This window comes from Pedobacter frigiditerrae (assembly GCF_032678705.1).
Lineage (GTDB): Bacteria > Bacteroidota > Bacteroidia > Sphingobacteriales > Sphingobacteriaceae > Pedobacter > Pedobacter frigiditerrae_A.
This window is the reverse complement of the sequence record NZ_JAVTSS010000002.1, coordinates 1841925-1957267: the sequence shown is the minus strand read 5'-3', so window position 1 is coordinate 1957267 and position 115343 is coordinate 1841925. Positions and strand designations below refer to the sequence as shown.

General features: G+C 35.0%; 124 protein-coding genes (2 of these 124 cut by a window edge). 85 read left to right on the top strand and 39 right to left on the bottom strand.

Translation table 11 applies throughout. From position 1 onward, the window contains the following. The 4 genes in view from R2Q59_RS19330 to R2Q59_RS19315 are tightly spaced (at most 38 nt apart) and all read left to right on the top strand, a layout consistent with a single transcriptional unit that may run on beyond the window. On the top strand, positions 1-336 hold the 3' portion of the coding sequence (locus R2Q59_RS19330; protein WP_316771955.1) for a hypothetical protein. The gene continues 315 nt to the left of window position 1, outside the view; the window shows 336 of its 651 coding nt (coding positions 316-651); its start codon lies beyond the left edge, outside the window; it ends in the stop codon at positions 334-336. Continuing rightward, complete coding sequence (locus R2Q59_RS19325; RefSeq protein WP_316787029.1) at positions 290-1000, top strand: hypothetical protein; 711 nt, start codon at positions 290-292, stop codon at positions 998-1000. The genes R2Q59_RS19330 and R2Q59_RS19325 overlap by 47 nt, the downstream gene beginning before the upstream one ends. Before the next feature lie 38 nt (positions 1001-1038). Beyond that, positions 1039-1752: a sensor histidine kinase gene (locus R2Q59_RS19320; protein WP_316787027.1), complete on the top strand. Its 714-nt coding sequence runs from the start codon at positions 1039-1041 to the stop codon at positions 1750-1752. Between the two features lies 1 nt (position 1753). Continuing rightward, on the top strand, positions 1754-2395 hold the full coding sequence (locus R2Q59_RS19315) for a response regulator transcription factor (protein ID WP_316771946.1): 642 nt from the start codon (positions 1754-1756) through the stop codon (positions 2393-2395). A 41-nt stretch (positions 2396-2436) separates the two neighbouring features. On the opposite strand, the gene R2Q59_RS19310 is transcribed toward R2Q59_RS19315, so the two are convergent. After that, complete coding sequence (locus R2Q59_RS19310) at positions 2437-2853, bottom strand: hypothetical protein (RefSeq protein ID WP_316771943.1); 417 nt, start codon at positions 2851-2853, stop codon at positions 2437-2439. Between the two features lie 96 nt (positions 2854-2949). Here R2Q59_RS19310 and R2Q59_RS19305 point away from each other — a divergent pair, with 96 nt between their 5' ends. After that, on the top strand, positions 2950-3462 hold the full coding sequence (locus R2Q59_RS19305; protein WP_316787025.1) for a hypothetical protein: 513 nt from the start codon (positions 2950-2952) through the stop codon (positions 3460-3462). 208 nt (positions 3463-3670) lie between these two features. On the opposite strand, the gene R2Q59_RS19300 is transcribed toward R2Q59_RS19305, so the two are convergent. Further along, positions 3671-5890 carry an NADP-dependent isocitrate dehydrogenase gene (locus R2Q59_RS19300; RefSeq protein ID WP_316787023.1) on the bottom strand — a complete coding sequence of 740 codons (2220 nt, stop codon included), beginning with the start codon at positions 5888-5890 and terminating at the stop codon, positions 3671-3673. 423 nt (positions 5891-6313) lie between these two features. Between R2Q59_RS19300 and R2Q59_RS19295 the strand changes: the two genes are divergently transcribed. From R2Q59_RS19295 to R2Q59_RS19260, 8 genes are all read left to right on the top strand, one after another. After that, a complete protein-coding gene (locus R2Q59_RS19295) occupies positions 6314-7117 on the top strand; it encodes an ankyrin repeat domain-containing protein (protein ID WP_316787021.1) in 804 nt (267 codons plus the stop codon). Between the two features lie 2 nt (positions 7118-7119). After that, positions 7120-7521, top strand: a complete 402-nt coding sequence (locus tag R2Q59_RS19290; protein WP_316787019.1) for an ankyrin repeat domain-containing protein — start codon at positions 7120-7122, stop codon at positions 7519-7521. Positions 7522-7533: 12 nt separating this feature from the next. Next, complete coding sequence (locus R2Q59_RS19285) at positions 7534-8877, top strand: ankyrin repeat domain-containing protein (RefSeq protein ID WP_316787017.1); 1344 nt, start codon at positions 7534-7536, stop codon at positions 8875-8877. Positions 8878-8927: 50 nt separating this feature from the next. Further along, entirely contained in the window at positions 8928-9434 is a 507-nt protein-coding gene (locus R2Q59_RS19280; protein ID WP_316771931.1) for a GNAT family N-acetyltransferase, read from the top strand. A gap of 98 nt (positions 9435-9532) precedes the next feature. After that, positions 9533-9955, top strand: coding sequence for a YcxB family protein (locus R2Q59_RS19275; RefSeq protein ID WP_316787015.1), 423 nt, complete (start codon positions 9533-9535; stop codon positions 9953-9955). A 35-nt stretch (positions 9956-9990) separates the two neighbouring features. Beyond that, positions 9991-10536: a hypothetical protein gene (locus tag R2Q59_RS19270; protein ID WP_316787014.1), complete on the top strand. Its 546-nt coding sequence runs from the start codon at positions 9991-9993 to the stop codon at positions 10534-10536. 66 nt (positions 10537-10602) lie between these two features. Further along, the gene (locus R2Q59_RS19265; RefSeq protein ID WP_316787012.1) at positions 10603-11916 is read left to right on the top strand and encodes a sorbosone dehydrogenase family protein; all 1314 of its coding nucleotides are present in this window, start codon (positions 10603-10605) and stop codon (positions 11914-11916) included. Between the two features lie 124 nt (positions 11917-12040). Next, positions 12041-14086, top strand: coding sequence for a TonB-dependent receptor (locus tag R2Q59_RS19260; protein WP_316787011.1), 2046 nt, complete (start codon positions 12041-12043; stop codon positions 14084-14086). 876 nt (positions 14087-14962) lie between these two features. Here the strand turns inward: R2Q59_RS19260 and R2Q59_RS19255 are convergent. Beyond that, entirely contained in the window at positions 14963-15307 is a 345-nt protein-coding gene (locus R2Q59_RS19255; protein WP_316771917.1) for a single-stranded DNA-binding protein, read from the bottom strand. Between the two features lie 233 nt (positions 15308-15540). On the opposite strand from R2Q59_RS19255, the gene R2Q59_RS19250 reads away from it, so the two are divergent. The 14 genes from R2Q59_RS19250 to R2Q59_RS19185 all read left to right on the top strand — a co-directional run bounded on the left by R2Q59_RS19250 (position 15541) and on the right by R2Q59_RS19185 (position 26875). Then, entirely contained in the window at positions 15541-15894 is a 354-nt protein-coding gene (locus tag R2Q59_RS19250) for a hypothetical protein (protein WP_316787010.1), read from the top strand. Beyond that, complete coding sequence (gene xerA / locus R2Q59_RS19245; protein WP_316787008.1) at positions 15894-16952, top strand: site-specific tyrosine recombinase/integron integrase; 1059 nt, start codon at positions 15894-15896, stop codon at positions 16950-16952. Before R2Q59_RS19250 ends, xerA begins: the two co-directional genes overlap by 1 nt. Before the next feature lie 241 nt (positions 16953-17193). Beyond that, on the top strand, positions 17194-17949 hold the full coding sequence (locus tag R2Q59_RS19240; protein WP_316787006.1) for a hypothetical protein: 756 nt from the start codon (positions 17194-17196) through the stop codon (positions 17947-17949). A gap of 143 nt (positions 17950-18092) precedes the next feature. Further along, positions 18093-18584, top strand: a complete 492-nt coding sequence (locus tag R2Q59_RS19235) for a hypothetical protein (protein WP_316787004.1) — start codon at positions 18093-18095, stop codon at positions 18582-18584. A 396-nt stretch (positions 18585-18980) separates the two neighbouring features. Further along, positions 18981-19805, top strand: a complete 825-nt coding sequence (locus tag R2Q59_RS19230; RefSeq protein WP_316787003.1) for a hypothetical protein — start codon at positions 18981-18983, stop codon at positions 19803-19805. 230 nt (positions 19806-20035) lie between these two features. After that, the gene (gene sigZ, locus R2Q59_RS19225; protein WP_316787001.1) at positions 20036-20584 is read left to right on the top strand and encodes an RNA polymerase sigma factor SigZ; all 549 of its coding nucleotides are present in this window, start codon (positions 20036-20038) and stop codon (positions 20582-20584) included. A 75-nt stretch (positions 20585-20659) separates the two neighbouring features. After that, a complete protein-coding gene (locus R2Q59_RS19220; protein WP_316786999.1) occupies positions 20660-20833 on the top strand; it encodes a hypothetical protein in 174 nt (57 codons plus the stop codon). Between the two features lie 114 nt (positions 20834-20947). Further along, positions 20948-21880 (top strand): arsenite methyltransferase, encoded by a 933-nt coding sequence (arsM, locus tag R2Q59_RS19215; RefSeq protein WP_316786997.1) that lies wholly within the window; start codon positions 20948-20950, stop codon positions 21878-21880. 212 nt (positions 21881-22092) lie between these two features. Further along, positions 22093-22947 carry an AraC family transcriptional regulator gene (locus tag R2Q59_RS19210; RefSeq protein ID WP_316771892.1) on the top strand — a complete coding sequence of 285 codons (855 nt, stop codon included), beginning with the start codon at positions 22093-22095 and terminating at the stop codon, positions 22945-22947. Between the two features lie 86 nt (positions 22948-23033). Beyond that, positions 23034-23450, top strand: a complete 417-nt coding sequence (locus tag R2Q59_RS19205; protein ID WP_316771889.1) for an OsmC family peroxiredoxin — start codon at positions 23034-23036, stop codon at positions 23448-23450. 17 nt (positions 23451-23467) lie between these two features. Next, complete coding sequence (locus R2Q59_RS19200; protein WP_316786995.1) at positions 23468-23962, top strand: hypothetical protein; 495 nt, start codon at positions 23468-23470, stop codon at positions 23960-23962. Positions 23963-24126: 164 nt separating this feature from the next. Next, on the top strand, positions 24127-25392 hold the full coding sequence (locus R2Q59_RS19195) for a hypothetical protein (RefSeq protein ID WP_316786993.1): 1266 nt from the start codon (positions 24127-24129) through the stop codon (positions 25390-25392). A 23-nt stretch (positions 25393-25415) separates the two neighbouring features. Further along, on the top strand, positions 25416-26417 hold the full coding sequence (locus R2Q59_RS19190; RefSeq protein WP_316771880.1) for a metallophosphoesterase: 1002 nt from the start codon (positions 25416-25418) through the stop codon (positions 26415-26417). 50 nt (positions 26418-26467) lie between these two features. After that, positions 26468-26875, top strand: a complete 408-nt coding sequence (locus R2Q59_RS19185) for a GNAT family N-acetyltransferase (RefSeq protein WP_316786991.1) — start codon at positions 26468-26470, stop codon at positions 26873-26875. 41 nt (positions 26876-26916) lie between these two features. Here R2Q59_RS19185 and R2Q59_RS19180 read toward each other — a convergent pair whose 3' ends face one another. Further along, the gene (locus R2Q59_RS19180) at positions 26917-27897 is read right to left on the bottom strand and encodes a GlxA family transcriptional regulator (RefSeq protein ID WP_316786989.1); all 981 of its coding nucleotides are present in this window, start codon (positions 27895-27897) and stop codon (positions 26917-26919) included. A 118-nt stretch (positions 27898-28015) separates the two neighbouring features. On the opposite strand from R2Q59_RS19180, the gene R2Q59_RS19175 reads away from it, so the two are divergent. The 3 genes from R2Q59_RS19175 (at position 28016) to R2Q59_RS19165 (ending at position 29420) form a co-directional block, all read left to right on the top strand. After that, the gene (locus R2Q59_RS19175; RefSeq protein WP_316771871.1) at positions 28016-28495 is read left to right on the top strand and encodes a DinB family protein; all 480 of its coding nucleotides are present in this window, start codon (positions 28016-28018) and stop codon (positions 28493-28495) included. Between the two features lie 6 nt (positions 28496-28501). Continuing rightward, positions 28502-28945 carry an SRPBCC domain-containing protein gene (locus tag R2Q59_RS19170; protein ID WP_316786987.1) on the top strand — a complete coding sequence of 148 codons (444 nt, stop codon included), beginning with the start codon at positions 28502-28504 and terminating at the stop codon, positions 28943-28945. Positions 28946-29045: 100 nt separating this feature from the next. Next, a complete protein-coding gene (locus tag R2Q59_RS19165; protein WP_316786985.1) occupies positions 29046-29420 on the top strand; it encodes a hypothetical protein in 375 nt (124 codons plus the stop codon). On the opposite strand, the gene R2Q59_RS19160 is transcribed toward R2Q59_RS19165, so the two are convergent. Together R2Q59_RS19160 and R2Q59_RS19155 are read right to left on the bottom strand one after the other, a co-directional pair. Continuing rightward, positions 29413-29643 carry a hypothetical protein gene (locus R2Q59_RS19160; protein WP_316771860.1) on the bottom strand — a complete coding sequence of 77 codons (231 nt, stop codon included), beginning with the start codon at positions 29641-29643 and terminating at the stop codon, positions 29413-29415. The genes R2Q59_RS19165 and R2Q59_RS19160 overlap by 8 nt on opposite strands. Positions 29644-29653: 10 nt before the next feature. Beyond that, positions 29654-30115, bottom strand: coding sequence for a hypothetical protein (locus tag R2Q59_RS19155; protein ID WP_316786983.1), 462 nt, complete (start codon positions 30113-30115; stop codon positions 29654-29656). Positions 30116-30218: 103 nt separating this feature from the next. Here R2Q59_RS19155 and R2Q59_RS19150 point away from each other — a divergent pair, with 103 nt between their 5' ends. The 6 genes from R2Q59_RS19150 (at position 30219) to R2Q59_RS19125 (ending at position 33764) form a co-directional block, all read left to right on the top strand. Next, a complete protein-coding gene (locus R2Q59_RS19150) occupies positions 30219-30809 on the top strand; it encodes a class I SAM-dependent methyltransferase (protein WP_316786981.1) in 591 nt (196 codons plus the stop codon). 643 nt (positions 30810-31452) lie between these two features. After that, positions 31453-31779, top strand: coding sequence for an ArsR/SmtB family transcription factor (locus tag R2Q59_RS19145; RefSeq protein WP_316771854.1), 327 nt, complete (start codon positions 31453-31455; stop codon positions 31777-31779). Then, the gene (locus R2Q59_RS19140) at positions 31769-32272 is read left to right on the top strand and encodes an SRPBCC domain-containing protein (RefSeq protein ID WP_316771851.1); all 504 of its coding nucleotides are present in this window, start codon (positions 31769-31771) and stop codon (positions 32270-32272) included. Before R2Q59_RS19145 ends, R2Q59_RS19140 begins: the two co-directional genes overlap by 11 nt. Positions 32273-32314: 42 nt before the next feature. Further along, complete coding sequence (locus R2Q59_RS19135; RefSeq protein ID WP_316786979.1) at positions 32315-32734, top strand: VOC family protein; 420 nt, start codon at positions 32315-32317, stop codon at positions 32732-32734. Positions 32735-32764: 30 nt separating this feature from the next. Then, positions 32765-33265 carry an SRPBCC domain-containing protein gene (locus tag R2Q59_RS19130; protein ID WP_316786977.1) on the top strand — a complete coding sequence of 167 codons (501 nt, stop codon included), beginning with the start codon at positions 32765-32767 and terminating at the stop codon, positions 33263-33265. Between the two features lie 118 nt (positions 33266-33383). Continuing rightward, on the top strand, positions 33384-33764 hold the full coding sequence (locus R2Q59_RS19125; protein WP_316786975.1) for a DoxX family protein: 381 nt from the start codon (positions 33384-33386) through the stop codon (positions 33762-33764). A 95-nt stretch (positions 33765-33859) separates the two neighbouring features. Here R2Q59_RS19125 and R2Q59_RS19120 read toward each other — a convergent pair whose 3' ends face one another. Next, on the bottom strand, positions 33860-34363 hold the full coding sequence (locus tag R2Q59_RS19120) for a protease (protein WP_316786973.1): 504 nt from the start codon (positions 34361-34363) through the stop codon (positions 33860-33862). 147 nt (positions 34364-34510) lie between these two features. On the opposite strand from R2Q59_RS19120, the gene R2Q59_RS19115 reads away from it, so the two are divergent. From R2Q59_RS19115 to R2Q59_RS19035, 17 genes are all read left to right on the top strand, one after another. After that, complete coding sequence (locus tag R2Q59_RS19115) at positions 34511-35410, top strand: NAD(P)H-binding protein (protein WP_316786971.1); 900 nt, start codon at positions 34511-34513, stop codon at positions 35408-35410. Between the two features lie 12 nt (positions 35411-35422). Next, positions 35423-36340, top strand: a complete 918-nt coding sequence (locus R2Q59_RS19110; RefSeq protein ID WP_316786970.1) for a helix-turn-helix transcriptional regulator — start codon at positions 35423-35425, stop codon at positions 36338-36340. Positions 36341-36972: 632 nt separating this feature from the next. Then, positions 36973-37761 carry an SDR family oxidoreductase gene (locus tag R2Q59_RS19105; RefSeq protein ID WP_316786969.1) on the top strand — a complete coding sequence of 263 codons (789 nt, stop codon included), beginning with the start codon at positions 36973-36975 and terminating at the stop codon, positions 37759-37761. A gap of 17 nt (positions 37762-37778) precedes the next feature. Then, the gene (locus tag R2Q59_RS19100; RefSeq protein ID WP_316786968.1) at positions 37779-38696 is read left to right on the top strand and encodes a helix-turn-helix transcriptional regulator; all 918 of its coding nucleotides are present in this window, start codon (positions 37779-37781) and stop codon (positions 38694-38696) included. 259 nt (positions 38697-38955) lie between these two features. Continuing rightward, positions 38956-39135, top strand: coding sequence for a KOW motif-containing protein (locus tag R2Q59_RS19095; protein ID WP_316771834.1), 180 nt, complete (start codon positions 38956-38958; stop codon positions 39133-39135). 75 nt (positions 39136-39210) lie between these two features. Then, a complete protein-coding gene (locus tag R2Q59_RS19090; RefSeq protein WP_316786967.1) occupies positions 39211-39567 on the top strand; it encodes a VOC family protein in 357 nt (118 codons plus the stop codon). Between the two features lie 17 nt (positions 39568-39584). Further along, positions 39585-40097: a rhodanese-like domain-containing protein gene (locus R2Q59_RS19085; protein WP_316786965.1), complete on the top strand. Its 513-nt coding sequence runs from the start codon at positions 39585-39587 to the stop codon at positions 40095-40097. Between the two features lie 6 nt (positions 40098-40103). After that, a complete protein-coding gene (locus R2Q59_RS19080; protein ID WP_316786963.1) occupies positions 40104-40454 on the top strand; it encodes a hypothetical protein in 351 nt (116 codons plus the stop codon). A 25-nt stretch (positions 40455-40479) separates the two neighbouring features. Further along, complete coding sequence (locus R2Q59_RS19075; RefSeq protein WP_316786961.1) at positions 40480-41409, top strand: GNAT family N-acetyltransferase; 930 nt, start codon at positions 40480-40482, stop codon at positions 41407-41409. After that, positions 41410-42168 carry a HEAT repeat domain-containing protein gene (locus R2Q59_RS19070; protein WP_316786959.1) on the top strand — a complete coding sequence of 253 codons (759 nt, stop codon included), beginning with the start codon at positions 41410-41412 and terminating at the stop codon, positions 42166-42168. 2 nt (positions 42169-42170) lie between these two features. Beyond that, positions 42171-42893 carry an SDR family NAD(P)-dependent oxidoreductase gene (locus R2Q59_RS19065; protein ID WP_316786957.1) on the top strand — a complete coding sequence of 241 codons (723 nt, stop codon included), beginning with the start codon at positions 42171-42173 and terminating at the stop codon, positions 42891-42893. Between the two features lie 224 nt (positions 42894-43117). Further along, a complete protein-coding gene (locus R2Q59_RS19060; RefSeq protein ID WP_316786956.1) occupies positions 43118-43684 on the top strand; it encodes a DUF1572 domain-containing protein in 567 nt (188 codons plus the stop codon). Position 43685: 1 nt separating this feature from the next. After that, positions 43686-44414, top strand: coding sequence for a DNA alkylation repair protein (locus R2Q59_RS19055; RefSeq protein WP_316786955.1), 729 nt, complete (start codon positions 43686-43688; stop codon positions 44412-44414). 172 nt (positions 44415-44586) lie between these two features. Then, the gene (locus R2Q59_RS19050; RefSeq protein ID WP_316786953.1) at positions 44587-44892 is read left to right on the top strand and encodes a type II toxin-antitoxin system RelE/ParE family toxin; all 306 of its coding nucleotides are present in this window, start codon (positions 44587-44589) and stop codon (positions 44890-44892) included. A 48-nt stretch (positions 44893-44940) separates the two neighbouring features. Further along, the gene (locus tag R2Q59_RS19045) at positions 44941-45243 is read left to right on the top strand and encodes a HigA family addiction module antitoxin (protein WP_316786951.1); all 303 of its coding nucleotides are present in this window, start codon (positions 44941-44943) and stop codon (positions 45241-45243) included. Positions 45244-45283: 40 nt separating this feature from the next. Next, positions 45284-45727, top strand: coding sequence for a DinB family protein (locus R2Q59_RS19040; RefSeq protein WP_316786949.1), 444 nt, complete (start codon positions 45284-45286; stop codon positions 45725-45727). Positions 45728-45954: 227 nt separating this feature from the next. Next, a complete protein-coding gene (locus R2Q59_RS19035; RefSeq protein ID WP_316786947.1) occupies positions 45955-47406 on the top strand; it encodes a glycoside hydrolase family 30 protein in 1452 nt (483 codons plus the stop codon). Between the two features lie 51 nt (positions 47407-47457). Here the strand turns inward: R2Q59_RS19035 and R2Q59_RS19030 are convergent, their stop codons facing one another. Then, entirely contained in the window at positions 47458-48291 is an 834-nt protein-coding gene (locus tag R2Q59_RS19030) for a DUF3667 domain-containing protein (protein ID WP_316786946.1), read from the bottom strand. A 122-nt stretch (positions 48292-48413) separates the two neighbouring features. Here R2Q59_RS19030 and R2Q59_RS19025 point away from each other — a divergent pair, with 122 nt between their 5' ends. Further along, complete coding sequence (locus R2Q59_RS19025) at positions 48414-48881, top strand: hypothetical protein (protein ID WP_316786944.1); 468 nt, start codon at positions 48414-48416, stop codon at positions 48879-48881. 74 nt (positions 48882-48955) lie between these two features. Here the strand turns inward: R2Q59_RS19025 and R2Q59_RS19020 are convergent, their stop codons facing one another. Together R2Q59_RS19020 and panB are read right to left on the bottom strand one after the other, a co-directional pair. Then, positions 48956-49651 carry an RluA family pseudouridine synthase gene (locus R2Q59_RS19020; RefSeq protein ID WP_316786942.1) on the bottom strand — a complete coding sequence of 232 codons (696 nt, stop codon included), beginning with the start codon at positions 49649-49651 and terminating at the stop codon, positions 48956-48958. A 246-nt stretch (positions 49652-49897) separates the two neighbouring features. Next, positions 49898-50713, bottom strand: coding sequence for a 3-methyl-2-oxobutanoate hydroxymethyltransferase (gene panB, locus R2Q59_RS19015; RefSeq protein WP_316771787.1), 816 nt, complete (start codon positions 50711-50713; stop codon positions 49898-49900). Positions 50714-51029: 316 nt separating this feature from the next. Between panB and carA the strand changes: the two genes are divergently transcribed. The 9 genes from carA to R2Q59_RS18970 all read left to right on the top strand — a co-directional run bounded on the left by carA (position 51030) and on the right by R2Q59_RS18970 (position 58979). Continuing rightward, positions 51030-52142: a glutamine-hydrolyzing carbamoyl-phosphate synthase small subunit gene (gene carA / locus R2Q59_RS19010; RefSeq protein ID WP_316771784.1), complete on the top strand. Its 1113-nt coding sequence runs from the start codon at positions 51030-51032 to the stop codon at positions 52140-52142. Positions 52143-52500: 358 nt separating this feature from the next. Further along, positions 52501-53271, top strand: a complete 771-nt coding sequence (locus R2Q59_RS19005; protein WP_316771781.1) for an ABC transporter ATP-binding protein — start codon at positions 52501-52503, stop codon at positions 53269-53271. A gap of 44 nt (positions 53272-53315) precedes the next feature. Next, the gene (locus R2Q59_RS19000; RefSeq protein WP_316786940.1) at positions 53316-54407 is read left to right on the top strand and encodes an ABC transporter permease; all 1092 of its coding nucleotides are present in this window, start codon (positions 53316-53318) and stop codon (positions 54405-54407) included. A gap of 224 nt (positions 54408-54631) precedes the next feature. Further along, positions 54632-55192 (top strand): NADPH-dependent FMN reductase, encoded by a 561-nt coding sequence (locus tag R2Q59_RS18995; RefSeq protein ID WP_316771775.1) that lies wholly within the window; start codon positions 54632-54634, stop codon positions 55190-55192. 66 nt (positions 55193-55258) lie between these two features. Next, the gene (aqpZ, locus tag R2Q59_RS18990; protein WP_316786938.1) at positions 55259-55942 is read left to right on the top strand and encodes an aquaporin Z; all 684 of its coding nucleotides are present in this window, start codon (positions 55259-55261) and stop codon (positions 55940-55942) included. A 28-nt stretch (positions 55943-55970) separates the two neighbouring features. Beyond that, complete coding sequence (locus tag R2Q59_RS18985; protein ID WP_316771769.1) at positions 55971-56411, top strand: VOC family protein; 441 nt, start codon at positions 55971-55973, stop codon at positions 56409-56411. 209 nt (positions 56412-56620) lie between these two features. Further along, the gene (eno, locus tag R2Q59_RS18980; RefSeq protein WP_316786936.1) at positions 56621-57916 is read left to right on the top strand and encodes a phosphopyruvate hydratase; all 1296 of its coding nucleotides are present in this window, start codon (positions 56621-56623) and stop codon (positions 57914-57916) included. 168 nt (positions 57917-58084) lie between these two features. Further along, complete coding sequence (locus tag R2Q59_RS18975; protein WP_316771765.1) at positions 58085-58387, top strand: FtsB family cell division protein; 303 nt, start codon at positions 58085-58087, stop codon at positions 58385-58387. Between the two features lie 82 nt (positions 58388-58469). Then, a complete protein-coding gene (locus R2Q59_RS18970; RefSeq protein WP_316771762.1) occupies positions 58470-58979 on the top strand; it encodes a hypothetical protein in 510 nt (169 codons plus the stop codon). Between the two features lie 81 nt (positions 58980-59060). Here R2Q59_RS18970 and R2Q59_RS18965 read toward each other — a convergent pair whose 3' ends face one another. After that, a complete protein-coding gene (locus R2Q59_RS18965; RefSeq protein ID WP_316771759.1) occupies positions 59061-59675 on the bottom strand; it encodes a trimeric intracellular cation channel family protein in 615 nt (204 codons plus the stop codon). Continuing rightward, the gene (locus tag R2Q59_RS18960) at positions 59675-61759 is read right to left on the bottom strand and encodes a hypothetical protein (protein ID WP_316786934.1); all 2085 of its coding nucleotides are present in this window, start codon (positions 61757-61759) and stop codon (positions 59675-59677) included. Before R2Q59_RS18960 ends, R2Q59_RS18965 begins: the two co-directional genes overlap by 1 nt. A 154-nt stretch (positions 61760-61913) precedes the next feature. On the opposite strand from R2Q59_RS18960, the gene R2Q59_RS18955 reads away from it, so the two are divergent. Then, entirely contained in the window at positions 61914-62651 is a 738-nt protein-coding gene (locus R2Q59_RS18955) for a murein L,D-transpeptidase family protein (RefSeq protein ID WP_316771752.1), read from the top strand. Positions 62652-62787: 136 nt separating this feature from the next. On the opposite strand, the gene R2Q59_RS18950 is transcribed toward R2Q59_RS18955, so the two are convergent. The 11 genes from R2Q59_RS18950 to sucD all read right to left on the bottom strand — a co-directional run bounded on the left by R2Q59_RS18950 (position 62788) and on the right by sucD (position 73699). Beyond that, entirely contained in the window at positions 62788-63069 is a 282-nt protein-coding gene (locus R2Q59_RS18950) for a hypothetical protein (RefSeq protein ID WP_316786932.1), read from the bottom strand. Positions 63070-63265: 196 nt separating this feature from the next. Then, on the bottom strand, positions 63266-64009 hold the full coding sequence (fabG, locus tag R2Q59_RS18945; protein WP_316771747.1) for a 3-oxoacyl-[acyl-carrier-protein] reductase: 744 nt from the start codon (positions 64007-64009) through the stop codon (positions 63266-63268). A gap of 116 nt (positions 64010-64125) precedes the next feature. Next, complete coding sequence (locus R2Q59_RS18940; RefSeq protein ID WP_316786929.1) at positions 64126-64425, bottom strand: GIY-YIG nuclease family protein; 300 nt, start codon at positions 64423-64425, stop codon at positions 64126-64128. A gap of 141 nt (positions 64426-64566) precedes the next feature. Next, positions 64567-65640, bottom strand: a complete 1074-nt coding sequence (locus tag R2Q59_RS18935) for an agmatine deiminase family protein (protein ID WP_316786928.1) — start codon at positions 65638-65640, stop codon at positions 64567-64569. A gap of 94 nt (positions 65641-65734) precedes the next feature. Continuing rightward, the gene (locus R2Q59_RS18930; protein ID WP_316786926.1) at positions 65735-66610 is read right to left on the bottom strand and encodes a carbon-nitrogen hydrolase; all 876 of its coding nucleotides are present in this window, start codon (positions 66608-66610) and stop codon (positions 65735-65737) included. A gap of 471 nt (positions 66611-67081) precedes the next feature. Then, complete coding sequence (locus R2Q59_RS18925) at positions 67082-67303, bottom strand: cysteine-rich CWC family protein (RefSeq protein WP_316786924.1); 222 nt, start codon at positions 67301-67303, stop codon at positions 67082-67084. Positions 67304-67488: 185 nt separating this feature from the next. Beyond that, positions 67489-69873 (bottom strand): ribonucleoside-diphosphate reductase subunit alpha, encoded by a 2385-nt coding sequence (locus R2Q59_RS18920; RefSeq protein ID WP_316786922.1) that lies wholly within the window; start codon positions 69871-69873, stop codon positions 67489-67491. A gap of 136 nt (positions 69874-70009) precedes the next feature. Continuing rightward, positions 70010-70981: a ribonucleoside-diphosphate reductase small subunit gene (locus R2Q59_RS18915; protein ID WP_316771734.1), complete on the bottom strand. Its 972-nt coding sequence runs from the start codon at positions 70979-70981 to the stop codon at positions 70010-70012. A gap of 375 nt (positions 70982-71356) precedes the next feature. Further along, positions 71357-71734, bottom strand: a complete 378-nt coding sequence (locus tag R2Q59_RS18910) for a septal ring lytic transglycosylase RlpA family protein (protein ID WP_316786920.1) — start codon at positions 71732-71734, stop codon at positions 71357-71359. Positions 71735-71937: 203 nt separating this feature from the next. Continuing rightward, a complete protein-coding gene (locus R2Q59_RS18905) occupies positions 71938-72414 on the bottom strand; it encodes a methionine-R-sulfoxide reductase (RefSeq protein ID WP_316771728.1) in 477 nt (158 codons plus the stop codon). 412 nt (positions 72415-72826) lie between these two features. Next, on the bottom strand, positions 72827-73699 hold the full coding sequence (gene sucD, locus R2Q59_RS18900; protein ID WP_316786917.1) for a succinate--CoA ligase subunit alpha: 873 nt from the start codon (positions 73697-73699) through the stop codon (positions 72827-72829). 342 nt (positions 73700-74041) lie between these two features. Between sucD and R2Q59_RS18895 the strand changes: the two genes are divergently transcribed. After that, positions 74042-74479, top strand: coding sequence for a cupin domain-containing protein (locus R2Q59_RS18895; RefSeq protein WP_316786915.1), 438 nt, complete (start codon positions 74042-74044; stop codon positions 74477-74479). 176 nt (positions 74480-74655) lie between these two features. Here the strand turns inward: R2Q59_RS18895 and R2Q59_RS18890 are convergent, their stop codons facing one another. Continuing rightward, complete coding sequence (locus tag R2Q59_RS18890; protein WP_316786914.1) at positions 74656-75930, bottom strand: dicarboxylate/amino acid:cation symporter; 1275 nt, start codon at positions 75928-75930, stop codon at positions 74656-74658. A gap of 264 nt (positions 75931-76194) precedes the next feature. Here R2Q59_RS18890 and R2Q59_RS18885 point away from each other — a divergent pair, with 264 nt between their 5' ends. Continuing rightward, positions 76195-76629, top strand: a complete 435-nt coding sequence (locus R2Q59_RS18885; RefSeq protein ID WP_316786912.1) for a hypothetical protein — start codon at positions 76195-76197, stop codon at positions 76627-76629. A 1-nt stretch (position 76630) separates the two neighbouring features. Here R2Q59_RS18885 and R2Q59_RS18880 read toward each other — a convergent pair whose 3' ends face one another. The 3 genes from R2Q59_RS18880 to truA form a co-directional block, all read right to left on the bottom strand. After that, positions 76631-77467 carry a cyanophycinase gene (locus R2Q59_RS18880; protein ID WP_316786911.1) on the bottom strand — a complete coding sequence of 279 codons (837 nt, stop codon included), beginning with the start codon at positions 77465-77467 and terminating at the stop codon, positions 76631-76633. 7 nt (positions 77468-77474) lie between these two features. Beyond that, positions 77475-79265: an ABC transporter ATP-binding protein gene (locus R2Q59_RS18875; RefSeq protein WP_316786910.1), complete on the bottom strand. Its 1791-nt coding sequence runs from the start codon at positions 79263-79265 to the stop codon at positions 77475-77477. A gap of 93 nt (positions 79266-79358) precedes the next feature. After that, positions 79359-80180 carry a tRNA pseudouridine(38-40) synthase TruA gene (gene truA / locus R2Q59_RS18870; protein WP_316786907.1) on the bottom strand — a complete coding sequence of 274 codons (822 nt, stop codon included), beginning with the start codon at positions 80178-80180 and terminating at the stop codon, positions 79359-79361. Between the two features lie 81 nt (positions 80181-80261). On the opposite strand from truA, the gene R2Q59_RS18865 reads away from it, so the two are divergent. The 9 genes from R2Q59_RS18865 (at position 80262) to R2Q59_RS18825 (ending at position 89468) form a co-directional block, all read left to right on the top strand. Then, complete coding sequence (locus tag R2Q59_RS18865) at positions 80262-80720, top strand: DUF4293 domain-containing protein (protein ID WP_316771707.1); 459 nt, start codon at positions 80262-80264, stop codon at positions 80718-80720. Positions 80721-81484: 764 nt separating this feature from the next. Beyond that, a complete protein-coding gene (locus tag R2Q59_RS18860; protein ID WP_316786905.1) occupies positions 81485-82990 on the top strand; it encodes a hypothetical protein in 1506 nt (501 codons plus the stop codon). Between the two features lie 165 nt (positions 82991-83155). Next, entirely contained in the window at positions 83156-84094 is a 939-nt protein-coding gene (locus tag R2Q59_RS18855; protein WP_316786903.1) for a hypothetical protein, read from the top strand. A gap of 275 nt (positions 84095-84369) precedes the next feature. Continuing rightward, the gene (locus R2Q59_RS18850) at positions 84370-84699 is read left to right on the top strand and encodes a hypothetical protein (protein WP_316786901.1); all 330 of its coding nucleotides are present in this window, start codon (positions 84370-84372) and stop codon (positions 84697-84699) included. Between the two features lie 130 nt (positions 84700-84829). Continuing rightward, positions 84830-85312 carry an SRPBCC domain-containing protein gene (locus R2Q59_RS18845; RefSeq protein WP_316786899.1) on the top strand — a complete coding sequence of 161 codons (483 nt, stop codon included), beginning with the start codon at positions 84830-84832 and terminating at the stop codon, positions 85310-85312. Positions 85313-85402: 90 nt separating this feature from the next. Beyond that, the gene (locus R2Q59_RS18840; RefSeq protein WP_316786897.1) at positions 85403-85768 is read left to right on the top strand and encodes a DUF3703 domain-containing protein; all 366 of its coding nucleotides are present in this window, start codon (positions 85403-85405) and stop codon (positions 85766-85768) included. A 115-nt stretch (positions 85769-85883) separates the two neighbouring features. After that, positions 85884-86651 carry a hypothetical protein gene (locus R2Q59_RS18835; protein WP_316786895.1) on the top strand — a complete coding sequence of 256 codons (768 nt, stop codon included), beginning with the start codon at positions 85884-85886 and terminating at the stop codon, positions 86649-86651. Positions 86652-86669: 18 nt separating this feature from the next. Beyond that, positions 86670-87116 (top strand): GNAT family N-acetyltransferase, encoded by a 447-nt coding sequence (locus R2Q59_RS18830; RefSeq protein WP_316786894.1) that lies wholly within the window; start codon positions 86670-86672, stop codon positions 87114-87116. 417 nt (positions 87117-87533) lie between these two features. Beyond that, positions 87534-89468 carry a DEAD/DEAH box helicase gene (locus R2Q59_RS18825; RefSeq protein WP_316786892.1) on the top strand — a complete coding sequence of 645 codons (1935 nt, stop codon included), beginning with the start codon at positions 87534-87536 and terminating at the stop codon, positions 89466-89468. A 186-nt stretch (positions 89469-89654) separates the two neighbouring features. Here the strand turns inward: R2Q59_RS18825 and R2Q59_RS18820 are convergent, their stop codons facing one another. After that, a complete protein-coding gene (locus tag R2Q59_RS18820; RefSeq protein ID WP_316771683.1) occupies positions 89655-89984 on the bottom strand; it encodes a hypothetical protein in 330 nt (109 codons plus the stop codon). 509 nt (positions 89985-90493) lie between these two features. On the opposite strand from R2Q59_RS18820, the gene R2Q59_RS18815 reads away from it, so the two are divergent. Next, on the top strand, positions 90494-91684 hold the full coding sequence (locus R2Q59_RS18815) for an aspartyl protease family protein (protein ID WP_316786891.1): 1191 nt from the start codon (positions 90494-90496) through the stop codon (positions 91682-91684). Positions 91685-91687: 3 nt separating this feature from the next. On the opposite strand, the gene R2Q59_RS18810 is transcribed toward R2Q59_RS18815, so the two are convergent. From R2Q59_RS18810 to R2Q59_RS18800, 3 genes are all read right to left on the bottom strand, one after another. Further along, positions 91688-92686 carry an NAD(P)H-dependent glycerol-3-phosphate dehydrogenase gene (locus R2Q59_RS18810; RefSeq protein WP_316786889.1) on the bottom strand — a complete coding sequence of 333 codons (999 nt, stop codon included), beginning with the start codon at positions 92684-92686 and terminating at the stop codon, positions 91688-91690. 124 nt (positions 92687-92810) lie between these two features. After that, positions 92811-94178 (bottom strand): efflux RND transporter periplasmic adaptor subunit, encoded by a 1368-nt coding sequence (locus R2Q59_RS18805; protein ID WP_316771679.1) that lies wholly within the window; start codon positions 94176-94178, stop codon positions 92811-92813. Positions 94179-94269: 91 nt separating this feature from the next. Next, positions 94270-95625 (bottom strand): TolC family protein, encoded by a 1356-nt coding sequence (locus R2Q59_RS18800; protein WP_316771677.1) that lies wholly within the window; start codon positions 95623-95625, stop codon positions 94270-94272. 82 nt (positions 95626-95707) lie between these two features. Between R2Q59_RS18800 and R2Q59_RS18795 the strand changes: the two genes are divergently transcribed. The 4 genes from R2Q59_RS18795 to R2Q59_RS18780 all read left to right on the top strand — a co-directional run bounded on the left by R2Q59_RS18795 (position 95708) and on the right by R2Q59_RS18780 (position 102235). Continuing rightward, positions 95708-96373 (top strand): polysaccharide deacetylase family protein, encoded by a 666-nt coding sequence (locus R2Q59_RS18795; RefSeq protein WP_316786887.1) that lies wholly within the window; start codon positions 95708-95710, stop codon positions 96371-96373. A 208-nt stretch (positions 96374-96581) separates the two neighbouring features. Beyond that, on the top strand, positions 96582-96749 hold the full coding sequence (locus R2Q59_RS18790) for a hypothetical protein (protein ID WP_316786885.1): 168 nt from the start codon (positions 96582-96584) through the stop codon (positions 96747-96749). A 257-nt stretch (positions 96750-97006) separates the two neighbouring features. Then, the gene (locus tag R2Q59_RS18785) at positions 97007-99772 is read left to right on the top strand and encodes a bifunctional aconitate hydratase 2/2-methylisocitrate dehydratase (RefSeq protein WP_316771672.1); all 2766 of its coding nucleotides are present in this window, start codon (positions 97007-97009) and stop codon (positions 99770-99772) included. Positions 99773-99952: 180 nt separating this feature from the next. Continuing rightward, entirely contained in the window at positions 99953-102235 is a 2283-nt protein-coding gene (locus tag R2Q59_RS18780) for an aconitate hydratase (RefSeq protein WP_316786883.1), read from the top strand. Between the two features lie 222 nt (positions 102236-102457). Here the strand turns inward: R2Q59_RS18780 and R2Q59_RS18775 are convergent, their stop codons facing one another. Continuing rightward, the gene (locus tag R2Q59_RS18775; protein WP_316771668.1) at positions 102458-102691 is read right to left on the bottom strand and encodes a DUF2007 domain-containing protein; all 234 of its coding nucleotides are present in this window, start codon (positions 102689-102691) and stop codon (positions 102458-102460) included. A gap of 21 nt (positions 102692-102712) precedes the next feature. Next, complete coding sequence (locus R2Q59_RS18770; RefSeq protein ID WP_316786881.1) at positions 102713-104050, bottom strand: GH1 family beta-glucosidase; 1338 nt, start codon at positions 104048-104050, stop codon at positions 102713-102715. A gap of 89 nt (positions 104051-104139) precedes the next feature. Between R2Q59_RS18770 and R2Q59_RS18765 the strand changes: the two genes are divergently transcribed. From R2Q59_RS18765 to R2Q59_RS18755, 3 genes are all read left to right on the top strand, one after another. Continuing rightward, positions 104140-107181: a PKD domain-containing protein gene (locus tag R2Q59_RS18765; protein ID WP_316786880.1), complete on the top strand. Its 3042-nt coding sequence runs from the start codon at positions 104140-104142 to the stop codon at positions 107179-107181. A 25-nt stretch (positions 107182-107206) separates the two neighbouring features. Then, entirely contained in the window at positions 107207-107680 is a 474-nt protein-coding gene (rlmH, locus tag R2Q59_RS18760) for a 23S rRNA (pseudouridine(1915)-N(3))-methyltransferase RlmH (protein WP_316771662.1), read from the top strand. 71 nt (positions 107681-107751) lie between these two features. After that, positions 107752-107892 (top strand): hypothetical protein, encoded by a 141-nt coding sequence (locus R2Q59_RS18755; RefSeq protein WP_316786878.1) that lies wholly within the window; start codon positions 107752-107754, stop codon positions 107890-107892. 59 nt (positions 107893-107951) lie between these two features. Here R2Q59_RS18755 and R2Q59_RS18750 read toward each other — a convergent pair whose 3' ends face one another. Continuing rightward, positions 107952-108485, bottom strand: a complete 534-nt coding sequence (locus tag R2Q59_RS18750; RefSeq protein ID WP_316771660.1) for a DUF5606 domain-containing protein — start codon at positions 108483-108485, stop codon at positions 107952-107954. A gap of 79 nt (positions 108486-108564) precedes the next feature. Next, complete coding sequence (locus R2Q59_RS18745) at positions 108565-109023, bottom strand: peptidylprolyl isomerase (protein WP_316771659.1); 459 nt, start codon at positions 109021-109023, stop codon at positions 108565-108567. 248 nt (positions 109024-109271) lie between these two features. Between R2Q59_RS18745 and R2Q59_RS18740 the strand changes: the two genes are divergently transcribed. Then, positions 109272-110534 carry an asparagine synthetase B gene (locus tag R2Q59_RS18740; protein ID WP_410478925.1) on the top strand — a complete coding sequence of 421 codons (1263 nt, stop codon included), beginning with the start codon at positions 109272-109274 and terminating at the stop codon, positions 110532-110534. A 230-nt stretch (positions 110535-110764) separates the two neighbouring features. Here R2Q59_RS18740 and R2Q59_RS18735 read toward each other — a convergent pair whose 3' ends face one another. From R2Q59_RS18735 to lpxK, 3 genes are read right to left on the bottom strand one after another with little or no spacing between them, the layout of a single operon-like run. Beyond that, positions 110765-112765: a putative porin gene (locus R2Q59_RS18735; protein WP_316771655.1), complete on the bottom strand. Its 2001-nt coding sequence runs from the start codon at positions 112763-112765 to the stop codon at positions 110765-110767. Beyond that, positions 112765-113580, bottom strand: a complete 816-nt coding sequence (locus R2Q59_RS18730; protein WP_316786876.1) for a purine-nucleoside phosphorylase — start codon at positions 113578-113580, stop codon at positions 112765-112767. The genes R2Q59_RS18735 and R2Q59_RS18730 overlap by 1 nt, the downstream gene beginning before the upstream one ends. Next, positions 113552-114604: a tetraacyldisaccharide 4'-kinase gene (gene lpxK, locus R2Q59_RS18725; RefSeq protein WP_316786874.1), complete on the bottom strand. Its 1053-nt coding sequence runs from the start codon at positions 114602-114604 to the stop codon at positions 113552-113554. Before lpxK ends, R2Q59_RS18730 begins: the two co-directional genes overlap by 29 nt. Before the next feature lie 115 nt (positions 114605-114719). Between lpxK and R2Q59_RS18720 the strand changes: the two genes are divergently transcribed. Then, entirely contained in the window at positions 114720-115208 is a 489-nt protein-coding gene (locus tag R2Q59_RS18720; protein ID WP_316786872.1) for an OmpA family protein, read from the top strand. A gap of 36 nt (positions 115209-115244) precedes the next feature. Here the strand turns inward: R2Q59_RS18720 and R2Q59_RS18715 are convergent, their stop codons facing one another. Continuing rightward, positions 115245-115343 carry the final stretch of a type II toxin-antitoxin system RelE/ParE family toxin gene (locus R2Q59_RS18715; RefSeq protein WP_316786870.1) on the bottom strand. The gene runs 195 nt beyond the window's last position, so 99 of the gene's 294 nt are visible here — the last part of the coding sequence; its start codon lies beyond the right edge, outside the window; it ends in the stop codon at positions 115245-115247.

Genomic DNA, 115343 nt, shown 5'->3' with positions numbered 1-115343 from the left:
AAATTGGCTATAAGAATGTATTATGCATCCTATCCTTTAAACACAAAGTGGGCTAACCCAGGATATGAAAACTTAAAAAAACTATTAAATGACGATATTACTAGGCTTTACGAAAGAAAGCACACACTTATTCTATTACCAGTAATTAAAAATACAAGAGGCATTTACACTGATTTTAATCCATTAGACATCAATACCTACGAGGGATTCATGAAGAGAAATTTAAAACAAATGAGTTATATCATGGTAAGGGATCAAAGAGATGATACAGAAGTGATGTCCTTAAATCATGGGCAAATCATACCCCCAGCATCAAAAGAAGGACAAGCTTTTTAGTAACATGGTATCATTTAGCAATACCCAAAAAATATTGAGCGAAACCCTGGTTTGGATTCAGTTTTCAACTGCCATTGTTGCTTTATTTCATTTTCCAGCACTAAAAAAAAGTTATTGGAAATGGTTTATGGTTTACTGTTGTGCTATCTTTTTGATGGAGGCATTTGCTAAATGGGGATTAAAGAATTATCCCTCCTATATAAGTACCTACTATGATTTTTTTGTTATCCCTATTGAATTTGTGTTCTTTTACTGGCTTTACGCTGTAAAATCTTTAAAAAGACAAAAATTATTTTGGATTATTACAGGTTTATTTTGCATTTCTTTTTTACCTTATTTCACCATTATACATAAGCCAGGCATGATGCTGTCTTTAAGTTATACTGTTGGTACGGTGTTATTGATGTTTTTAGTTATTTTAGAAATTTTTAAGCAAATAAAATCAGAAAAAATACTTTTATTCCATACCAATTATATGTTTTACATAAATATTGGCATTATGCTACTTTATGTAGGGACCCTACCGTTTTTTTCATTTTATAATTTATTGTTAAACGAATCTAACTTATGGAGTAATTATTATACCTTTTTCCTGATCGCCAATCATTTGATGTACTTATTATTTACTGCAGCTTTTATATGGGGCAAACCGAATATCTATTAGTTATCATTTTATTCAATGTTTTTTTGGTTGCATTTATTGTGGCAGCTATTTCCTTTGTTATTCAATATAAAAACAAAAAAAAAGAAAGTATTACTCAATTACAGCAGCAACATGTCTTACATCAAAAAGAATTGTTAGCTACACAAATAGAAATACAAACCCAAACCATGCAACACATTGGTCGAGAAATACATGACAATGTAGGTCAGAAACTTACGCTAGCGAGTTTATATACCCAACAATTAGCTTTCGAAAATGAAGCTTTACCGATAAGTAATAAAATTACTGGAATTGGAGAGCTTATAAATGATGCTTTGTCAGAGTTAAGGCACTTATCTAAATCTTTAACCGATGATCATATTGACACAAACGACATTTCTATTTTATTGAAAGAAGAGTTTGCTAAAATTGAAGTCTTAAAAAAATACAAACTTAATTTGAAGGTCGATTTTGAATCGATACCATTAAATTATCAAGCTAAAAGCTTATTATTAAGAGTTGTGCAAGAGTTTATCCAAAATAGCATTAAACATGCTTCTTGTAAAACAATTTCGGCAACTTTAGTTAAAAACGGCAAGCAATTAACATTAACTTTAAATGATGATGGTAAAGGTTTTAATGCTGAAAAACTGGCGGAAAAAGGTATTGGTTTAAGCAACATAAAAAAAAGAATAGCTTTAATTGGCGGTAGTTATTATATGGAAAGTAAAGAAGGGGATGGAACAAAATTAACCATTGAAATTTCGATATAAAATGAAAACTCGTATTGTAATTGTTGATGATCATATTTTAATTGCAAAGGCATTAAGTGCCATTTTAGCAAATTTTGAGCAATTTGAAGTGCTTTACGAATGCGAGAATGGCAAGGATTTGCAAGAAAAATGTAAACATCCTAGAAATGTTCCCGATGTGGTATTGTTAGATATTAGCATGCCAATAATGGATGGTTTTGAAACTGCAGCTTGGCTTAAAGAAACCTATCCCGATGTTTTAATTATGGCTTTAAGCATGCAAGATGATGAAAACAGCCTAATAAAGATGATTAAAAGTGGTGCTAAAGGGTATTTGCTAAAAAATGTACACCCTACAGTATTGGCAGATGCATTAAATCATCTAGTTAAAAATGGACATTATTATCCAGATTGGGCTGCTAGTAAATTATTTTCGAGTATTAGTAATGGAACCAAACAATCCGATAAAAAAGATTTTAACGATAGAGAAAAAACGTTTTTGCGTTTTTCAGTTACCGAAATGAGTTATAAAGAAATTGCCAACCAAATGAATTGTAGTACAAGAACTGTTGAAGGCTATAGAGATAGTTTATTTGAGAAATTAGAACTAAAAACACGTGTAGGTTTAGCTGTGTATGCTATGAAAAATGGCTTCGATACTTAAATCGTTCTACTAATTCTTATAAAATAGATCAAATATAGATTTTAAGCGTTCGGTGCATCATTCTTAGGATAACCCTCTTCATCTAGGTCGTCTCTATAATCTTCTTCAGTACGGGCAAGGATTTCATCTTCTGGACTTAACAATACACTGTCTCCATCATTATCAATATGCATTCCTAATTCTTCTAATTTATCGTTTACTTTTTCTACATCAGTCGCATATTCATCACCAACATAAGGGTTTGCTTCATCGAAAGTAGAATTATCATCTATAGAGCCTGTTGCAACAGTTTCATAAGGCATAGGATGATCATAATCTTTATCCTCTCCTTTTACATCCAATTCATAGCTCTGTTTATTTTCATCAAAAGATAAATCGTTAAAGTCTTTAGTTTCCCCAAGATCGCTTGGATGTAATTTGTCGTTAGCTGGTCTAAAATTTTGATTTTCTGTACTCATGGCATATTCGATTTAGGTATGAATATAACGAAATGATTTGGTTATTTGTTTTAATAAATAAGTTGACTACATTTAACTAAGTAATTAGTTATTCAAATGAGAGGCTTATTAATTATAATTTTATTTATCATTTTTTATGGCTTTTATGTATTGTTCACTCAGATTTTATTTGGTGAGAATAACCTAATTATGATAAAAGGACAGCTTTATAATAAGCCCATTAATAGCGTTGAGGATATATTGATTAATGATAAAACTATTAAATGTGCAGTACTAAACTTTACTTTGAGAGGTGATAAAAGACTCTACTCTATAAAACTAAATATCGATAGAGTATACCAAGGATTTAATGCTTTAGCTGGGGTGAATTTATCATTAGAAAATTCTGGGCAATTAAAAGTTTGGATAAAAAAATCTGATTTCAATTTAATTAGACCAAAAGTTTATTCCGTAGAAGCTGACGATGTTAACATCTATAATCAAACTGACAAACCAGGCAATAATGCAAAGCTATATAGCTTTATTGCTTGTTTAGCTTTGCTTTTTGTATCTATTTATTATTTACTGAATAATTATGCCGTTATTTCTGCCAGATTGAATTATCACTAAATTAACTTTAACATTTTTAGCAGCTGATAAGCATTAATTTCTCCCGCAGATTTACGCTAATGACGCAGATTTTATTCTTTTCTGATCTGCGAAATACCCAATATCTGCGGGCAAAAAAATATAAAAACAAAAAAGTCGTAGCTTTTAGCTACGACTAATCTATGATATTGGATGGTGAAACAATTATTACCTAAGGAAATTTATAATCTTACAAACTTGCCAAAGTTGTATTTAAAGTTTCACTTGGTCGCATTGCTTTGTAAGCCAACTCATCATTTGGATGATAATAACCACCAATTTCTTGAGGTTTGCCTTGTGAGGCAATCAGTTCCTCAGCAATTTTGCTTTCGTTTTCAGTTAATGCTTTTGCCAATGGCGCAAATCTAGCTTGCAAATCAGCATCTTTTGTTTGTTTAGCTAATTCTTGAGCCCAATATAAAGCTAGATAGAAATGAGAACCACGGTTATCAATAGTTCCTAATTTTCTGCCTGGAGATTTATCATTTGCTAAGAATAATGCATTTGCCTCATCTAAAGCATCAGCTAAAACTTGTGCTTTAGCATTGTTTTGAGTTTGTGCTAAATGCTCTAAAGAAGCTTGTAATGCTAAAAACTCACCTAATGAATCCCAACGTAAATAACCTTCTTCTATAAATTGTTCGATGTGTTTTGGAGCAGAACCACCAGCACCAGTTTCGAACAAACCACCACCATTCATTAATGGAACAATAGATAACATTTTAGCAGAGGTTCCTAATTCTAAAATTGGGAATAAATCTGTTAAATAATCACGTAATACGTTACCAGTTACTGAGATGGTATCCAAACCTTTTCTAATTCTTTCTAAAGTATATTTAGTTGCTTCGACTGGAGCAAGAATTTGAATATCTAATCCGTTAGTATCATGGTCAGCCAAATATTTTTTCACCTTAGCGATGATTTCTCTATCGTGTGCTCTGTTCTCATCTAACCAAAAAACTGCTGGCGTAGCTGATAAACGAGCTCTATTTACTGCTAATTTTACCCAGTCTTGAATCGGTGCATCTTTAGTTTGACACATACGGAAAATATCGCCTTTTTCTACTTTTTGGTCGAAGAACACTTTACCTTCTGCATCAGTTACACGAATTGTTCCTGTTGCTTTTGCTTGAAAAGTTTTATCGTGAGAACCATATTCTTCAGCTTTTTGTGCCATTAAACCTACGTTAGGTACAGAACCCATTGTAGTTACATCAAAAGCGCCGTGTGCTTTACAATCATCAATTGTCGCAGTATAAACACCAGCGTAACAACGGTCTGGAATTAAAGCTGTTGTATCTTGAGATTTACCTGCAGCATTCCACATTTGTCCAGATGTACGGATCATTGCAGGCATAGAAGCATCTACAATAACATCCGATGGCACGTGCAAATTAGTAATGCCTTTATCAGAATTTACCATTGCTAATGCCGGACCATTTGCAATAGCCGCAGCTAAATCAGCTTCAACTTCAGCTTGTTTAAGATTGCCTGCAATTTTTGCATAAACATCTCCTAAACCATTGCTGGTATCAACATTTAATTCTTTGAACAAGTCAGCATATTTTGTAAATACGTCTGCGAAATAAACTTCTACAATTGCACCAAAAATAAGTGGATCAGAAACTTTCATCATTGTTGCTTTTAAGTGAGCAGACAATAATGTCCCTGCTTCTCTAGTCGCCACAATCTCTTTAGCTACAAAAGCTTTTAAAGCTGATAAACTTAAAGCAGAGCTATCAATCACCTCACCTACTTTTAAATTAGCTAAACCTTTTAATTCAGTTACAGCACCATCTTCGGCAACAAATTCTATTTTAAATTGAGTAGCATCTGCTACAGTTACAGATTTCTCTGAACCATAAAAATCGCCTTCACTCATACTAGCTACGCGAGTTTTAGAATCTGCCGACCAAGCACCCATTGAATGTGGATTTACTTTAGCATAATTCTTAACGGCTTTAGGCGCTCTCCTATCTGAGTTACCCTCACGTAAAACTGGATTTACAGCTGAGCCTAATACTTTGCCATATTTAGCTTTGATGGCTTTTTCTTCTTCTGTTTGTGCGTTATCAGGATAGTTTGGTAAAGCGTAACCTTGAGCTTGCAACTCGGTAATTGCGCCTACCAACTGTGGGATTGAAGCAGAAACGTTTGGCAATTTGATGATGTTAGCTTCTGGAGTGGTTGCCAAAGCACCAAGCTCGGCTAAAGCATCGCCTATTTTTTGATCGTCTTTTAAATATTCTGGGAAGTTTGCTAAAATTCTTCCTGCCAATGAAATATCTCTGGTTTCTACATCAATACCTGCCGAAGCGGTAAAAGCTTGCACAATTGGTAATAAGGAATAAGTAGCCAACATTGGCGCTTCGTCTGTTTTGGTGTAGATTATCTTTGATGTAGTTGACATAATTTTGGTATTTATTTAGGTTGGATGGGCAATGAAATTAACCCTTTTCTTAAAATCGCCTAAAGATAAAATAATCAGATGAAATTAAAGACATTGAATTGTTAATTAAGGATATAATATGATTTAACCACATAGACACATAGTTTTTGCTGAATAAGCAATATTGCCCTTTTATAATTATAAACTCTTGTAAGATTTCCTAAGATATTTTAAAACATATAACCAAATTCCATTTTTTTTATAATTTAGCATTCAATCACCAATCAAAATTATCCCTAAAGTTTTTATTGATTATTTAGATACTACCGTGTCTTTAAACAATATGATTTTAAGGTTTTCGATTTGATTGCCCTTTGATTCTATTGCTTTACAAACATAGCAAGCCTAAATGATCACATTGATGATATAAATTTTAGGCTTAATATGAACGAACAAAACTTAGAGCAACTCTTAAACAGTGGCAACTTTTCAGCTGCATTAACACAACTTACAGCTGGAGAAAAACTCCCAAAAACAATTCAGGATTTTAATAAGGCGCAAATCCTAGATAACTTATTTAGAGCAGAGCAATACACAATCATTAATCATTTTATTAAAGACAAAACCATAGAAACTGATATTTATGAGTTTGATAAATTTGATAAAAGTGTATTCCAAAGTGTGGTTAGGCATTTAAAAACTGATGAACAAGGGTTAGCATTTTTTAGGGAGTTTATATCAAAATTCGAAAATCTAAATGACGAAGTTAATTCGCATACTTTATTAGGTTATTTCTTACAACAACTTGCTTCTGTAGAACTGATTGAAATATTAATAGAAGCGGGTTGCGATGTAAATTTCAAAAACAATGCAGAGGAAAATTACATCCACCAGGTGGTGAAAAATAACCAAACTAAATACAGCCTTGATTATGAAGAACAGCAACAATTACAAAAGGCGTACATTGAAATTTTATTAAAAGAAGGTTTAGAAATTGACGAAGAAAACGTAGTAAAAAAAACGCCTTTAATCTGTGCAATAGAGTTTCACAAGCCTTTCTTTTTAGCTTTCCTTTTAGAGAATGGCGCCAATCCAAACCATCGTGACAATACTGGAAATACAGCATTCTTTTATGCGGTAGAGCAAATCAGCAAAGTGCAGAAATGTACACCATTATGCGTGAGTTTAACTTGCCACAATTTGATATCATTAATAAAAATCAGGTTACACTTTTATTTGAGTATGTAAGAATGATGAACCATTCAGAGAGCGGAATTAATTTACTGAAGCAACTTATTGAAGATGGTGCAGACCTTTACCAAACCAATATTTATTATGGAGAAGAAATAACAGCATTAGATTTAATAGCAGAAAAATCTGCTGAGGTTTTAGCCATTGTTTTAGAAAGTGGGCAGGTTGACATTAATAGAAATGATGATCAAGGAAATACACTTTTACATAAGGTATGTGCTTATAACGTGAATTATGATGCAGAAAAAGCCAAAGAAACTTACAAAAAAGTAAAACTGCTTATAGAATATGGTGCCGATACCACTGCAACAAACGACCAAGATCAAACTGCATTGATGTTGGCTTCTGACGATAACCTGAAAATAAAAACTGTAGAACTTTTAATAAAACAATCTAATTAGAAAAATATGTCAATGTCATTTATAATTGCCTGCGAAAGTGGCAAACGAAAAATAGCCGAGCTTTTATTGGCTAATAAAGAAGTTGAAATTGGTTATACAGATGAAAAAGGCAGAACAGCTCTGCATTATGCCGCACATCGTGGATATTTGGACTTGGTACAGTTATTAATTAGTGAGGGGGCAACATTAGACTATGAAGACCATGCAGGTGAAACACCTTTCTATTTTGCCTGCCTTCAAAAGCAAAAACAAACTGCTTTATACTTATTAGAAAAAGGAGCAAAAGTTAGCATTAACGATTTGAAGGGAAATAGTTTATTGCATTTGTGTGCGCAAAACGGTCAAATAGAAGTGCTTGAAAAATTGTTAGAGAAAGGAATGGATGTAAATATTGAAAATAATGAAGCAGAAACTCCATTATTAATTGCAGCCAGCTCTAGAAATAAGGAAGTTTTGCAAAAACTACTTGAATACGGCGCCAATATTAATGCGGCAAATAAACAAGGAGATTCTGCATTGCTTTTTGCTGTAAAATCAAAAAATACAGCAATGGTGGAGGTAATTATAGAAAGGGGCGGAAACATTAACCATACTAATCATTTAGGAGAGTCAGCTTTACTTATTGCTTGTCAGGATGCGAATAGGATGTTAACCAAAATCTTAATTGATAGAGGTGCTGATGTTTTTGTGTCTTCTAAAAATGGCCTATCTCCTATTTGGTATGCCTGTGCAAATAATCAGAAAGAAATTGTAGAGTTATTTTTATCCAACGGAGTGGATGTGGATTATGCCAAACCATTAGCTAACAATACTGATTCTATGTACTCATACCTAGAATGGGTAGAAACGGCAAATAATATTTCAATTTCCGCAAGTTTTTCTTTAAATAGTACCTATGAATATGGAGGCGAAAGTATGTTACACGTAGCTGCCAAAAGTGGTCACATCAGCATGCTTAAACTACTTTTGGAAAAAGGTGCGAATATTAATATCCAAGATGAAAGCGGCAACTCGGTTTTACATTATGCAGCTGCAAATGGCAAAAAAGATGTAGTTAAATTTTTATTAGAAAAATCTGCAGACCCAAACATTGTTAATGTAAAAGAGCAAAAAGCAATTGATTATGCCAATATTAAGGGTTTTAATGAAATTACTGAGTTACTATTAAAGTTTGGCCCTGCAAATGCGACCGATGCAACATTAAAAACGTCATCTGTGGAAACAAATCTAGCACCTATGAAGAATGGCATCAGTGCTAAAAAACAAGCCTTAATGGATTTAAAAGAATTGCTGGATGCTGGCATACTTTCACAAGAGGAATTTGATACAGAGAAAACCAAAATATTGAAAGGATAATTTGAAATGATAAAATATTTATAACTTGGCAATCCTCAGTTAATAAACTAATGATCTCTAGCCAAAACCTTATTCTAAAACCTCTTTCTCACGACCAATTAATCAAATACATTGCAAATGATGATTCTTTGGAAGCGGAATTGAAATTAAATCCGACAAGGAAAATAATCACACCAGAATTAAGAGAAGCACTAGCAGAAACCATTTTGCCTAATGTTTTAGATACTGGCAAAAACCATCTTTTTTCTACCTTGTGGACAATCATTTTAAAAACTGAAAGCAGAATGGTTGGTGATATTTGTTTCGTTGGAGAGCCTGCAGAAGATGGAGAAATAGAAATTGGTTATGGAACTTATGAAGATTTTAGAGGAAAGGGCTATATGACTGAAGCTGTTGCCTGTATCATTGAATGGGCAAAAAGGCAAGATAACGTGAAATCTATTTTCGCCCAAACAGCAAAGGACAATCCAGCTTCTTGGCATATTTTAGAAAGAAATCATTTCGAAAAAGTAAATGAGGATGGGAATTTATTGAGTTGGAGATTGAGGTTTGATTAAATTATATAAAAACAAAAATGAACTTTTACAATAGAATTGAATTCAGTGACTACTTGAAATTAAATTATGTATTATTTTATAAAAAGATTGGCTCAATATTGACATTACTTCTTGGCGTTGGATTTATTACTATTTCTATTTTAGATTTTTTTGGAATTTATGACATTATAGAAGGTTACCCATCATATCAGCCTGTGTTAGGTTTAGTTATTGTTTTTTTAATGCCCTTGGCCATATATTTTTCAGCTAAAAAGAATTTCAAGAATTATCAAGTTTTAAATGGTTCAAATGAATATCAGTTTGACAATGATAATCTAAGGATAATTGGTTCTAATTTTAATTCTGAAATCAAGTTAAACTCACTTTATAAAGTGGAAGAACTTAATGGTTGGTTCATTATACATTTGGCAAAAGGTTCTACTAATTTAATCTCCAAAAAAGCATTAAATGAATATGAGATTGTAGCACTTTGTGAAATATTTAAAAAATTGAAGAATGTTAAGATTAAATTAGAAAATTAATCAAACATTGAAACTTAACTTTTCAATTAACCAATATGTTAGAAGAAAAACTTTCTATTACGAACCAAAATATCGAGCCTCAATACATCATTAGCTTAAACAAGTTTATCTTCTTATCGGTTATTACTTTTGGACTTTATAGCATTTGGTGGTTTTATAAAGCTTGGCGTTTTTTTCAAGAAAAAGAAAATACAGACATTATGCCTGCTATGAGAACTATCTTTGGCATCTTCTTTTTAATTCGGCTATTTAGTAAGATAATTGATTTTGCAAAAGCAATGAATTATCAAAAAAACTATTCGCCAAACTTACTTTTTATTGGATACTTGTTAACGATTTTATTGTCTTATTTACCCGAGCCGTATGGACTAATATCAATTTCAGGATTTGGATGGTTCATAAAACCCTTCAAAGCATTAAACTATGCAAAACTGAATGATTCAGGATACGAAGTTATTTTGCAAGACCGTTTTAATACAAGACAAATCTTCTTAATTGTTGTTGGTTCAATTTGGTGGTTATTAATATTAGCTTCAATTGCGATTATACTTTCGCAACAAAATGAATACATCGCTTATTAATGCCATAAACCAGAAAACAACTTCTAAATTTGAATGTTAGCAATCAACATTCTTAATTCTTATTAAATGAAAAATCAAGTCCTGCGTTTAGCTTTAATATCAAGCACTATCTTATTGGGTAGCTATAGTAATTCAAACAGTCAAACTACACCAGCTGCAAAAGTAAAAACAGGCGTAGGCAAAACTTATGAATTACCTGAAGCAGATACAAAAGCTAGTAAAACAAATTTCAGTAAAGTTGTGGCTTGGCCTGAAGGCAAAACGCCAATAGCTCCTGCTGGATTTGTGGTTACAAAATTTGCAGAAGGAATGAAAAGTCCTCGAAATATTGTAATTGCACCTAACGGAGATGTTATTGTAGTACTTTCTAATTCGCAAAGAACTAAGGTGGAGCAAGCTGCCAATGAGATAAGTGGCAAGGCGAAATCTGAAGTTCAAGGAAAAAGTGTAAATACAATAATGTTATTCAGAGATGCTGATAAAGATGGGAAACCTGAGGTAGTCTCTACTTTTTTAACAGGGTTAAATCAGCCTTATGGCGCAGCTTTTATTGGTAATTCATTTTATGTGGCCAATACAGATGGTGTTTGGATGTATCCTTACAAAACAGGAGATACGGAAATTACAGCTGCTGGAAAAAAGATTTTAGAATTGCCAGCAGGCGGTTATAATAACCATTGGACAAGAAACTTAATTGTAAAACCAGACCAATCCAAAATTTATGTAACTGTTGGTTCTGGAAGTAATGTAGCAGAACGTGGTTTACCAAATGAGATTAGAAGAGCAAATATTTTAGAGTTTAATCCAGATGGTACTGGAGAAAAAATATATGGAAGCGGTTTACGCAACCCTGTTGGAATGGCTTGGGCACCAGGAACCAATGCATTATGGACTGCGGTAAATGAGCGTGACGGATTAGGTGACGATTTAGTGCCAGATTACATTACTAGTGTTAAAGAAGGTGCTTTTTACGGCTGGCCATTTTCTTATTTTGGGCAGAATGAAGACCCTCGTTTGAAAGGTCAAAACCCTGAGTTAGTAGCAAAAGCACTTGTGCCAGATATTCCTGTTGGGGCACACACAGCTTCTTTAGGTTTAGCTTTTTACACTGCTAAAAAATTTCCATCTAAATATCAGGGAGGTGTTTTTATTGGTCAGCATGGGTCATGGAACCGCTCGCAGTTTGTTGGCTATAAAGTAGCCTTTATTCCGTTTAAAAACGGGAAACCTACTGGACAATTAGAAGATTTTTTGACTGGTTTTGTTAAGGATGAAAAAGAAGTTTACGGCAAACCTGTGGGTGTAGCAGTTGCACAAGATGGGGCTTTGTTGGTAGCCGATGATGTAAGTGGCATTATTTGGAGAGTGGCGGCAAAATAGTCTTCTTACATTGCCGTCATTTCGACAGAGCGCAGCGACGAGAAATCTATTGTTGGCATAATTAACTTAAAGATATCTCCTCACTATGTTCGTTCGATATGACGCAGACTAAAATATTAAAACCTTGAAACAAACACAAACTGCGTTTTTAATTCTAATATCAATCAGCGTTAAGGCGCAAACTGATACCGTAAAAAAGTTAAATGAAGTTACGGTTAAAGGCTATTATAATACGCAACCTTTATTGAGGTCAATTGCTTCGGTTAGTAGTTTGGAAAGCAATCAAATCAAAAACCAATCAAACAGTGCTTTAGTAGGTTTGGTAAATACTGCACCGGGTGTTAGAATGGAAGAACGCTCACCAGGTAGTTATCGTTTATCTTTACGTGGCAGTTTATTGCGTTCACCTTTCGGGATAAGAAATGTAAAAATTTACATTGACGATTTTCCCTTAACGGATGCTGGTGGTAATACCTACCTTAATTCTTTAGACGTTGCGGCTGTAGGAAGTTTAGAAATTTATAAAGGACCTGAAGCTAGTATTTTCGGTGCAAATACAGGTGGTGCAGTTTTAATTAATTCATCCTTAAAAAAAGCGAATGATTTAAATTTATCAACAACTGCTGGATCTTATGGTTTATTCCATCAAACCGCAAGTTTAAATCAGGTCACCAAAAATTACAATTTTAATTTTACAGGAGGTTACCAACAAAGTGATGGTTATAGAGAAAATAGTGAATTAAAAAGAAGATATATCCAAACTTCACACCTGTGGGATTATAGTCTAAAAGGTAAGTTAAAAGCTTTTGTTTTTTACAGTGATTTAGATTATCAAACTCCAGGGGGATTAACCGCAGCACAATTAACTGCAAACCCAAAAGCCGCCCGACCAGCTACGCCAACTTTGCCTAGCGCCATCACCCAAAAAGCAGCTATTTATAACAAAACCTTTTTTGCTGGCCTGTCTAACAATTATAGTTTTAATCAGCACTTTAAACACGTTATTGCGTTATTCACTTCAAATACAGACTTCAAAAACCCTTTCATCACCAATTACGAGAAGAGAAAAGAAAGTACGATTGGCTTAAGAACATTTTTAGAATACTCGACAATCGTTAAAAATATTAAATACAATATTCAAGGTGGTTTAGAAAGTTCGAGGACTAAAACCGACATTCACAATTATGGCAATGCACAGGGTGTTGCTACGAATTTAACAGCTTCAGATGATTTAAAAGCACATCAAGATTTTGGCTTTTTAAGGATAAACCTTGACATTAAGCAAAAGTTATTGATTGAAATGGGTTCAAGTTTAAATTTCTTCGGCTACGATTATCAAAGTTATGTCCCTATTGCTGTTGCTGAAAAACAAAGAAGTTTTAAAACAAGGTTGATGCCGAAGCTTGCAGCATCTTATTTGATTGATTCGAACCTAACTTTTAGAGGATCTGTAAGTAAGGGTTACTCGCCTCCTACCTTAGCCGAAGTTCGTTCATCAGACAATATCATCAATAATGGTTTACAAGCAGAAGCTGGATGGAATTATGAAACTGGTTTACGTTATCAGACTAAAAGCAAGCGCTTTTTTGCTGATGGAAGCGTATTTTATTTCAATTTAAAAGATGCCATTGTAAGAAGGTTAAACACTAACGATGTTGAATATTTCATCAACGCAGGTGGCACAAAACAATTTGGCGCAGAGTTTCAAATGAGTTTTTGGGTAATTAAAGCCAATCCAACTCAATTTTTAAATGGATTACTAGTTAGAAATAGCTTTACTTATAGTCACTTTAAATTTGATGATTTTAAAAATGCTGGACTAGATTACTCTGGCAATAAATTAACTGGTGTGCCAAAACATACAATTGTAACTAGCTTGGAGCTGAACTTTAAAAAAGGAATTTATTTGTTTGCACAACACAATTATACATCAACTATTCCTTTAAATGATGCTAATACGGTTTTTGCCAAGAAGTATCATCTGGCAGATCTAAAAACAGGAATAAGAAATTTGAACATCGGTAAAACTGTTTTGGATATCTCGTTTGGAATTAACAATCTATTTAATCAGGATTATAGTTTGGGTAACGATTTAAACGCGGCGAATAATCGGTATTTTAATCCTGCTATGAAAAGGAATTATTATGCGAGTGTAGGAATTTCATTATAAGATTATCCACAGCTTGTCCCGATTTTTCTTATCGTGTGGACACAAATATTGGTTTCTTTTTTTGCCTCTATGCCGGCAGGCATCAAACTTTTGAAGCATCAAAAGTACGCAAAAATGCTTGTCAATCCCCTTAGGTGCCTTTTCACTGGCCCTTACTCATCAAAAAAACAGCGGCACTTTGTTTTGTTCGTCGGTGATAAATGAAAGTGAGTGTATGAATGAGCACAAAACCACTGCGTCTGAGGTTTGGTAGTGCTGTTTTTTCTTTTGTGCTACTGTTTTTTTGATTGGGCTGGCACTGGGGATTGACGGTCGTACTTGGCTAGAGACACCAACATTATGAATGGAACCTAGCATAGCCCACAAAACAATGAGCAAAAAAGATGTGTTCACACGATATGATTTTTCGGGAGATAAAAAGGATAAACACAGATTTAGGTTTTTTAATCGCAAAGGAAAGAAGAGCGCAAAGAAATAAAAGACTTTGTGTGCTTTGTGTCTGGGTGGCTAAACCTCACCCTGTGAAAGGACCGTGAATAGGCAAAATGCAATACTCCCTCTCCTGAAAGAGAGGGATTTAGAGGGACAGTGGTTTTTAATCTAGTGAGGTAAAAAACTGCAACAAAAAGGTTTGGTGTGCTTTGTGTCTTGGTGGTTAACCTCACCCTGTGAAAGGATTGTGATTAGGCAAACCGCAATACTCCCTCTCCTGAAAGAGAGGGATTTAGAGGGAAGTGGTTTTTAATCTATTGAGGTAAAAAAGACTTGGTGTGCTTGGTGTCTTGGTGGTTATTTCATTAAAAAATGGACACAAACAAATCCATGTTTATCTGTGTCCATCCCTGCCTGCGGCAGGCATTGTGGTTAAAAACAAAACTAATTTGCTACTTCTAATTCCTTCACCTCAACCTCGTCTACCACAATATCTGTGATGTAACGTTTACTACCATCTTTAGCTTCATAATTGTTGTTTTGCAACCTGCCTTCGATTGTAAAACGTGTACCTTTTTTAATCTTTAACTCTGCGATATCTGCTTTTGCTCCCCAAAAGGTCAAAGAAAACCAATTGGTTTTTTTCACTTCTTCACCTGCTCCGTTTTTATAGCTTTCATTTACTGCAATGTTTACACGTGCCAATTTCTGATTACCACTTACCACTTTTAACTCTGCATCACTACCTGCAAATCCGCTCAATACTACTTTGTTTACTACGTTTTCCATGATCTTTAAAATTAAGTTTCTAATTATTTAACGAACAGCAATCACCATGACTGCCGACAACACAAAGGTGCAAACAGCTGCTAAGTTTAGTCGGATTTTAAACATTTATAACCGTGTATAAACGTTTAAACACGACTAATCTCCCTCTAAACCAATCAAAAGGCCTTTTTCAAATTCTTTGTTTTTTCATTTTTTTAGTAGTTTTAATCATCACCCTGTGCAAAACAAAAAATATGGAACGTTTATGTCTCGACTGCAACGCCGTTGTTAATGGCAGGGCTGATAAAAAATTCTGCGACGACCAATGTCGCACCAATTACAATAACCGCTTAAGAACTGAAGACAACAGTTTCTTAAACGAGGTTAATCGGGTCTTGAAAAAGAACCGAGATATTCTGCGACTCAAAAATCCTGATGGTAAGGCTAAAGTGAAACGAGAAGTCTTACTTCGAAAAGGCTTCGACTTTAATTATCATACTCATACTTATGCCACACAAAAAGGAACGACTTATATTTTCTGCTATGAGCAAGGTTATCTTCCGTTGGAAAATGAGGAGGTTTTGTTGGTAAAAAGGGAGGAGAAATAATGGCCGAAGAGAAAGTAACTTGGAGAGCCGATTTAGTAATACACAACGGACAGAACAGAATTGCGATCTATTTTAAAAAAGACATTGATTTAATAGCTAGAGTAAAAAAATTAACTGGCGTAAAATGGAGCCAAAGCTTAAAAGCTTGGCATATTGCCGATAATAAGAAAAACAGGGAAAGATTTAACTTAAGAATTGAAAAAACACAAGACTTAAGTTTAGACAAAGTAGACGCACTATTAAACTTTGAGCAATGGCTTTTGGCTAAAAGGTATAGCTCTAACACTATCAAAACTTATTTGGATGCAATTAAATCTTTCTTTAAATTTTATGACAATAAAGCCTTAGATAAGATTGATAACGCTGATGTAATTGTTTACCACAATGAGTTCATTTTAAAAAATAAGCTATCATCCTCTTATCAAAATCAAATTATTAATGCAATTAAGCTCTATTTTTCAATAATTAAAGAAACTGTAATTGTTATCGAAAAAATACACCGCCCAAAAAGAGAAAACCTTTTGCCAAACGTTTTAAGCAAAGAAGAAATAAAGGAAATATTGAATGCTCATGGCAATATTAAACATAAAACGATGCTTTCGTTGATTTATAGTTGTGGTTTGCGCAGAAGTGAATTGCTTAATCTAAAACTTAATGATATAGACTCGAATAGAAATATTGTAATAATCAGACAGTCTAAAAACAAAAAAGATAGAATTGTACCCTTGAGCCCTAAAATATTGACGATGCTTCGCGATTATTATATAAGTTACAAACCAAAAATATGGCTTTTTGAGGGACAAAATATTGGAGAGATGTACAGTGAGAAAAGCTTACAGAGTATTTTGAAACAGGCTTTGGTTAAAGTAAAAATCACGAAGCCTGTAACCCTGCATTGGCTTAGACACAGTTACGCTACCCATTTACTAGAAAGTGGAACTGATTTAAGGTATATACAGGAATTATTGGGACATAACAGCAGTAAAACAACCGAGATTTATACTCATGTAAGCACAAAAAGCTTGCAACAAATTAAAAGTCCGTTTGATGATTTATAATTTTTTTTTCAATACTTTTATCAAAAAGGATGACATCTATCAGACATATCTTCAAGAAATTGGGTGGATAGGTCTGACAATGTCAGACCTATATGCAAGTTAGGTGCAATTCTGGGCGCTAACCTTTCATGGCGCTAACCGTTCCAGTTTTCTATGTAACCGTCGACACCTTAAAGCGCCGAAAGTTAAATTTGGCTAGCTACTAAAGTTGTGTAGATTAGTGGATGCTTTTACAAAAACTATGAATTGGATTAAAAAAACATTTGCGAACCCTTTTAAAATTTATCTCTACGGAATTATACTTTTCCTAGGATTTTGTGTTATAGGAGTTCCAATCCTAAGCATGGGGCATTCTGGGGGAGAACAAGTTCCTATGACTCTTATTGCCTATGCTTTAAACTACTTCATATATGGGCTCTTTTTTATTAGCATTTTAACTTCAATCCTATTTTGGAATTGGTTTAAAAAGTATTGGTACATTAATTTGATAATATTTATTTTAACTGGAGTTTTAATAGTTCCACCATTAGTGACAGAAATATATGATGACAGACAACCTGATTTGACAGTAAAATATCCAAGACCCGTATCTAAAACTGTATTCTTTAAAGATAGCCTTAATGCTGAATTAGCTATTGACTGTTTAGTACTACTCTATAACAGAACAAGTGGCCTAACCGATATTAGTCATGGAATAATTGACACCATCATTTATTCACCGGCTGGAAATGAAATTTTTATTATTTACGCAAAAAAATTTAACCCTAATAATTTGGGAAATAATTTAGATCTAGCGTATCTGTCCGCTGACAAAAGAGGCAAGAACAATGAATGGGAATTAGAACCTAGATTACATTACAGAACTCAATTGAGTGGGAGTTACCAAACTATGCAAGAATTGAAGAGTTCTGTAAGAAAATTTTATTTTAATGAGTATAAATTTAAGCCCACTGACAGTCTAGAAGAAAACTATTTTTGGAAAACAAAAAAACGATAACTGATAACTGCACCTAACAGCGCCTTGGCAAAAGTGGCGGAAAATTCTTCTACAACCTTTCAGATCTTTTAGTAAATTTATCAAAACCGCCACCATTCGCCAAGCCGCAAAACGTTATAGGGCATTTTAAGACGACCGAAACAATGACAAGAATAATTACAATTTTGACATTTTTACTGCTGACAACTTGCGAAGTTTTCGGACAGACAGATACGACCTTTAAAAAGGCAGACCACTACAAGACCAAGCGTTTTGACGTTGCAATTTTTCCCTCGAATTATCTTGACCTTATTCCCGGACAACGTTTCACACCCACAAGACAGGAAATTAACCAAGCAGAAATTTCATTGGCAACAGACTTAAAGACCTTAAATAATCAATTGGTAAATCAATTCTCAACACCTATTATTCATAAAAAATTGCATAAATATAAGCGACAATATTTTGGCTATATTGACAAAAATGGCGACAGGATTTTGCTCATTAACTGTTTTTGGGCAAAGGACAAATACGACACAGACCGTTGGTTAACAAGTAGAATTTTGGTGCTTGACGGTGGTAGTTATTATTGGAACGTAAAGTTTAATCTTGACAAAAAACAACTCTTAGACCTTGACATAAACGGTTACGCTTAAGATGGATTTTCTTGGACAAATACTATGGTTCGCTATGTTTGCAACGCCAATCTTGACAATTACCTTAGCTTGGCGACTTATGGAGACGAAGAAGGTTTATCGAGTAATCATTGGACTTATCTTCGCAATGATACTTTCGTTTTTTCTTTATCATATTAGTTTAGCAATTATATTTAGAGATGGAATGGGACCTAGTTGACAAAACAAAAACGCCCTATAACATCGGTTTGGCAATATGGCGGGTTTAGTGCAGAATTCAAGTTCAGTTCTTCGATTGAGCGTTTGTGCAGAACCGAAAATTTGCGCTTCGATTTCCGCCACATCGCCAAGCCGAAAAACGTTACCTGCCATTTTACCCAAAACTAAAAACTAACAATAAGATTAAAACTAATTTTTATGAACAGATTATTAATTATCATATTTTGTTTAAACTCATTACTTTTCAATGCCCAAATAAATAATAAAAAACAGAAAACAGAATTGACAATTATTGGAACTGTACATTTCCCTACAAAAAATATAAATAAGGATACCATTTATTCAATTTTAGAAAATCTAAAACCTGATATAATTCTTATGGAATCAGATATGACAAATTTCAATTCAGATTTTACATTTAAAAATACTTATGATGAAAATGAATGGAATGCAATTGTTAAATATAGAACCAATTTTAAGAATACATTATTTAGACCAATTGAATTTGAAGGAAGAAACGATTACAGAAAACAAAATGGAATTCAAAATTCTGATGTTGTTTTGAATGAAATAAATATTCTTGATTCACTAAATATTCTCTCTGAAAAGCATAAAAAAATCTGGTATAGATTTGTTGAATTGTCAAATTCTCTAAATGAATTAGACAATAATTCGTTGAAAGAAATAAATTCAATTTCTACAGAAAATTTAGTTAGAGAGCGACAATTTTACCAATATCAAAAACTAAAAGAAATTGTAGATGAGAATGACGAATTCGCTAAATTAAAGATTGAAACTGCAACTAAAGATTCAATTTCATTCAGAGAATTATATAAAAGATATTGTTACTTTGAGGAGTTAAGAAATAGAACCATAATTGACAATATTTTAAAATGGAAAAATAAATATCCTAATAAAAAAATTGTTGTTCTAATAGGTTTCTATCATAAATATTTTTTAGTAAACGAATTGAAGTGGAAGCAAAAAGAAAACAATTTTGAAATGAAAGAATATAATAAATAAAAAAACGGCAGGTAACAGGCGTTTGGCAAGATTGGGGTTTTGGGCTGAATTTAAAGGTGGTTTTGTACTTGCAAAGTTCAGTCTTGAACCGAGAGTTTAGTTTTCCTTAATCCCCAACCTCGCCAAGCGCCGGAACGTTAGTGGCAATGCGGTGCGACCCGAAAAACATTTGCGTCCTATTTGAAAATTCAACGTCATACAGTTGGACAAAATAAATTCCGAACAAAAAAATGACAACAGAAGTAACAAATATTTGGACTGACTTTCACAAAGAACTAAAAGCATTCATTTTAAATAAAACACGAAATTCGGCTGACACAGACGACATTTTGCAAGAAGTTTTTATTAAAATAATTCGCAATATGGACAAAGTAAATCAAGCCGAAAATTTGAGACATTATTTGTACGGAATTGTACGAAATGCAATCAACGACTATTTTAGAAACAGAAAGCAAATAGTTGACAATGCAGAAATTGAAGAAAAAATAACCGAAGAAGAAACCCAATCATTGAACTCTACAATTGCTGAATGTTGTATAAAACCATTTATCAACAAGTTGCCCGACAATTACAGAGATGCTTTATTGATAACGGAATTTCAAGATATTTCACAAAAAGATTTAGCAGAAAAATTAAACATTTCATATTCAGGAGCAAAATCAAGAGTGCAACGAGGGAAAGAAAAACTCAAAGAACTCATTTTAAATTGTTGTGCTTATCAAAGCGACAAGTACGGAAACTTAATTGATACCGAAGATAAAAATTGTGGATGCTCATAGGTTGCGTCTATTTCTAAACTTTACTGTCATACTATTGCAGATAATTTTGTCTGTAACTATTTAATTTTTTTCAAAATGAAGAAAGGAGCAATTATTGCTTTTGTGGTGTTGGCTACTTCACTTGCTGTTTATGCAGGTGTAGGAAACAACAAAACAACAGAAAAAGCAAAAACTGAATGTTGCGACAAATCAAGTTGTTGTCCGAGTGGCACAACCAACGATGACTGTTGCGATAAAGGTTGCGAATAAAATTCGCTTTATGAAGTGAGCCTAACGGCTCACTTCATTTTTTTTGCGTCTTTTTCAAAGTGTTCAAGTGTTACTATCAAATGGCGATGTTGCCATTTTTTAAAAAGTAAAAAAATGAATACAGAAGAAATTAAATCAGAAATCAAGAAATCCTATGGAGATATTGCAAAAGGAAATATCCAAGTAGGTTGTTGCTCAACGGACACAGCTTGTTGCACAACAGACGAATTTAATAACTCAATGACAGAAGATTATTCTAATGTAGAGGGCTACGAAAAAAGTGCAGACCTTTCATTAGGTTGCGGGCTTCCAACTGAAATTGCAAACATTCAAGAAGGCAACACTGTTATTGACCTTGGTTCGGGAGCAGGAAATGATGCTTTTATTGCTCGTAGAATTGTTGGAGAAAATGGAAAAGTAATTGGCATTGATATGACACCAGAAATGGTTATTCGTGCCTTACAAAACACTCAAAAATTAGGCTACAAAAATGTAGAATTTGTTTTAGGCGAAATTGAAAATATGAAAGAAGTTTCAAGCAATATAGCCGATGTAGTAATTAGTAACTGCGTTATGAACCTTGTGCCTGACAAAGAGAAAGCTTTTAATGAAGTAAACAGAGTTTTAAAAGTTGGTGGACATTTCAGCATTTCTGACATAGTTTTTCAAGGTGCAATTCCACAAGGTGTTTTAGAAGCCTCTGAAATGTATGCAGGTTGTGTTGCAGGTGCAAGTGATAAAGGACAATATTTAGGCGTAATCAAAAAAGCAGGTTTCAAAAATATTCAAATTAAAAAAGAACGACTTATTGAATTACCTGACGAGCTTCTTTTAAAATACATAAACCAAGAAGAACTTGACAACTATAAAAAATCAGGTTCGGGAATTTATAGTGTAACAATTTATGCAGACAAATTAGAAGAAGGAAACTGTTGCGACACGACAGAAAATGGTTGCTGTGGTAGTGAAACAAAGACGGACACTAAAACTGAAAAAGCGTCTTGTTGTGGAACGACAGCAAGTACAAACGGAACAGGTTGTTGCTAAAAAGATGCACTGCCACTAACAGGGGTTTTGCGATATTGGGGCTTTTGTGCTAAATTTGAGCATTGGATTTCTATTGAACATTTGTGCTAAATTGAACATTTGTACTTTGAATTCCCCAACATCGCAAAGCGCTAAAACGTTAGCCCCAATTTTATAACAACACCAACCGATATAGCCATTAAATAAATTATATTTGGTCAACCTCAACAACCATGATAGGCGACCACGAAAGATATGACTTATTTGGCAAGACACTATTAGAAGTTTTAGTGTTAAAGCCACCTTTTAATTATGAAATGCCCGCAGCAGAAAATGCTTGTTTTCATTACATGTTAGAGAATGAAATGCGTTATAAAATTGATGAGAAAGAAGTAAGTATTGCAAACAACGAATCTGTGCTACTTAATTGCAGAACCGTAGGCAATAAAATGACCAGCACAAATACTGCAACCCAAAACAAATTGGTTATTGTTCATTTCCATCCAGATATCTTAAAGAAGATTTATGATAGAGAAATGCCAACATTATTGCAGAAACCAAAAAATGCAATTTCAAATAAAACCAGTGAAAGAATAAATAACGATTTTCTAATCCAGAAATACATAGAAGGTCTTTTGTTCTATTTCGAAAATCCATCGCTGGTTAATGAGGATATTCTTGTATTAAAATTAAAGGAAATCATCATTTTACTCTCGCAAACTAAAAATGCCGAAGCCATTCAGATGATATTATCTCAATTGTTTTCGCCCACTATCTATTCTTTCAAACAAATTATAGCCGCCAATCTTTTTTCGACCATTACACTTGATGAACTAGCGGATTATTGCAATCTTAGTTTATCATCGTTTAAACGAGAGTTTGCAAAACACTATAACGATACCCCAGCCAACTACATCAAAACCAAACGTTTGGAAAAAGCGACCGAATTATTAACGATTTCCGACAAACGCATTACAGACATTGCCTTTGAATGTGGCTTTAATGATTTGGCAAATTTCACCAAGAGTTTCCACGATAAATACAGCATTACCCCAAGCAATTACAGGTTGAACCAAATTGCCAAATAATTGAACTGATTCGCAAAAAGCCTTTCTCTTTTCTATCCAATATTTGCATTGTCAATAACGACATCACATATTAAAAAATAGAAAACATGAAACGTACAGCAAAAGCACATTGGGCAGGTAATCTAAAAGAAGGTAGAGGCGAAATAACTACACAAAGTGGAATTTTAAACAACACAAACTACAGTTTTAAAACTCGTTTTGTGGGAGAAGAAACTGGCACAAATCCAGAAGAATTATTAGCAGCTGCACATGCAGGATGTTTTACAATGGCTGTTAGCGCTGCCTTAACAGAAAAAGGATTAAATCCAACAGCATTAGACACAGAAGCAACAGTGCAAATGGAAGGTTTGTCTATCACTTCAGTACATCTTCATATTACTGGAACGGTACAAGGTTTAAGCGCAGCAGAATTTGAAGCCATTACTAAAGGAGCTGAGAAAAACTGCCTTATCTCTAAAGTATTGAGCATACCGATCAGTTCAGAAGCTCACCTAGAATTTTAATCATAGCAACTTAAATCATGGGACTATCAACGCTAGGGATTTTTCATACCATCATTGGTATTGCAGCCATTGTTGCAGCAGTGGTATCGTACATCAAATATGGCAAGATCAATTTGGCCGAATTATCAGGCAAAACATATTTATACAGCACTATCATTACCTCGTTAACTGCCTTGGGCATTTCAAAGCATGGCGGTTTTAACCCAGGCCATATTTTTTCGATTTTTATTTTAATTTTAGTTGTTGTTGCCTATTTCCTTCACGCCAAGAAATGGGGAAATAACCATAGTAGATATGTAGAAAATTTCCTCCTTTCCTTTAGTTTTTTCCTATCCTGGGTACCAACAATTAATGAAACCTTTACACGTGTTCCGCTAGCAAAACCTTTGGCAAAAGGTCCAACTGACCCTATTATAGCTCAAACCCTATTGGTACTCTTGGTTCTGTTTATTGCAGGCTCTATTTTCCAGTTTTTAAAACAAAAGAAAATGAATAAAGTGCTTAATCAATAACAAGTTTCAGTATCCCTCATTAGGAAATAAAAATCCCTGTTCAACTTAAATTGGATAGGGATTTTGCAATCAATAGCAAATTTGTAATGGAGATGTTAATTCAGCTTTAAATTCTATCAAACATTTGTATTAAATTCACTCTAGAATTTTAAACCAACGCTCTCATGAAAAAAGTAATCTTCCGATTTTTCTTCATTTTATTTCTTTTAATTATTAGTCCTTGGTATTTTTTAAATGATATACCAGGCGTATCCTTCCTGCTTGATTTTTATCATAAGGGCGAAGTATGGATAGTTGAGCTCTTTAATAAGCATCTATTACACGTTAAAGATACATTGAATGAAAATGGCGGTGGCAGTGGAGATACATCTTTCGCCTGGGCACAATTTTACACATTTATTATCCTATCTGCATTGGCGTGCATAATATGGAGTCTTATTGACCGTAAAAGAAAGAATGATTATTTAACACTTGATTTTTTGTTATATAATCTCGTACGTTACCATTTAGCACTGGTTTCCTTCAGCTACGGAATAATTAAAATTTTTGCGCTTCAAATGCCTTTCCCAAATTTAAGTCAGTTGGCAACACCACTTGGAGATTTTTTACCCATGCGTTTATCATGGATGTTCATTGGTTACTCTACTACCTATCAAGTGTTTTCAGGGGTAATGGAAATTATTGTTGGTGTATTGCTCCTAAATAGAAAAACGGTAACACTTGGAGCGCTAATGGGCGTTGTTGTTTTTGCAAATGTATTTATGATTAACTTGAGTTATGATGTCCCAGTTAAGCTATATTCTTTGCAACTTTTAATGAATGCTAGCTTCCTGATTGTAATGGATTGGGAAAGATTATCATCGTTTTTCTTGCTTAATAAGCATATTACACCCGCAGTCTTTTACGACATTCATTTTAAGAAAAAGTGGCAAAAGATTGGTAGGATTGTATTTAAAATTGTCTTTGTAATTGTTTTCGTTTTACTGCCTTTTAATAACTCTTGGAAAAGATTTAAAACACAAGATGAAAATGATCAAAAGGCAATAAAAAAGGGAATTTACGACATCAAGGCATTCACAAAAAACAATCAAAAAGTTACCAATGATGATGAAATGATTTGGAAGGATTTCATCTTTGACAAGGGAGGCTCAGGAAGTATTAAAACAACTGACACGATATTTAGACAAAGGTATGGTAGAGGATATTTTATCTATAGCCTTGACTCTGTTTCAAAGACCATTGCATTTAAAAAATATGCATCAGACCAAAACGACTTATTTAAATTGAATTATAACATAGTTGATAAGCAAAACTTAGTTTTATGGGGTAAAGTGGGGTCTGACTCTTTGCGTTTTGAACTTCAAATGGCCAACAAGAATTTTCAATTGGCAGAGAGACAATTCCATTGGATTTCAGAAGCAAATAGGTAATTGCAAAAGTTAATAAACCCAAAATGAGAACATTTGTTATTGGAGATATACACGGTTGCTTTGATGAGCTGATGGAACTTACCAGAAAAATTGGGTTAACAGCCGATGATTTGCTTATTTCCGTTGGTGATATAGTTGATAGAGGAAATAAATCCAAAGAAGTATATGAGTATCTCCTGAATAGACCCAATTCAAAAGTATTAGTTGGCAATCACGAAAGAAAACACCAAAATAGAATTTTAAGCTATTCCCAAGAGATTGTGAAACTTCAATTTGGTGCCGATTATGAAGATTTTCTAAAATGGATACGAACGTTAGACTATTATTACGAAACCGAAGATGCTATTGTAGTTCACGCTTTTTTTGAGCATGATAAAGACCTAAAAGAACAAAAACAGGAAGTACTTTGTGGCTCAACGTCGGGCACTAGGTATTTAGAAAAAAAGTATGGCCCTGAAGCATTTTGGGGAGAATATTATCAGTGCGACAAACCTATTATTTATGGTCATCATGTTGTAGGCGACAGTCCAAAGATTTTAAATAATACTTACGGGATAGATACAGGTGCTTGTCATGGCGATTATTTAACAGCCATCGAGCTTCCGACTTTTAAAATACATCAAGTAAAAGCTAAAAAAGACTATTGGAAGGAAGAACAAAGATTATGGCAAATTCCAGTTCTTAAAGCCAAAGATTGGAACAATATGCAATTCGCAGATATTGATAAACAGCTTAACAAACTTGCTTACATAGAGGAACCTGAACTTGTAAATTACTTAGCAGAGATAAGAATTTGGAAAGAAGAATTAGTCAATTCTTATGCCGATATCCAGCTAAAAATCGAGAATTTGCGCAAGTCGCTGATGGAAGAACACAAGGAAAATTTTAGTATAGAAGCTAATAAATTTCCATTTAAGGCTTGTTTATTTAAAAGCAAAACCAATAATTTTACACTTGAATACTTAGAGAAAAACTTAAACACACCTAGTAAAGTAAGTGAACTAAAAAACCAATTGAAGCTATAAAAAGTCTTCCACTGTGGGATCTCAATACATTATATATTAAACTAATCAGAATGACTATCACCATTTCAGACAGACGAGATATTTTACTTGATGACATTATTGATTTATACAAGGCAAACAAGTGGAGTGCTGCTGATAAACCAAATGAGTTGTACAATGCATTAACAAATTCTCATTCCTTAATTTCTGCTTGGGATAATGATAAATTAGTGGGTCTGGGCAATGCGATTTCTGATGGATATTTAGTTGTTTATTACCCTCACTTACTTGTCCACCCAAACTATCAGGGCAAAGGCATTGGACAAATGATAGTAAAAAAAATGCAAGAAAAATATGGACACTTTCACATGCAAATGCTTACCGCAGATGGAAAGGCTATAGAATTTTACAATAAAGTAGGTTTTGTAAAGGCAGGAAATACCCAATCCATGTGGATCTACAAAGGAGACGATTATTAACTGAAATGAAACAACGCTAATGCCTAAATAAATTATAATATTTAAACTAAGGCTTCTTTATAATATTTGCTCTTATATTCCAGCGGAGACATTCCAGTAATTTTTCTAAAAACTTCACGAAAAGCCTTTACATCAGCATAACCTACTTCATACATCACTTCATTAATTGTTTTCCGATTGGTTTCAAAAGCTTTTTTTGCAAACTCTATTTTCACTCTTTGCGCATATTCAATCGGCGTATTTCCAGTAGCTTTAATGAATCTTCTGTCAAAGTTTCTCCGGCCAATATTAAACATCAATGATAAATTATCAATCGTAATCTTTTCATTCAAATTTTGCTCTATGTAGGTTTGCGCTTTTAATATCTCTGCATCGCTATGCTGTTTCTGACCAGAAAAAATAGAAAATTCAGATTGCGTATTCCTGTCAATCTCTATTTGAAATACCTTAGAACAATAAATGGCAGTTTGCCTGTCGTAATATTTTTCGACCAAATAAATCATCAAGTTAAGGAAGGAATAAGCCCCACCATTTGTATAAATGCCCTTTTCATCAGTTATTAATCTATCTGTACATAAATTCACCTTAGGAAACATCATTCTAAAGTTTTCTGTAACAGACCAATGTGTAGAGCAACTTTTTCCATCAAGTAAGCCTGATGCCGCCAACACAAATGCACCTGTACAAATTGTAGCCACTTCTGCCCCGTTTTTATATTGATTTAACAGCCAATCTACAAGCAACCCATTGCCTTCTAAAGCAAGGTTGTAATTATGGTTTAATGAAGGTATAATAATGAGGTTTGTTTTGGCAATGGCCGAAATTGTGGTATGAGGTTTAACCATAAATAATCCATTATTAAATTCTACCGTTTCAGCAATTCCCGCCAATTGAATAGCAAATAACTGTTTGTTACCCAATGATATCCAATAAGCATTTGCCTTGTTAAATATTTCAAATGCTCCAGTAATGCTACTGATGTTATTGTTTCCATTAGGAACTACTATTGTTAAATGTTTCATACATTTTTTTATACAAAGACAACATCTACGTTTGTCCAAATCAACCCACTACAATGTCTATTTTACACAGCATACAAGTAAGAATTAGACCATACTTTTGGATATAAAAATTAGAAATATGAAAAATACAGACTTAGTTGTAAAAATGATATTTGATAGATGGGATGCCTCTATTAAAAACTGCGATGAACTACTAGCAAGTTTATCTGATGAAACGTTACTACAAGAGATTGCACCAGGTAAAAATAGAGGAATATATTTATTAGGTCACTTGGTTGCGGTGCATGATGACATGTTGAGATTATTAGATATGGGTGAAAAACTATACCCAGAATTGTTTGATCCATTTATCAAATCTCCTGATAAAACTGTGCCTCAACTTCCATCTGTTGCTACTTTAAGAGAATTCTGGAAAGCACAATGTGAACTTTTAAATCAGAAATTTAGTGCATTGTCCGTTGAAGATTGGTTCGAAAAACATACTGCTGTTACTGCTGAAGATTTTGCAAATGAACCTCATCGCAATAAGTTAAATATCATCATTACAAGAACATCTCACCTACAATACCACTTAGGCCAATTACGCCTACTTAAATAAATAAGCATGACTGCATCAAATTTTACATCAACAATTTTGGTTGATAAAACACCAGCTGAAGCATTTAAAGCCATTAACAATGTACGTGGTTGGTGGCAAGGCGAAATTGAAGGCAATACTGAAAAGCTAAATGACGAGTTTTCCTACCGGATGAAGGATGTACATTATTCGAAACAACGCATCATAGAATCTATTCCAAATGAAAAAGTAGTTTGGCAAGTGATTGATAGCGAATTAAGTTCTTTCAAAGACAAAGGCGAGTGGACAGGCACCACAATAGTTTTTGAAATTACGGAAGTTGGTGATAAAACAGAAATTCGTTTTACACACATCGGCCTGGTGCCAACATTCGAATGTTATGGAGGTTGTTCATGGGCTTGGGGCGAGCTTATTCAACAGAGCTTGTTTAGTTTTTTAACAACAGGAAAGGGTGTAAACGTTTTTGGCTAGCGATAATGATTTGCATCAACTATAGCCATTAATCGTATCTACTTTTAAGAATCGGTTTTAAATATTAAATTGCATAAGCAGACTTTTAAAGGCAAAGCTTATGGAAACGAAAGATGGTAAACAAGCAGTTTACGCCAAGACTAGAAATGATTGGCGAAAATGGTTGCAAGAGAATAGCCAAACGGAAAAATCTGTTTGGCTAATACTTTACCACAAAAAAAGCAAGGTAGAAAGTGTTAACCTCATCGAGGGAACAGAAGAAGCGCTATGTTTTGGCTGGATTGATAGCTTATGTAAAAATCGAGACCATGAGAGCTATTACCTAACTTTTTCGCCTCGAAATGCGAAAAAAAGCAAATGGAGCAAACCCAATATAGAAAGGGCCGAAAGAATGATAGCCGAAGGCTTAATGACACCGCAAGGTTTGGCCGTTATTGATGTAGCCAAGGCAATGGGAAAATGGGAAACTATTTAATTTTTTGCTGTAAACTATCTGCAGGCGCCTTATCATATTCTGCTAAACAACTATCAAGTGTATGCCCTTTTTGATGAATGCAATCGCAAAAAATTAAACAAGCCTTTGATTTTGGATTATCCTTGCACTGTTGTTCGCAATCTTTTAAAGTGTTGCGAGGCATAATTTCGCAAGCCATTAAGAATAGCGTCGATAGCATTAAAACCGTTCTTATTATTTTCATAAAATGATGATTAATTTGATTGAACTGGCATTTTATTCCAAGGAAAAATGTACTTCAACTTATCGTAATCCCAGCAAAGCAGGTATAAATTAGCCAATACCATTAAAGGTGATGAAACCCACGAACCTTCAAATCTTACTGCAATAGAAAGGATACAAATATTTAAAATGATAGGGAAATAAATGAGCGCACCTAAAGTTGCCGTTCGTGGAATGAGTAATAAAAGTGCAGCCGATACCTGTAACACCCCAATAAATGGATAATAAAATCCAGTTCTCGACAGAGCTTCCAAATAATGTCCCATTGGGTGATTATTGGATAAATCTGTAAATCGTTCACCCATAATCTTAACAAAACCAGCTGGGAAAAAACCTGCTGCTAAGCCTATACGGTTAAAGATGGCAAAATATCGGAAGCCCTTCCTTGTTTTTACTTGAGCGTGAATCCTATCAAGTGTAGTAGCTAAACCCATAACATTAAATATAAAAGCACTTTGTTCTTCAAAGTAAGTGTAAATTTATTATTTTAGCAAAAAAACATTGAAGCCTATTTATTTTATAGAGAATATTTAGAAAATGAGCAGACAAACCGACAATTTCTACAATCATTTTTCATTTCTATATCCTGTGGTAGATCTATTCTTGAAACCACAAAAGCATAAGCTATTTCAGGAAATTAATAAACTTCCCACTGGACAGTTACTAGAAATTGGCGTTGGCAATGGTAGCCATTTAAAGCTATACAAAACACATCAAGTTACTGGCATTGATACTTCTTTTAGCATGTTAGACACTGCTAAAAAGCACAGCACAGCTAACATCCAACTGTTGCAAATGAATGGAGAAGAATTGCTGTTTCCAGACCAAACTTTTGATTATGTTATTCTCTCTCACGTTATTGCTGTTGTAGATCAGCCCGAAAAGGTGCTGGAAGAAACTTACCGAGTATTAAAACCTAATGGACAAATATTTATCCTCAATCATTTTACACCTAACAATTGGCTAAGACATATAGACAAGGCTTTTCAAGTGTTTTCAAAAGCATTTCATTTTAAATCAGTATTTCACATCAGCAACTTAACTACTATAAAAAAGTTTACCCTTTTAAATGAAATCAGCTTCGGTCAATTATCCTATTTTAAACTTTTAATTTACAAGAAGGCTTGAAAAGAAATCATTACATCATTATTTTATCCTTGCTTTTAAGCTTGTTTATCTATTTGTTTTATCGGACTGAAAAAACAGTAGTTACCAAATTATTCATTTCAATCGTTTCATTGGACCAGTTTATCGTGTTAAGGAAAAGCATCACCCATGGTTTACCCTTACATGATTTTATTATTTTTTCCTTACCAGAAGGTTTATGGGTTTTTTGTATTACCCTAGCTTCAAAATTTAAGTTCATTAACATTGGCAAAAGGGAGTTAAATCTGGTTTTTGCACCGCTCCTATTTTCAATTGGTTTAGAGGTTTTTCAGTTGTTTCATTTAACAAATGGACGATTTGATTTTTTAGACATAGGAGTTTCCATTTTATTTTGGGCAGTTGCAAACTATCTCATTCTAAGTAAAAACTCAAGGCAAGATATATTCAAGCCCTTTAATCTAGAAAGCTCCATTTGCCTTTTCTGCTACCTCATTGTTTATTTAGCCCATGTTTGGCAATAGGAAATAAACATCAATCAAGCCCACCCAGACCTCTTTTTGACATTAAAATCTATGCTCATAAAATATTTTTGCTAAAATACTTGCGAAACCAAATAGTTGCACATATATTTGCAACCAATTAGTTTCATTTATTTTATCATCAAATGAGAAGAGATGTTTTTCAGGCCATAGCCGATCCCACGAGAAGGGCAATCATTACATTGATCGCTTTGCAAGCGATGACACCAAATGCCTTGGCAGAGCATTTTGACACCACCCGACAGGCTGTTTCTAAACACTTAAAAATATTAACCGAATGTGAGTTAGTTAAACAAGAACAAAAAGGAAGGGAAATTTATTACCAACTGGAAATAGAAAGAATGAAAGACATAGATAAATGGCTGGAACAGTTCAGAAAGATTTGGGAAACACGCTTTAATCAGCTGGATGAATTATTATTGAAACTTAAGACTGAAAAAAATGGAAAGTAATTTATTGTTCGATTTTATTGTAAACAAGGAAGAAAAAACCATTGTGGTTAAACGTGAATTTGCGGCCGACCTTAAATTGGTTTGGGAAGCGTGGACAAGTGCTGAATTTCTTGAACAATGGATAGCGCCAAAACCTTGGAGAGCTGAAACCAAAACCATGGATTTTAAAGAAGGTGGCTTTTGGCATTATGCAATGATCAGTCCGCAGGGCGAAAAACATTGGAGCCGATATGATTACCAAACCATCGAACCACAAAAAAGCATTACCGAATTGAGAGGATTTAGCGATGAAAACGGAACCATTAATCCGAATTTTCCTAGAACATTATGTACCAACATTTTTAACGAAATAAACGGTAATACATTCGTAACCGTTACCGCCCAATATGGAAGCCTTGAAGTTTTGGAATACATGGTTGCAAATGGCTTCAAAGAAGGTATGTCTGCAGCACTTGCAAACCTTGATGAATTATTATCAAATCTTAAAAAATAAACTAGTTAAAGCAAAATTAATTTAACCTAAAAACCTATTATTATGGCACTTATCAACCCACACATTAACTTCAACGGCAATGCCGAAGAAGCATTCAATTTTTACAAATCTGTATTTGGTGGCGAGTTCACAAAGATCATGCGCTTTAAGGACATTGCAAGCGATCAGTTTCCAATAGAAGAGAAAGATGCAAATAAGATCATGCACATTGCTTTATCAATTGGCAACAATAGCTTAATGGGCAATGATGTTCCAGAAATCATGGGGAAAGTAAATGAAAATGAAAACAGGTCTAAAATTGCTGTTAGTGCCGAAAGTCTAGAAGAGGCCGAAAAATTATTTAAAGGACTTTCAGCAGGTGGAAATGTTGAGGTTCCTAATGATAGCCCTGAAGGTTCACATTTCTCTATGTTTCGAGACCAATTTGGCATAGAATGGATGATAGATTTTAACCAAGCGTAAACTGAATTCGTATCAATTAAAAACAACAGGATGAAAAACAATTTATTATTCGATTTTATTGTAGACAAACCTTCAAAAACGGTATTTGTTAATAGAGAATTTAATGCAGACCTTCCTTTAGTTTGGGATGCTTTTACCACACAAGAAATCCTTGATCAATGGTGGGCTCCAAAACCATTTGCTTCAAGAACAAAGGTGATGAATTTTGAGGTTGGTGGCAGAAGGTTTTATGCGATGGTAAGTCCAGAAGGTAATGAACATTGGGCAATCCAGAAATATACTTCCATAAGCCCAAAAACTAATTTTAAAATGCTAAATGCTTTTGCTGATGCTGATGAAAACCCGCAATTGCCTGGTTCAGATTGGGATTTTAATTTCAGTGAAGAAAACGGCATAACAAAAGTGAGCATCATCATTAAAAATGATTCGCTTGAACGCATGGAGAAAATGATTGAAATGGGTTTCAAAGAAGGATTTACAATGACATTGAATGACTTAGATACGTTGCTAGAAACTTTATCTAATAAATAAATGAAATCTCAAATGCCCATTTAACTTGTCGTATCTGCACCGCATACTAGAATTGATATTAACTTATTTTTGATTAAATTTATATGAAAACCTAATCCTTAATCACAAATCAAAAAATATGAAACAGAAAATCACATTCGTTTTAAGTCTGCTATTCGGACTATTCTTTATCAATGCTGGCTTAGATAAGTTTTTTCACTATATGCCAATGCCTAAAGATATTTCGCCAGAATTAATGAAGGCTATGGGAGGAATGATGGCTGTAAGTTGGTTGATGCCGCTTATTGCAGTTGCAGAAATAGTTGGTGGTTTACTAATCATTCTGCCAAAAACCAGAGCTTTAGGTGCGCTAATTGTTTTCCCAGTAATGGTTGGTATAGTTTTAACCAATACAGTAACGGATGCTACTGGTTTTCCTATCGCGGCTGTATTCGCAGCGGTTTTATTATGGATTATTTATGATAACAGGGCGAAGTATATGCCGATGATTAATGAGTAAATGACAGAAGGTCGAGATTACAATCTCGACCTTAATTTTGCACCATAACCCAGCTCTATTATACTAGCTAATCTAACCGTTAGGTATTTACTAAACTACTTAACCGAAATCTTAACGCTATCTGTAATACTCAAACCACTTATCGCTTGCGAATTGTAACTCACAACATAGCTACCTGGTTTAATATCATAAGCTTTAGTTAAATCTACTTTTATTGACAAGCTATCCTTTGGCTTAATGCTCACATAACTATCTGCCGGTGGAGGCATTATTCTTTTCGCCATCGGCCCTTTGTAAGACGCTTCTTCTCCATTTGCTGAAGTAATATCTAGGTATTTGCTCATCAATGGCTCAAAAGGCGTATGCCATTTACAAAATGTTTTAATCGAATCTGTCCTATTGTAAACGGTAAAGGTCATTTCTATTGGAGAGTTTGCCGTTGAAGCTGCAGGAATAGCCATCGTCGCAACAAGTGTGGTATCCGCCTGGTTATCAGCATCAGCTGTGGCAGCTACTTTTTCGCTATGCCGTGTTGTAGTACTACAAGCTACAAAAAGGGACAATGCTAGCGCAGGTAAAATAAGTTTAAATGTTTTCATATTTTCTTTATAGCAATATGCCTGCCATATGTATCCTAATCAGCTTTTTAAATAAGTACTGCAATAAATTTTGGCTACAACTACGATAGATATGGCTACATCTGTTGATGTACAGGTATGCACTTTTGTAAATCAAAAAATCATATCATGAAAATTATAGTTACAGGTTCATTAGGACACATTAGCAAACCACTAACCCAAGAGTTAGTGCAAAAAGGACATTCAGTTACGGTAATTAGTAGCCATATAGACCGCAAAAAAGAGATTGAAGATTTGGGCGCCGTCGCAGCAATTGGCTCATTAGAAAATGTCGATTTTTTAACAGCGACTTTTACTGGAGCCGACGCAGTATATACCATGGTGCCTCCAAATAACTATTTCGACCCAAACTTAGACCTCTTCGCTTACTATGTAAGATTGGGAAAGAACTACAGACAAGCAATTGATGCTGCAGGCGTAAAACGTGTGGTTAATTTAAGTACAATTGGCGGTCATTTATCAAAAGGTTCTGGCATTTTAATTGGCGCACATCATGTACAATTAATTTTGGATGAATTGCCTGAAGAGGTTTCCATTACACACCTGCGTCCAACTTCCTTTTTCTACAATCTATATGCTTACCTCGAGATGATCAAATCGATTGGTTTAATTGCCACAAATTATGGTGCTGAAGATATGATTCCTTGGGTTTCTCCAATTGATATTGCATCAGCTGTTGCTGAAGAATTAACGACACCATTTAGCGGCAGAAAGATTAGATATGTAGCCAGCGAAGAATTAAGTGGAAATGAAAGCGCAGCCATTATTGGAGAGGCCATTGGAAAACCTGATTTAAAGTGGGTATTAACTTCTGATGAGGATGCTTTAAATGGCTTGCTTAGTATTGGTATGAATGCTAAAATTGCCGAAGGTTTGGTAGAAATGTATAGTGCCTTACATACTGGTTTATTGGCAGAAGATTATTATAAAAACAAACCAGCTGTGATGGGAAAAGTAAAACTGAAAGATTTTGCAAAAGAATTTGCGGTAACTTATCATCAAAAATAAGTACATTGTAATATGCCAGCATCAAATTTTAATTGGTTTAAAACGATAAGCGAATTCCATCAGTTTAGGGGTTTGCCGAAGCCAGAACATCCGCTGGTTAGCGTGATAAATTTGGCCGATGTAAATAGACTAAAAGCTGGTGAAACAAGTATCTTATTGGATTTTTATTCCATAGCACTTAAAAGAAATTTTAATGCAAAAATTAAATATGGACAGCAGGAATACGATTTTGACGAAGGTATCATGTTCTTCATCTCTCCTAAGCAGCTTTTTAGAATTGAGGTGGAAGAAGACAGTTTTTTAAATCAATCTGGATGGATGTTGCTCATTCATCCAGACTTTTTATGGAACACAACCTTGGCTAAAAAAATAAAGCAGTACGAATATTTCAGCTATGCGGTAAATGAAGCATTATACCTTTCTGACAAGGAAGAGACCACGATTGCAGATATCATGCACAACATAGAACGAGAATACCATTCGAACATTGATCAATTTAGTCAGGATGTAATTATTGCCCAACTGGAACTACTGCTTACTTACGCAGAGCGTTATTACCATCGCCAGTTTTTAACTAGAAAAATAACTAACCACTCTATACTTAATAAATTAGAAAATATTCTAGATGTTTACTTTAATAACGATTCCTTACTTCAAAAAGGAATTCCGACAGTACAATATGTGGCAGATGCATTGAATGTTTCACCTAATTACCTAAGTGGTTTGTTAAAGGTTTTAACTGGTCAGAGTACCCAACAACACATCCACAGTAAATTAATTGAAAAAGCGAAAGAAAAGCTTACCGTAACAGGCTTATCTGTTAGTGAAATTGCGTATGAGTTAGGTTTTGAACATCCACAGTCTTTTAGTAAGTTGTTTAAATCTAAAACCAATGTTTCGCCATTGGAGTTTAGACAATCTTTTAATTAGTTTCACCTCTTGCTATATCTACACGAGCGTCATACCCAGCTCGTCCCGATAGCTATCAGGAGCTAATGCAATTACATCTTTTTAATAGCATATCCATTCTCCTTACTGCAGATTGGAAATTTCCTACTTGCAATTTTACATTCTATTTTCTTGAACTATGCTGTCCCCCTCATTGAGGGGGCAAGGGGGAGGAAATACATTTATATCCTTATGCTTTAGGCTTGTCTAGGTCTCTACACCTATAATAAGCATTAATTATTCATATTTCCCAATCTTCCAAAATTTTTTTTATCTTTAATAAAAACAGCCACTCTTGGCTTTTCCTAGCAATCGCTAGTTTACAACCCAAGTTCAAGCCAACCTAAATCATTTTTCATTCCACTTTAAGTCCACGTCAAGTCCACCTTAAGTGCACCTCAAGTCCACGTTAAGTCCACCCCTCATTCCTGTGTGCTTCGTAACTTCTTCGTGTCTACTTGCTGTAAGCTGGCAGATGGCTTAAGCAAAAGGGTACTTCCTTCGAACAAAACTGGGACTAATCTCGACCCATTTTGGCTACAATCTTTTCCAATTTGGATACATCGGCTATTTGCCATTGATAGGCATTTGTAATCATAAAACTTAAAGAAAATATGAAAACAATATTCATCACAGGAGCCTCTACAGGTTTAGGAAAAGCAACAGCAAAATTCTTTGCAGCAAAAGGCTGGAACGTTATCGCTACAATGCGTAAACCAGAAAACGAAACAGAACTTAATAAAATAGACAATATCACTTTATTGCCTTTAGATGTAACCAATCTGGAACAAATTAAAGTGGCTGCGGAAAAGGCAATTGCTTTAGGTAACATCGATATCGTATTTAACAATGCTGGTTATGGCTTAATGGGTCCGCTAGAAGGGACTACAGATGAGCAAGTGGTTAAACAATTAGACACCAATCTATTAGGAACAATTAGGGTTACGCAAGCCTTTATCCCCTATTTTAGAGCTAGGCAAAGTGGCTTATTCATCAATACTACTTCTATGGGCGGTTTGTTAACATTTCCTTTTGCCTCTGTTTACCATGCTACCAAATGGGCATTGGAAGGTTGGAGTGAAAGTGTAGCATTCGAGTTAAGTAAATTTGGTGTGGGAATGAAAACAGTTTCGCCAGGTGGCATAAAAACTGACTTTTTAAATCGTTCATCTGATATGGCTTCACATCCAGCTTATGATGTATTTATGGAAAAAATGTTCTCAAATTTTAACGAAGAGAACTTTAGTGATGTAGACCAGATTGTTGAAGTAGTTTATGAAGCGGCTACTGATGGCAAAGATAAATTGAGGTATCAAGCAGGCAAAGACGCCATTGAATTATATGCACAGCGCTTGGAAATGGGCGATGAGGCTTTTAGGAAACAAATGGCACAAATGATTTAATCCTTATCTTTAACCTAATGAAAAAAGAAGAACATATTCCGCATTTGTTTAATTCTATATCAGAACTGCACCGGATGTTGGGCTTACCTAAGCCTTTACATCCTTTGGTGAGTTTGGTCGACAATACGCAATTGGCTGTTAATAAGGGTGAATTGCCTCACTCTTTTTTACTCAATTTCTATAAGATTTCTTACAAAACAGGCCTCAGCGGAAAAATTAGATACGGGCAAAATTATTATGATTTTGATGAAGGAGGTTTAGTTTTTACTTCTCCAAAGCAATTGTTAGCAGTTAATGATGACGAGACTGAATATAGGGGTCAGACTTTATTGATACATCCAGATTTTATCAGGAATCATTCTTTATGCAAAAACATAACAAAGTATGGTTTCTTCTCTTATGCCGCCAACGAAGCTTTACACCTATCGGATAAGGAAAGGAATATCATCAATGGTATTTTCGAGAACATAAATGATGAGATACAATCTAATATTGATGATTTTAGTCAGGATGTGATTATCTCGCAAATTGAGTTATTGCTTAATTACAGTAATCGTTTTTACAAAAGGCAGTTTATTACCAGAAAGGCCGTGAGCAATGATATATTAGCTAAGTTGGAGGATTTGTGGTTAGCACATTTCGAGCAAAAAACTGCATTAACAATGGGTTTACCTACTGTGCAGTATTTAGCAGATCAGTTAAATGTTTCGCCTCGTTATTTGAGCGACATGCTGCGTTCGTTAACTGGCGAAAATGCACAACAGCATATTCATAACAAGTTGATTGAAAAGGCAAAGGAGATTTTATCGATTAGTAATTTGAGTGTTGCGGAAGTGGCTTATCAATTGGGGTTTGAGCATCCGCAGTCATTTAATAAGTTGTTTAAGAGCAAGACAAGTTATTCGCCTTTGGCTTATAGGCAGTCGTTTAATTGATTATTTCGAACGTAATTGCGGGCATCTGTTTTCGTAGGATAAAGTAACCTCTTTACTTCAATTTTTTGCAAAGTTTCATAACACAACCAGTTTGTCATTCAGGACTTGTACCGATTCTATATCGGTAGCGCTGTGAGTAATCTGTGAGTAATGTTATGCTGAGCGAAGTCGAAACATTTTAGTCCAATTCATACGTCTTCCTTAATGTTTATGAAAGAATCTCGGAAAATCGCTAAATTTAAAATCAAATCAATCCAAAATGGAAACAACACTAAAAGACGGCGACCAATGCAATGTCATTGCTGGGACACACAAAGGTAAATCTGGAAAAATTGGTGACATCAATCTCAGTAAAGGTGGTCATATTACCATTACGGTTACGCAAGATAATGGTGTACGCTTTAAAACGCTTGGCAAAAACGTAGCTGTAACAATGTGATCAATCCTTTGCAAATGCTTTAATTGAATCCCATCAGTGTTTGCTATATTTATTTCACCTATAAAAAAAATCATTATGCTTACATACATCAACCCAAAACTCCCAATGCGTAATAAAGCCATTACTAGGGATTTTTACATCAACAAACTAGGTTTTGAACAATTAGGCAAAGAAGATTATGATGGTTACCTAATGTTAAAAAAAGACAATATCGAAATTCACTTTTTTGAGTTTGCAGGTTTAGACCCTGCAGAAAATTATGGTCAGGTTTACATTAGAACAGATCATATTGAAGAATGGTATGGCTTGGCCTTAGCAAAACAATTAAACATTCCACAGGCAGGGCATTTGCATCTTAAACCTTGGGGACAAAAGGAATTTGCCTTGCTAGATCCAGACAGTAATTCCTTAACTTTCGGACAAGCCATTTAATTAACTCTTATCGTACCATGAAAACCTTGAAATTATTCTTACTTATTCTTATCTGTATTTCCTTATTCTCATTTAGTAAAGATAGAGACGAAAAGTATCAATGTTTACCCTGCGGCCGTGATTGCGACAAAGCGGTTTTTGACAAACCAGGTGAATGCACACATTGCCATATGAAATTAGTTAAATCGGCCACTGTTACTTTTAAAAACATTAGACCTACTTCTATATGTGATTACATTAAAGCTAATCCAAAAGCTATTCTATTAGATGTACGTACCAAGGATGAGTTTGATGGTAAAACCGACCCCAACTTTGGAACATTGAAAAATGCCATCAACATACCAATTCAACAACTAGAGGAAAGATTTTCAGAATTAGACAAATACAAAAACCAAACTATTGTTGTTTATTGCTCACATAGCCATAGAAGTCCGCAGGCTGCTTATTTATTAAATCAAAAAGGTTTTAGAAATATTGTTAATATGTCTGGCGGAATGAGTGAAGTAACCGCTAAAGACTGCAAAAAATAACCGATTATGATTAGAAAAATTTTAGCTGTAATAGTTGGTTACATTATATTTGCGGCAACTGCATTGGCTTTTTTTAAAGTGTTTGACATCGAAGCACATTCAGCTGCTTCAACTAGCATAATGATTCAAACTGCAATTAATGGAATCATATTTTCGGCATTGGCTGGATGGATTACACAGTTGATTGCGAAAACTGGCAACCTAAAAATTAATTATATCCTTGCTTTACTGATTGCCGCTTTTGCTACTTTTTCTTTTTTCAAGGCAAGTGGCGAGCATTGGACACAGTTAATGGCTATTTTTATTTTTGCGCCAGTATCGATTGTTGGAGGATGGATTGTGGTAAGAAGAAAATAATATCAAATAGTAATAAATTCATCCCATGATTACAACGATCAGAACCGACTCAGAGCATTTAGATTTTATTGAATTGGTTAAACATCTTGATGCTTACTTAGCAGAAATAGATGGCAGCGAACACGCTTTTTACACACAGTTTAATAAAATTGATAAGATAAAGCACGTTGTTGTTGCTTATGAAAATGATATTCCTTTGGGATGTGGTGCCATTAAAGAACTTTCTCCTATTGCTATGGAAGTAAAGCGGATGTATACATCGCCCAATGGCAGAAAAAAAGGAATTGCAACCACAATTTTAAAGGAGTTAGAAAGCTGGACTGGCGAGCTTGGTTATGAAAATTGTTTATTAGAAACTGGAATTAGACAAGCTGAGGCGGTCTCATTATATAAAAAATGTGGTTATCGTCGCATTCCAAATTATGGGCAATATATAGGTATTGAGAATAGCGTTTGCTTTAAAAAAGAAGTTGAAGTAAATCAATTAGGCAAAATATGCTACACAGATTTTAATCAATTGAACTCATTTATTGAAGATAAAAAGAGCGGGAGTATCTTAATAGATTATCGATTATTACCTGATTATGAAGGAATGGTTTTAAACATTGGAATTATCTTCGATACGACAAAGGAAAAATATGAACTTGATTTACAATGGATTTCTTTTGGACTGGATTTATTCGGAGAAAATTTATTGATGGGTTATTCTTATCAATTCAAAGACTTAAAGTCATTGCTTAGCTACTTATCTGTTAGATATGGTATTGAAGTAACTGATATTCCAATAAAATACAAAATAGACAGCGAAAAATTCCCTAACCCATTTAAGGATGAGGATCGTAAACCTATATTTGAAGAAAGCTGGACAAGGTTTAAGAAAGATTTTGCTGCTAAAAAATTTTTAGACCCAAGGTTGCTATTGGTTTATACTACCCCACCTTTTACTGAAAATTAAATGGCTTTTTATGATTTAACAAAAACACAACGATTAAATCTTGTTGAAGAAATAAGAACCAATATTCAGCAAGAAGTAGAAACAAAGATATTAAGTCTAGTCATCCAATATTTTAGTAGTGAAGATACATATATTAGAAAATCGGCCTATTTAAGTTGCGGAAGAATTTATTTTGCGAATGATTTTTTAAAACCTAAAATCATTTTTACACTAAATATCCTTTTGCAATATGATGATTTTAAAATAAGGCAAACTGCAATTAATGCTGCCGGAGAAATTGGTAAAATCGATTTTGAAATTGTTAAATCATTTTTTGATGAAGGTTTACTTGACAAACACCATTCGCCCAGAAATGCAGTAATTGGCTGCATTAAAAAAATGGGAGAAGTAAATCCAACTCCTGTATTAAATTGGGCAAGGCAATATCTTCATCATCCAGATAAAGAGATTAGAAGAGAAATTTGCCATGGCATTGAACTTAGAGGCCGTAAATATCCTCAAGATATATTACCGCTACTAGAAGAATTACAATTTGATAAAACAGCAAGAGTTAGAAACACATTGGTACACGTAATTGGTCAAATTGCTTATAAAAAAGGTTGTTTGGCAACTGTAATTTCTAGCCTTAACAAATGGGAAAACAAAGTGCTTGTTAAAGATGCCTTAGCTGAAATTATTGATGTACATTTTCGATATCGGAATTTTTCTGCCTTAACACAAGAACAAGCTAAACAGTATATTGATATTCATTATATTTGATAATGAGTAAAATATTAATCATTACTGGCGGAAGTAAGGGAATTGGAAAAGGTATTATCAAAGCTTATCTCAATGAAGGGTTTCAGGTTTTTTCTATTTCGAGAACGAGCAATAAAGACTTTGAAGCAGTCACACAAATTGAATTCGACCTGAGTAAAACAGATGGAATTGTGGCATTACTTACTGGCGTTTTTGAAAATTTTAAATCTACTGAAGTAGAAAAAATAACGCTGATAAATAACGCAGGCACTCTGGGCCAAATTGGTAAGATTGAAGACATTTCGGATATCGAAAAAACGGTACAACTCAACACTGTTGCGCCGCTAATTTTAACATCAACTTTTATCAGCTTAACTAAAAACTGGGGTGGCGAAAAGAAAATCATTAACATTTCTTCGGGCGCTGCCCAAAAACCATATCATGGCTGGTCTATTTATTGCGCCACAAAAGCAGCTATAGATATGATGACAAAAACCGTTGCAATTGAACAAGACAGCGTAGAAAATGGCGTAGAGATTATTGCCATTTACCCTGGTGTTGTAGATACGGAAATGCAAGCACAAATTAGGCAAAGTGATAAAGATAGTTTTGCCAACATTGATAGATTTTTAGAATTAAAAGCTACTAATTCATTAGCAAATGCAACAACTGTTGGAAGACAAATATTTGCCATAGACCAAGATAATAGAATAGAAAATGGCGCTTTAATTAGAGTTGAAGAATAAAGATTTTATTTTTCGCTGATCTTGTTTGCGAGAAAGAACAGTGCAATAAATAGTTTTTCGCAGATCTATCCGCAGAAAAGTCGCTGATTTGTAGAACCAAGATTATAATTATTCTATAAATTTATAGTATTCATTTACAGATTTATTAGTCTTTGGTCCGTGAACATCTGCGATTCTTAGATCTGCGCCTTGTCTGCAAGAAATAAAGGCATAAATAACCTAATATGGAAAACGACTATTTAGAAAGTGCTAAAAAGCAATTTGAGTATTATAAAATGCTTGGCGATAAAACTTTTGCCCAACTGGGCGAAGAACAATTGTTTTGGCAATTTAATGAAGAGAGCAATAGCATTGCGATGATTGTAAAACATTTATGGGGAAATATGTTGTCTCGTTGGACAGATTTTTTAACCAGCGATGGGGAGAAAGAATGGCGAAATAGAGATGAGGAATTTGAAAATGATATTGCGACTAAAGCCGAACTACTAGAAAAATGGAATACAGGTTGGCAATGTTTATTTGACGCCATTAATCCGCTAACCGCAGCAGATTTAAATAAAGAAATTTATATTCGTAATCAGGGTCATACTGTTACTGAGGCTATCAATCGTCAGTTGGCACACTATCCCTACCACGTAGGACAAATTGTATTTTTAGGCAAAATGCTTTGTAATGAAAACTGGCAATCACTTTCTATTCCGAAAGGAAACTCTAAAACATTTAATGCTGAAAAGTTTGCTCAGCCCAAACACAAACAACACTTTACTGATGAATTTTTAAAAGACGAATAGCATGGAGCTTACTGCCAAATCTTTTATAGACACCTTAATGGCCAATCAATCTGATGACGAATTGAAGAAAATTCTTCGTTATTTTAAATCAGAAGAAGGCGATTATGGGTATGGCGATGAATTTATTGGCGTAAAGATGGGTTTCATTTTCGAGCTTGCCAAAAAATACAACCAAATGCCAATTGAAGAAATTGAGCTTTTGTTAGAGAGCAATATTCACGAGGCAAGAGTTGGCGGTGTGAGTATCATGGATAAGGCTTCAAGAGAGAAAAAGATAGACAAAACAAGGTTAGCAGAATTCTATCACCTCTATATGCGCAGGCACGATAGAATTAACAATTGGGATTTGGTAGACCTAGGTTGTTTGTATATGACAGGCTTATATCTTTTCGACAAACCCAGAGATGTACTTTATCAGCTAGCTAAATCTGAAAACATTTGGGAACGCAGAACCGCAATTTTAAGCACGTGTTATTTTATCAGAAAAAATGATTTGAAGGATACTTATCAAATTGCAGAGATGTTGTTAAACGACCAAGAAGATTTGGTTCACAAGGCAACAGGATGGATGTTGCGTTTTGCTGGAGATAAAAACAAATTGAAATTAATTACCTTCCTAGATAAATATGCGGCAACAATGCCTCGAGTTTTACTTCGCAATGCGATAGAGAAATTTGATAAGGCAGAAAGAGAACATTATTTAGGACTGAAGAAAGTTAAAAGTAAATAATCGATAGCCTCTTCTATTTTTACACTTAATATCTCTAATTGTCATATTATTATCACTTATCGATACTTATCAAAAAAAGATACTTATCAAATTTTGATATTTATTTTAAATCATTATATTTGCTTTACCAAAAAGAGAGCTGAAATGAATAATATTAAACTAGAGTAGAATTATGAAAATTAAGTTTGTTGACGAGTATCTAGGTGTACTTGCCGAAAACAAAACCCCTGGTAAAAGCAAATATCCTTACGAAGTAGAACAAGCTTTTAAAAAGAGGATATTCCAGATTAAGCAAGCAAATGGCACACAAGATTTAAGAGAAATTAAATCTTTACATTTTGAAAAGCTTAAAGAAAAAAGATATTTAGGTAAATACTCCATAAGAATAAATAAAGCTTACAGGCTTATATTTATGATTACAAAGGAAGAACGCCTTGAGGTAATGGAAATTGAAGAAATTAATAATCATTACGGATAAATAACTTACTACTTTGTATGGTGCATAGTAGTTTAACTTAATTTTAACATGAACAATCAGGTCTTTAATTCAAAAGGTGCTGAAATTGAGATTGAAGCTTTCCATCCTGGAGAGTTTTTGTTAGAAGAAATTGAAGAAAGAGGAATTCTTAAAAAAGATTTCGCCAAAGCTTTAGAAATCCTTCCTAACAACTTAAGCCTGCTTTTTGCAGGAAAAAGAAACATTTCTGCACAACTCGCACTAAAAATTGGTAAATTTTTGGGAACTAGCGCTGAATACTGGTATGGTATGCAAACTGCTTATGATTTGCAAATGGCACGACTAGAAGAAGAAAAAAGCGAATATGCTTAACATTTGCTTTTAATTTTACAATTTCCAATAAGTTTTTCTAATGATAATTGAAAACCTCAAAACTATTTTCAATAGAGACCTTAATAGGTTAAAAAATGAAATCGAAGCGTATGAAGATGAAGCCAATCTTTGGCACATAGCTGGAGATACTAAAAATTCAGCAGGCAATTTGTGCTTACACTTAATAGGAAATTTAAACACCTACATTGGAGCTGGTCTCGGTAAGTCTGGCTATATTAGAAATAGGGAATTGGAGTTTTCTTTAAAAGATGTTCCAAAATCAGATTTATTAATGATGATTGAACAAACCATAAAGGTTGTTGATGAATCGTTGAGCGCATTAAAAGATGAAGACTTAGCACAAGAATATCCTACATTAGTTTTTGAAGATAAAACCTCAACTGGGTTTTTTCTTATTCATTTAACCACACATTTAACTTATCATTTGGGGCAAATTAATTACCATAGACGATTATTGGATTAGAAAACACCTGCATTTTACCACTACAAACCATTGTTTTTTTAACGCAATAACAAACATCATATCGTTGCTAAAAATGCTATTCTAAGCGCTTTAAACACATTTAATAATTGCGATTAAAGCGTATTATTGCTTGAATTGTAAGACCTCTCATCAAAAAAAGTATTGGTATTTTAACTTTTAATTAAGCTAATTTGGCATTCTATTTTAGAAACCAAATATAAATTCTGATGAGATTTTTATCTGCTGTTGCCTTTGCTTTTGTGTTAATTCTAGTTTCTTGTGCCTGTAAAAAAAGCACCAAGAAAACTGAAACACCTGTTACACCAATTCCGCCTATAACAACTCCTCTTACCAGCGATGTTAGCTTTTGGCTGACCAAAGGTGATAAATCAGTCCTACTGCAAAAACAAAATGTAGCCTTAAACTTTAGCAATACAAATAACAGCAACATCACTATTGAAGTAGATGCCAATCAGGTTTACCAAACAATAGATGGTTTTGGCTACACCTTAACAGGAGGAAGCGCAACCTTAATGAATAGCTTAGGTGCAACAGAAAAAGATGCCTTGATTAAAGAACTATTCTCTACCGAGGAAGGCGCAATTGGCGTGAGCTACTTACGTGTGAGCATTGGCGCCTCAGACTTAAGCGCAAATGTTTTCACTTACAACGAGCGACCAGCTGGTCAAACAGATGTAAACCAAGATAATTTCTCAATAGCCGCTGAGATGACGGATTTAGTTCCAATCTTGAAAAAGATTTTAGCCCTTAACCCTAACATCAAAATTTTAGGTTCACCTTGGACTGCTCCAACGTGGATGAAAACTAACAACGCTTATAAAGGCGGCAGTTTAAAGCCAGAGTACTATCAATCTTATGCAAAGTATTTTGTGAAATACATTCAGGCAATGAAAGCACAAGGCATTACGATAGACGCAATTACTATTCAGAATGAGCCCTTGCATCCTGGCAATACACCAAGTATGTATATGGAAGCTCCAGACCAAGCTCTATTTATTAAATCAGCATTGGGGCCAGCATTTCAAGTCGCAGGTTTAAGTACAAAAATCATTGTTTACGACCACAACGCAGATAAGCCAGAATATCCAATGACAATCTTAGCCGACCCAGCTGCAAACCAATATGTAGATGGTTCTGCCTTTCATTTGTATGGAGGAAATATTTCTGCATTAACAACTGTGCATAATGCTTATCCGAACAAAAATGTATACTTCACCGAACAATGGGTTGGCGGACCTGGAAACTTTGCCGAAGATTTAAAATGGCATGTTTCGACGTTAATTGTTGGCGCAACACGTAACTGGAGCAGGAATGTTTTAGAATGGAATTTAGCAGCAGATGCAAATTACAATCCACATACACCAGATGGTGGCTGTACCACTTGCTTAGGGGCTATAACCATTGCTCCTGCCGTGACTAGAAATGTGGCTTATTATGTAATTGCTCACGCATCCAAATTTGTAAGGCCTGGATCAGCTCGAATTGGCTCTACCTTAAATAACACTTTAGCTAATGTGGCGTTTAAAACTCCAGATGGCAAAAAAGCATTAATTGTAATGAATACAAGCTCAACCGACCAAACGTTTAACATTAAGGATAATGGAAAAATTGTAACCACAACATTGCCTGCTGGGGCAGCAGGAACCTATGTTTGGTAAAAATCTTGTTTATTGATTTAGTTAACCCCGCCATTGTGTGGGGTTTTCTATTTATCGGCCACCCATGTGTTTAAAATAATCCATAAAGTTTGAGTTTTGGTATACATACAATGCACTTCCCAATTGAGTTAATAACACCCAAAGAATTAATCCTATTAAAGTAGTCAAAATGATTTTGAACATTGGCCAAAAACCTTTCAATTCTACAAAGCCCTTATAAGCCACAACAAAATAAATAAGTTGAAGCAATAAAGCCAACAGAGGAATAAGTGGTTCCCAATGACTACCTTTTAATACTCCTAGAAGCGGCAAAGCGATAATGGAAAAGGCTAGGTTAGCAAAACTTACAAACATTAAATTAGCAACCAGATGCTCTGAATAATTATAGCGTTTTCGATAATAAATGACCCAGAAATAAAATGCAAAAAACGGAACAGCAATCATCTGTACAAAATTCGAATTTTTGGTAAAGAAATTCTTGACCACACCTACCCTATGATACATTTCCATTGCTTCTGCCTTTTTCACAGGATTTTCTATTTTTGAAATACCCTCTGGAATAGGTCCTTTTTTTTCTGAGAGCGAAGCACTGAAAGTACTAGATAGCACAAAAAAACCTGCTAATAGTAAAAAGAAAGTAAATGGATTATAATATTTTTTCCTCTTCCCTGCTATATACTCCTTAGCTACAATTCCTGGTCTAATGGCTAATTCTTTTAAAAGATAAAGTAAACCCTTATCTGCATGTGTAAATGCATGAAATGCTTCGTGAAAGAAATGAGAGATAGTAAAACGGTGTATAACTGCTGACTGCCCGCATTGAGGACAGAATTTTTGTTCTTTTATTAAATGCGTTTCACAATTTAAGCAGTGTTTAGAGTTCATAGGAGCTGAGTGTTAACTTATTGGCTAATGTCGTGAATTGAATTAAAAAAACAAAAACAGCATTTAGCAACACCAAACTTTTTTAGCATCATTGTTGTTAATCAATTATCAAAATCATAATAATGAAAAAATTATTCATCTCCATTTTCAGTTTAGCGGTTCTATTTACAGCATGTCAAAGTAATAATTCAGAAAAAACAACAGATAACTCAGCCGAACCTGATACAAACATAGTTCCGGCTAGTGAGCAATATTGTTATAAATACATTAAAGATAAAGACACTGCAACTTTAACAATGATGAACAGTGGACCAATAACTACAGGTGAACTGAAGTATAACCTGTACGAAAAAGATAAAAACAATGGCATATTTGAAGGTGAATTAAGAGGCGATACCTTAATTGCTGAATATACTTTTAACTCAGAAGGAAAAGAATCGGTTAGGCAAGTTGCTTTCCTTAAAAAAGGAGATCAACTAATCGAAGGATTTGGAGATGTTGAAGAGAAAAATGGAAAGATGATGTTTAAGGATAAATCGAAGCTAACTTTTGGAAATTCTATCGTATTTAACAAAGTTGATTGTTTCTAGGCATACGTTCGATGGATAATGGTTGATGGTTGATGGCCTAAGCTTCCAGACTACCGACCATCAACTATGGACCATTAACTTATTTCAAAATTTTCAAATCTTTCCCAAAAACCATCTATTGGTAATGGTGCAAAAATTTTAATGGGTTCTTTTTGCACAGGGTGGATGAATTCTAACTGCCTAGCATGCAAACAAATACTTCCTTTTCTGCTACCACGAGGATAACCATATTTATTATCGCCAACTATTGGGCAATCCATTGTAGAAAGTTGAACCCTAATTTGATGCGAGCGACCAGTTAGTGGATTTACTTGCAATAAATAAAATCCCCCTAACTCTCCTATTAACTTATAATCTAACTCAGAACGCTGACTACCCGGCACTTCTTTATTGTAAGCTGCAACAACATTTTTCTGTGGATTTTTAATCAGATAGTGAACTAAATTGCCTTCCGTTCTAGTTGGTTTATTTCTTACTACAGCAAAATAGGTTTTACGAACTTCTCTATTTTTAAAAATAGCATTCATCCTTTCCAAAGCCTTACTTGTTTTAGCAAATAAAATAACACCACTTACAGGCCTGTCTAAACGATGTACAACGCCTAAAAAAGCACCATTAGGTTTATTGTACTTAGCAGCGATATATTTTTTCACCTTTTCATCTAAAGGTTCATCGCCCGTTTCATCAACCTGTACAATGTCCCCAGAGCGTTTGTTTATCGCTATTAAATGATTGTCTTCGTATAAAATATCTGCTTCGGTAATGGGCATTGCTTAGTAAAAATAGAGATTGTTAAATTGTTGTATTGCTTTATTATTTTTGTAAACTGAAAACTTCAAACTGCCTACTGTTTTGTGTTTTATAAACCTGATTGTAATGCAAATACTTTTTGTTGCAGATCCTTCGACAAGCTCAGGATGACAATAACAAAAAGATTGAAATGAAAAGCGGGACTGATTTTTCCGAAGAGCACTGAAATTGCTTTTCAAATTAACTTCAAACGCCCAACTCCCAACTTAATACTGTTCTTTCTCGTTCGGGAAATCTTTAGCTTTTACGTCCTTGATATAGGATTGTGCTGCTCCTAAAATCCCTTCATATAAATCTAAATATTGACGTAAAAAACGTGGTCTAAATCCTTTTGTTAAGCCAATCATATCGTTAACAACTAAAACCTGTCCGTCGCAATCTGGTCCAGCGCCAATACCGATAGTTGGAATGTGGATACTTTCTGTTACTTCCTTAGCCAGCTTTGCAGGAATTTTCTCTAACACAACCGCAAAACATCCAGCCTCTTGTAAAGCTAAAATATCAGTCTTTAACTTATTGGCTTCTTCTTCATCCTTAGCTCTAACAGTGTATGTTCCGAATTTATAAATAGATTGAGGAGTTAAACCCAAATGTCCCATTACAGGTATGCCTGCAGTAATAATTCGTTGAATTGATTCTGCAACTTCTGCACCACCTTCTAACTTTACGCCATGTGCGCCAGATTCTTTCATTATTCTGATGGCAGAATTTAAAGCTTCCTTAGAATTACCTTGATAAGAACCAAAAGGCAAATCTACTACTACAAAAGCACGACTAGCACCACGAACTACACCTTGTGCATGATAAATCATTTGGTCTAACGTGATGGGCAAAGTGGTTTCGTGACCAGCCATTACATTTGAAGCCGAATCGCCAACTAATAAAACATCTAAGCCAGCGTCGTCTAAAATGGTTGCCATCGAATAATCGTAAGCGGTTAACATGGCAATTTTTTCGCCACGTTGTTTCATCTCTTGTAAGATATGCGTGGTAATCCGCTTAATTTCTTTGTTTACAGACATGTTCTTTGTTTTGTTAGGCAAAATTAGGTTTTATTATTTAATAATTGGAAATAGTGAATAGTAAATAGAGATTGAAAAAACGCGGCATAAGAAAACTTATCTATTACCTATTTCTAAATTACATCTAAATATGTATATCGCAATACGCAATACTTTTTTTCAAAAAATATCTTGAAAAAACCATTGAAAAACCTACCTTTGTATCCTGAAATGAATGAGTTCGGTCAGACTTCTTTAACATCCTTCAAAAACGGCATATCCGTTAAGAATTCCATCATTTTTTCTCTTTTTTTATCTAACCCTTATTGTAATACAAATGACTAACTACACCAAGTTACCTGCAATTTTATTATTAGCCGACGGCACTGTTTTTTATGGCAAAGCTGCCGGAAAAATCGGAACTACTACTGGCGAGATTTGCTTTAATACAGGTATGACTGGCTATCAGGAAGTATTTACTGACCCATCTTACTTTGGGCAGATTTTAGTGGCAACCAATGCACACATTGGCAACTACGGTATTCACAAAGAAGAAATAGAATCTGGTTCTATTAAAATTGCTGGTTTAGTTTGTAAAAACTACAACATTTTGTACAGCAGAAAAGAGGCTTCTGAATCTATACAAGATAATTTCCAGAACGAGAATATAGTTGGTATTTCTGAAATTGACACTCGTGCTTTAGTTCGCCACATTAGAAATAAAGGAGCGATGAATGCGATTATCTCATCAGAAATTACTGATTTACAAGAATTAAAAAAGAAATTGGCAGAAGTACCTGATATGGATGGATTAGAACTTTCATCTCACGTTTCTACTACTGAGCCATATTATTACGGTAATCCGGATGCTAGCTATAAAATTGCTGCTTTAGATTTAGGCATCAAAACCAATATCTTACGCAACTTTGATGATAGAGATGTTTACATCAAGGTTTATCCTGCAAAAACTACTTTCGCAGAGATGAACGATTGGGGAGCACATGGCTATTTCATTTCAAATGGTCCTGGTGACCCATCTGCAATGGCTTATGCAATTGATACTGTTAAATCTATTTTAGAAGCTGATAAACCATTATTCGGAATTTGTTTAGGTCACCAATTATTGGCTGAAGCAAACGGAATTGGTACAATGAAAATGTTTAACGGTCATAGAGGATTAAATCACCCTGTGAAAAACATTATTAAAGACCACTGCGAGGTTACTTCTCAAAACCATGGTTTTGGTGTAATACCTGATGAAGTTAGAAAATCTGACAAAGTAGAAATCACTCACGTTAACTTAAATGATGATTCGATTGAAGGGATTCGTGTAAAAGGCAAAAAAGCATTCTCGGTACAATATCACCCAGAGTCGTCTCCAGGCCCACATGATTCTCGTTACTTATTTGATGATTTTGTTGACTTGATGAAGGGTGAGTTGGCTTGGTAATTAGTCTGAAGTAGGATTTTTAAGATTTAAGGATGATAAGATTTTTTTAATCCTAAAATTTTCCAATTCTACAAATCCTAGTCAAGACAATTTAGGGTTTAGGAAAGACTTGTTTTATTACAATTTGTTCATCTAAGTTTTATTTCAGCAACTATTATCTTAAAATCTTTTTATCCTACAAATCCTAATCAAGACCAATTCCCATTCATCCTGATAAATCATCATTTTATCGACATTTTACTGCCAGTCAGATAAAATTCATTTTCTATTCATCTAAACCTTGTTACTTTAGATTTATAGAAATGGAACGGCTATGTTGTTATCTTTAGCCTCTAGCTCTCAAAACAAAAACTAAACAATGGAAAAGAAGAATGTCATTATCAGTGTTAAAGACCTGGTAAAAAACTATGATGACTTTAAGGCGGTACAAGGCTTAAGTTTCGAAGTTTACGAAAATGAAATTTTTGGGTTGCTTGGTCCGAACGGGGCTGGTAAAACTACTACCTTAGAAATTATAGAAACCTTACGCCAAAAAACAGCTGGCGAAGTAATTGTTGATGGCTTTTCCGTTGATACTGATGCAAATGCCATAAAACGAATCATCGGTGTACAATTACAAGCAGCGGGGTATTACCCAAACCTAAATTTAGTTGAGTTACTCGAATTGTTTTCTGGGTTGTATGGCGTTAGTGTAAAACCAATGGAAATGTTGGAGAAAGTAAATCTTCAAGACAAGGCAAAAGCTAAATACAAAGCTTTATCTGGCGGACAAAAACAACGCTTTTCTATCGCTACGACTTTAATTAATTCGCCAAAGATTATTTTTTTAGATGAACCAACTACAGGATTAGACCCACAAGCTCGTCGGAATTTATGGGATTTGATTACTGAAATCCGTAAAGCGGGAACAACCGTTGTAATTACCACTCACTATATGGATGAGGCTGAGCAACTTTGCGACCGTGTTGCATTTGTAGAACGCGGTCAGATTATCGCGTTAGATACGCCAGACAAATTAATAGACGATTTGGTAGCTAGTGGCTTTGAACGTAAAAAAGAAGTTAAAAAAGCCAATTTAGAAGATGTATTTATTAACCTAACCGGCCAAGAATGGCGTGAAGATAAATAGATTAATATTCATTTTTTAACTCATTAACCTTTCAACTAAACAAAATGCAAACACCATATAGTCATACAAAAGCTACCTTAGCCTTAGCAAAAGCTAGTTTCAGGTCAATCATGCGCAGTCCTTCTGCAGTAGTATTTACACTAGCATTTCCTTTAATATTCATCCTTGTTTTTGGCTTTTTAGGAGGCGGGGGAACGAAAATAGATTTAGCCGTAAAACCAGGTTCAGACTTAAACAATCCTATTATTAAGTCACTGCAAAAAATATCAGTAATTAGGTTTTCTAAAAGTACCGACCTTTCCGCCATAAACAAGGGCTTAGAAAAAGGCGATTATGATGCAATTATTGACGTGGAGAAAAATCCAGCCGGACTACCTGCATTTATTACAAATGTAAAATATACATCTGCTTCAATGGATAAGGGAAGTATTTTAAAATCGATATTAAATGAAGTTACTTATAATTTAAATACACAAAACCTAAAACCAACCATTACAGAAATACAGGCAACAACCGTAACTGCAAGAGTGTACCGCCAGATAGATTTTATTTTACCAGGTCAGTTAGGCTTTTCTTTATTAAGTACAGGTGTATTCGGAACAGCATTCGTATTCTTTAGTTTACGCCAGAATTTGGTAATTAAAAGATTCTTTGCAACCCCTGTTAGACGTTCGAGCATTGTGTTGGGTGAAGGTATTGCTCGTATCGGGTTTGCATTATTGGGCGCATTGGTGATTATTTTAATTGGGCACTTTGGATTTAAGTTTACACTTATACATGGTGCTACTACGGTTATAAATATGCTCGTTTTAGCTACAATGGGTGTCATCGTTTTCATGGGTTTTGGTTTTGTGGTCTCTGGGCTAGCTAAAAGCGAAAGTACTATCCCTCCTATATCTAACATTATTACCCTGCCTCAATTCTTACTATCAGGAACATTTTTCTCTGTAGATGCGTTTCCAACATGGCTACAACCAATTAGCAGGGCATTACCACTAACCTATTTAAACGATGCGATGCGCCAAGTTGCTTTTGAAGGCGCTGGCCTTTGGGATGTAAAACATCAAATATTAATTTTAGTGTTATGGGGAATCGGAATTTATGCAGTAGCTGTTAAGACTTTTAAATGGGAATAGGCTATTGTCTTGATTAGGATTTTTAAGATTTAAGGATGATAGGATTATAAAGCCTATCATCCTTTTTTATTTAACAACATTTGGGGATAAAAACAACCTTATTCGAGCAATAAAATCCCCATATGGTTTTAAATCTGATTGACGGAAAAATTTCTGTTTTAAGATTTGTTTGCTTAAAAATCTAGCTTTATAGTTTTTAAGAAAATTAAATAATAGATTCGGGAATGAAAAATATTTCCATCCTATCCGCCAGTGTAAGAAATGGGCGAAATAGCCATCGCGTTGCACTTTATTTCAAAAACTACTTAGAGGAAAATCAATTGGCTAATGTTAAAATCATCGACCTAAAAGCATACGATTTTCCGATTTTCGAGGAACGTTTAAGGTTTATTTCAAACCCAAGTGAGGCGATGCTTTCATTTGCAGATGAGGTTACTAAAAGTGATGGTATTATCCTTGTAACTCCTGAGTACAATGGTGGATATCCAGCTAGTTTGAAAAATGCTATTGATTTATTGTATGCAGAATGGAAACGTAAGCCAATTGCAATTGCCACAGTTTCGGCTGGTGCATTTGCCGGCACACAAGTAATCACTTCTATACAATTCAGTTTATGGAAAATTGGGGCATTAACGGTTCCTGCAATGTTTCCAGTTGCTACAGTAGAAAAAACATTTGACGAAAATGGCAAACCGAATGATGAAGAAGCTACCAATAAACGAGCTTCTTCTTTTGTAAACGAACTCATTTGGTGGATAGAGGCTAAACAGAAAATGAACACCTAGCATTTTGCGAAATCATTTGAGTTTAGTTAAGCACTCTTACTTTTTGAACACTTAACTAAATAAAAAATGAAAAAATTAGTAGCAGAATTTATTGGAACTTTCTGGTTAGTATTTGGCGGATGTGGTAGTGCCATATTAGCTTGTAATTTTCCGGGAAATGGCATTGCCTATGTTGGAGTTGCATGGGCGTTTGGTTTAACGGTAGTAACCATGTCTTATGCTTTTGGGCACATTTCTGGCGCACATTTAAATCCTGCGGTTTCGGTGGGTGCTTGGGTTGCTGGACGTTTAGAAACAAAAAATCTATTACCTTACATTATAGCTCAAGTATTGGGAGGCATTGCTGGAGCTGCAATTTTATATGTGATTAGCAGAGGAAACGGAAGCGACATAGGAAGTTTTGCCACAAATGGTTTTGGTAAAAACTCTCCAGGTCATTACAGCATGTTAGCGGCTTTAATAACAGAAATAGTTTTAACTTTTATATTCTTAATTGTAATTTTAGGATCCACCGATGAACGTGCACCAAAAGGGTTTGCAGGTTTAGCAATTGGATTATGTTTAACTTTAATTCACTTAATCAGTATTCCTGTAACCAACACTTCAGTTAACCCAGCAAGAAGTACTAGTCAAGCTATTTTTGTTGGTGGAGAAGCAATAAACCAATTATGGTTATTTTGGTTAGCTCCAATTGTAGGTGCTATTTTAGCAGGAATAGTTTATAAATGTTTTTTTGCAATTAAAGACTAAATTTAAAAATCAAACAAAACAAACATATATGGCAACTATTAATCCTTACTTAACTTTTAATGGTAATTGCGAAGCAGCATTTACTTTTTACAAATCAGTTTTTGGCGGTGAATTCCCTTACATAGGGAAATTTAAAGATATGCCACCTTCAGAAGGCTGTGACCCCGTATCGGAAGAAGATGGTGAAAAAATCATGCATGTCTCTTTGCCTATAAGTGCTGAAACCATATTAATGGGTAGTGATAGTTCTGAGGCATTTGGCCAGACAACAATTGTTGGAAATAATTTCTCCATTTCTATTAATACTGATAGCATAGCTGAAGCTGATAAACTATTTGAAGGTCTGTCTGCCGGAGGTACGGTTACCATGCCAATGAACAAAACATTTTGGGGAGCGTACTTTGGAATGTTTACCGATAAGTTTGGCATTAACTGGATGATTAACCATGATGAAAACAGTCAAAAATAAAAAGCTGGCCACCATATTTTAAATTTAAAAAGCTCCAATATTGGGGCTTTTTTTATGCAACTCATTGGCCTACTTCTATTAAGAAGCTACTTTTTAAAAAAATAGAACTATCTATAACTTATAATTTAAAAATTATTTTAACTTTGGGTACGCCCTAGCTAATTGTACTTTTTACACTAAGGGCAATTTTTAATCAAAACCAAAATAAAATGAGTTTAATAATTGATGTCCACGCAAGACAAATCCTTGATTCTAGAGGTAATCCAACAATAGAAGTTGAAGTAGTTACAGAAAATGGCCAAATGGGCCGTGCAGCTGTTCCATCAGGTGCAAGTACTGGTCAACATGAGGCAGTTGAATTGCGTGATGGCGACAAAAAAACCTATATGGGTAAAGGTGTTTTAAAGGCGGTTGAAAATGTAAACACTAAAATTGCTCAGGCTTTACAAGGTGTTGATGTTTTTGAACAGAATTTAATAGACAAGTTAATGATTGACTTGGATGGCACTGAAAACAAAGGAAACTTAGGTGCAAACGCTATACTAGGTGTTTCTTTAGCAGTAGCAAAAGCAGCAGCAGCAGAAAGCAGACAACCTTTATACCGCTACATCGGTGGTGTAAACGCAAACACTTTACCAATTCCAATGATGAATATCATCAATGGTGGCTCTCACTCTGACGCTCCTATTGCTTTCCAAGAGTTCATGATCATGCCAGTTGGTGCTCCTTCTTTCTCTGAAGCATTACGTTGGGGTACAGAAGTTTTCCATAACTTAAAAGCGATCTTACACGACAGGGGTTTATCAACTGCTGTTGGTGATGAGGGTGGTTTCGCTCCAACTTTTGATGGAACTGAAGATGCTGTTGAAACTGTATTAAAAGCGATTGAAAAAGCTGGTTACAAACCAGGAGTTGATATCTGTTTAGCATTAGATTGCGCATCATCTGAGTTTTATAAAGATGGAAAATATGATTATTCTAAATTCGAAGGTCCTACTGGAGCAATTCGCTCAAGTGCTGAACAAGTAGAATATTTAGCTGAACTTTCTGCAAAATATCCAATTATCTCTATTGAAGATGGCATGGATGAGAATGATTGGGCGGGCTGGAAATTATTAACCGAGAAAATTGGAGATAGAGTTCAGTTAGTTGGTGATGATTTATTTGTAACTAACGTTAAACGTTTACAAACAGGTATTGACACAGATACTGCAAATTCAATATTAGTAAAAGTTAACCAAATTGGTTCTTTAACAGAAACCATTAATGCAGTTAGTTTAGCTCAAAACAGTGGCTATACCTCTGTAATGAGTCATAGAAGTGGTGAAACTGAAGACACTACGATCGCAGATTTAGCTGTTGCTTTAAACTGTGGCCAGATTAAAACAGGTTCTGCTTCACGTTCAGATAGGATTGCAAAATACAACCAATTACTACGTATAGAAGAAGAATTAGGTGATTCTGCACGTTTTATTGGTAAGAACTTTAAATACGCAAAAAAATAACCCCTAAATCCCCTAAAGGGGAATGAGATGTTAATAAGTTGAAAAACTTATTTGTGAAACATCCGAAGATTTTAAATCTTCGGATGTTTTTATTTAATACTATATTTGCTTAGAAGATGTGAGTTTTTATCTCAAATCGAACATCTCATATCTCATATCTAAAAAGTCATGAAAAAGCTATTAGAACTTTTACGCAATAAATATTTCTTAGCCATTGTTGCTTTTGCGGTATGGATGCTGTTTTTTGACAAGAATGATATGCTTTCTCAGTATGAATATCGCACAGCAGTAAACAAGCTACAACAAGAAAAAGACTTCTACACTAAAGAAACCGCCGACGTAAAGAAAGATTTAGCAGAACTTGATAGCAACCTAAATACTGTTGAAAAGTTTGCTCGTGAAAAATACTTTATGAAAAAGGACAATGAGGATGTTTTTGTTATTGTAAAGAGCGACACCGTAAAAAATTAAACCTTTTGCCTTATTTATTGTTAAAATTTTGTTCCAAAGCACTATATTCGCTTTAAAAGGAATACTAATTGATATAACATATATGAAAAAAGTAATTTTACTTTTCTTGTTTTCTCTAAACATCTGTAATTCCTTTTCTCAAGAGCTTCCTAATCTAAAAAATATCAAATTAAGCAAAAGATCACAGTTTAAGGGAACTGAAACTTTGGTTTTTAAGGTTACTGATTATTTATTTCACACACCTATAGACAAAAAAAACAAATCGCGAACAGAAGCAGGACAGTTTTTGCTTAAATGGATGAATGGCACACCTGACTATACTTTCTATTTAGAAGAAAAAGAAACCAACTTCTTTAACACCGATTCTGATTTAATGCTAATGTACATGGCCGGATTAACAAAATTCACCCTTGATAACCCAAGCGTTAAAGATCAAAAAACATTGATTTTAGGGACAATGGGAATCGTACTTCCTTACTTAAATAAACAAGAAAATAAAACAAGGTGGTCTAAAGAACTTTGGCAATTGAATGACGCTAATCTAAAAGGCAAACTACAAGAATATCTTTATCAGGATTCTAGGATTAATTGATTTACAAGATGATGTTTCATTAGTATAATTCCTTGAAATATTCAATTCCATCTTACATTTCTCCTTTTACATCTTCCATTTTTATCCGTATCCAAATTTAGGCAATGCCAATTTATAGCGTACAACTATAATTCTTAGGGTAAAGATAAAGGCAATAACAATAATCTTGGCAACATCGGCTTTTAGGTTAAAATAAAGCAGGGCGAAATATAATATTCCTCCTAAAATACAGGCAGTAGCATAAATCTCTTTCCTAAAAATAAGTGGAATGGTATTTAAAAGTGTATCTCTAATTACTCCACCAAAACATCCTGTAATGGTACCTAGTGCAACACAAATACCAGGGTCTAATCCAAATACAATTCCTTTTTGCACGCCTACCAAGGTGAATAGACCAAGTCCAAGAGAATCAAAGAGGAACAAAGTGATTTTAAATTTTTTAATCTGACTTTTAAAGAAGATGGTAAGTAAGGACGTTACTAAAATCAGCAAACAATAATTTACATCACGCATCCAAGCTACCGGCGTATCTCCAAGTAGCAAATCTCTCACCGTTCCACCACCAATAGAAGTTACAAAAGCGATAATCAATACCCCAAATGGGTCTAATCGTTTCTGCATGGCGGCAAAAGTACCAGAGATGGCAAAGGAAATCGTTCCTAATATCTCAATTGCGTATGTGGTAGTTATTTCCATTATACTTCGCCATTGTGTTTTCTAAAAAACCATTCAGCAGTTAAAAATATGATGATTAAAGCGAATAACCATTTCAAGCTAATCAATTCTTCATATTTCCTGTCTTCGTAACTTATGGTTTTTACTTGTCCGCTTTTCTCCAATAAATCAGCTATGCTTAACAAATTAGCAGGCATAACCATTCTACCACCACTTTGTTGTGCCATTGTATATAATAACTGGTGATTAGCTGTTGTCTGTTGGTACTCTGCAATTAATGCATTTACATAAAATGCTCCAGAAGCAGTATATTTCTTGTCTCCTAAACTCGTACTAGCGATGTATGTATAATTCCCTTGTGGTAATGTTCCGGCGTCTAACCGATAAGCCACACCAAATTTCGAAAAGGTATAATTAAAGACTTTACCATCACCATTTTTAATCTGAACATTTACATCTGGCGTATTTACAGCTTCATAAGCATCGTTATACAAAGTGGCATTCAATACTACATTTTCATTTTCTTCGTAAGTATTCTTGCTACCGTAAACCTTAAACTTCCTTTTATCATCCTTAACAGAAAGATACTGGATAGTTTTAGAAATGAGTTCATTAACCAGTGGGAAGCTTTGCTCATTCTTGGCTTCTTCTAGTTTCCACTTCCAAATTCCTTCCCCTATTAAAAATCCTAGTTTTTGACCATTACTTTCAGTAAAAAACAGCAAAGGTGTTTGTGTGTTAATCTTTCCTATCCTCTGATTTAAAGCTGCCGTATAGTTTCCGTTGATGCCTAAATTAGCAAAGGGCAACTGCAATGGGTCGTAATCATTCAATTGTTTTAGAGCTGCTGCATCTAAATTAAAGGCTGTAAAATTAGGGTCTGGATATGGGAAAACTTCTTGAATAGCACCATTTGCCCTACTAAAGCTTAATGATTTTTGCACTTGATTAAAGGCACCTACATTACTTTGAGCACCTAAAATATACCAAAGGGAAATTTTGGCTTCTTGCAACTTACCAATTAAGCTAGCTGCAACATTTGTATTGCCAGGTAATTGATAAAGAATGGCTAAACTATATTTATTTGGGTCGATGGCATTTAACTCATCTGCCAATGCAACAGTAACTTCGTAATGTTTATTAAGTTCAATAGCTTGTTTTAGTGTTGCAATATCCGGATGTGGAGCTGCAGCAGCTAATAAGACCATTTGACGAGCATCAATTACTTCTACAAAAATTGTCTGACTGTTATTTTTCGTGGTAATTTCATTCTTAACTGAAGAAACACTAACTGTATACTTCTGCACACCGATTTTGTTAGCTTTCAGTTTTACTTGCAAATCCTGTACAAAGCTATTGGAGTTAATGCCAACACTTTGTTGTTTAACCTTGACACCATTTTCTGAAACCGACAATTGTGCGGTCTCTCCTTTGCTTTCGTAAGCTTGAACTTGAATATCTAGTGTAAACTCGTTATCCAAATAAACCAAGTTATTGTAGTTTACATTGGCAATCAATACATCACGTTTTGCAATGGTATCGCCCATGGCAATGGTATAAATAGGCGCTTTTATTTTATTAAGTTCGTACAAGGGATTACCTCCACGATTAAAAATACCATCGCTGGCAATGATTACCGCACCCACATTTCTATTGAGCAGTTCATCATTTAATTGATTAATCAAGCCAGATGCATTACTTAACTTTCCCTTTCCAGTAAAATCTAATCCAGCTTTCACGCTATCGCTAAAACTGTATGTTTTTACTTCATATTTACTAGAAAGTTGTTCTGTTAGTTTTTGTAAATCTTCCTGATATTTCGCCTCATTAAAACCCACTGGCTCAACCGCTGCGACTGAAATAGAATTATCATGTGCTACAACAATGATTGGCTTTTCAGGGGTATAAGAAATTCGCTTAACCAAAGGAGCAAACAGTAACCAAGTAATTGTAGTTACTACTAAAATTCTGAGGGCAGCTAATCCATATTTTAAATTCTGATTTAAGCTTTTATTTGTACCATATAAAACCCAAGCATATAATCCACCTAGCAGCAGGCAGGCTAAAAAAGTTAAAATGGAGTTTGCTGTGAAAAAATTACTCATAAGCTTAAACGTAAAGATGCTAATTTTCTAAAAAAATCATCGTAATTTGTTTGTGGATTATTGAATTAAAAATTACTTATTTCTTAGTATTTAAAAGGAAATGGAGATTTAAGTAATTTGTTAGTCGAAATTCATCTACAAATCCAAAAACAACATGATTAAGCTATTCAAAATAATATTACTTTTAATAATGACTACTCCTGCATTGGCTCAAAATAATTTTAAAACTGCACAGTTAAAGTTTGAAAGAGTTAGAAATGCCTATGCTGATAAGTGGTCGTCTCTACAAAAAAACTTACAAAGTGCAGGTTATAATGGCCCTTTTGAAATTTATATGGCCGCTTATAAAACTGAAGGAAAATTAGAAATTTGGTTAAAAACAGCTAATCAATCTCAATACAAATTATTTAAGACTTATGATTTCTGTGCACATTCTGGTACAATTGGTCCGAAGGTAATTGAAGGCGATGGGCAAACACCAGAGGGTTTTTACAAAATCAATGTATTTAATCCGATGAGTAATTTTCACTTATCATTGGGCTTAGATTACCCAAACAAAGTTGATGTGGCGAGAACTGGAAAAGGGAATAAAACTGGGGGCGATATTTACATTCACGGGAATTGTGTAACGATAGGCTGCATTCCTTTAACTGATGAAAAAATCAAAGAGGTTTATGTATTGGCAGTTGAAGCTAGAAATGCTGGACAAGGAGATATTCCCGTTAGCATTTATCCTTTTAAAATGACTGACGCTAATATGAAGAAATACGGTGCTCAATATCCGCTGCAAGTTGCCTTTTGGCAAACTTTACAAAAAGGTTATCTAGCTTTTGAGAAGGATAAACAACTAGCGAAAGTTACGCAGGTAAAAGGGAGTTATGTAGTGAAGTAGGTTGAGGTTGTTGGAATGTTGAAAGGTTGTAACGTTCTAAGCCTACAGCTTTCGTCCTATCGGCTGGTGTCTCCACCTGCCGAAACCATTGCTAAAAATTACTGAATTTCGGTTGATGAGACACCAACCGATAGGGCTAATTCATTTTTTCCTTTCTATCTTTTATTTTTCGTTGATATAAAGAGAGAGCAAAAAAAGGAATTGCAAAAACAATTAATATATCCAGTAATAGCGCAATTAAGTTAAAGCTATGTCTAGTTTCAGGTTCTGGAAATCTCTTTCCACCTAGATATGCATAAAAAGTGAATGGAAAACCGATAAGGTTATTACCATCAGCAGAAGCAGAAAATTCAGAAGTAATTAATAGAACTGATATAAAAATCCCACAGCTTATAAGAATTATTTTCTTTGTCGTCATTAAATTCAGTTAATGAAATTAATATAGCATTCCCATTAAGTTTCGGTCGGTGAGACACCGACCGATAGATTAATAAAAAATGCATAGCTAAATTAATAACTATGCATTTATATTATTAAAGAGGAGATTGCTTCGTTCCTCGCAATGACGAGATAAATAAACCCTCCGCCTTCTACCTTTATTACTTCTACCTCTATTACAGCATTCCGCCGCAAACAGAAATAGTTTGTCCAGTTACATAAGCACTCATATCCGATGCCAGAAACACACAAACATTGGCAATATCTTCAGTTTCACCTGCACGTTTAAGTGGAATACCTGCTTCCCAACCTGCAACAACTGCTGGGTCTAAAACCTCAGTCATTTCTGTACGGATAAACCCAGGCGCCACAACGTTTGCTCGAATGTTACGAGAACCTAATTCTTTAGCTACTGATTTAGTGAAACCAATGATACCTGCTTTCGAAGCTGCATAATTTGCCTGACCAGCATTACCAGTTACACCAACAATAGAACTCATGTTAATGAATACTCCCTTACGGGCTTTCATCATGATTTTAGTTACAGCTCTAGTTACGTTGAAGATAGATTTCAAGTTAACGTTCATCACGTCATCCCAGTTTTCCTCTGTCATACGCATTAACAAACCATCTTTTGTAATACCAGCATTGTTAACCACGATATCAATCGAACCAAAATCTGTCATGATATCAGCAATTAGTTTTTCGGCTTCATCAAATTTAGAAGCATCAGAACGATAACCCTTTACTTGTGTGCCAAAGCTTTGTAATTCTTGTTCTAAAGCTTGTCCTTTTTCTACAGACGATAGATAAGTAAATGCTACGTTAGCACCTTCTTCTGCAAATTTTTCGGCTATTTTGCGACCTATTCCTTTTGATGCACCAGTAATTAGTGCTGTTTTTCCTTCTAGTAATTTCATTTTAATAAGTTTTGTCAGTCTGAGCTTGTTGAAGACCTGAAGCTGAGTTTATAAAATAATGCTGCCCTTCGACAAGCTCAGGGTGACATTTTTGGTTTATATAATTATCAAAGTTATTATTTCTTTTTGAGGTTAGATAATCTTTTTATTTCATTCCAATCTTCTAAAAATAGCGCCTCTTTCTTTTTCCTACTCCAACCTTTTACTTGTTTTTCAAATTCAATAGCGTGTTCTATATAATCGAATCTTTGAAAGTATCTTAAAATTAATGGTCTTCTAGAATAAGTGTAAGCTAGTGGGTTTTCTCCATTGTTATGTTGCAATAATCTTACTTCCAAATCATTTGTAACTCCAGTGTAGTAGCTTTTATCTGCACATTCTAATATATAGACAAAATAGTTATGGATAGTTGCCAAATTGTTGAATTTATGTTTTTTAACTATTATCCTTCGACAAGCTCAGGATGACAATCGCCATAGAGATATTGTTAAATTGTTTGATTGTTATATTGTTTGGTCTATACCAAAAATTGCTAACTCCCAACTGACAACAGTGAACTAAACCGCAGGTTCCTGTTGGCTCAAACAATGAAAACTCCCCAATCCCCAAATAATATCTACGGAATTAATACCAATAACTGGTCTATCTGGAAAACACCCTTGAATAATATCTAAAGCTTTCTGGTCGTTTACATCGCCAAAAATTGGAACAATGACTGCTGCATTAGCAATGTAAAAATTAGCATAAGAGGCTGGCAAACGCGTATCCTCATAAATTACTGGTGATGGCATTGGCAATTTGACAATGTTTAATGGCCTACCATCTAACAACCTCATTTCTTTTAACGCCTGATAATTTTCTTCCAGTAAAATGTGGTTTTCGTCAAAGGGATTACTTTCTAGAACAGTAATTACAGTATCCTCATTTACGAAACGAGTGATGTCATCAATATGGCCATCGGTATCATCTCCAACAATTCCATCTCCTACCCACAAAACTTGCTCGGCACCGTAAAACTCTTTTAAATAAGTTTCAATCTGTTCTTTATTTAAATGAGGATTTCTGTTTTCATTTAACAAACAAGCTGTGCTAGTTAAAATTGTTCCAGCACCATTAAACTCAACTGAACCACCTTCCATTACAATATCAGGCGTAAATAAAGGCAAGTTAAAGTGTTTAGCAATTTTAGTCGGTATCACATCGTCTAAATCAAATGGTGGATATTTCCCACCCCAAGCATTATAACCCCAGTCTACAACTGCTTTTTCATTTCCTTTAACCACAAATGCAGGTCCATGGTCGCGGCACCAAGCATCATTACTCTCGTTAAAGTAAAATTCAATCTGACTTAAATCAGCTTCAACTTTCTGTAATTCTGAAATAGCAAAAGCTTTCATTTCCTCATCCCTTACGTTGATGCGAACTTTTTCTCCTGTTGCTACAATTTTGATGAACTGGCAATAAGGCTCGTAAATCGTTTCGATTTTGCCTGGCCAAGATTCTTCCTTATGAGGCCAACTTAACCAAGTAGCTTCGTGTTTAACCCATTCGGCTGGGAATGAGTATCCTTGTTTCTTTGGGGAATTCGCAAATTCTGGTTGCTCAGAAGTATTTATAACTGTAATTGACATTATAATTTCTTATGTTGAATCCTTCGAAAGTCTCAGGATGACAATTTATTAATAGAATTTAACTGCTTAAGTCTTTGGTCTTTCAGCTTCAAGCTTAATCCCCATCAATATATCTCTTCGTAATTGGCTGATAAGAATCAATTCTTCTATCTCTTAAAAATGGCCAGTGTTTACGCATAAAATCACTTTGACTTAAATCCAACTCCACCACTTCTGTTTCTTCTTTATCGTGCGAACCCAAATAAAGCAGTTTACCTTGTGCATTGGTAGCAAAACTACCACCCCAAAACTTCATGCGGCCTTCTTGTTCAAATCCAACACGGTTTACACTTACCACAGGAACTCCGTTTGCAACTGCGTGCGAACGTTGAATAGTTTGCCAAGCATTGTACTGGTCTTGGTTAGTTTCTTCATCTTGTGTGGTATCCCATCCTATTGCTGTTGGATAGAACATGATATCAGCACCCATTAAAGCGGTTATACGCGAAGCTTCAGGATACCATTGGTCCCAACAAATCAAGATACCGATTTTAGCAAACTTAGTTTCGAAAACCTTATAGCCTAAATCGCCAGGTGTAAAGTAGAATTTTTCATAATAAGCGGGGTCATCAGGGATATGCATTTTACGATATTTTCCTAAATATGAACCATCAGCATCTAAAACAGCAGTTGTATTGTGGTACAAACCTTCTGCACGTTTTTCAAATAACGACGCGATAATCACTACACCCAATTCTTTAGCCACTACTTGTAAAGCATCTGTAGATGGACCAGGGATTTTCTCTGCTAAATCGAAGTTGTCGTAATCTTCTACATCGCAAAAATATAATGAAGTAAACAACTCTTGCAAACAAACAATCTGCGCACCTTTTGCCGCTGCTTCCCTAATTTTTACAACCGCCTTGTCTAAATTTTCTTGTTTATCCTTAGTACAAGTCATTTGCACCAAGCCAACTTTTACTTTGCTCATCCGTATAAAATTTGAGTTGCAAAGTTACTAAAAAAGGCGGAAGGGTAAAAGGCAGAAGGCTTAAGGTTTGTAAAATGATTAGAAAAGCAAATGCGGTAGCAAGATTAAAGTCAGTCTGGCTTTACGCTATATTCCCGATGAAGAATCGGGAGATGCCGCTTCAATCCAGTTTAGTTTACGCAGGTTTGTGCTACTATGAGGGGTTGCACAGTTAACAAGAACCACAAACTTTGTAAATTAAACCCGATAGAAGCGGAAATACTTTTTTAAAAACCTCATAGGTTTCTAAAACCTATGAGGTTTGATTAAAAAAATTGAAGCGAATGGCGGGGCTGCAATTTCGATGAAATATTGGCATTCGTTTTCAAAAAATCTTATTACATATTTCGGTCGATGAGACACCAACCGATAGGTTAAATGATAGTCCCCAATTATGAATCTTAGTATCCAAAAAAATCCTAATCCAGACCATTAGCCTACTAAGGTTTCCCGATATTCTTGCTGTAACTCAAACAAACATTTGGCGCACAAACAACCGTCATACAATTCAGAGATATGCTGCACTTCATTAATGCTTAGTTGAACCACGCTACATTGGCATTTGGTATAGGAATTCGCTTTGCATTCAATAGCATTTCCGCAGCGTTCGCAGGGAATGATTTCGTGTTTGCTATGGGTAGAAGAAAGGTTCATTGGTTCATTAGTTACCCGATAAATCGGGATTTCGCTTCGCTCAACATTAGTTTAATAGTGAACTATCGTTTAACAAAAATAGGAACAAAAAATAAGGTTCTGAACTTTACGTCCAGAACCTTACAATATTATGCTTTTTGAAAATCATCATTCCGACTTTCGGACCTCAGGCTTTCGGACTAACCTTATCCAGAACAGCTAATGCAACCATCTTCCATTGAACAAGTTGGTCCGTCTACAATTTCTTCGGCAACTTGGTCTTGTGTCATTTCTGCAGGAATTACAGCTTCAATTGCTTTACCACCTTGGTTTTCTACTGTAAACTTAACAGCTTGAGAAGCAGCTTGTGTACGTAAATAGTACATACCAGTTTTCAATCCTTTTTTCCAAGCGTAGAAGTGCATTGAAGTTAGTTTTGAAGTATTTGGTGCATTGATAAACAAGTTTAGCGATTGCGATTGACAGATGTAAGCACCTCTATCGGCAGCCATGTCTATGATGTTACGCATCTTAATCTCCCAAACTGTTTTGTACAATTCTTTAATGTAATCTGGAATTTCTGCAATGTCTTGGATTGAACCGTTAGCTAAGATAATTCTATCTTTCATTTGTGGGTTCCACAAGCCTAAAGAAACTAAGTCTTTTAACAAGTGCTTGTTAACTACCACAAACTCTCCACTTAATACTCTACGAGTGTAAATATTTGAAGTATATGGCTCAAAACATTCGTTGTTACCTAAAATTTGAGAAGTTGAAGCTGTTGGCATTGGTGCAACTAGTAAAGAGTTGTATACACCTGTTTTAACTACGCGTTTGCGCAAAGCCTCCCAATCCCAACGATTGCTAGATGGTTTCACATTCCAAAGGTCGAACTGGAATTTACCTTTAGATAATGGAGAACCTTTAAAGCTTTCATAAGCACCATTTTTAGCGGCTAAATCAGCTGATGCTGTCATACCAGCAAAATAAATGGTTTCGAAAATCTCTTTGTTCAATTCTTTAGCCGCATCGCTCTCGAAAGGTAAACGCATTAAGATAAATGCATCTGCCAAACCTTGTACACCTAAACCAACTGGACGGTGACGGAAGTTAGAGTTTTGTGCCTCGATTACTGGATAATAGTTATAATCGATGATTTTATTCAAGTTTAAAGTAGCTTGATAAGTTACATCGTATAATTTTTGGTGGTCAAACTCACCGTTGATTACAAATCTTGGTAAAGCCAATGAAGCTAAGTTACAAACTGCAACCTCGTCTTTAGAAGTGTACTCGATAATCTCTGTACACAAGTTAGAACTTTTAATGGTTCCTAAGTTTTGCTGATTAGATTTACTGTTTGCAGCATCTTTATATAACAAATAAGGAGTACCAGTTTCAATTTGTGCATCTAAAATAGCGAACCAAAGTTCTTGAGCTTTAATTGTTTTACGAGCTCTACCTTCTTTTTCGTAACGAGTATATAGTTCGTTAAATTCTTCGCTATGGCAATCTGCTAAACCTGGTGCTTCATCTGGAGAGAACAAACTCCAATCGCCATTGTCTTCTACACGTTGCATGAACAAATCGCAAATCCAAAGTGCGTAGAACAAATCACGAGCACGCATTTCTTCTTTACCGTGGTTTTTACGCAAGTCTAGGAATGCGAAAATATCTGCATGCCAAGGCTCTAAGTAAATAGCAAAAGCACCTTTACGTTTACCTCCACCTTGGTCTACATAACGAGCTGTATCGTTAAATACCTTCAACATCGGCACGATACCATTACTTGTTCCGTTTGTGCCACCTATGTAAGCACCAGTTGCACGGATGTTGTGGATGCTTAAACCAATACCACCTGCACTTTGAGAGATTTTAGCAGTTTGTTTTAAAGTATCGTAAATACCTTCAATGCTATCATCTTGCATGGTTAACAAGAAACATGATGACATTTGAGGTTTAGGTGTTGCTGCGTTGAATAATGTTGGCGTGGCGTGTGTAAACCAACGCTCGCTCATTAAGTTATAAGTTTTGATGGCGCTATCAATATCACCTTTGTGAATACCAACAGACACACGCATAAACAAATGTTGTGGACGCTCTACAATCTGTCCATTAACTTTTAACAAGTAAGATTTTTCTAAAGTTTTGAAACCGAAATAATCAAAACCAAAATCTCTATCGTAAATGATAGTACTGTCTAAAATATCAGCATTTTCTTTGATTACTTCCCAAACATCATCTGCAATTAAAGATGATGGTTTATCAGTTTTAGGGTCAATGTAGGTATAAAGTTTCTCCATTGTTTTAGAGAAAGACTTTTCGGTGTTTTTATGCAAGTTAGAAACCGCAATACGCGATGCCAACAAAGCATAATCTGGATGTTTAGTAGTTAGGGAAGCTGCAGTTTCTGCTGCAAGATTATCAAGTTCTGAAGTAGTAACACCGTCATATAAACCCTCAATCACTTTTCTAGCAACATCAATCGGATCAACCAATTCAGCATTAAAACCATAACATAACTTCTCAATACGAGCCGTTATCTTATCAAACTTTACCGCTTCTTTGCGGCCATCTCTTTTTAGTACAAACATCCTTTACAAGTAATTATGATGCTTATTTTGCAATAGCGGCATCAGGTTTTAAAATTTTATTATTTAGAGAGCGTATTGAGATATCAGTAGAGACTGGAGCCCTAACCTTCCGTCTTCTACCTTTTTACCTTAAACGTTAAAAGTCATCATCTAATGAGAAAGCAGCAGCTTTATCTTCAGTTGATGTTAGCACACCACTTTTTTGGTAGTCGCCCACACGTTTCTCGAAGAAGTTGGTTTTTCCTTGTAGGGAAATCATCTCCATGAAATCGAATGGATTTGTGGCATTGTATATTTTGGTGTAACCCAATTCCTGAACCCATCTATCAGCAACAAACTCGATGTATTGTTGCATTAATTTAGCATTCATACCAATTAAGTTAACTGGTAGTGCGTCGGTTACAAATTCTTTTTCTATTTCTACAGCATCTTTGATGATACCGTGAACTTGTTCTTGAGACAATTTATTCTCTAACATGCTGTAAAGCAAACAAGCAAATTCGCAGTGCATACCTTCATCTCTAGAGATCAATTCATTACTAAAAGTTAAACCTGGCATTAAGCCACGTTTCTTTAACCAGAAGATAGAGCAGAAACTACCGCTAAAGAAAATCCCCTCAACAGCTGCAAAAGCAACTAAACGTTCTGCAAAGTTTCCATTGTCAATCCAACGTAATGCCCACTCTGCTTTTCTTTTTACTGCCGGAACAGTATCAATTGCATGGAACAAACGATCTTTCTCATCTGGATCTTTAATATAAGTATCAATTAACAAAGCATAAGTTTCAGCGTGGATGTTTTCCATCATGATCTGGAAACCATAGAAACAACGAGCTTCTGGCAATTGAACCTCACTCATGAAGTTTACTGCAAGGTTTTCATTAACAATACCATCACTTGCAGAAAAGAAAGCTAGAATGTGAGAAATGAAATGTCTCTCGCCGCTGTTTAAGTTATCCCAGTGTTTCTGGTCGTCAGATAAATCAATTTCTTCTGCTGTCCAAAAACTTGCTTCACTCTTCTTATACATCTCCCAAATCTCAGGATACTTAATCGGTAAAAGAACGAAACGGTCTTTGTTTTCCTTTAGTAATAACTCGTCTTGCATAGGTATGATTTTTAACTTTAGAATGCTTCCCTTAAACTTTGTTCTTCAAAATATAGCCGCCAACAAAAATTATTTAGTTTTTAGGATTTTCGAAAAACGTCAAATTAACACGCTTTTTAATCAACTAAATATTAAGTACTTAAATAATATTTTGAGTGGTTTGTTTTAAAGAACTTTGTTTAACAAATATAGAAGTTGAACGATTTTTTGCAGTCTAAAGTTGTTAACATGTTGTGGGATAAGTCGCAAATTCCAATCAGAATTTCGTCATAAACAACTTAGAAAAAAGCTAATTATTTCTTTTTAAGCACTTAGCAAAAATTTTTGAGTGTTAATAATTTTAAAAAATGAGTTGTAACAGCCAATATTTCAGAATTATTTTAGACGAGGATAACTGATCTCTACCCTTGCATATCCCAGCCTGTAAATACCTAAGGCTTTGGCAGCTGACTGCGATAAGTCCAGTGAAAACTTCTTACTAAATGGTCCACGATCATTAACTCTAACCGTTACTGTTTTGCCAGAGACAATGTTCCTAACAGTAATCATTGTACCAAATGGAAGTGTCCGATGTGCGGCCGTAAACTTTGCCCCACGATATCTTTCCCCACTTGTGGTTTTCCTTCCTTCGAATTTTTTAGCGTAGTAAGTTGTAAATATAATTTGAGAAGTTGTGTCTGGTGCTTTAGTAAGTATGGCTTGCTGAGCGCTAACCGAAAATGAGGCAAAAATTAAGAATAGAAAAAACTTCATAAGTAATGTTAATATTTGGTTTAGCTATTGCAATAACGACGCCAAATATACAAAATGATTTTTTATCGGGATTTTGATTACTTTGTATAACCTAAACTAACCTTCTCAATAGAGATTCTTCGCTACGCTCAGAATGACAAAACACAAAAAAATGCCCTAGTTTTCACCAAGGCATTTTACAATTGATTCGATAACTATCGGATTTATTTTTTATCTGGCACAAACACCATCGAAATAGAGTTTACACAGTGACGAGTGTTTTTAGCTGTTAAGCCTTCGCCTATAAACACGTGTCCAAGATGTGCATCACATTTAGCACAAACGATCTCTGTACGTTGTCCATCAGCATCTGTATGTCTTTTTACTGCTCCTTTAATTTCATCATCAAAAGCTGGCCAACCACAATGTGCATCAAACTTCGAATCTGATTTATACAAAGGCGCATTACAACGTTTACAAATGTAAGTTCCCTTCTCAAAAAACTTATCATATTTACCCGTACCAGCCCATTCTGTTCCTTTACGAACAATTACGTCTTCTTCTTCTTTTGTTAATTTATTGTATTCCATTTTAGTAGTTTTAGATGGAGGTGTTTTTTCTTGTTTTTGTGCGCAAGCAATTACACTTGTAGAAACTAACAGGCATAAAGCTATTAATGTTTTATTAATCATCGTTTTCATGTGTTGTGTATTTTGTAAGGTTATATACGTTTTGTCGTAACGTTTAGATTTTCCTTACAACCCAAACAAATATAATTAATAATTCACGGTAGATTTTCATTTGAGCGTCAAGCTTTAAGGGAGTCTTGAGTCTGAAGTCCCGAGTCGGTTAACCGTAAAGAAATAAAGATTTCGCAAAGAAGGAGAGGTTATTAGTTGATAGACAATAGTTGATAGGCAACGCGGCTAATGACCCGCAGATAAAAATGATTTACGCAGAAAAAAAATAAATCTGCGCAATCTGTTTAATCAGCGGGATAACCCAAATTACATAGCTTTGTGTTCTTCGTGCCTTTGTGGCTAAAACTCTATTGTAACAAAAAAGCGCTCCACAAAATGTGAAACGCTTCTTAAATTATATTTGGTTAGAAATCTATTTCTTTAACAAATTAGCCATAGCAGCTCCAATTTCTGCTGGACTTTCCACTACAGTAATTCCGCATTCTGCCATGATTTTCATTTTAGCAGCAGCAGTATCATCAGCACCACCAACAATTGCACCAGCGTGACCCATTCTACGTCCTGGAGGCGCAGTTTGACCAGCGATGAAACCAACAACAGGTTTAGTACCGTTTTCTTTAATCCACAATGCAGCTTCAGCTTCCATGCCACCGCCAATTTCACCAATCATGATGATACCTTCAGTTTCTGGATCATTCATTAATAATTCAACCGCTTCTTTAGTAGTAGTTCCAATAATTGGATCACCACCAATACCAATAGCAGTTGTAATACCTAAACCAGCTTTTACAACTTGGTCAACCGCTTCGTAAGTTAAAGTTCCTGATTTAGAAACCACACCAACTGTACCTTTTTTGAAGATAAAACCTGGCATGATACCAATTTTAGCTTCATCAGCAGTAATTACACCTGGACAGTTCGGGCCGATTAAACGGCAATCTCTTCCTTTGATGTAAGATTTCACAGCAATCATATCCTTTGTAGGGATACCTTCTGTAATACAAACAATTACTTTAATGCAACCTTCAGCAGCTTCCATAATTGCATCTGCAGCAAATGCAGGTGGTACAAATATAATAGACACATTAGCGCCAGCCTTATCAACTGCATCTTTTACCGTGTTAAACACAGGTTTATCTAAGTGCGTTTGACCGCCTTTACCAGGAGTTACCCCACCAACAACGTTTGTACCGTAAGCTATCATCTGCTCAGCATGGTAAGTACCTTCGTTACCAGTAAAACCCTGAACAATTACTTTAGAATCTTTATTTACTAAAACACTCATTATATCTATTTTTTGTGTTGCAAACTTAAGCTAATTGAAATAGAATGTCAACTGCAAAACACAGATAATTAAATAATTTCTTATATTTTAGGAAATGGGGAATGGGAAATGGGAAATAGAGCAAAAATTAACACTAAGTTTTTGAAAAACAGTGTCAGTAATTCTTCGGGAAATGTAGTCCCGCCATTGTTGCGGTATTTGTGCTTCACTTCGACTGCGCTCAGTGCAAGCTCGCTCAGCATGACAAATACCTACACGCCTGTCGGGTTTATATAACAAAGGCAGATGCTTTTGGCAAGCAAAAACAAATTGCCTAAATTTATCGCAACCAAAATTACACCTATGAAAATCTCTTATAGCTATTATCGTGTATTATCTGTTGTAGCATTTCTGTTTGCTTTTAATCTTTCAGCAAAATCACAAACCATAGATACCAGCAAATTCATCCTTCAAAATGATGCGGCTGTTGCAAAGGAAGAACCTGGCACTCATAATGGCGGTGGAAAAACAATTGGATTTAATTTTTTTGCAAATGCTAAAGGTTTAAAAACTGTTTTCAGGAAAAGGACATTAAAACCTGGCTCATCGATTGGTTATCACTTGCAAAAGGAAGATGAGATTTATTACGTAATTAGTGGCAATGGGAAAATGAAAATGAACGGAGAGACATTCGCCGTAAAACCTGGTGATGCCATTTTAACCAGACCTGGAAGTTCTCACGGCATAGCACCTAATCCAGATAATGATTTAGTTATTTTAATTGTTTACGAAAAGAAATAAGAATTTCGTCATGCTAAATTTATTTCAGCATCTGGCTTGCAGGAAAGACCCTGAAATGAATTCAGGGTGACTACAAAACTCAAAAAATTTATCAGAATTTAATTATCAAAGAGATTCTTCGCTGCGCTCTGAATGACAAATAGCTCCCTATCCTCAAGGAAAGGGTTGTGGTGAGGTTAAAAATGTTCTTCCTCTGCCTGCTCAATAGCTGCCGGACTAATGGCTTTTAAGTATTTAGCTTGGTCAAACTCGTTTTCGCTTTTAGCAATTACAATTGTTGCAATTCCATTTCCAATCATATTGGTTATTGCCCTTGCCTCGCTCATGAACCTATCTACACCCAACAAAATAGCAATGTGCTCTACAGGCATAATTTTTAAAGCCGTAAGTGTACTTGCCAGCACAATAAATCCGCTTCCTGTTACGCCCGCAGCTCCTTTTGAGGTGACCATTAATACTGCCATGATAGTAATTTGCTGCATTAGGGTTAAGTCGATATTAAAAACTTGGGTTAAAAAGATAACCGCCATTGCTAAATAAATGGCAGTTCCATCCAGATTAAAAGAATAACCTGTAGGGATTACTAAACCAACCACAGATTTATCGCAGCCAATATCTTCCATCTTTTTCATCATACTTGGTAAAACCGATTCTGATGATGAGGTGCCCAAAACGATTAAAATTTCCTGACGGATGTATTTTAAATATTGCCAAAGACTAAACTTATAGTATCGGCAAATGCCATTTAAAACCACAAAAATGAATAAGAAACAAGTTAAGTAAACAGAGCCCATTAACTTCATCATAGGCAGTAAAGTGCCTAAACCGTATTTACCAACACTAAAAGCCATTCCGCCGAAAGCACCAATTGGCGCCACACGCATCACCACCTTCATGATGTTAAACAATACTTTAGAAATCTTATCAAAAGTAGAAATCACAGAATGTCCAGCGGTTCCCATTTTGCTTAACCCGTAACCAAACAGAATGGCAAAAAACAGGATTTGTAGGATTTCACCTTTGGTAAAGGCCTCAAAAATATTCTTGGGAATGATGTGCGCTATAAACTCTAACCAATTAATTTCTCCGGCTTGTGCCGTATAAGTTGCAATTTTGCTCACATCGCCTGCCGGCACATTTACGCCAACGCCAGGTTTTAGTAAATTGGCAACTACTAAGCCGATAATAATGGCAAGTGTAGTTACAATCTCAAAATAAAGTAAAGACTTACCACCAACGCGGCCAACTTTTTTCATATCACCCATGTGGGCAATACCCAAAACGATGGTAAAAAATATGATTGGTGCAATCAACATGCTAATCATATTGATAAAACTTTTACTAATCAGCTCTGCATAAGATGAAAAGCCAGGATATAAAACGCCCACCAAAACACCTAGCGATATAGCTACAAGAACCTGAAAAGTTAAATTGGATAAGATATGCTTCATTGAAATGGGATTAGAAATTGAAATATAAATATTTTCGGTGATGAGAAGGCAATTTTATTGTTGGATTGTTAAATTGTTTTATTGTTGAATGACTAATGAGACCTTATTGTTGGATTGTTCCATTATTTTATTGTTGAATTGCTTAAATATCAAGCCCAATGAACCATTGAACAAATGTTGAGCTCAGCGAAATCCCGATTTATCGGGAAACTATTGAACCAATGAACTAATTTCTATCTTTACACCTACAAACACCTTTGGAAAATGTCTAAATCGAAAATTGCACTTATTCTTTTAGCTTTTGTGACCTTCGCATTTTATGCTTGCAAAAAAGAAGCTCTTACAGACAAACAAGCTGCCTTGCAACAATTAGTAGGTAGATGGCCGTTAAAGTTGAGGATAAGGGAAGTAGATAGTGCCGCTGTAATTAGAAAAGACACCACAGCTTATAACCCAGTTGACACATTGGTGTTTAGTGCTGATGGAACTTACTTTCAAACGAACAAAACCATTATAAAATCGGGGACATTCACCATTGATGAGGCCGGAGAAAACATTACATTCTCGGGAACTCCTGCTTTAACACAAAAACTTAATTACATAAGAACCACTACAATTGGCTTGGTAGTATCTGATGAAACAGTAACAACAGGCTCTACTAAAGTTAGGACTTTATTGATAGATGAGTTGAGTAAATAATTTAAGGCTTAATTGTTATTACATCACCTGCGGTAAACACACCAAATTCTGCATTGCTAAATTTGATTAATCCTTTTGAGGTATTTTGTAAACCTTTAGGAACGGCAAATCTAATCACCTGACTATCTCCTGCTACAGTTGCTTTATTACCATGCACAATAATTGCAGTTCCTTCATCAATGCCAACACAAACTAAATCTGGATGTGCCGCTAAGGATGAAATCAATCTATTGTACCTATTCCGTTTTAAAAAATGCTGATCGATAATGGTATTTTGTAACAAGCCTAACCCTTCCGCAAACTCTACATTTTTATCCCAAAGTTTATTGAAGGTTTCCTTGTAAACAGTATCCAATAATTGTTTTCCGGTAATCATGTACTTACTCATTACCGCAGCACCTGCGCTTGTTCCTGCAATGGTAGAGCCATTATTGTATGCTTTGTGAATAGCCGTATAAACTGGTGTACCTAAAACCGACTTCATGAATCTGTTTTGGTCGCCTCCTAAAATATAAATTAACTTTGCTCCTGCTAAAGAATCAATCCATTTTTTATCATTTACATCATGCTTGCTGAAATTGAAATTCTTGATGGTAAGATTAGTCTGCTTTTTTAACTGTAAGGAAATATATTTAAATCCAGTATCTGGAATTTCACTTGCCATTGGCAGAACAATTATATAATCATTTGCCTTAAAATTTGAAGTGGCAACCAATTGTTTAATGAGTTCGTCTGAGCGATCGCCACCACCAATGATGAATAAACTCCCTTTTGCATTTTGTGCCTGAGCAGTTATGGTTATTACGAAACTGATTACTATTAAAAATATTCTTTTCATCCCTAAATTAATTTTTAGCTATCCCAACAGATGAAAACTGCAAATCGTACAACTTCTTGTAGTAACCATCTAATTTAAGCAAAGCTTGATGTGTGCCTTTTTCCTTAATTTCTCCCTTATCTAAAACGATAATCTGATCGGCTTTTTGAATGGTTGATAAACGGTGAGCAATCACTATTGATGTTCTGCCCTGCATTAATTTATCAATTGCCTTTTGGATAAGCATTTCTGTTTCGGTATCAACTGATGATGTAGCCTCATCTAAAACCAAAATAGAAGGCTGATAAACTAAAGCTCTTATAAAAGATATCAGCTGTGCTTGACCAGCAGAAAGTGTGGCTCCTCTTTCCATCACATTGTAATGATAGCCACCAGGCAAACGTTCAATAAATTCGTGAGCACCTACCTTTTTTGCGGCATCTACCACTTCATCAAACTGAATATCCTGATTGTTAAGTGTAATGTTATTGAAAATGGTATCTGAAAATAAAAACACATCCTGCAAAACAGTAGCAATATTGCTTCTTAAATAACTGAGTTCATAATCCTTTATCGCTATACCATCAACCTTGATGGTTCCCTTTTGTATTTCGTAAAAGCGATTTAAAATATTGATGGTTGATGATTTTCCTGCACCTGTTGCTCCTACCAAAGCCACTGTCTGACCAGCCTTAACTTCAAATGAAATATCCTTCAACACATAATTTTCATCCGCAACTTCCTCATCTTGATTATAACTAAACCAAACATTTTCAAAGCTGATCGCACCCTGTAGTTTTTCTGGCGTATAAGTTCCTTTGTTCTCTGTTGTTTCTTGAGTATCTAAAACCTTAAAAACACGTTCTGCTCCAACCATTCCCATCTGTAAGGTGTTAAATTTATCTGCAAGCTCTCTAATTGGTCTAAAAAGCATATTGATGAACATGATAAAGGTAGTAATAGTTCCAGGTTCTACATCTAATGGTTTGTTCAAAATCATTCTAGAGCCATACCAAATTAACAAACCCAATGACAAGGCAGAGATTAACTCTACAACCGGAAAAAAGATAGAATAATACCAGTTTGAACGGATATTCGCATCGCGATAGCGCTTATTTATTTTAACAAACTTTTTATATTCTTGTTCTTCCCTAGCAAAATATTGAATGATGGAAATTCCACTGATGTGTTCTTGCAAATAAGTGTTTAGGTTAGAAACTTCTGTTCTAATTTCTTGGAAAGCCACCTTAATAGACTTCTGGAAAATTCTTGTAGCGACAATTAAAAAAGGGATAGGCAACAAGACAACAATCGTTAGCTCCCAATCAATATATAACATACAACCAATAATCACAATCACTTGTAATAAATCGCCAACCATGGCAATTAAACCTTCAGAAAAAATATCTGCAATGGTTTCTAAATCTGAAACAGTTCTAGTAATTAACTGTCCAATTGGTGTTTGGTCGAAGTATTTTAAACGTAGTTTAGTAATGTGATTAAAGACATTTATTCGCAAGTCTTTAATGGCAGATTGCCCCAACGTATTGGTTGCCAGCGTCTGACTATATTGGATTAAAGTTTGTACTAGCAACAAAACAATCATCAAAATTGTCATTTCTACCAAACCTGTAAAGTTGTTTTTAAGGATAAACTCATTTAAGGTATAACCGATTAAAAACGGTCTAACCGGAGTAATTGCCGCTAACAAAATGGTTAACACGATAGACAACCTAAAAGTAGCACGATATGGTTTTACATAATCGTAAACTCTTTTGAGCAAACCTACATTAAACGCATCTCCTGTTATTTTAGACATATTTTTTAATTTTGAATGAATGGATTTTAAATGAGTGAGTTAACAAGTCATCCAATCATTTGTTCAATTTCTTATTAAAAATCAACCATTCCCTCATTCTACAATTCTATCATTATCTATAAAAGGATACTCCACCGCCACCAAATATAAGCCACAAGCCGGAACAGATTGCCCTGCCTTGCTTCTGTTTTTTCCTTCAATTATATTAGAAACTTCTTCTATGGCTATATCGCCTTTGCCAACCAAAATCATAGTTCCTACAATTGCTCGCACCATATTTCTTAAAAAGCGGTCGGCCTTTATGGTAAACACCAAACTGTTTTCTACCTGCTCAAAACCAGCTTCGGTTATTTTGCAATTGTTGGTAAAAGTTTGTGTGTTTGACTTACTGAAGCAAGAAAAATCAATATAGTTTAACAAAAGTTGAGCAGCCTTATTCATTTTGGATACATCTAAATCTCCTTTGTACAACCAAGACCTATCTAACTTGAAAGGGTCTTTATCAAAATGAATATGGTATTTATAAGCTCTAGCTGTGGCATCAAATCTTGCATGAGCTTCAAAGGCCACTTCAAAAATTCGTTTTACGGCGATGGTGTAAGGCAGTAAAGAATTAATTCCGGTGAGGGAATTCACTACTTTTTCTACTGGCAAATCTGCCACATTAAAGTGGGCAAAAAATTGAGTAGCGTGAACACCTGCATCGGTTCTACCACAACCAAGCGAAACTATTTCTTGCCTGAAATAAACGCTTAAAGCTTTATCTAGGCATTCTTGCACAGTAATCCCGTTAGGTTGTGTTTGCCAACCGTGAAATTCAGTACCGTTATAACTAAGTTCTATAAAATATCTATGCGAGTTCAATGCTGCAAAACTACTTAGAATGTTTGAATGTTGACCAATATTAAATCCCACATTGATGTAACATTTAAAATTTCAACCATCTAACATTACAAACTTTAAATCTTTTACTAAGTTTGTTTAAATATTTAATTTATGATACAGAGAATACAATCTATATGGCTTCTATTAGCCACCATAACCATTAGCTGTTTACTTTTTGTGCCTATGGTTACCACAACCGTGGGAAGTACTGAATACCAAATCTTAGCAACAGGTTTATACCAAAAAACTGGAGAAGTGACGACCAAGGTTGAAGCATTTTTGCCTTTATTAATTAGCACAATTGCAGTCGCAGCAATGTGTTTCATCAATATTTTTAATTTCAGAAAAAGAGCAATTCAAAAGAAAATCATTATTGCTAATGTGGTATTAATTATTGGTTTATCTTTTTGGTGCAGTCAATATGCGAAGAAAATTCCAGGTGGATTAGAAACTGCAAATGCTACCGTTGGTATGTTTTTGCCTGTAATCGCTATTCTGTTTTGTATGTTGGCCATTAGAGGAATTAATAATGATGAGAAGTTGTTGAAAAGTGCGGATAGGTTGAGGTAGAGAAGTATTAATATAAGAATTTGAAAACGCCTTTATGCATAATAAGGGCGTTTTTTATTATGGAGGGTTTGGTATATATTTGGATGAGCAGCAACTTAAAGAACAAAAGGAAAACCAAAAATGAAACGAACAAAAAAGATAATATTTTATATTTTAATCTGGTTTTCAATTATTGGGATTCCTGTTTTTGCTTTTGGAATAATCAATACAATGGTAAGTCAGAAATACGAAACGGATAATCTAAGCAAATGTATTTCAAAAGTAACAGGACAAGATTTGTGCTTTACAATTCAAATGTTAAAAGTATTTATCGTTGCTTGCATTGCGACAATAATTTTGTTGATGTTTTTTAGAAGACGATTTTTTTGTATACACTAAATCAAGCTATTGCAGATTTGCAATTTGGAATTCCTATCATAGGATTTGTAATCCGTGTTAGTAACTGCAACTATAAAGTAAGCTACTGTTCATCAACAAAATAAACGAGGCGCCTTCCCCAATGAGATTGAAATTTACCCCATAGATTCCTCCAAAGTCGCCTGCCTGCGGTAGGCAGGGAATGACAGATTAGAGGTGTTAGGTTGAAACTCTGTAAACCCTCAAAACCACACAACCCCTTCCCAGAACACCAAATGAGATTGCTTCGCCCCGTGAAAAACAGAGGCTCGCAATGACGTAGCTTGTTAGGAAGGTTGCAAAATCCTCCACCCCATTGCATAAACTCCTTTTTTCCATAACTTCGTTATAACCGACAGCAACAAACGATGAAGAAAAAACTAACGCTCCCAACTGCCACAACATTAATGATGTGTGTCATCATTATAGCAGCCATTAGCACTTGGCTTTTACCAGCAGGGCAATACAGCAAATTAACCAACAACGATAACAAGGCTTTTGTAGTTAACTCAAAAACAGGTTCGGTTTCCTTACCGTTTACACAGAAAACATTAGACAGCCTTTCCATTAACATCAAATTAGAGAAATTTACACAAGGCAGCATCTCAAAGCCAATATCCATTCCAAACACCTACCAACAAGATACCAAAAGACCACAAGGATTTGTAGCCATATTACAAGCACCCATAAAAGGCATTATAGACAGTATAGACATCGTATTGTTTATCATGGTCATTGGTGGCTTTATGCAAGTCTTTAACAAAACAGGGGCGATGTTAAAAGGCGTAACCTATCTCGCCAGCACCATGAAAGGCAAAGAACGTTTGCTCATTATCATCTTAACCTCCATATTTTCTTTCCTAGGCGGTTCTTATGGCATGGATGTAGAATCAATTGTATTTTACCCAGTACTCGTACCACTCTTTTTGGCAGCAGGTTACGATTTAATTGTTCCTCTAGCAATTGTTTTTGGCGGTGCAGCGGTTGGTTTTATTGCCAGTTTCTCTAATCCATTTTCTACCATCATTGCTAGTAATACATTAGGCATAAATTGGCTAGATGGCTTTTACGAAAGACTTTTATTCTTTGTAGTCTCAACTGCATTGTTCATTTGGTATTTACTGCGTTATGCCGACAATGTTAAAAAAAATCCAAAGGCTTCGCTGGTTTATCAAGTGGATGGAAACATAGATTCATCACTAGATTTACATGTTGCCAACAACAATGAAAACATCAAGCTAAGCTTAAAAACAAAAGCCTATTTACTCATATTCCTCTTCACTTTTGTGAGTATGATTTGCGGTATCATTTATTTTAATTGGTGGTGTATAGAAATGGCAGCCTTGTTTTTAGGTTCTTCCATTTTAATAGCCCTTATAGAAAGAACAGGTGAAAAAACTTTTGTCCACGAATTTACAAAAGGAATGGAATCGCTGCTTATTGTAGCAGTTATCGTAGGCTTAGCTCGTGGTGTGACCATTGTATTAAACGACGGAATGGTAAGTGATTCTATTTTGAACTATGCATCGCATGTAGTTCAGCACTTCAACCCCATCATATTTATCATACTGATCATGGTATTTTATTTTTTCTTTGCCATTCCAGTTAGTTCTTCGTCGGGCATGGCAGTGCTTACCATGCCAATTATTGGTGCATTAGCTATTTTATTAAACATTCCAGGCAGAGAAGTTGTAAATTCTTATCTATATGGTATAGGCATTATGTTTTTAATTACGCCAACGGGTTCAGTATTCCCCGCACTTACCATGGTTAATGTTAGCTACAATGCTTGGATGAAGTTTATCCTGCCCTTTGTATTTGGTTTACTCATTTTAGGTGCGATGTTTTTAACCATAGGCATTCATTTCAAATAGCTTAATTAGGATATGGAAATGAGCGGTTCCTTCCTTGTGGCAAATACAGTCCCGCCATTCGCTATAGCCCTCATGAAGAATTAGGGGCTGCCGCTTCTGTCGGGTTTAAAAACAAAGTTTGGTGCTGCTATGCAAACCCTAAAAAGAAATTAAAACTATCAAATTATGAATGCGATTTTAAAAGACAAAAGCTTTCAGCTTTCAATTATACTAACCATAATATTTATAGGAACAGGTATCGTTTTTCTATTTCTCGGACTTGTAGACTATAGTTGGATTTTATTTGGATTACTCCCAGTTGTATTAGGTATAGCCATCGGTACCATGAAAATCAGAAAATATGCGCTATGGGGCACAATTATCACAACAATCCTTTTACTCATCACAATTTATATACCCGGACTTTCAGGAGTTATTTGCATTGTAATGGCAATTGGCTTAGTTATTCCTTTTATATTTCTCGGTTATGTGATAACTCTATTGGTTAAACGCTATAAACTCATCAAAGGAACAAACAAACTTTCTGTTTTATTTTTGCCTCTAATCCCATTCTTAATAGCTGCGCCAACTGAACACTTTCTAAAAAAAGAGAAAGAAACCATCATTGAAGTTAAAACGGAAAAAATCTTCAACTATACTCCTAACCAAGTTTACGATGCAATAAAATCAGTTGATACTTTAGATGCTGAAAAACCTTTTCTACTAAAACTAGACCTACCCATACCAACAAAATGTGTATTAGAAAAAGAAGAAGTTGGCGCTTTGAGAACTTGTTATTTTAAAGGCGGTCGTTTAAGCAATGCTGACTTTGGTGGTGGCACAATAACTGAAAGGGTGACAGAAATAGAACGTGGAAAGGTATTGAAAATGGATGTTATTGATTATAATCTAATCGGCAGAAAGTGGTTAGGCTTTAAACAAGCAATCTATTATTTTGAACCTGTAGGCAATGGTAGCTGTAAATTGATCAGAATAACAACTTACACTTCTGTACTTACACCAAGATTTTATTGGGAGCCAATGGAGAAATTAGGCGTTAAGCAAGAACACGATTATGTTTTTAATAATTTAGAAAAAGACTTGAAAACTAAATATGGAAAATAACAACGCGGCTTAGCCTAACTATCTTTCACTCAATCAAATACTTATCGCAGATTTTTACAGATTGAAACGCAGAAAAGGCGCTGATAGGTTTTTTGAGCTATGCAAACCCCAAAAATAAAATGCTGTCTTTGCCATTTAGCCCCGGTTGAAGCGTTACCCTGCAGCAAGGAGGTACGACGAAGCGAAGCGTAAAAGCGTAAAACGGGATAAGCTTATTATTTTGCACAAACCTTGCGCTTCAATTTTAATAGATAATCTAGAAAATAATAAAATTAATGAAAACACGCATAATGTACATTAAACATAAGGAAGATTTAACTGGCAATGCAAAAATTGGAAGGGTTACATTCTCCAAAACTGGTAAATCTATCCACTATGACGTAAAAACATTCCAAACTTTAAATGGAAGTGGCTTTAAAGAGAACTATTTTGATATTGAAACTGGTGATTATTATTGGATTTCTGGTTGCAAAAAAGATGGTGGAGACAGGCTTTATGGAGAACGTTTACCAATTTACATTGATGAGGATGTAAGAGAAGAATATTGGATTGAAATTCGAAATCTTCCTAATCAAGTTGATAAAAAAGTAATAAACGGAAGGTGATTTCATGGTGCTTTTCGAGATTTGTAATCCCACTCTTAACTCTTGTCCAAACCACACCGCTACAAAGTCCGTTTTGCACCCCTATTAAAGTTTACTTAAACCATATCTTTAATCAAAAAAATTTCAATCTATGGAAAATAAAGATTTCACTACAGCCATATTAGTAGGCCAAACACCAGAAGAAGCATTTAATGCAGTTAACAATGTTCGTGGCTGGTGGTCAGAAGAAATTGAAGGCGTAACCGATAAATTAGATGCTGAGTTTAATTATCATTACGAGGATGTTCATCGTTGTAAAATGCACATCATAACAATGATTCCCAATGAAAAAGTGGTTTGGTTAGTGAAAGAGAACTATTTTAAGTTCACAGAAGACACCACCGAGTGGACGGGAACAAAAATAGTGTTTGATATCTCAACAATAGATGGAAAAACCCAAGTTCGCATGACACATCAAGGTTTGGTTGCCGAGTACGAATGTTTCGAGATTTGCAGAGATTCTTGGACAAATTATATTCAAAACAGCTTACGCAGCTTAATTGAAACCGGTAAGGGAAAACCAAATGGAAAAGGAAAACCTCAAACCGAAAATGAAAAGAAGCTGACATCTTAACTTATTGAGGCAACTGCTTTGCATAAAGACTTTGCTTATATTTGTTTTACCAATGCCAATCATTGCAAAAAACAATTAGTTATGAATACGATGATGCCAAAGATTCTTAAAAATTATTATGCCATAGAGTTAGCTCATTACAACAGTCATTTAAAAAAAGGCGATTTTCAGCATTCGTGGTATCATTTAGAAAGAGCACATGTAATTGGCCAAGCATATCCTTATCAGCATACCTATGCGCACTGGAAAATGTTAAAATTTGGATTTCGCATTAAAAGTATCAATGAAATTATGGGTCAAATTCCCAGATTGTTGGTTGGTGGCATTAAGTCTTTTGTTGGCAAAATACCGGTGGGCAACACTGGGGGTTCAAACATTGCACCACTAAAAAATTTACCTATTGAAAATGACATCTTAGAAATGTTTAAAGAGGCTGAATTAAAAGCCTACAAATAAAGTGTTTATCGAAATTCCATCCTTTACGCCTTTCATTAAAGCGACAGACATTTACAAGCTTCCGACTTTGCTAGTCGAGATTTGCAATCTCGAATCCACAATTAAACCCTAAATTTTGACAACAACTTCTCCATTCTTTATTAGCTTCTCAAAATCACTTGAAGATGTTATCATACCTACACAATTAACTTTAATGCAAAGCGATGAAAAACCTCATCCACTTTGTGTTTTAGCAGCTGAGGAATTGCAAAATTACCTGCAAAATCAGAATGAATGGCAACATAACTTTGGCTTGGCAGATGACAAAGGAACAGTCATAGGTAAAATGTTTGGTGTTTTAGTTGTTCAAAATGCAGCAAAAGAAATTGGTTATTTAGCAGCTTTTTCTGGGAAATTGGCAGGTTCAAATAGTCATACAAAATTCGTCCCTCCTATATTCGACTTATTAACCGAAAACAGTTTCCTCAATAAAGGAATGGAAGAGTTGACAGTGATGAACCAAGAAATTAAAAAGCTGAAAGATTTAGATGTGGTAGCAAATAAAGAACTGATTAATCAATTAAAAGCAAAACGCAAACAACATTCCATCGCCCTGCAAAATGAAATATTTAATCATTACCATTTCTTAAATGGAGCAGGGGAAGCAAAAAGCTTAATTGATATTTTTGCAACAGCGGGTTATAAAAATCCTCCAGCGGGTGCTGGCGAATGTGCAGGGCCCAAGCTTTTGCAATACGCTTTTCAACATCAGTTAAAACCATTGGCATTAACAGAATTTTGGTGGGGTTTATCGCCTAAATCAGCAACTTGGAAACATAAACAATTTTATCCTTGCTGTAAAGAGAAATGTGAGCCTATATTAGCGCATATGTTGAAAGGATAAATAAAACTAAATTATTCAATGAAAGAAAACAACATATCAATAAGAGAATTTCAGATAGAAGACATTCCATCTATAACTGATTTAACCTTAACACTAGGTTATGAAACAACTATTGAACAAATGACAACCAGAATGAAAACAATAGCTCAATTGGATAATTACTGGACATTTGTTGCCGTACTAGAAGAAACCATTGTGGGTTATATTGGGTTGAATAAAAATTATTTCTGGGAACAAGATGGGCATTTTATTAGAATACAAGCATTGGTAGTGAGCAAAGAACATAGAAGATTTGGTATTGGACAAAAATTAATTGAACAGGCAGAAAAACTAAGCAATCAAATTAATGCCAGCCTTATTGTATTAAATTGTGGAAACAAGGACGAACGAAAATCAGCACATCAATTTTATCCTAGAATGGGATTCGAGGCAAAATCAACAGGTTATGCTAAGAAAATCAAGTAAGCTTATTTGGCTGTAATACATCAAGCTGTTCGACATTTGCAATGTCGAACCTCCTATCAAAGGATTTGCAATCCTTCTTTCTCCATTTAGTTCCATGGTCTATTTTAATTTGCGGTCATACTTTTAAAACTGACTAAATAACCACAGGTTTTGCCAATTAGCCCCGTACCGATAGCTATCGGTAGAGCGGAAAGCCCACAAGCGAGTGAAACGAGTGCGGACTTGGAGTGAAAGCGGGACTACCTCAGATAGAAAGCACTAAAAATGCGCTCCAAATACCCTTTTATAGCAACAAGTAAAGCACATTATATTTAACTCACTTATTTCCAATTTATTAAGCTCAAAACTATTTACTTAGCTATCAATAAAATACCAAATATTAACCTTACCTTTGCGGCTTAATTAAAAAATGTTATAATGATAAACCCATTTAGTAAATTGGGGATAAGTGATGACGTTGTTAATGCCGTAAAAGAGCTAGGATTCGAAAATCCTACGCCTATTCAGGAGCAATCTATTCCTGTACTGTTAGAAGGTAGTAACGACTTTGTTGGTTTGGCCCAAACAGGAACAGGAAAAACAGCCGCATTTGGTTTGCCGCTGTTAGAATTAATAGACTTTAAGAGCAATAAGCCGCAAGCACTAATTTTGTGCCCTACGCGTGAGCTATGTCTACAGATTACAAACGACATCAAGAATTTCTCAAAAAACACGCAAAATGCACACGTGGTTGCCGTTTACGGTGGCGCTAACATTATGCAACAACTACGTGAAATACGCAATGGCGTACAGATAGTAGTGGCCACGCCCGGCCGTATGTTAGATATCATTGGCCGTAAAGCCATCGATTTCTCTAGCGTTAAATATGTAGTATTGGATGAAGCCGACGAAATGTTAAACATGGGCTTCCAAGAAGACATTAACGACATTTTATCGACTACACCAGACGATAAAAAAACATGGTTATTCTCTGCAACTATGCCTCCTGAGGTTCGTCGCATTGCTAAAAACTACATGGAAAATCCTGTAGAATTAACTATGGGCACAAAAAACACTGGTAACGTAAACATCGAACACGAATACTATATCGTTCGTGCTCGTGATAAATACGCTGCCTTAAAACGGATTGTAGATTTTAACCCAGAAATTTTTGCCGTAGTATTCTGTAAAACCAAAATGGATACACAGGATGTTGCCGAGCACTTAATTAAAGATGGTTACAATGCAGATTCATTACACGGAGATTTATCTCAACAACAACGTGATAAAGTAATGCAACGTTTCCGCGATCGTAACATGCAATTATTAATTGCTACAGATGTTGCAGCTCGTGGTATCGATGTAAACAACGTAACTCACGTAATCAATTATTCTTTACCAGATGAAATTGAAAGTTATACTCACCGTTCTGGCCGTACTGGTCGTGCTGGTAAAACTGGTATCTCTATCTGTATCATCAACTCTAAAGAAACTGGTAAAATCCGTCAGATTGAAAGAATTATTGGTAAACAATTTACAAAAGCAGAATTACCTACAGGTTTTGATGTTTGCGAAAAACAATTGTTCTCATTAATTCATAAAGTTCACAATGTGGAAGTAAATACTGAGCAAATTGACCAGTACATTCCAAGAATTATGGACGAATTTGCTGAATTAAGCAAAGAAGATATCATTAAAAAATTCGCTTCACTAGAGTTTAACCGTTTCTTAGATTACTATGCTAACGCCCCAGATTTAAATGCTAGCGCAGATGATCGTGGAGATAGAGGCGAAAGAGGTGAGCGTGGCGAACGCGGAGAACGTGGTGGCAGAAACTTCGATAACAGTAACTACACTCGTTTATTTATCAACGTAGGTTCGGTAGACGAATTTACTAGAGGAGATTTATTAGGTTTTGTTTGTAATAACGGTAAAATCAGTGGTAAATCTGTTGGTAAAATAGATTTAAAAGGTGTTTTCTCTTTCATTGAAGTAGAAAATGATACAGTTGATTCTCTATTCACTAACTTCAAAGACATTAAATTTAATGGTCGCGATGTAAGAATCGAGAAAAGCGGTGATGCTCCAGTTGGTGGCAGAGGCGATGGCGGCGAAAGACGTGGCGGTGGTGAAAGACGTGGTGGATTCGGTGGCGGTGAAAGAAGAAGCGGAGGCGGCGGTTTCGGCGGCGGCAGAAGCGGTGGTGGTGAAAGAAGAAGCAGCGGTGGCGGAAGCGGAAGACGTGAAGGTGGTAATAGTGGTGGCGGTTTTAGAGATTTCTCTGGTCGTAGCCGTGACGATAAAGGTGGCAACACTGGCGGTAGCGGAAGACGCGAAGGCGGTGCTGGTGGCGAAAGAAGACGTCGTTCTTAATTCTCACAAAACCTATATAACAATAAAGTCCCGACCAATGGTCGGGACTTTATTGTTTACGTCATATCGAACGGAGCGCAGCGAGGAGATATCTGTTTCTAACAACCACCAATAGACAGTCTTGCGCTAATAAAATTAGAGATTTCTCAATCGCGAAAAGCTCATTTCGAAATGACGGTTAATAAATTATTTTCCAGCAGGCTTAACTCTAATCTGGCTAGCTTTCAAGTAGATCTTTGCTCCTTTACTATTGATGTAATATTTATTGTTTTTACCATCAATATAAACATCAGAACCATCTGGTGCTATTTTACCTTTATATTTTGCATCTACAACTTTTGCCGTTCCTTTAACTGCAACCTCAGCTGTTTTGTTTCCTACACTTTTAGCGGCTTTACCTGTTTTTTGTATCGCTTTACCTGCAACTGTTTTTTTCTCCTGTGCTGCAGCAGTAAATGTTACCGATGCTATCATGGCCATTGACGCTAAGCCAATTAAATATTTTTTCGTTTTCATAATGCTAGATTTTTATGAATAACAAAGGGTAAGTAATTATTGTTTAAAATAAATGTCATCCTTAATTGTTCCGATTTTATATCGGAAGCGTAGTCGAAGGATAATTGTTTTTATTTGAAAAGCAGGCGCACTAAATCTTTTGAAAATTCAGTCCCGCTATACGTTACATTTTTTTGTGCTTCGACTACGCTCAGCATGACAAAAAAATTTCACTGCTATCGGGTTTAGAGAAATTAGGCCTGTGCTACTTTGTACGGTTTCCTTGCACTAGCTTTAGTTAAATAGCCCCGTCCCGATAGCTATCGGGAGACGTGTAAATACTTGTCATCCTGAGCCTGTCGAAGGACAAGTATTGGAACAAAAAGTGGGACTGGCCTTTAAAAACACAGACGAACCTTGCGCTTCAAAACCAAAACTAGGATTTCTTTTTTAACAGAAATTAACTTACCCTAATAAGTTGTAAAAATTAAATTATTGTACCTTGCTTACCGAAAAACATACCTTAACAAATGAAAAAATATATCTATCTACTAACGTTTTCCTTATTTTTCTTTTCATGTGGTTCTACCAAGAGAGTCTTAGAATCGGGAAATATTAAAGAAACATCATTTACAGAAAAAATTCCTTTCACATTTAACTATGGTGTACCAATAATCAATGTAAGCATTAATGGCAAAACCTATAATTTTTTATTCGACACAGGTGCAGCGACAGTTATTTCACCAGAATTAATGACGGTATTAAACTTAAAGGCAGCAACAAAAGACAAAACATTCGATTCCCAGGGAAATGCTAAAGAACAGGATTTTGTTGTAATTCCAAGTATGAAGATTGGAAATTTAAACTTTGAGAATATTGGAGCGGTAGTTATTGATGTAAAAAATATTTTTGAATTTAAGTGTATGAACTACGATGGGATAATTGGAGCCAACCAAATGGCTAAGGCAATTTGGCAAATTGATTATAAAAACAAAATGCTTACAGCAACCAACAGTTTATCTAACTTAAATATATCTACTAACACACAAGCGCTAGATTTTAAATCTAAAGGCTATCAAAAAACACCAATAGTTGCTGTTAAAATTGGCAACAAAACATCTTATGTAACTTTTGATACTGGCGCTACCACCGATTTTAATTTTGCTATTAATAATTACAAAACAGAATTAACCAATTTTAAAGAAGTACAAACTATTGGAAATACTGGTACCGGAATTTATGGAGGAAGCAAAAATTCAGCAACAAGTTATTTTAAAATACCATCATTTAATATAGGTAGCATCTTGTTGAAAAATCAAATCCCTGCTTTTACTGAAAGTGCTTCAAATTTAATTGGAAATACGTTCTTCAAGAATTATAAAATCATCATCGATTGGAATACAAACAAAATCTATATGGCAAATGAAGTTGAATTAACTGATGCCAAATTAGAGAATTTTGGCATTGGGTTTAGGTACATTAACAACAAGCCAATTATTGCGAAGATTTTTAAAAACTCTGAAGCAGAAAAAATTGGCATTAAATTAAACGACCAAGTTATAGCCATTGATGGAAAAGACTCCAATAACTTTACGGAAGAAGAGGCTTGTAATTATGCTTTTAACAATATATTAAAAGGAAAAACTGAAACTTTAATTACCATTTTAAGAGATGGTAAAAAATTAGATTTTAAGCTAAAAAGAGCAGCATTGATTGAATAAACACTAATTCAGTTGCTCGGTAAGCAATCTCATTTCTCTAGCGGGCGAAGCTCCTTCGTATAAAATATGGAAAACAGCTTCGCTAATTGGCATAGAAACCTTATACTTCTGATTAATATGATGCATACAACTAGCCGCATAATAACCTTCGGCAATCATATTCATTTCTAGTTGTGCAGACTTCACCGTGTAGCCCTTCCCTATCATGTTACCAAAAGTTCGGTTGCGACTAAACTGAGAATAGGCAGTTACCATTAAATCGCCTAAATAAGCCGATTCCATGATATCCCTATCAATTGGATGAACAGCATCTACAAAACTTTTAATCTCTCTTATTGCGTTAGAAATCAGCACAGCTTGAAAGTTATCTCCATAACCCACACCATGACAAATACCACTAGCAACGGCATATATATTTTTAAGAACCGCAGCATATTCGGTACCAAAAATATCGTCAGAAACGTTGGTTTTAATGTATCTCGTATTAAGTACATCAGCGAAATCACTTGCCAATTGTACATCCATACTGGCAATGGTTAGGTAAGAAAGTTTTTCGAGCGCTACCTCTTCTGCATGACATGGTCCACTAATTACCACAATATCATTCAATGGCACATCGAATTTCTGATTGATGAACTCACCAATGATTAGGTTCTCATCTGGTACTATTCCTTTAATGGCTGATATTATTTTTTTACCCTTTAAATCCGCTGGTGTAATATCCTTTAAAGTTTCTTTTAAAAATGCCGCAGGAACGTTTAAGATTAAGTAATCTGCAGCGGATATTATTGAGCTGATATCATTTGAGATATTTGCATCAGGCAATTTAATCTCTACCGAGCTTAAATAATTGGGATTGTGCTTAAAAGCTTTAATATGAGCAATTGCTTCTTCATTACGCATCCACCAAAAAATCTCCTTCTCGGTTGTATTGTCAGCCAACATTTTGATGATTGCCGTGGCCCAACTTCCGCCACCAATCATTGCAATTTTAGGTATCATATTAATTAGTTTAGGCTTAATCTAAAAGATTAAAACCGTTAAAAAATCAAAAGGTTTAATTAATGCTTTACGCAATAATTAAACCTTATCTGGCCTCAAAAATACTTAATTATTATGATTTGGTTTATTTCTTTTTCGCATCAGCGCTAAACAACTTATCCTTAGTTGTTTTCTCTACTTTAGCACCGTCTTTTAGCTTGTTTTGAACTGCAGAATACGGACCAGATACAATCTCTTGACCAGGTTTTAATCCAGTTTTAATGATGATATATTGGTCATCCTGAATTCCTGTCGTTACCTCTGCTTTTTTAACTGTACTTGTTTTGCTATCAAATAAGTAAACGTATTGTTTTACTTTTTTATCATTCAACTTACTTTTTTGTTTATCCTGGTTTTGATCGTTACCACTAGTCGCATTTTTCATCGGATCAGTAGAATCTTTATCACCAGTAAATACAGCTTGGATAGGCACTGCTAAACTATTTACAGATTCACTTTCAATATCTACAGTTGCAGATAAACCTGGTCTGAATGGAGAAGGTAAATCTTTTGCACCACCTTTAACAGTACTGTATGATTCTGCAATTAAACGAACCTTTACTGAGAAGTTAGTAACCTGATCAACAGAAGTACTTGTAGCACCCACACTGGTAGAAGAACTTGCAATTTCAGTAACCACACCTTTAAATTTCTTGTCTGCAAATGCATCTATTTCAATTGAAGCACTATCGCCAACATTTACGCGGTTAATATCATTTTCGTTAACTTCAACATTAACTTCCATTGTAGTTAAGTTAGAAATACGCATAATTTCTGTACCTGCCATTTGCGAAGTACCTAAGATACGGTCACCTAGCTCGATAGACAATTTTGAAACTACACCATCTACTGGAGAGAAAATTGTTGTTTTGGCTAAATTTGCACCAGCTTCTTTTACGTTTGCTCCAGTTTGTTCTAGACTGAATTTTGCACCCGTAACGTTTTCTTTTGCACTGGCTAAATTTGCTTTTGCAGTTAAATAAGCTGCTTTCGCGGCATCAAACTCTGCTGCTGAAATCACTTTTTTGTTATACAACTCTACATTACGTTTGTAAGTAGCTTCTGCATTAACAAAGTTAGCTTGTGTTTGAATTAATTGTTGTTGAGAAGCTGCAACACTTGCTTTTTGAGAGTTATAAGATGCAACTGCTCTTTCGTAACCCGATTGTAAAACATCTGGTCTAACTTTACAAAGCAATTGGCCTTTTTTAACCACATCTCCTTCTTTTACCAAAAGTTCGGTAACCTCACCAGAAACTTCTGAACTTAATTTCACTTCTGTTTCTGGTTGTATTTTACCACTAGCTGTAACAGTTTCTACTACTTTTTTATCGCCAGCTTTATCTACCGTTACTTTTTCTAGTTGTTCGCCACCAATAAGGCCAGCAAATTTTGCACCCAATATAAGTACAAGTAATACACCAGCGCCAATTAAAATGTGTTTAAGTTTCATAATTTATGAGTATTCGTTTGTTTATTTTGTAATCTTAAGCTCCGTCTCGAAGTTTCTCGTTTAACCTTTGGACTTTAAGCTTTAGTTCGTTTTAAAATGTAATCTGTTTACCTAAATAATAGTCAATCACCTTTGCTCTAAAAATCAAATCATATTTTGCTTGAATATAATCTATTTCTGCTTTATTTCTATTAGTTTGTGCCGTACTATAATCTAACGAGTTAACTAAACCAACTGCATAACGTTGTTCAATTACATAAAATGCATCTTTTTGAGCAGTAAAAGCATTTCCTGTAGATTCATATCTGCTTTCTGCTGCTTTTAAATCGGCTACGGCTTGATAAATTACTTTATTTAAGTTGTTTTTTGCTAGTTGTTCTTGTGTTTCAGTTTGCATCAAGTTAATTCTTGCTCTTCTCACACTTGATCTAGCAGTGAAACCATTAAATATTGGAATTGATAAGCTTAAACCAATATTTTGACCAAAACGATCATTTAATTGATCTGCAAATGATCGCGTTGGAAAACTTGGATCAGAATATGAAGTTTGCAATCCACCACCAAAGGACAATCTTGGATAATAATTCCCTTTTGAAATATCAATTCCCTTTTTTGCTGCTGCAGTATTTAATCCTGCAAGTTTCAAATCAGGAAATTGTGCAGCTGATGTTTTATAAATCTCTTCTGCATTAACTTTACTTGATGCATCTTTAAAACTATCAATAACTGGTGCTTGAACTTCATAAGCAGTTGATGATGGAATATCCATCAATTGAGCCAATGTGATATAAGATATTGATAAGGCATTTGTAGCATTAGTAACATTTAATTCTGCAGTTGCAACTTGCGATTTTGATTGAGATAAATCTGCCAATGTTTTGTTACCTACGTCTAATAATTGTTGTTGCTGATTAAGTTGTTGCCTAGCTACCGTCAATTGATCTTGGGCAGCTTTTAAAAAATCCTTATTATACAAAACCTGTAAATAAGAAGTAACAACTTGTAAAATCAAATCATTTTTAACTTTCTCTGTATTACTTTTCCCTGCGTCTAATAAAATTTTGTTCTGCTTAATTTGATTAATTTTCTGAAAACCCTGAAAAACATCTACTCCTGCATTTAAGCTACTACTAAACGAAGTAAATTTCTGATTAATAACTTGAAAAGTATTCTGATCTCTACTTTGTCCAAAACTTAAACCAGAATTCACACTACCATTTAAAGTAGGGTACAAAGCAAGTTTAGATTGATTTAAGGTCTCCTCTGCCAAACTTTCACTTAATTTCGACTGTTTAATCTGTAAATTATTGGTTAAAGTTTTATCAACAGCCTGTTGCAAAGTAATTACTTCTTGTGCAAATACTTTTTGCCCCATTGAAGTAACAATTGTTAGTGATAAAATAAAAGAAAGCTTCGTTAAAAAGCTAGAATTGGCAACTTGTTTCATAAAAATTTGTTTCGCAATAATAAATAAACAATTAATTGGTTTTTTAAATTTCTTAAGTGCAACCTAAATATTACTTTTGGTTATGTACTTGGTTAAATCTCCACTTTTACTCAAATGGTTTTATTCTGATTTAATTTGGAATAAGAGCCGCTCGGAAAAAATTGTTTATTTAACCTTTGACGATGGACCTATACCCAATGTTACAGACTTTGTATTAAATACTTTAAAAACTTATAATGCTAAAGCTACATTTTTTTGCATTGGCGATAACATTTTAAAACACCCAACAGTATTTGAAAGCCTTAAAAACGATGGTCACGCTATTGGCAACCACACTTTTAATCACCTAAAAGGATGGAATACCGACGATGAGACCTACATTAACAACACTTTAAAATGCCAAGAGCTTACTCAAACTAACCTTTTTAGACCACCATTTGGAAGAATCAAGAAAAGCCAGATAAAGAGTCTAAAGTCTAAAGTCCAAAGTCTAAAGTCGAAATCACAAGACTCAAGACTAACGACTAAAGACTCCATACTAGACATCATCATGTGGGACGTGCTAAGCGGCGACTTCGATCTTAATCTTACTCCCGAAAAATGTTATCAGAACGTTATCAAAAATACTCAAAATGGCTCCATCATTGTTTTTCACGACAGTTTAAAAGCTTTTGACCGTTTAGCCTATGCTCTACCTAAAGTTTTAAAGTACTTAACTGAAAAAGGATACCGATTTGGCACACTTTAACACTGCGTTAAAAGCTATTTTAATGCCAACAGAAGATCACAACTTAAAAGACTATCTATCAACATTTTAAAAATATAAAGAGTTAAGCTAGTGTTCATTAGCGTACTAAAGTGTACGATAATGGACAAGTTGGTTTTGTGCTTTGCAGGGTGAGCATGTTACAACTTTACATAGTATCACAGGTTTTTGTTAGCTAAACGGGATAGAAATGAAATCCTTTTTTACTATCCCTTTAGGGTATATAAGGGTAAAAAGATTGAAATGGAGCCCGTCTAACTTTGATTTAGTGCTGAAATTGCTTTTCAAAACAATTAAAAATCCAAAAGAAATCACCCATATTTTCTGGTTTTCGTCACCATTAGAAAAACAAGCATAATAAAAAACAAAATATTGATTTACAATAAAATATAAACGAAATTTATTCGATTCGCTTATTATTTAGAATAATTATAAATTACTGAATCGCACATCTAGATTGTTTTTTAAAAGTTGTTTTTTGCTATTTTTGTTTTGATCAAAAAATCAAGTTTTTTAATCAAAAAAACAGATTAACACACAAACAGTATTATTTTTTGCTAAAGGTTGGTGTATGGTTCGCTACAGGAACTATAGCAAAAAAACAAACCATCTAAAATGAGTATTTATAACGATTATATCCAAGAGATTGAAGAAAGGAAAATCCAAGGTCTTCACCCTAAACCTATTGACGGAGCAGAATTATTAAGCGAAATCATTAATCAAATTAAAAGTATAAATAATATTAACAGAGAAGATGCTGTTAATTTTTTCATATATAATACTTTGCCAGGCACCACTGGTGCAGCTGTTGTAAAAGCACAATTCTTAAAAGAAATTATTTTAGGTGAGACAGTTGTGGCAGAAATTACACCTGATTTTGCTTTCGAATTGTTGTCGCACATGAAGGGCGGTCCTTCTATTAAAGTTTTATTAGACATTGCTTTGGCTGACAATGGCGACAAAGCAAAAAAGGCAGCAAATGTACTTAAAACACAAGTTTTCTTGTATGATGCTGACACAGACCGCTTAAAGGAGGCTTATAACAATGGCAATGATATTGCTAAAGAAATATTAGAAAGCTATGCTAATGCTGAGTTCTTTACCAAGCTTCCTGAAGTTGCAGAAGAAATCAAAGTGGTAACTTTTATCGCGGGTATTGGTGATATTTCTACCGATTTATTATCTCCTGGAAACCAAGCACACTCTCGTTCAGATCGTGAATTGCATGGCAAATGCATGATTACACCGGAGGCTCAAGAGGAAATCAAAGCTTTGCAAGCACAACATCCTGATAAAAGTGTAATGTTGGTAGCTGAAAAAGGGACTATGGGTGTAGGCTCTTCACGTATGTCGGGCGTAAACAATGTAGCACTTTGGACTGGCAAAAAATCTAGCCCTTTTATCCCATTTGTAAACATCGCTCCTATTGTAGGTGGTACAAATGGCATTTCTCCAATTTTCTTAACAACAGTTGATGTAACAGGCGGTATTGGTATCGACCTTAAAAACTGGGTAAAGAAAACAGACGAAAACGGCAACGCAATTCGTAACGAAAACGATGAACCAATTTTAGAGCAGGTTTATTCAATAGAAACAGGCACCGTACTTACCATTAATACAAAAACTAAAAAACTATACAATGGCGACCAAGAGTTAATCGATATTTCGAAAGCCTTAACGCCACAAAAAATGGAATTTATCAAAGCAAGGGGTTCGTATGCTATTGTATTTGGTAAAAAAATCCAAACTTTTGCAGCCAGAATTTTAAATATTGAAGCTCCAATAGTATTTGCTCCAGCCAAAGAAGTATCAATCGAAGGTCAAGGTTTAACAGCTGCAGAAAAAATATTCAATAGAAATGCAGTAGGTTTAACGCCAGGCAAAGTTTTACATGCTGGCTCTGATGTTCGTGTAGAGGTAAACATTGTAGGTTCTCAAGATACAACAGGTTTAATGACCGCTCAAGAACTAGAGGCAATGGCTGCTACAGTTATTTCTCCCATTGTCGACGGCGCTTATCAATCAGGTTGCCACACAGCATCTGTTTGGGATAAAAAAGCACAAGCAAACATTCCAAAACTAATGAAGTTCATGAATGACTTTGGTGTGATTACCGCTCGTGACCCTAAAGGCGAATATCATTCTATGACAGACGTTATTCACAAAGTATTGAATGATATCACTATCGACGAATGGGCAATTATTATTGGAGGCGACTCACATACACGTATGTCTAAAGGAGTAGCTTTCGGTGCAGATTCTGGTACTGTTGCATTAGCATTGGCAACAGGTGAGGCTTCTATGCCAATTCCCGAGTCGGTAAAAGTTACGTTCACAGGTCAAATGAAACAACACATGGATTTCCGTGATGTAGTGCATGCAACTCAATTGCAAATGCTACAACAATTTGATGGTGAGAATGTGTTCCAAGGCAGAATTATCGAGGTTCACATCGGTACTTTATTAGCTGATCAGGCTTTTACTTTTACAGATTGGACTGCAGAGATGAAAGCAAAAGCCTCTATCTGTATTTCACAAGATGATACATTAATTGCATCTCTAGAGATTGCTAAAAGCCGTATTCAAATCATGATAGACAAAGGTATGGACAACCATAACCAAGTACTTCAGGGATTGATTAATAAAGCGAATAAACGTATTGAGGAGATTAAAACAGGCATCAAACCTGCTTTAATGCCAGACACCAATGCCAAATATTATGCAGAGGTAGTTATTGACTTGGATTTGATTGAAGAACCAATGATTGCCGATCCAGACGTAAACAATGCTGATGTTTCTAAACGTTATACACATGACACCATTAGAGACTTAACTTACTATGGCGGCGATAAAAAAGTAGACCTTGGTTTCGTTGGCTCTTGTATGGTACATAAAGATGATTTAAAAATCGTTTCTCAAATGTTAAGAAACGTAGAGCATAAAACTGGCACAGTGTCATTCAAAGCACCATTGGTTGTTGCAGCTCCTACTTACAATATTATTGATGAGTTGAAAGCAGAAGGCGACTGGGAATACCTACAAAAATACTCTGGATTTGAATTCAGTGATGCTTTACCAAAAAGTGCAGCACGTACTGAATATGAAAATATCATGTATCTTGAACGTCCTGGTTGTAACCTTTGCATGGGTAACCAAGAAAAAGCTGCTAAAGGTGATACTGTAATGGCTACCTCTACACGTTTATTCCAAGGTCGTGTGGTTGAAGATAAAGATGGCAAAAAAGGGGAATCTCTATTAGCATCTACACCAGTGGTGGTTCTCTCTGCTATCTTAGGTCGTATTCCAAGCATCGAAGAATATAAAGTTGCAGTAGAAGGCATTAACTTAACGAAGTTTACACCTATTTCTACTAAACAATAGAAACAATTAAGCATAAAATTTGTTAAAAATACGAGGCTATCCGATCTATCAGGTAGCCTCTTTTTTTATCATAGAATGTTTTTAAATAAAATAATTTGACAAATCTCAAAAACAAGTCTGTTAAAAATTGTTTAATTTTAGGTATTATCGTTATTGACAATGATTATTAAAAAATAAAGTATGGCTTTTGATATAGACATGATAAAAAAGGTGTATGAGAACTTTAGTAGCCGTATAGAAGCTGCACGTAAAGTTGTTGGCAGACCTTTAACACTTTCAGAGAAAATATTGTACACACACCTGTGGGATGGCAATGCAAAAACAGCGTTCATCCGCGGTACGGACTATGTAGATTTTGCACCAGATAGAGTTGCCATGCAAGATGCAACTGCCCAAATGGCACTATTACAATTTATGCAGGCAGGTCGCCCACAAGTTGCGGTACCTTCTACTGTACATTGCGACCATTTAATCACTGCTAAACTTGGAGCAGATATCGATTTACCTCACGCTAACACGGAGAGTAAAGAAGTATTTGATTTCTTGGCTTCGGTTTCAAATAAATACGGTATAGGTTTCTGGAAACCAGGTGCAGGCATCATTCACCAAGTGGTATTAGAAAATTATGCCTTCCCAGGCGGAATGATGATCGGTACTGATAGTCACACTGTAAATGCAGGTGGTTTAGGTATGGTTGCAATTGGTGTTGGTGGTGCCGATGCTTGTGATGTAATGGCTGGTTTACCTTGGGAGCTTAAATTCCCAAAATTAATTGGTGTTAAATTAACAGGTAAATTAAATGGCTGGACATCTGCTAAAGACGTAATCTTAAAAGTTGCTGGTATTTTAACTGTAAAAGGTGGTACTGGAGCTATTGTAGAATACTTTGGCGATGGAGCTATCAACTTAAGCTGTACTGGTAAAGGTACCATTTGTAACATGGGTGCTGAAATTGGCGCAACCACTTCTACTTTTGGTTACGACGAAAGTATGGAGCGTTATTTACGTGCTACTAATCGTGCTGATGTTGCTGATGCGGCCAATGCTATAAAAGAACACTTAACAGGAGATGATGCTGTTTATGCAGATCCTGAAAAATATTTTGATCAAGTTATTGAAATTAACCTTGATGAATTAGAACCTTATTTGAATGGTCCATTTACGCCAGATTTGGCTACTCCTATTTCTCAAATGAAAGAAGTTGCTGCTGCTAATGGATGGCCATTGAAAGTAGAATGGGGTTTAATTGGTTCTTGTACCAACTCATCTTATGAAGATTTATCTCGTGCTGCATCTATCGCAAAACAAGCAATTGATAAAGGGTTAGGTATTAAAGCTGAGTTTGGTATCAATCCTGGCTCTGAGCAAGTTCGTTACACCGCAGACCGTGATGGTTTATTAGGAACTTTCGAAGATTTAAATGCGACTATCTTCACCAATGCTTGCGGACCATGTATTGGTATGTGGGACAGAACTGGTGCGGAGAAGGCTGAGAAAAATACGATTGTACACTCATTTAACAGAAATTTTGCTAAACGTGCTGATGGTAACCCGAATACTTATGCTTTTGTAACATCTCCAGAAATTGTTGCGGCTATTGCAATTGCAGGAAATTTAGGCTTTAATCCTTTAACTGATACTTTAACTAACGACAAAGGAGAACAAGTAAAATTAGACCCACCAAAGGGTGATGAATTACCAGTAAATGGTTACGCTGTTGAAGATGCAGGTTTTCAAGCTCCGGCAGAAGATGGCTCTAGCGTACAAGTTTTAGTTTCTCCAACTTCACACCGTTTACAGTTATTGGACCCATTTACACCTTGGGAAGGCACTGACTTAAAAGGCTTAAAATTATTAATTAAAGCTAAAGGAAAATGTACTACTGACCATATCTCTATGGCTGGTCCTTGGTTAAAATTCCGTGGCCACCTAGATAACATTTCTAATAACATGTTAATTGGTGCCGTAAATTACTTTAATGATAAAACTGATAACGTTAAAAACGAATTAACAGGCGAATACGGGCCAGTTCCTGCAACACAACGTGATTACAAAGCTGTTGGTTTAGGTTCTGTAGTTGTTGGTGATGAAAATTACGGCGAAGGTTCATCTCGTGAGCACGCTGCAATGGAACCTCGTCATTTAGGTGTTCGTGCCGTATTGGTAAAATCTTTTGCTCGTATTCACGAAACTAACCTTAAAAAACAAGGTATGTTAGGCTTAACATTCGCTGATAAAGAAGATTACAACAAAATACAGGAAGACGATACTATAGATATTTTAGGTTTAACAACTTTTGCTCCGAATGTTCCTTTAGAAATGGTTTTACACCATAAAGATGGCACTAAAGAAAGTATCGTGGTTAACCATAGTTACAATGCACAACAAATTGACTGGTTTAAAGCCGGTGGTGCATTAAATATCATTAGAAGAGAAGCTGCTTTAAAAGCTGCTGGCTTGTAAGAGTTAGAAAGTGCCAATACAAAAAATCCCATTTTGAGTAAAATCAGAATGGGATTTTTATTTGAAAAGCAAAAGCGTGGTTCTTTGGTCAAGAAAGTCCTGCTATTCGTTACAATCTTTTTTGTGCTGTCACCCTGAGCGTAGTCGAAGGGCCGGTGTAACAAAAAAGGATTTTCACTCCTATCAGGTTTAGAAATTAATGCAAACCTAAATTGGCAAAACCTAATCCTCACCAATAAGCGGTTCTTCTGCCAAAAATTTATTAATCTCCTCAACTTCGTTTTCAAAAACATGCAACTGAACTCCGCTAATAGAAATATCAAACACAGGATAAACCAATGCTGCATTTTCGCCAGTTAAAAAACAATTAAACCCACCATCTTTTAACCTTGCCATAACTACGTTCGCTTCCATTGGGTTTTCGTAGGTTTTATAAACAACTATTTTATCTTCCATAGTACAAAGCTAGTTATTTAATCAATCTGCTTTCAAAAAATCCTTCCACCAAAAGCCAGATTCCTTTATGGTTCTTTGTTGTGTCTTAAAATCATTGTAAACCAAACCAAAACGAGCATGATAACCTTCTGCCCATTCAAAATTATCCATTAAAGTCCAGGCCATATAGCCCGTAATATTTACGCCTTCATTTTTAGCTTTAAGCAATGCTGATAGATATAATTTGAAATAGGCTATTCTATCTTCATCCATTACTTTTCCATCCTTTAAAACATCTTTAAATGCGGCACCATTTTCAGTAATCATTATGTTTTTAATTGGATAAGCAGCAAATTGCTTGATGATGTTATAAAAGCTATCCGCATTTATTTCCCAACCCATTGCAGTATAAGGTCTTCTGCGAGATTTAGCTTTAATTTCCCAAGCTTGTATAACAGGAATAAACGCATTGAATTTAACTACCAAAGGGAAATAGTTTTGTAAGCCAATAAAATCGAAATCGAACGTCATTCGTTCATTATGACGCCAAGTAGAATGACTTACTGTAAATTTCTCCAGCACATCCCAATCTGCAGTCGGAAAGCCCATCCCTAAAGTTGGCTCTATAAATAATCGGTTCATTAGACAATCAACTCTTTTTGCCACCAGTATATCGGCATCGCCCTGCGTATATGGAATAATTTCTGAGCAAGAGAAAGTGGTGCCAATATTTGCTTGGCTTACTTCTGCTCGCAATATTCTACCGCCATCTGCTTGGGCAATTGCAGTGTGTTTAACTGCAGAGAAAAAATTCGTTAATCCAGTTTCCCCAGGCGCATGTACGCCCAACATATATCCTAGTGATGTAAAGCCAAAAGGTTCATTAATTACAATCCAGTTTTTAACTTTATCGCCATAAGTTTTCGCACACAACATTACAAACTCGTTAAACTCCGAGTTGATGCTATAAGATGTCCAACCTCCATTTTTTGAAAGTTCTTCGGGCAAATCCCAATGATATAAAGTAACGTATGGCGTAATCCCTTGCGCTAAACATTCATCTATCAAATGGTGATAAAAATTTATTCCTTCTTGATTAACCAACCCTTTACCAAGAGGCAAAATCCTCGACCAAGAAATGGAAAAGCGAAATAATTTGAATCCTAAGGTTTTTACCAGCGCAATATCACTTTTATACTGATGATAAAAATCGCAAGCATTTATTGGCTGATGCCCACTTTTGACCTTACCGGTTCGTTTAGAGAAAGTATCCCAAATAGACATTCCTTTGCCATAAGAATTCGAAGCTCCTTCTATTTGTGTGGCAGCAGTAGCTACTCCCCATAAAAAATCACTCCCAAAATCTGCGGCTTTAAGCATTTAATTCTTTTAACTTTACGAAGATTGAAAATTACTATTAACTTAACATTATCAATAGTTAATTTTGTTTTTTATATACCTATTAAATAATGCGCTGGCTAACTCTCTTACTATTGCTTTTTGCTCTAAATGTGAGTGCTCACAAAATTCCGCCAGTAAATGACGATTTAATAAATGCCATTAACCTATCCAATACAGATGCTTTTTGTTCTTTAGACCAAGCTTACAATAATTTGGAGGCAACATCTAGTTCAAATGGCTCGCCAAGCAATTGGAATGGAACAGTAGGTAAAGATGTTTGGTTTAAATTTACTGCACTAAAATTTGATGTAGCCATAACAGCCAGCGGAAAAGTGAATGCTGCAAGCCCAAATACCTTGGTTAATCCGCTAGTAGCACTTTATACCATAGACCCAATTGCTGGTACGCTAGGCGAAATGCCTAGTACGATGTTAAGCTCTAGCAATGTAACCACCTTAAACAAAGGAGGATTAACCATCGGCCAAGTTTATTACATCAGGATAAGTGCCTCGAATAACAATGAAGGGAGTTTTAAACTTTGTGTAGATAATTTTTTTCCCCCTTTACAACCTGGACAAGATATTGGAACGTTTTCCGTATTGTGCACCATGGAAAAATTTACCCAATTAAATGTTTTTGGAGCTGGAACAAGTAATACAGAAACAGCTGGAACTTGCTTAGGAGTCGAATCAAATTCTGCTTGGTACGGCTGGACAGCGGGAAAAAGTGGGCCATTGATATTTTTAATAACACCAACCGTTACCACAAATGATATTGACTGGGTTTTATATGATTTAGGTCCTGGTGGCACAAGTGCTCAAGTTACTGCCGCAAATGCGATTAGATGCGCCTCTGGAAGCGGGGTTACTTGTACGCCTTCTTATTATATTACTGGGTTAAGCATGACAGAGACTGATTTAACTGAGCAGTCAGGTTGCCCATCTGGCAGGCAACAAAATGGCCTTGTTAAATATGTCGATATGATTGCTGGTCATAATTATGCTTTATTAGTGGATAATTTTTCTGGTGGAAATAATGGTTTCAGTTTAGAATTTGGTGGAAGTACAGAATTTACTGGGCCTACATCAGAAATTCAATTAGAGAAATTAAATTCTTGCACACCTCAACAGACCTATACATTTACAAGTCTTGCTACTAATTACAACACGCTTAAATGGACTTTTGGTGAAGGGGCTAGCATGGCAAACGCAACTGGCGTTGGGCCTTATAACATTACCTATTCTACTTCTGGCGAAAAAACAGTTGTACTAGAAGCAAAAACCGCTGGAGGTTGTAATGTGGTTGGCACGAAAACATTTTTTGTTGCGTTAAAACCAGCACTACCCACCATAACAACAACAACGATAAAATTTTGCCCAGGAAACGAGGTTACTCTAAATACTCCTAAAGTTGATTTTGCCACTTACCATTGGACAGGACCGAATGGTTTTACCTCAACCGACCAGAATGCGAAAGTGAATATAACTGGACCTGAAAATTCTGGAGATTACCAATTATACATCCAAGTTGGAGATTGTTTGAGCGATGTAGCCACAATAAACATACCTTCTATCGACCCAAAACCAGAGGCATTATTTGATATAGTAACCAATAACTTCTGTCAAACTAATTTGAGTTTTACTTTTAAAAACACATCTCTTAATTCAATTAGCCCAGTTTGGAATTTTGGTTCAGGCACAACAATTACAACGGCTCCAAATGGAGATAAAACCGTAATATATTCAACTGATGGAACAAAAAGCATTACCTTAACAGTTCGAAGCCCAAGTGGTTGCATTTCTACAATTATCAAAACATTATTAGTTGAACTTAGACCTGCTCCTCCAGTTATCACATCAAATGGAACTAAATTTTGTCCAGGAGATATTTTGCAATTAAATGCTAATACCGTTAATTCGGCTACCTATAATTGGTCTGGGCCAAACGGATTTACCTCTACTTTGCAAAACCCACAAGTAAATATTACTGGTCCAGAAAATGCTGGAGACTATAAATTATTTGTGCAAGTTGGTTCTTGTTCTAGCGATGTCGTTATTTTCAATTTACCAGTGGTAGATGCCAAGCCGATAGCAGATTTTGATATCGTAATTAACAATCCTTGTTTAGACAATCAGAGTTTCACTTTTGTAAATAAATCTTTAAATACAACGGGAGCATCTTGGGATTTTGGGACTGGGGTTTCATTTACAACACCTGCTGCAAATGGCAATACAAACGTTTTTTATGCAACTCCTGGTTTAAAGGAAATTACTTTAACAGCTACCACTCCAAACGGTTGTCCGTCAGTAATAAAGAAAACGATTGACGTTCAGCTTAAACCACTAAGGCCAGACATCATTGCAAATCAAATCAAATTTTGTTTAGGAGATATCTTACAATTTTCTGTTCAGGAATTTGATGGTTTGACTTACGAATGGATTGGGCCAAATGGCTTTACAGCTTCTACTTCGTCCATAGAAATTCCTATTAACAGCTATGACCAAGCTGGAACTTATTTTGTAAGCACAAAAATTGGCAATTGTAAAAGTGATATTGTTTCTATTAAAATTCCACCTATAGCTAAAGTTCCTGTTGCTATATTTTACACAGACCCAAAAATTATAGGAAAATATGAAGCTCCATTACCGATAGTTTTCAGTAATTATTCGAAAGACGCTGATAGTTATTTGTGGGATTTTGGCGATGGTACAACTTCAACGGCAACTAACCCAACACACACCTTTACACAAAACGGTGTTTACAAAATTACATTAACAGCTTTTGCGGAAGAAGGTTGTTCGCATTCTTTAACAATGGGAGATTTAATTTTAAAAGATGCTTCCCTCTTTGTTCCAAATGCTTTTTCTCCCAATGGAGATGGGATAAATGATGTGCTAAACGTAACCATTCTAAATTTAAAAAAGTACCAGTTATTCATTTATAATCGTTTTGGCGAAAACGTGTTTCAAACTACAGATATTTTTAACAACTGGGACGGGAAATACAAAAATAAAGAGGTGAGTGTGGGTACCTACTATTATGTAATTATGGGCAAAACAGTTAGCAATAAAGATGTAAAATATACTGGTTCTGTTACCTTAATTAGGTAATTTTATCAACCTAAAATTATAACAATTGAAAATAACACTACTCGCTGTTGGCAAAACCGAAGACAAATATTTGATTGAAGGAATAGAAAAGTATTTGAATAGATTGAAACATTATATCAATTTCAATATTGTTATTATACCTGATATTAAGAATACTAAAAATTTAACCGAAGCCCAACAAAAAACAAGAGAAGCAGAATTCATAGCAAAACAGATCAATCCCACAGATGTGGTTGTTTTATTAGATGAAAAAGGCAAAAAGCATAGCTCTGTTTCTTTTTCTGAATATTTGAACAAACAAATGATTGGAAGTGTGCAAAACCTAGTATTTATAATTGGTGGTCCCTATGGTTTTGATGAAAGCATTTACAAAAGGTCAAACACAAGCATTTCACTTTCAGACATGACTTTCTCACACCAAATGGTGAGGCTGTTTTTTGTAGAGCAATTATATAGGGCATTTACCATTTTAAAGAACGAACCTTATCATCATGCTTAAAAAACTTTCGCTTTAGAAATTACGTTATGGAATAATAAGCCACTAAACATCATAAATAAAAAGGAGGAATCATGGTCCCAGATTATAAAAGAAAGTATCGTTTCAAATCAGATACATCAAAAGAACAAAAATATATTAGAATTGCCATTTGGATTTCTGTAATTATAATTGTGGCACTAGCAATCTTAATGTACAGACCATTTGGTCGTTAAAGCAAAAAACACCAGTTTCTTATTTTGAAACTGGTGTTTTAAAGTTGTTTTAGATTATTTTAAACTCCTTTTTTGCTAGTCATACTTGCTTTTTTAGCAGGTGCTGATTTTGCGGTTGGCGCTTTAGCATTTGTTGGTTTTGCTTTTGGAGCAGCTTTTGGCTTAACTTCCAAATCTCCTTTAACACCTTCTTCCTCTGTGCCTGGAGCTGCCTCAGTAAATAATGGCATATCTTTAATGATGTGATACCAAGTCAATATCTTCTTCATATCAGAAGCGTAAACTTTTTCTTGATCATGGCTAGGAGCAACTTCAACGAAGAAACTTCTTAACACGTTATTGTCAGCTTTAGCATCTGGAGCAGTCGCTTTTTTAGCATCAATATTTGTTAAAACATCAATTAACTTCAAATCCTCATCTTCACCATAAATGGTAATATCTTCTAACGATGCTAGTTTAGTATTAGAAATATTTGCAACAATCTTTAATTTTTGCGCATCTAAGCTTTCTAAAACGTAACCACCTTTATTTTGTCCAACAAGTTTAAATAAACCTGGTCTGCCAGAAACGGCAACAATTCCTCTTAAATTCATATGTCTATTTTCGTATTGAGTAATGCGTATTGCGTAATGCGATTGAACTCAATACGCTGTACGCAATACTCTATACTAATTAATCTTCTAAAACTTCAACAGTCAAGATTTTATCACCTTGTCTAATATCGTCTACAATATCTACATTTTCTATCACCTTACCAAAAACAGTATGTACACCGTCTAAGTGAGCTGTATTTGCTCTGCTATGGCAGATAAAGAACTGACTTCCACCAGTGTTTCTACCAGCATGTGCCATAGATAAAACACCACGATCATGATATTGGTTTCCACCACTTGTTTCGCAATCAATTTTGTAACCAGGACCTCCAGTACCAGCCATACCAGTTGCACCATCTTTAGAGTTAGGACAACCACCTTGAACCATAAAATTAGGAATTACACGGTGAAACGCGATTCCATCATAAAAGCCTTCGCTAGCTAATTTTTTAAAATTGGCAACTGCTTTAGGAGCATCGTTATCATAGAACTCAACAGTCATGTCACCTTTTTCGGTTTTTATTATTGCTTTACTCATTGTATATTTTTCTTTGAAATGTTTTTAATGGTTAGCAACTAGCATTTTTCTTTTAACAATTAACCGTTAATAGTTCTAGTTTGCGGGGAGCAAATTTAACAATTTGAAATGATTAGCTATAGTATTACGGTATATTTCCTGTCAAGAAATTATAAATCTATATCAATTGCTTTAATTTAACGTTTTAAAGAACGTAAATATTTTTAAATGGCCTGCAAAAAATATACATTCGTAATAAGCATCAAATTATGTTTCTGAAAAAATATATTTTATTATTTACAATTCTCCTCCTTTCTGTAGTGGCAAAGGCTTCATCTATCTTAATTTACATGGATGAAGGTCAGAAAAACCACTTAAAGGCTTATGGCATTGCCTATTGGAGCATTAAACAGCAAGCAGACGTAGACTGGCTTTTAAATTACCGAGGCGGAAGTTTCTTAGTTAAATATGCTAAGGTTGTTGAAGATGAATGTAAGGTTCGCGGTGTTTCTTATGAGATTTTAGCAGACGGGAAAGTGAATGCGATTCTAAATGAAATCAATAATCCTGATGTAAATATGGAAATGGTAAAATTGGAGAAAACTCCCAAAATTGCCGTTTATTCTCCCAAAAGTAAGTTGCCGTGGGATGATGCTGTAACGTTGGTATTAACCTATGCCGAAATTCCTTACGATATTATTTACGATGATGAAATTTTAAAAGACAAATTAACCAGTTACGACTGGTTGCACTTACACCATGAAGATTTTACTGGCCAATATGGGCGCTTTTGGAGTTCTTTTAGAAATGCAACCTGGTACCGAGAAGATGTAAAATATCAAGAAGCGGCAGCCAAAAGAAATGGATTTAAGAAAGTTTCTGAAATGAAACTGGCAGTAGCTAAACACATTAAAGAATTTTGCGCTGGCGGAGGCTTTCTTTTTGCCATGTGTTCTGGAACAGATAGCTTTGATATTGCACTTGCAGCAGAAGGTATAGACATAGCAGAAAGTATGTTTGATGGTGATGGAACTGATGTTAATGCACAACAAAAGTTAGACTATAGCAAAAGTGTTGCCTTTAAGGATTTTAGATTAGACATGAATCCTGAACGATATGAATTTTCGGATATAGATGCAACCCAAACTAGAAATTTTAACGAAAGCAATGACTACTTTACCTTATTCGATTTTTCTGCGAAATGGGATTTAGTCCCTACCATGCTTACCCAAGACCACGACAAAGTGATTAAGGGTTTTATGGGCCAAACTACTGCTTTTAAAAAGAATTTAGTTAAACCTAACGTTACGGTTTTAGGAGAGAATAAAGGTGGTAATGAAGTCCGTTATTTACATGGTGAAATAGGCAAAGGGCAATTTACTTTTTATGGTGGTCACGACCCAGAAGACTACCAACATCAAGTAAACGACCCACCAACAGATTTAAGCCTACACCCAAATTCTGCAGGGTATCGTTTGATATTAAATAATGTTTTATTCCCTGCTGCAAAGAAGAAACCACAGAAGACTTAGTCTTGAGTCGGTAGTAATGAGCCAAAAGTCTTAGGCATATTCGAACCTATTTGCACCATACAACATTAATAGCTGCACTAATTTGCAAATTAAACCGGATTGAAACGGAAATCCTTTTTACAAGCCTTCTTCAGGCGTAAAAAGATTGAAGTGCAAAGCCGGACTAACCTTAATTTCAGCAGGAATTTGCTTTTCAAATCTTCTACAAGCCCAGACAGACAGTAGGTTTGTTAATCGTAAAAATTCCAACTTACGCCAAACTTCAATAACCTATCTGGCATTGGATATTTGTTTACGGTATAAAAACCTCCATTAAACAACCCTTGATTAACATAGTCGTATTTTAAGAATAAATTCGCCCTGCGCAATCCAGCTTTAACCCAAACATCAACCACTGGTTTTGTTCCCAAAGCTATAGCATCGCCATTATAAAACTGACTAGCCGCGGGAGAGTAAGAAAGATTATTATAAGGCGTGTTATATCTCACGTCGATACCTATTTGCGTTTTGAACACCTTAAAGAAGGTTTGGTCTTTGTACAAACTATTAAAAGTATAAACTTCAGGAGTTCTCAAGATATTTTTGCTGTCAGTTTTTTGATAAACAACATAAGCATCTAGGTGAAAGCTTTTGTAAGTAAACTTTTTACCTGCGCTTATTTTAAGCAAATTGATATCTCCGCTTTTTTGTGTTGGAATAATACCATTAGAACCATTTTGTGCGAAATATAGATAATCTGTAATGAGATAATAATTTACAGCTGCATCAAACTTGTATTTATCATTCACATAACCGAAAGACGCACTAGCGGTTTTTGTTCTATCTAGAACACTTGTTAAATTCCATCTATAATGATTGCCGTAATATCTTCTAAAAACTTCTTCTGGTGATTTATTCTGCAGGTAAGCTCCTAAAGTAATTCGGCCAAATTTATTGCTTAGTAAAAGATTACTCTTGGCTTCGTACATAAAATCACCAGCATTTTCTCCTTGAAAAATCTGTTGAACATCTAAATTTAAATCTAAACGATTGCTAAATCTATAACCTAAAGTTCCCAACAAGGTAATGTTCTGAAATGCTGAAGTATGGTCGTAATATTTAGTTGTATCTCTTAATAGACCGTATTGTTTATAATCGTAAAAATCATGTCTAATACCTGCATCAATTTTCAATTCATTTTTAATAAATGAACTGCCTTTTGCTCGCAAAAAGAAACTATAAACAAATTCATTTTGTACGTGCATCACGTTGGTAGAGTCGTTAGTAAAAATATCATCCACTAAACCTTTTGGCAAAACATTGTAAGCATCATCCTCATCCTTTTTAAAGGAATATGCATTTTTTGCATAGGTTAAGGTGTAGGTAATCTTATTTGTAGGTAATATGTTCTGGGCTGTGCTTACTCCTGTACTGTCTATTCTACCAACAAAATAAGTTTGTTTTAACATCAAGGATGTTTTTCTAAATAGCTGTTTTGCGGTTCTTAAACGAGTAGGTTCCGCTAATTTATCTACCAATGTTTCTCCAGTAGGCTCAAAAATACCTTCTTTTAATATTGACCCATTTTCTTGTGCCTTCAACGTATTAAAGACAGCGTCTGCCCAAAGGTTATATCTTTTGTTTGTAGATTGGTACCATGTAAAAACCGAAGCATTTAAATCATCTCCTCTTTGATGGAAGTAATCTCCATTTGCCCCTATACGATTAAATTGAGCTCCTGCATTCCAGTTTTTCTTGATATTTTGGGTATGCAAAAGCTGTAAAACTTGTTCTTTATCAGAACCACTTACATAATACAATCTTGTAAACGGGGAGCGAGCTTGATAAAATCTAATGTCATCATGGTTTAACGTGTAAAAATCTAGAGCGTGAAAACCAGCATCGAACCCTATTGTTCTTGAGGGCTCAAATAACATTGATGTTGCAGCTAAACCTAAAAGCCCAGTTCCAACAGTTGGTCTGCGAGGTTGAGCAATTGGACTAAAATTCTGAATTCCAGTTAAGCCCGTGTCAATAGGAATTGTCCTGATGCTGTCTTTAGTTAATTTATAAGAGGTGTACCTAACAAATTTCGAATTGAAAACTACAGAATCTGCACCACCTTCTTCCTTTTTCCTTAAGGAATCTAAGTCTTTATTGTTATTGATATTAGTTTTTAAATCTTGCGCAAAAGAATTTGCAAAGCAAAAAACCAAAAGACAAAATGTGATGGATGCAATTATTTTACGCATTATAATGTAGCAATAAGCTGGCTAAGGATTTGTGTCATTTTTGGTTCTGCTTGTGCGGCAGTTTCTAAAATCTCTTCTAAATTAAAGGGTTGTAAGTCTTCAGGGAAGCCTTCATCAGTTAAAACCGAAATAGCGAAAACTGGTAATCCCATGTGGTTTGCCACAATAATTTCTGGTACAGTGCTCATTCCAACTGCATCTCCACCAATAATTCTTAAATATTTGTACTCTGCCTTGGTTTCTAAATTTGGGCCCGTTACAGCACAGTAAACGCCTTGGTGACAAGTTATATTTTCTGCTTTGGCAATTTCTAATCCTTCGGCAATTAAGTTACGATTATAAGGCTGGCTCATGTCTGGAAAACGAGGACCTAAATCTGAATCGTTTAAACCACGAAGCGGACTTTCTGGTTGCAAGTTGATATGGTCATTGATAATCATCAAATCACCTTTTTTAAATGCTGGATTTAATGAACCGGCAGCATTGGAAACAAATAAGGTTTTGATACCTAAAGCATTTAAAACCCTTATTGGAAAAGTAATTTGTTGCATCGAATAACCTTCGTAATAGTGCAATCTGCCTTGCATGGCGACTACTTTTTTACCTTTTAAAGTTCCGAAGATTAACTTGCCTGAATGAAATTCTAATGTAGAAATTGGAAAGTTAGGAATGCTTGAATACATAATACTATGCACAACTTCAATATCTTTCACTAAACCACCAAGTCCTGTACCCAATACAATTCCAACTTCAGGCTCAAACTCTCCTATTTTACGTTTTAGATACTCAACTGATTCTTTTATGGTTTGCAACATAGTCTAATATATTTTTATCAAAGGTAAATTTATCTTTTGGCGCCAATTCTATTTCAATTGGAAGATAGTATATCGGCAAATTTAACAGTAAATCTTTTAAATTATCACCTAATAAACGTTGACTATCCTTTTCTGTTGTAATTATGATTTTTTCTTTAGCAGGATGTTCGTTAAACGCCTTTTTTAACTGATTAATATTTTCTACTGTAAATTGATGATGGTCTGGATATTCGAATTGATGGAGGTTTGGCGAAATCTGCTCCAAATAACCTTTTAATGGCTTCGTATTAGCAATTCCTGTAATCAAGAAAATCTGAAAATTAGCGATGTTAGCCTTAATTTCTTTGGTAAGTACTTGCGTAAGTTCTCCGTACTTAATAGATGAAAAAGATATACGCTGGTCAATTCTAGTGTCTATTTTTCTTCGTACCTCAATTTGGTCCACCATATTTAAAGGCAGTGGCGTTTTGGTTACCAATACAGCTTGTGCCCTATCATAATTGCGCCAAGGTTCTCTTAAATTACCTGCTGGCAGCATAAATTGAAACTTCTTGGTGCTGGCATAATCAAAAAGCAACAAGTTAAAGCCAGCTTTTACAGCTCTGTGCTGATACGCATCATCGAGCAAAATCACATCATGACTATTCTTTAGTTGATTGATTCCAAAAACCCTATCCTCACAAACCGCAACTGTGATGTTTGTAAATTTTTGGAAGTATTGCATGGGTTCATCACCTATTGTTTTCGCTGTTGAGCTTTTATCCGCCAGTAAAAAACCTTTTGTTTCGCGGCCATATCCCCTACTTAAAATAGCTATTTTATAATCTGCCAAAAGCCTAACTAAATATTCTGTTGTGGGAGTTTTCCCAGCACCACCAACTACTAAATTACCAATGCAAATTACAGGCAAGTCGAATTTAGTAGATTTAAAAATGCCCCAATCATATAGTTTATTCCTTAACAGGATGATGAAACCATAAATTACAGAAAAAGGTAGCAGGAAAAGTCGTAGGTATTTAATCATTTAGGTTTCAAAAATAAGGATTATTTAAAAAACAAAGGAATTATGAAGTTAAGTTAGCTATTGCTATAATTTAAAAATTCATTAATATTGGTGAAGCAATTAAAAACCTAAAACGATGAAACAGCTCTTCTTCATTATACTCACTGTGTTATCATTTAAAGCATATGGGCAAAAACCATATCAATTACAAGGTAGTGAAGTGCTAACTGGTAAAGAGATTATTTTCAAAACTGGAATTGCAGAATTAGAAAAAAGCAGTGATGAGGCATTGCAAATTGTAAAACTTTACCTTGTTGATAAGCCCTATATTTCTTTACTAAGGGTTGAATCTCATACCGATAACGCAACCCCAAATGCTCAAAATTTATCGGAGAAAAGAGCATTGGCTATTTGCAAAAGGCTTGTTGAATTGGGTGTGGATTGCAAAAGACTTATTGCAACTGGCTTTGGGGCAAATAAACCTATTGCAGATAATTCTACACCTGTAGGCAAAGTTCAAAATAGAAGGATTAATTTCATTAATGTTGCCATAAAAGATAGGGTTATTGGCGGCTTGCCAACTAATGGCGGTGGCGTAGTTGCTGGAGATGTTTGCAAAAACTAAGCTAGTGTGTAATGTATCAAATAATACTGTTTTAAACTAGCGAGTAAATGGTCTCCTACTCGAATGGCGTATTCTTAATATCCTAATCTCCTTTTGTAATTGCCTATAAGAAATCCTGTAGCTATCAATTTCAAA

What these genes read in the sequence shown, in the direction of transcription:
- R2Q59_RS19155 (WP_316786983.1), bottom strand. Translation starts at nt 30,115, where the DNA reads ATGGGTTTAGCTACTACACTTGATAGGATTCACGCTCAAGTAAAAACA.
- R2Q59_RS18920 (WP_316786922.1), bottom strand. Translation starts at nt 69,873, where the DNA reads ATGTTTGTACTAAAAAGAGATGGCCGCAAAGAAGCGGTAAAGTTTGAT.
- R2Q59_RS18770 (WP_316786881.1), bottom strand. Translation starts at nt 104,050, where the DNA reads ATGCTTAAAGCCGCAGATTTTGGGAGTGATTTTTTATGGGGAGTAGCT.
- R2Q59_RS18885 (WP_316786912.1), top strand. Translation starts at nt 76,195, where the DNA reads ATGTCTAAATCGAAAATTGCACTTATTCTTTTAGCTTTTGTGACCTTC.
- R2Q59_RS18775 (WP_316771668.1), bottom strand. Translation starts at nt 102,691, where the DNA reads ATGGAAGATAAAATAGTTGTTTATAAAACCTACGAAAACCCAATGGAA.
- R2Q59_RS18960 (WP_316786934.1), bottom strand. Translation starts at nt 61,759, where the DNA reads ATGAGTAATTTTTTCACAGCAAACTCCATTTTAACTTTTTTAGCCTGC.
- R2Q59_RS19280 (WP_316771931.1), top strand. Translation starts at nt 8,928, where the DNA reads ATGATCTCTAGCCAAAACCTTATTCTAAAACCTCTTTCTCACGACCAA.
- R2Q59_RS18840 (WP_316786897.1), top strand. Translation starts at nt 85,403, where the DNA reads ATGATGCCAAAGATTCTTAAAAATTATTATGCCATAGAGTTAGCTCAT.
- R2Q59_RS18875 (WP_316786910.1), bottom strand. Translation starts at nt 79,265, where the DNA reads ATGTCTAAAATAACAGGAGATGCGTTTAATGTAGGTTTGCTCAAAAGA.
- R2Q59_RS19145 (WP_316771854.1), top strand. Translation starts at nt 31,453, where the DNA reads ATGAGAAGAGATGTTTTTCAGGCCATAGCCGATCCCACGAGAAGGGCA.
- R2Q59_RS19300 (WP_316787023.1), bottom strand. Translation starts at nt 5,890, where the DNA reads ATGTCAACTACATCAAAGATAATCTACACCAAAACAGACGAAGCGCCA.
- R2Q59_RS19230 (WP_316787003.1), top strand. Translation starts at nt 18,981, where the DNA reads ATGAACAGATTATTAATTATCATATTTTGTTTAAACTCATTACTTTTC.
- R2Q59_RS19090 (WP_316786967.1), top strand. Translation starts at nt 39,211, where the DNA reads ATGCTTACATACATCAACCCAAAACTCCCAATGCGTAATAAAGCCATT.
- R2Q59_RS18880 (WP_316786911.1), bottom strand. Translation starts at nt 77,467, where the DNA reads ATGAAAAGAATATTTTTAATAGTAATCAGTTTCGTAATAACCATAACT.
- R2Q59_RS19295 (WP_316787021.1), top strand. Translation starts at nt 6,314, where the DNA reads ATGAACGAACAAAACTTAGAGCAACTCTTAAACAGTGGCAACTTTTCA.
- R2Q59_RS18845 (WP_316786899.1), top strand. Translation starts at nt 84,830, where the DNA reads ATGGAAAATAAAGATTTCACTACAGCCATATTAGTAGGCCAAACACCA.
- R2Q59_RS19065 (WP_316786957.1), top strand. Translation starts at nt 42,171, where the DNA reads ATGAGTAAAATATTAATCATTACTGGCGGAAGTAAGGGAATTGGAAAA.
- R2Q59_RS19130 (WP_316786977.1), top strand. Translation starts at nt 32,765, where the DNA reads ATGAAAAACAATTTATTATTCGATTTTATTGTAGACAAACCTTCAAAA.
- R2Q59_RS19120 (WP_316786973.1), bottom strand. Translation starts at nt 34,363, where the DNA reads ATGAAAACATTTAAACTTATTTTACCTGCGCTAGCATTGTCCCTTTTT.
- R2Q59_RS18720 (WP_316786872.1), top strand. Translation starts at nt 114,720, where the DNA reads ATGAAACAGCTCTTCTTCATTATACTCACTGTGTTATCATTTAAAGCA.
- R2Q59_RS18860 (WP_316786905.1), top strand. Translation starts at nt 81,485, where the DNA reads ATGAAGAAAAAACTAACGCTCCCAACTGCCACAACATTAATGATGTGT.
- R2Q59_RS19255 (WP_316771917.1), bottom strand. Translation starts at nt 15,307, where the DNA reads ATGGAAAACGTAGTAAACAAAGTAGTATTGAGCGGATTTGCAGGTAGT.
- R2Q59_RS18830 (WP_316786894.1), top strand. Translation starts at nt 86,670, where the DNA reads ATGAAAGAAAACAACATATCAATAAGAGAATTTCAGATAGAAGACATT.
- R2Q59_RS19305 (WP_316787025.1), top strand. Translation starts at nt 2,950, where the DNA reads ATGAGAGGCTTATTAATTATAATTTTATTTATCATTTTTTATGGCTTT.
- arsM (WP_316786997.1), top strand. Translation starts at nt 20,948, where the DNA reads ATGAATACAGAAGAAATTAAATCAGAAATCAAGAAATCCTATGGAGAT.
- R2Q59_RS19050 (WP_316786953.1), top strand. Translation starts at nt 44,587, where the DNA reads ATGAAAATTAAGTTTGTTGACGAGTATCTAGGTGTACTTGCCGAAAAC.
- R2Q59_RS19025 (WP_316786944.1), top strand. Translation starts at nt 48,414, where the DNA reads ATGAAAAAATTATTCATCTCCATTTTCAGTTTAGCGGTTCTATTTACA.
- R2Q59_RS19030 (WP_316786946.1), bottom strand. Translation starts at nt 48,291, where the DNA reads ATGAACTCTAAACACTGCTTAAATTGTGAAACGCATTTAATAAAAGAA.
- R2Q59_RS19210 (WP_316771892.1), top strand. Translation starts at nt 22,093, where the DNA reads ATGATAGGCGACCACGAAAGATATGACTTATTTGGCAAGACACTATTA.
- R2Q59_RS18935 (WP_316786928.1), bottom strand. Translation starts at nt 65,640, where the DNA reads ATGTCAATTACAGTTATAAATACTTCTGAGCAACCAGAATTTGCGAAT.
- R2Q59_RS19175 (WP_316771871.1), top strand. Translation starts at nt 28,016, where the DNA reads ATGAAAAATACAGACTTAGTTGTAAAAATGATATTTGATAGATGGGAT.
- R2Q59_RS18930 (WP_316786926.1), bottom strand. Translation starts at nt 66,610, where the DNA reads ATGAGCAAAGTAAAAGTTGGCTTGGTGCAAATGACTTGTACTAAGGAT.
- fabG (WP_316771747.1), bottom strand. Translation starts at nt 64,009, where the DNA reads ATGAAATTACTAGAAGGAAAAACAGCACTAATTACTGGTGCATCAAAA.
- R2Q59_RS19240 (WP_316787006.1), top strand. Translation starts at nt 17,194, where the DNA reads ATGAATTGGATTAAAAAAACATTTGCGAACCCTTTTAAAATTTATCTC.
- R2Q59_RS19315 (WP_316771946.1), top strand. Translation starts at nt 1,754, where the DNA reads ATGAAAACTCGTATTGTAATTGTTGATGATCATATTTTAATTGCAAAG.
- R2Q59_RS18745 (WP_316771659.1), bottom strand. Translation starts at nt 109,023, where the DNA reads ATGAGTAAAGCAATAATAAAAACCGAAAAAGGTGACATGACTGTTGAG.
- R2Q59_RS19095 (WP_316771834.1), top strand. Translation starts at nt 38,956, where the DNA reads ATGGAAACAACACTAAAAGACGGCGACCAATGCAATGTCATTGCTGGG.
- R2Q59_RS18905 (WP_316771728.1), bottom strand. Translation starts at nt 72,414, where the DNA reads ATGAAAACGATGATTAATAAAACATTAATAGCTTTATGCCTGTTAGTT.
- R2Q59_RS18730 (WP_316786876.1), bottom strand. Translation starts at nt 113,580, where the DNA reads ATGTTGCAAACCATAAAAGAATCAGTTGAGTATCTAAAACGTAAAATA.
- R2Q59_RS19035 (WP_316786947.1), top strand. Translation starts at nt 45,955, where the DNA reads ATGAGATTTTTATCTGCTGTTGCCTTTGCTTTTGTGTTAATTCTAGTT.
- R2Q59_RS19055 (WP_316786955.1), top strand. Translation starts at nt 43,686, where the DNA reads ATGGAGCTTACTGCCAAATCTTTTATAGACACCTTAATGGCCAATCAA.
- R2Q59_RS19185 (WP_316786991.1), top strand. Translation starts at nt 26,468, where the DNA reads ATGACTATCACCATTTCAGACAGACGAGATATTTTACTTGATGACATT.
- R2Q59_RS18790 (WP_316786885.1), top strand. Translation starts at nt 96,582, where the DNA reads ATGAAATCCTTTTTTACTATCCCTTTAGGGTATATAAGGGTAAAAAGA.
- xerA (WP_316787008.1), top strand. Translation starts at nt 15,894, where the DNA reads ATGGCCGAAGAGAAAGTAACTTGGAGAGCCGATTTAGTAATACACAAC.
- R2Q59_RS19150 (WP_316786981.1), top strand. Translation starts at nt 30,219, where the DNA reads ATGAGCAGACAAACCGACAATTTCTACAATCATTTTTCATTTCTATAT.
- R2Q59_RS19020 (WP_316786942.1), bottom strand. Translation starts at nt 49,651, where the DNA reads ATGCCCATTACCGAAGCAGATATTTTATACGAAGACAATCATTTAATA.
- R2Q59_RS18950 (WP_316786932.1), bottom strand. Translation starts at nt 63,069, where the DNA reads ATGACGACAAAGAAAATAATTCTTATAAGCTGTGGGATTTTTATATCA.
- R2Q59_RS18925 (WP_316786924.1), bottom strand. Translation starts at nt 67,303, where the DNA reads ATGAACCTTTCTTCTACCCATAGCAAACACGAAATCATTCCCTGCGAA.
- R2Q59_RS18985 (WP_316771769.1), top strand. Translation starts at nt 55,971, where the DNA reads ATGGCAACTATTAATCCTTACTTAACTTTTAATGGTAATTGCGAAGCA.
- R2Q59_RS19235 (WP_316787004.1), top strand. Translation starts at nt 18,093, where the DNA reads ATGACAAGAATAATTACAATTTTGACATTTTTACTGCTGACAACTTGC.
- panB (WP_316771787.1), bottom strand. Translation starts at nt 50,713, where the DNA reads ATGTCTGTAAACAAAGAAATTAAGCGGATTACCACGCATATCTTACAA.
- R2Q59_RS18755 (WP_316786878.1), top strand. Translation starts at nt 107,752, where the DNA reads ATGGTCCCAGATTATAAAAGAAAGTATCGTTTCAAATCAGATACATCA.
- R2Q59_RS18785 (WP_316771672.1), top strand. Translation starts at nt 97,007, where the DNA reads ATGAGTATTTATAACGATTATATCCAAGAGATTGAAGAAAGGAAAATC.
- R2Q59_RS19220 (WP_316786999.1), top strand. Translation starts at nt 20,660, where the DNA reads ATGAAGAAAGGAGCAATTATTGCTTTTGTGGTGTTGGCTACTTCACTT.
- R2Q59_RS19195 (WP_316786993.1), top strand. Translation starts at nt 24,127, where the DNA reads ATGAAAAAAGTAATCTTCCGATTTTTCTTCATTTTATTTCTTTTAATT.
- R2Q59_RS18915 (WP_316771734.1), bottom strand. Translation starts at nt 70,981, where the DNA reads ATGCAAGACGAGTTATTACTAAAGGAAAACAAAGACCGTTTCGTTCTT.
- R2Q59_RS19170 (WP_316786987.1), top strand. Translation starts at nt 28,502, where the DNA reads ATGACTGCATCAAATTTTACATCAACAATTTTGGTTGATAAAACACCA.
- R2Q59_RS18895 (WP_316786915.1), top strand. Translation starts at nt 74,042, where the DNA reads ATGAAAATCTCTTATAGCTATTATCGTGTATTATCTGTTGTAGCATTT.
- R2Q59_RS18735 (WP_316771655.1), bottom strand. Translation starts at nt 112,765, where the DNA reads ATGCGTAAAATAATTGCATCCATCACATTTTGTCTTTTGGTTTTTTGC.
- R2Q59_RS18740 (WP_410478925.1), top strand. Translation starts at nt 109,272, where the DNA reads ATGTTTCTGAAAAAATATATTTTATTATTTACAATTCTCCTCCTTTCT.
- R2Q59_RS19310 (WP_316771943.1), bottom strand. Translation starts at nt 2,853, where the DNA reads ATGAGTACAGAAAATCAAAATTTTAGACCAGCTAACGACAAATTACAT.
- R2Q59_RS19250 (WP_316787010.1), top strand. Translation starts at nt 15,541, where the DNA reads ATGGAACGTTTATGTCTCGACTGCAACGCCGTTGTTAATGGCAGGGCT.
- R2Q59_RS19135 (WP_316786979.1), top strand. Translation starts at nt 32,315, where the DNA reads ATGGCACTTATCAACCCACACATTAACTTCAACGGCAATGCCGAAGAA.
- R2Q59_RS18855 (WP_316786903.1), top strand. Translation starts at nt 83,156, where the DNA reads ATGAATGCGATTTTAAAAGACAAAAGCTTTCAGCTTTCAATTATACTA.
- R2Q59_RS18795 (WP_316786887.1), top strand. Translation starts at nt 95,708, where the DNA reads ATGTACTTGGTTAAATCTCCACTTTTACTCAAATGGTTTTATTCTGAT.
- R2Q59_RS18825 (WP_316786892.1), top strand. Translation starts at nt 87,534, where the DNA reads ATGATAAACCCATTTAGTAAATTGGGGATAAGTGATGACGTTGTTAAT.
- R2Q59_RS19000 (WP_316786940.1), top strand. Translation starts at nt 53,316, where the DNA reads ATGCAAACACCATATAGTCATACAAAAGCTACCTTAGCCTTAGCAAAA.
- R2Q59_RS18910 (WP_316786920.1), bottom strand. Translation starts at nt 71,734, where the DNA reads ATGAAGTTTTTTCTATTCTTAATTTTTGCCTCATTTTCGGTTAGCGCT.
- R2Q59_RS19160 (WP_316771860.1), bottom strand. Translation starts at nt 29,643, where the DNA reads ATGAAAATAATAAGAACGGTTTTAATGCTATCGACGCTATTCTTAATG.
- R2Q59_RS19100 (WP_316786968.1), top strand. Translation starts at nt 37,779, where the DNA reads ATGAAAAAAGAAGAACATATTCCGCATTTGTTTAATTCTATATCAGAA.
- R2Q59_RS19115 (WP_316786971.1), top strand. Translation starts at nt 34,511, where the DNA reads ATGAAAATTATAGTTACAGGTTCATTAGGACACATTAGCAAACCACTA.
- R2Q59_RS19285 (WP_316787017.1), top strand. Translation starts at nt 7,534, where the DNA reads ATGTCATTTATAATTGCCTGCGAAAGTGGCAAACGAAAAATAGCCGAG.
- R2Q59_RS18955 (WP_316771752.1), top strand. Translation starts at nt 61,914, where the DNA reads ATGATTAAGCTATTCAAAATAATATTACTTTTAATAATGACTACTCCT.
- R2Q59_RS18890 (WP_316786914.1), bottom strand. Translation starts at nt 75,930, where the DNA reads ATGAAGCATATCTTATCCAATTTAACTTTTCAGGTTCTTGTAGCTATA.
- R2Q59_RS18800 (WP_316771677.1), bottom strand. Translation starts at nt 95,625, where the DNA reads ATGAAACAAGTTGCCAATTCTAGCTTTTTAACGAAGCTTTCTTTTATT.
- carA (WP_316771784.1), top strand. Translation starts at nt 51,030, where the DNA reads ATGACTAACTACACCAAGTTACCTGCAATTTTATTATTAGCCGACGGC.
- R2Q59_RS19125 (WP_316786975.1), top strand. Translation starts at nt 33,384, where the DNA reads ATGAAACAGAAAATCACATTCGTTTTAAGTCTGCTATTCGGACTATTC.
- R2Q59_RS19070 (WP_316786959.1), top strand. Translation starts at nt 41,410, where the DNA reads ATGGCTTTTTATGATTTAACAAAAACACAACGATTAAATCTTGTTGAA.
- R2Q59_RS19060 (WP_316786956.1), top strand. Translation starts at nt 43,118, where the DNA reads ATGGAAAACGACTATTTAGAAAGTGCTAAAAAGCAATTTGAGTATTAT.
- sigZ (WP_316787001.1), top strand. Translation starts at nt 20,036, where the DNA reads ATGACAACAGAAGTAACAAATATTTGGACTGACTTTCACAAAGAACTA.
- R2Q59_RS18780 (WP_316786883.1), top strand. Translation starts at nt 99,953, where the DNA reads ATGGCTTTTGATATAGACATGATAAAAAAGGTGTATGAGAACTTTAGT.
- R2Q59_RS18750 (WP_316771660.1), bottom strand. Translation starts at nt 108,485, where the DNA reads ATGAATTTAAGAGGAATTGTTGCCGTTTCTGGCAGACCAGGTTTATTT.
- R2Q59_RS19045 (WP_316786951.1), top strand. Translation starts at nt 44,941, where the DNA reads ATGAACAATCAGGTCTTTAATTCAAAAGGTGCTGAAATTGAGATTGAA.
- R2Q59_RS18970 (WP_316771762.1), top strand. Translation starts at nt 58,470, where the DNA reads ATGAAAAAAGTAATTTTACTTTTCTTGTTTTCTCTAAACATCTGTAAT.
- R2Q59_RS19165 (WP_316786985.1), top strand. Translation starts at nt 29,046, where the DNA reads ATGGAAACGAAAGATGGTAAACAAGCAGTTTACGCCAAGACTAGAAAT.
- R2Q59_RS19290 (WP_316787019.1), top strand. Translation starts at nt 7,120, where the DNA reads ATGATGAACCATTCAGAGAGCGGAATTAATTTACTGAAGCAACTTATT.
- R2Q59_RS18865 (WP_316771707.1), top strand. Translation starts at nt 80,262, where the DNA reads ATGATACAGAGAATACAATCTATATGGCTTCTATTAGCCACCATAACC.
- R2Q59_RS19105 (WP_316786969.1), top strand. Translation starts at nt 36,973, where the DNA reads ATGAAAACAATATTCATCACAGGAGCCTCTACAGGTTTAGGAAAAGCA.
- R2Q59_RS19180 (WP_316786989.1), bottom strand. Translation starts at nt 27,897, where the DNA reads ATGAAACATTTAACAATAGTAGTTCCTAATGGAAACAATAACATCAGT.
- R2Q59_RS19110 (WP_316786970.1), top strand. Translation starts at nt 35,423, where the DNA reads ATGCCAGCATCAAATTTTAATTGGTTTAAAACGATAAGCGAATTCCAT.
- R2Q59_RS18995 (WP_316771775.1), top strand. Translation starts at nt 54,632, where the DNA reads ATGAAAAATATTTCCATCCTATCCGCCAGTGTAAGAAATGGGCGAAAT.
- R2Q59_RS19080 (WP_316786963.1), top strand. Translation starts at nt 40,104, where the DNA reads ATGATTAGAAAAATTTTAGCTGTAATAGTTGGTTACATTATATTTGCG.
- R2Q59_RS18815 (WP_316786891.1), top strand. Translation starts at nt 90,494, where the DNA reads ATGAAAAAATATATCTATCTACTAACGTTTTCCTTATTTTTCTTTTCA.
- lpxK (WP_316786874.1), bottom strand. Translation starts at nt 114,604, where the DNA reads ATGATTAAATACCTACGACTTTTCCTGCTACCTTTTTCTGTAATTTAT.
- R2Q59_RS19005 (WP_316771781.1), top strand. Translation starts at nt 52,501, where the DNA reads ATGGAAAAGAAGAATGTCATTATCAGTGTTAAAGACCTGGTAAAAAAC.
- R2Q59_RS19075 (WP_316786961.1), top strand. Translation starts at nt 40,480, where the DNA reads ATGATTACAACGATCAGAACCGACTCAGAGCATTTAGATTTTATTGAA.
- R2Q59_RS18965 (WP_316771759.1), bottom strand. Translation starts at nt 59,675, where the DNA reads ATGGAAATAACTACCACATACGCAATTGAGATATTAGGAACGATTTCC.
- R2Q59_RS19205 (WP_316771889.1), top strand. Translation starts at nt 23,034, where the DNA reads ATGAAACGTACAGCAAAAGCACATTGGGCAGGTAATCTAAAAGAAGGT.
- sucD (WP_316786917.1), bottom strand. Translation starts at nt 73,699, where the DNA reads ATGAGTGTTTTAGTAAATAAAGATTCTAAAGTAATTGTTCAGGGTTTT.
- eno (WP_316786936.1), top strand. Translation starts at nt 56,621, where the DNA reads ATGAGTTTAATAATTGATGTCCACGCAAGACAAATCCTTGATTCTAGA.
- R2Q59_RS19270 (WP_316787014.1), top strand. Translation starts at nt 9,991, where the DNA reads ATGTTAGAAGAAAAACTTTCTATTACGAACCAAAATATCGAGCCTCAA.
- R2Q59_RS19325 (WP_316787029.1), top strand. Translation starts at nt 290, where the DNA reads ATGGGCAAATCATACCCCCAGCATCAAAAGAAGGACAAGCTTTTTAGT.
- R2Q59_RS19040 (WP_316786949.1), top strand. Translation starts at nt 45,284, where the DNA reads ATGATAATTGAAAACCTCAAAACTATTTTCAATAGAGACCTTAATAGG.
- R2Q59_RS18810 (WP_316786889.1), bottom strand. Translation starts at nt 92,686, where the DNA reads ATGATACCTAAAATTGCAATGATTGGTGGCGGAAGTTGGGCCACGGCA.
- R2Q59_RS18820 (WP_316771683.1), bottom strand. Translation starts at nt 89,984, where the DNA reads ATGAAAACGAAAAAATATTTAATTGGCTTAGCGTCAATGGCCATGATA.
- R2Q59_RS19265 (WP_316787012.1), top strand. Translation starts at nt 10,603, where the DNA reads ATGAAAAATCAAGTCCTGCGTTTAGCTTTAATATCAAGCACTATCTTA.
- aqpZ (WP_316786938.1), top strand. Translation starts at nt 55,259, where the DNA reads ATGAAAAAATTAGTAGCAGAATTTATTGGAACTTTCTGGTTAGTATTT.
- R2Q59_RS19085 (WP_316786965.1), top strand. Translation starts at nt 39,585, where the DNA reads ATGAAAACCTTGAAATTATTCTTACTTATTCTTATCTGTATTTCCTTA.
- R2Q59_RS18805 (WP_316771679.1), bottom strand. Translation starts at nt 94,178, where the DNA reads ATGAAACTTAAACACATTTTAATTGGCGCTGGTGTATTACTTGTACTT.
- R2Q59_RS18975 (WP_316771765.1), top strand. Translation starts at nt 58,085, where the DNA reads ATGAAAAAGCTATTAGAACTTTTACGCAATAAATATTTCTTAGCCATT.
- R2Q59_RS18850 (WP_316786901.1), top strand. Translation starts at nt 84,370, where the DNA reads ATGAAAACACGCATAATGTACATTAAACATAAGGAAGATTTAACTGGC.
- R2Q59_RS19200 (WP_316786995.1), top strand. Translation starts at nt 23,468, where the DNA reads ATGGGACTATCAACGCTAGGGATTTTTCATACCATCATTGGTATTGCA.
- R2Q59_RS19140 (WP_316771851.1), top strand. Translation starts at nt 31,769, where the DNA reads ATGGAAAGTAATTTATTGTTCGATTTTATTGTAAACAAGGAAGAAAAA.
- R2Q59_RS19190 (WP_316771880.1), top strand. Translation starts at nt 25,416, where the DNA reads ATGAGAACATTTGTTATTGGAGATATACACGGTTGCTTTGATGAGCTG.
- R2Q59_RS18765 (WP_316786880.1), top strand. Translation starts at nt 104,140, where the DNA reads ATGCGCTGGCTAACTCTCTTACTATTGCTTTTTGCTCTAAATGTGAGT.